Genomic DNA, 115,343 nt, shown 5'->3' on the forward strand with positions numbered 1-115,343 from the left:
AAGCCGCGATGAACCTAAAAATAGCCCTGAACATTTGTTCGGGGCTTTTTTATGCTTGCAACTATTTTACCGGTGAAGGCTTGATAGATTGAGGAAAAAATAAAGGCTTACCCGAAGGTAAGCCTTTATTCGAACTTGAACTGATTGAAAAAAATGACTATTTGTCTGAAAGCTTTGCTTCTAGTTCAGCCAGTTTTTGTTCCATTTCAGTGAGCTTCTGGCGAGTGCGAAGCAGTACTTGTGTTTGAACATCAAACTCTTCACGGCTCACAACGTCTAGCTTGTTGAGTTGGCCTTGGATAACTTGGCGAACTTTTTGGTCTACGTCTGAACCTAGCTCTTTTACTGGTTGAGGCATAGAATCGTGGATCTGCTTAGCAATTTGCTCTAGTTTTTTTGGATCAAACATATCAATTAAAACTCCTGAATATTTATCACTATTCTATTTAATCACATCAAAGATGTCGCCTATGGCGTACAAAAAAAGGCCACCGAAGTAGCCTTTTTATTGTTAATACGACAGGGAAATTACTTATTGTTAGCTAATTCTCTGTGCGCCGCTTTTGCTTCATCAACACGGGCCAGCTTCTCGAGATCTTTATCTTCGAGGAAAACTGGAATTGGTTTATGTTTTTCGGCTAAGTAGCTATAAATAACCGGCAGAACAAACAGCGTAAACAGCGTACCAATCGCCAGACCAGCAACGATAACAATACCGATACTAAAGCGCTGAGCTGCACCTGCACCCGTGGCGTACATCAATGGGATCAGGCCTGCAATCATCGCCGCTGTTGTCATTAGGATTGGACGTAGACGTACCCTTGCCGCCTCCATAACCGCCTCTTTGCGTGATAATTTATTATGCAGCTGCTCTTCTTTTGCTACCTCACAGATCAAGATACCGTGCTTGGTAATCAGACCAACCAAGGTAATCAGCCCCACTTGCGAGTAGATGTTCATCGTCGCTGCGCCCCAAGCGAGCGCAATCAATGCACCACATATTGCGAGTGGCACCGACACCATGATAACCAATGGATCTTTTAACGACTCAAATTGAATCGCCAGAACCAAGAAGATGATCGCCAGTGCTAAACCGAACGTCACATACAGTGCGCTGCCTTCTGTTACAAACTGACGCGACTCACCCATGTAGTCATGGTTATAGCCTGCAGGTAATTTGGTTTGGGCAATGTTTTCAAACCAGTTTACCGCATCACCCATCGCCGCGCCCGGCATAGGAACCGCACCGACCGTCGCTGAGTTCAACTGGTTGAAGTGAGGAAGAGAGCGAGGCTCTGCCACCACATCAATTGTTACCAAGCTACCGAGAGGAACAGCATCACCATTGCTGGCTCGAACGTAGTAATGATTCATTGACTCTGGGTTTAAGCGGAACTTACGCTCAACCTGAGGGATCACTTCATAAGAACGACCGTTGAGGTCAATACGGTTAACGTAACCATCCGACATCATGGTGCTTAGGGTGACACCGATATCTTGCATCGTTACCCCATAAGCGCCCGCCATATCTTTATCAATTTGAATCTTCATCGTTGCTGAATCGTAGTTCAAATCAAGGTCAGAGTAGACAAAGAGAGGGCTATCTTTCACATCCGTTAAAATATCGGTTGCGATAGCGAATAAGCTCTCAAAGCTGCTTGGTGTGGTAATCACAAACTGGAGTGGTAGACCAGAACCGGCACCCGGCAACTCTGGCATTTGGAACGCGGTTACTGCCATGCCTGGGATATCTTGTAGCAATCCACTGATACGGTTCGTTACCTCAGATTGGCTAGCCGTGCGCTCACTCCATGGCACCATTGAGGCAATACCAAATGCTTGGTTTGAGTTTGGTACACCAGTGAAGGATTGAGCGTATTGGATTTCAGGCTGGGTCACCAAGATACCGCTCACGTCATCCATCGTGTTACTTAGGTAGTCTAGGTTAGCCGTTGATTGACCAGTACCAATCATCATCACCACCCCTTTATCTTCTGCAGGGGCAAGTTCACTTGGGATGAATTTAAACAGCATCGGCAAGCTTAAAAATACAATGACCGCAAAGCCAATGATAACCGGACGATGATCCATGATCGCATGCAGCATCTTAGAGTAACGGCCTGTCATACGATCAAGTACGCTGTGTACCTTCAGTTCAAACTTACTCGGCTGTGCATTTTCTTTTAGCAGCTTTGAACACATCATTGGAGACAGTGTTAAAGCGATGATTCCAGAAACAAATACCGCGCCAGCGAGGGTTAATGCGAACTCTTTAAACAGCGAGCCTGTGATACCACCCATCATTGCGATAGGGGCATAAACCGCGCCCAATGTCAGTGTCATTGCAATAACCGGTACTGCAATTTCACGGGTACCAATGATGGCAGCCCTGAAAGGAGATTCCCCCAATTTGACGTGTCGATCGACGTTTTCCAGTACTACGATTGCATCATCAACCACTAGACCGATTGCTAATACCATCGCCAGTAGCGTCATTAAGTTCCATGAGAAACCCATGACTTGCATCACCATCGCAACACCAACCAGCGATAAAGGGATGGTTACGATAGGAATGATAACCGCACGCAATGAGCCTAAGAATAGCGTGATAACCACTAATACAATCAGCGCGGCTTCAACAATCGTGTGTATAACCTCTTGAATGGATTCATTAATCGCAATGGTTGAGTCATACATGATATTCATGCTGATATTGCTTGGTAGGTTTCGCTCCAACTCAGGATACAGCTGCATAACATCAGCAGCAATGTTGATCGGGTTAGCACTTGGCGCTGCATTGATGGCGGTTACAACCGTTTGTTTGCCATTAGCACTTGCGCGAACCACATCGTGGCTTTTTTCTAGTGAAACCTTAGCAATATCACCTAAGCGAACAATAGAACCGCCATCTTGACTGGTTTTGACCACCAACCTTTCTAATTCATCGGTATTGGTTACTTGGGTATTGGCACTGCCGTTGTACAGCATAAACTCACCAATTGCTTGGCCAGTTGCTGATTGGTAGTTGTTTGCATTAAGCACCGTCATCACGTCAGTGGCTGTCAGGTTTAATGCTGCCATTTTGGAAGGATCAAGCCATACACGTAATGCGTATTTGATCCCGCCGTACAAGTCGACCTTTGATACGCCATTAACGGTAAACAGTTGTGGGTTAACCACTCGCTCAAGGTAGTCGGTAATTTGGCTTGCAGAGAGTTCATCACTGGTAAAACCAATGTAGAGTACCGCCGTTGTTGAACCGGTAGACATAGTTACGGTTGGATCTTCGGCTTCTTTAGGAAGCTGAGAACGTACCGAGTTAGTCTTGGCCAGTATGTCAGACAGCGCGGCATTCGGGTCGGTATTGAGCTTCATATTGACCGTAATAGTCGAGCTACCGAGTACGGACTGCGACGTCATATAATCAATATTATCGGCTTGAGCGATCGCTTGTTCTAATGGCTGAGTTATAAAGCCTTGGATCAGATCGGCACTGGCACCGTAATAGCTCGTCGTGACCGTCACGATCGTATTTGTCATGTCTGGGTATTCACGAACCTGCATTTTGAAGATTGCTTGGAAGCCAAGCAATGCGATCAAAAAGCTGATTGAAATAGCCAGAACTGGACGTTTAATAAAAACATCAGTAAAGCGCATGATTCCTCCAATTACAGCATTGGTGTTTCAGCTGGCGGCGTCGTTGCATCACTTTCTACAACTCGAACTTTAGCATTGTTACTTAAACGAACTTGACCCGTTGTCACGACAACATCGCCAGGCTCTACGCCTTCCAGTATGTGAGCAATACTTTCTGTACGTTCACCTACTTTCACCACTTGTTGTTTCACACGCTGCACACCATCTTCTTCACGTAAAATATAAACATTGTCACCGTAAAGTGTGAAAGTGATGGCCGTCTGAGGCAGTGTCACTTGGTTTGCTAGTTTAGGTAGAATGATGTTAGCGCGCGCAAACATACCGCTACGTAACTTACCATCGTTGTTTGGGATATCGGCTTGTACTTGGATAAGACCACTTTGGATGCTAACCGCAGGCTCAATGGCACTAATAGAACCTTTAAACGGTTTTTCTGGGTATGCATCAACGAAGATGTCGATCGCCTGACCAACCTCAATACGAGAGATGTCATTTTGAGAAATAGTGAAGCGTAGGCGCATAACACTGGTGTCTTCTAGGCGAACGATGTCAGTGCCAGATTGTAGGTATTGGCCTAGATACACATTACGAATACCGACAGTGCCGTCAAACGGAGCGCGGATCTCGCGACGGGCAATCGATGCTTTTAGGCTTTCAATATCAGCAGATAGAGAGTAGTAGTTTGCTTCTGCTTCATCGTATGCTTCTTTTGAAATAGAACCTTTCTTATACAGGCCTTGGTAGCGTTTGTATTTTGCTTTTGCCGCAGGCAGGCGAGCTTCAGAACTCTTTAGATTTGCCTTTTCTACGCCAGAATCAAGACGAACAAGAAGCTGGTCATTTTTAACATCAGTACCAGAACCAAAAGAGATTTGGTCAATAACACCGCTGGTTTCGTTCGCTAGCGTGACACCTTGGTTAGGTTCTATGAAGCCGATAGCTTCAATTACTGGAACCCAGTCGATCGGCTGAACTTCAGTAACCGTTACTGGAAACTCTGGTTCAGGGCGGTTGGCCATATACTCAGCAATTTTTTGTTGTTTGAACATGTTGAACCCAATAACGCTGCCGAAAAGAAGTACAGCGATGAGTAACATGAAGAAAGTCCACTTTTTCATTATGGTCAAAACTCCGATCTAGTGTTTAATTATTGCATCCCAACTGGCTTCTATTGCAGATTCTAGTTCTGCCTCGTCGAGTTGGTAAAATCCTAAAGAATGCTTTCGCGCTAGAGATACACTAGCCGCTAAGCTCAAGCCGCTTAATACTTCATTATCAAGTGGTTTAAACAGTCCTTGCTCTTTACCCTCATTAAATAGCAGCTCAACTTGGGCAAACATTTTACGTTCTAGTTCCCTGAAGTTTAGGCTATTTGTGATGGGCAGTGAGTCATATTGAACCCGATTTTTTATCGCGGCTAAGTTCGTTCCCGCTAAGTTCCATATGTTCAACCACATAGTACGGTAGCGTTGCTTAATTGGATCCGAATCATCAACCCCTTCTTGAACAGCATCTGCTACTCGTTGAGTCACGAGCACTCGAACATCATCTATCAAGTGGTCTTTATCGTCGAAGTAGCGGTAGATAGTGCCTGCAGCAACTCCCGCCTCTTTGGCTAATTTTTGCATTGAAAGGCCTTGAAAGCCGACCTCCGCAATGAGCTTTTCAGCGGCAGAAAGTATTTGTTGGCGTTTATCCTGAGGTGCATGAGTTGTCATTATTCCATCACCAGTGAATGAACGTTCATTCATTATAGCCCAAGAACCATACACATGTGCAACAAAGTTTTACACAAGTAGCGTAAAAATCTTGTATAAGAGAACGTAGCATTCGTGGTGTTGCAGCATTATTATAGGCGCGCAATTGAATTCGCTCCTCTAGACCAAATTGAGAATCAAATGAGACTGAACCCAAGACAAGATGAAGCCGTGAAGTATGTTTCTGGTCCCTGCTTAGTATTAGCGGGCGCTGGATCGGGTAAAACACGTGTTATCACCAACAAGATTGCTTACTTGGTTCAAGAGTGTGGCTACAAGGCTCGTAATATTGCAGCGGTAACCTTTACCAATAAAGCGGCACGCGAGATGAAAGAGCGTGTTGGGCAAACTCTAGGTAAGGGCGAATCGAAAGGGCTGATTGTTTCGACTTTTCATACCATGGGCTTAACCATCATTCGCCGTGAATACAAAGCGCTGGGTTTGAAAGCGGGTTTCTCTCTGTTTGATGACCAAGACCAGTTAGCTTTGTTAAAAGAGTTAACAGAGAGACAGATCGATGGTGATAAGGATTTGCTACGCGCTTTAATGAGCACCATTTCGAATTGGAAAAATGACATGCTGACGCCAGATCAGGCGAAAGCACGTGCTCAAGGCGAACAAGAGCAGTTGTTTGCATTCTGTTTTGAGATGTACCAGAAACAGATGAAGGCATACAACGCACTCGATTTTGATGATCTGATCGCGATGCCTGTATTACTACTGAAAACCAATCAAGAGGTGCGTGAGCGCTGGCAGTCGCGTATCCGCTATTTACTGGTCGATGAATACCAAGATACCAACACCAGCCAATATGAGTTGGTTCGTTTACTGGTGGGAGAGCGTGGTCGCTTGACAGTAGTAGGTGACGATGACCAATCTATCTATTCATGGCGTGGTGCAAAACCGCAAAACTTGGTGTTGCTGGGTGAGGACTATCCGAATCTTCGTTTGATCAAACTCGAGCAAAACTATCGCTCAACCAGCCGAATATTACGTGCGGCGAACATCTTGATCGCCAACAACCCACACGTTTATGAAAAGTCACTGTTCTCAGAGATCCCAGACGGTGAAAAGCTCAAGGTACTGAATGCTAAGAATGAAGAGCATGAAGCAGAGCGTATTACCGGCGAGATCATCGCCCACAAGTTTTTGAACCGTACTGAGTACAAAGATTACGCGGTGCTTTACCGTGGTAACCACCAATCGCGCTTAATTGAAAAAGCGCTGATGCAGAACCGCGTGCCCTACAAGATCTCTGGCGGAACCTCTTTCTTCGCTAGAGCCGAAATTAAAGACATCATGGCTTACCTACGAGTGTTGGTGAACCCTGATGATGACAACGCCTTCCTGCGTATTGTAAACACGCCTCGCCGTGAGATAGGCCCGGTTACGCTAGAAAAGCTAGGTAGCTATGCCAATATGCGTGGTAAGAGCTTGTTTGAGGCCAGCTTCGAGATGGGCTTAGAGCAGACACTGACGGGGCGTGGTTTAGAAAATTTGCGCCGCTTCGGTGACTGGATTGTTCGTATCTCAGACAATGCCGAGCGTGGTAATACGGTTGAAGCCGTTCGTTCTTTGGTTCGTGACATCAACTACGAAGATTGGTTGTACGAAACCTCAGCGAGCCCGAAAGCCGCTGAAATGCGAATGAAGAACGTCTCTGATCTGTATAGCTGGATTGTGGCCGATCTTGAGGGTGACAACTACGATAAAGAAGAGAAAACCCTGCGCGAGGTGGTTCAACGTTTAACGCTGCGCGATATGATGGAGCGTGGTGAGGATGATGACGATGCAGATCAAGTCCAATTAATGACATTGCATGCATCGAAAGGTCTAGAGTTCCCATATGTATTCCTGATGGGTGCAGAAGAGGGCATCTTGCCGCACCAAACCAGTGTCGATGAAGGCAACGTAGAAGAAGAACGTCGTCTTATGTATGTGGGGATTACTCGAGCGCAGAAAGAGCTGACTTTTACTAAGTGTCGTGAACGTCGTCAATATGGTGAATTAATAAAGCCAACACAAAGCCGCTTCCTCGATGAGCTGCCGCACGATGATGTGGAGTGGGAAAGCGTTAAGAAGCCTCAATCCGCTGAAGAAAGAATGGAAAAAGGGCAGGCGCACATTGCGAATATTCGAGCGATGTTCAACAAGAAGTAATGCCCTACTTTAATCGCACTATATAGAAGCCAATAAAAAAGGTGACCATGAGGTCACCTTTTCTGAATCTGGCATTTTTAATTACAGACCGGCAATCATGTGCTCGATAGCATCTTTGATTTCGTCGTCTGAACAATCCATACATGAACCTTTCGCTGGCATCGCATTGAAGCCGTTGATTGCGTGGTCAGCTAGAATGTCGCGACCTTGAGCAATGCGAGGACCCCAGTCACCAGCATCACCTGTTTTAGGTGCGCCACTTACGCCAGATGCGTGACAAGCGATACAAAAGGTACCGTAAACTGCTGCGCCATCACGAGGGCCTGTTGGTTCTGCGGCTACTGGCTCGCTGCCGACTAGGTAAACTTGGCCAACTGGTTTGATGCGTTCAGCAATTGCATCGTGCTCCGCTTCGCTTAGGCCTGCAGCCATTGCGCCAGTTGAAAAGGTTAAAACTGCGATGACAACGCTTAAAATTCGACGAGACATATCCATTAAACTCACTTTACATTCCCAAGGTAAGTACATGCTTACCAATTTATAGTGTTGGAAGGGTGTTTTGGCTTTAACCAGCAAAGAGCAACTGTTAAACCAATGTAAATAATGGGTGATTATATCCCGATAAGTTGTTGCAATAAACAACAACTTATAAGCTGTGGCGGGTTGTAGTACTCAAATAAGGGGTTTATCACATATTAACTGTCGAAAAAGAGACCAAACAGAAAAAAAAGTTAAAAAAGTACTAGACGGCATTGGGTGATATACGTATTATTCCACTCCGCCGACAGGGCATGCGCCTGTAGCTCAGCTGGATAGAGCGTTGGCCTCCGGAGCCAAAGGCCGAAGGTTCGAATCCTTTCAGGCGCGCCATCCGGTCTCTTACTTCGGTAAGTGAGAAATTGGCAAAAAGAAATAATGGTGGCTATAGCTCAGTTGGTAGAGCCCTGGATTGTGATTCCGGTGGTCGCGAGTTCGAATCTCGTTAGCCACCCCATTCTTTCTTTACAAAATATCGGTAGCTTCGGCTTCCAGTGTTGATTCATTATTCCCAAGAGTCGATACAAAACTAGTCGGTGAATAGCGCAGCTTGGTAGCGCATCTGGTTTGGGACCAGAGGGTCGGGGGTTCGAATCCCTCTTCACCGACCACTATTTCAATAATCGCTTTTAAGCGGTTATATAAAAAATTAGTGGTGGCTATAGCTCAGTTGGTAGAGCCCTGGATTGTGATTCCGGTGGTCGCGAGTTCGAATCTCGTTAGCCACCCCATTAATTTTGGTAGCTTCTTTGAAGTTCCCAGTTTGAGAAATCAAACGAAACGTCTCGGTGAATAGCGCAGCTTGGTAGCGCATCTGGTTTGGGACCAGAGGGTCGGGGGTTCGAATCCCTCTTCACCGACCACCTTAAGAAGCCCTAGTCGAAAGACTAGGGCTTTTTTACATCTGAAATTTAGATAACTTGAACAGAGTGGGGGTTCACCTGATGTTCAAAGAATGCCTCTTCACCGATCACTTAAGAAGCCTCAGTCGAAAGATTGGGGCTTTTTTACATCTGTCGTTTTAGTTTTTATCGATTTTGAATGTTGAGATCTTACCTGCTTCGGCACCTTGTCTGGTGTCGCCTCTGTCTCCCCCCTTCTTATATAAGAAAGATTCCTAACGATCTGCTTGATAATGGTGCTGCTACAGAGTTGCTTTCTTTATCAAATGTACAGTTCTATATCTAATTTTATATAAATGGAGTGCTCAATAATTCGACATATTAATGGGTTTGGTCTAAAGACTTTTATGAAAAGTGAAACCTGACCCTAAATTTGCTCACTAAGGCCTGAATTTGACAGCTTTGTACGCATTTGGTCGTTCAAAAACTCCTCTGATTTATTAGGCCTTTCGTTTGTCTGTTTTGTATTTACCAAAATAATACAGATGGTTAAATGTATGGCTAATTAACGTTTATCTGGTTGTTTTATTTGTTCAAATTAACAAAATTAGCGTTTGTTTCTATAGTGTTAATTGTTTTTTGGAATAATTATTTGTTTTTAGTGACTGGTAGTGAGATCTGCTTTGAAGCACGGCTTTAACTCTACAAGTAAGTAGTGGTAAGGAGTTTGTGAGTATTTCTTGCCGATAATATAATGTTGATTTTTCTTACTATATGCTCTTTTGGTGAATAGTTATGTGGCACTTTTGCTTGCTAAGCGTTTAATGTCGACTTTTTATCCTATTTTTGTTGCTTTTCTGTGAATTATTTGCCAAATTGTCAACCGTATAAAATATCAGAACAATATTCTGGTAAGAATGGATTCAATTTTGCAGACAGGGCAGAAAGCTGCCAAAGCAGTAGAGGTCTGGTAATGTCACTTTTAGAAGTAAAAAATCTTCGTATCGAATACCCATCTCGTCATGGAGTTCACGCCGCAGTTAAATCACTTTCGTTCAACATTGAACGTGGTGAGATTGTTGGTGTTGTAGGCGAGTCTGGTGCAGGTAAATCAACAGTAGGTAATGCTGTAATCGATTTGCTGAGCCCTCCTGGCCGCATTGCTAGCGGCGAGGTATTTCTGGATGGCGAAAAAGTCTCTGGTTTATCTCCTGAACAGATGCGTTCTGTTCGCGGCTCAAAGATTGGTTTTATCTTCCAAGACCCAATGACTTCTCTTAACCCTCTATTCACAGTAGAACAGCAGTTAAAAGAGACGATTCATGCCAACATGAAGGTTTCGGATCAAGAAGCCTACCAGCGCTCATTAGACTTAATGAACCAAGTGGGTATCCCACAACCAGAAAACCGTTTAAAGCAGTACCCACACCAATTCTCAGGCGGTATGCGTCAGCGTGTGGTTATCGCGATCGCATTGGCAGGTGAACCTGATCTAATCATCGCAGATGAACCAACAACGGCACTTGATGTTTCTATCCAAGACCAGATCTTGGGTTTGATTCGCGACCTATGTATCAAGAAGAACGTAGGTTGTATGTTGGTCACGCACGACATGGGTGTGGTATCTAACGTTACTGATCGCGTAGCCGTGATGTATCGTGGTGATTTGGTTGAGTTTGGTCCGACGGCGAAAGTCCTTGGTACTCCTGAACACCCATACACACACAGTCTTATCTCTGCGGTTCCTCGTTCAGATCGTAAACTCGATCGCTTCCCTCTTGTTAGCTACATCGAAGAAGCACAAGAGATGGAACCTCTAGATGTGAAAAACCACTGGTTAGGTCAAAGCCAAGATCACCGTGATTACACTGGTCCATTGTTGAATGTTGAGAACGTAAACTTGCGCTTCACCACCAAAGATTCTTTCTTTGAGAGCCGTCGTGAGTACGTTCAAGCATCCAACAACGTGAGCTTTGAAGTACATGAAGGTGAGACGTTTGGTTTAGTAGGTGAATCAGGCTCAGGTAAATCAACGATTGCTCGTGTGATTGCTGGCTTGTACGCACCCAACTCAGGCAAGGTAACGTTTGAAGGCGTTGACCTGACTGGGCTTAAATCTGAAAAAGAACGTCGCCCTATGCGTCGCCAAATGCAGATGGTTTTCCAAAACCCTTACACATCAATGAACCCTCGAATGAAGATATTCGACATCATTGCTGAACCTATCCGATTCCATAAGCTTACTCGCAACGAAAATGAAACTCGTCAGATCGTGAACGACCTGCTAGAGCACGTGGGTTTAGGCAAAATGGCTGGGGTGAAGTACCCACACGAATTCTCAGGTGGTCAACGTCAGCGTATTTCTATCGCTCGCGCTTTGGCGACTCGCCCACGTCTTTTGATTTGTGATGAACCAACATCGGCACTGGACGTGTCGGTACAGGCTCAGATTCTTAACCTACTAAAAGACTTACAAGACGAGCTAAACCTAACCATGCTGTTCATCAGTCACGATTTACCGGTTATTCGCCAAATGTGTGATCGTGTTGGTGTGATGCAAATGGGAGAGCTATTGGAAGTTGCGCCAACCGAGCAGCTATTCCAATCGCCTCAGCATGAATACAGCAAACACCTAATTTCTTTAATGCCTGAATTTACAGGTTTAAGAGAAGAAAAAGCAGTGGCACAAGCCGCGGTATAAAAATCAGCAGGCTGGAGTTTAGCTTGCTAAAAACAATAAACAGACGCAAATACAACAACTAGGGATCTGGATTCCCGCATGAAGGAGTTATGCAATGAAAACCATGAAAAGCAAATTAGCAGTAGCTTTAATGGCAGCTGGCCTAAGCTTTAGTGCAGCAGCAGCAGATATTACCGTTGGCTACGCAGCTGACCCAGTATCACTTGACCCGCACGAGCAGCTGTCTGGTGGCACACTGCAAATGTCTCACATGGTGTTTGACCCTCTAGTACGTTTCACTCAAGAGATGGATTTTGAAGGCCGCCTAGCATCTAGCTGGGAGCGTGTTGATGAAACGACTTTCCGCTTCAACCTACGTAAAGGTGTGAAATTCCACTCTGGTAACGAATTGACTGCTGATGATGTTGTGTGGACTTTTGAACGTCTACAAGCTTCTCCAGACTTTAAGTCTATCTTCACGCCATACGAAAAAATGGTAAAAGTGGATGACTACACAGTTGAGCTAGTATCAAAAGCGGCTTACCCACTAGTACTACAAACAGCAACTTACATCTTCCCAATGGACAGCAAGTTCTACTCTGGCCAAACAGCGGAAGGTAAAGACAAGTCTGAGCTAGTTAAGCACGGTAACTCGTTTGCTTCGACTAACGTTTCAGGTACTGGTCCATTTATCGTAACGCAGCGTGAGCAAGGCGTTAAAGTAACGTTCGAGCGTTTCAACGATTACTGGGACACAGAAACTGAAGGCAACGTAGACAAGCTAACACTTGTGCCAATCAAAGAAGACGCGACACGTGTTGCAGCACTTCTTTCTGGCGACGTTGATATGATTCACCCAGTAGCACCAAACGATCACAAGCGTGTTAAAAACGCTAAGAACATCGATCTAGTGACGCTACCTGGTACTCGTATCATCACGTTCCAAATGAACCAAAACAGCAACGAAGCACTTAAAGATGTTCGCGTTCGTCAGGCGATTGTTCACGCAATCAACAACGAAGGTATCGTTAAGAAGATCATGAAAGGCTTCGCAACAGCAGCTGGTCAGCAAAGCCCAACAGGCTACGCGGGTCACAACGAAGACCTAGTTCCTCGTTACGATCTGAAAAAAGCGAAAGAGCTGATGAAAGAAGCTGGCTACGAAGATGGCTTTACACTAACTATGGCAGCGCCTAACAACCGTTACGTGAACGATGCGAAAGTAGCGCAAGCGTCTGCGGCAATGCTGTCTAAGATTGGTATCAAAGTTGATCTTAAGACGATGCCTAAAGCACAGTACTGGCCTGAGTTTGACCTATGTTCAGCAGACATGATGATGATCGGCTGGCACTCAGATACAGAAGATTCAGCTAACTTCAACGAGTTCCTAACGATGACTCGTAACGAAGAGACTGGCCGTGGTCAATACAACTGTTCTGGTTACTCAAACCCAGAAATGGATGCGATTGTAGAAGCTTCTAACACTGAAACTGACCCTGTTAAGCGTTCTAAGATGCTGAAAGGCGTTGAAGCAACACTTTACAACGATGCAGTATTCGTACCTCTACACTGGCAAAGTGAAGCGTGGGGCGCGAAATCTAACGTAGGTGCAGCAGACGTAGTAAACCCAATGGTTATGCCTTACTTCGGCGACCTAGTTGTAAAATAATCTAGCTTGCTAGAATCGAGAGCCTGAAGCTTTCAGGCTCTCAATATTATTAAGATATAGATTTAAGTTTCGGTATTTGGTCTTCCTTCAGTCTGGCTAAATACCTTTTTTAAGACTGAATTTTTTGTTGTCTAGTCGCGGATTTCGATTAGACAGTCATGGATAGATAAGGGGCAAGGAATGGTTACGTTTCTGGTCAAGCGCCTGTTTCAGGCACTGATAGTGATGTTTGTGATCAGTTTGGTGGCGTTTGCCATTCAGGATAACCTGGGCGACCCGTTACGTGAGTTAGTCGGTCAATCTGTTTCAGAGTCGGAGCGTCAAGCGCTACGTGATGAACTCGGCTTAAATGATCCCTTCGTTACAAAATACTCTCGCTTTATAGGCGCAGCCCTACAAGGTGATCTTGGTACTTCATATTTCTTTAAACGCCCTGCTGTGGACGTAATTCTAGATAAACTGGTCGCGACACTGGAGCTTGTGTTCGGTGCTTCTCTGATCATTGTTTGTCTGTCGATTCCATTAGGCGTTTATTCTGCAATACACCCAAAAAGTTTCTTCACTAAGCTTGTGATGGCCGGTAGTAGTATCGGTATCTCTGTGCCTGTTTTCTTAACTGCAATCATGCTGATGTATGTGTTCTCTATCGAGCTAGGTTGGCTGCCGTCGTTTGGACGTGGTGAGACCGCAAACTGGTTTGGTTGGGAGTCTGGCTTCTTAACACTAGATGGCCTTGCACACATAGTGCTGCCGAGTATTGCTCTAGCATCTATCATGCTGCCTCTGTTCATTCGTCTAGTACGCTCTGAAATGCTAGAGGTTCTTAGCTCTGAATATATCAAGTTTGGTAAAGCAAAAGGCCTAGCGCTGAACAAGATTTACTACCAACACGCTTTGAAGAACACAATGCTGCCAGTACTAACGGTAGGCGGTGTTCAAATCGGTACTATGGTGGCTTACACCATTCTTACTGAAACTGTATTCCAGTGGCCGGGTACCGGCTTCCTATTCCTTGAAGCGATTAACCGAGTGGATACACCACTGATTACCGCATACGTTATCTTCGTTGGCCTGATCTTCGTAGTAACTAACACCATTGTTGACCTGCTATACGGCATCATTAACCCAACAGTGAACATCACAGGGAAAGGAGCATAATCATGGAACAAACAACAACAGCTCCATCTCGTTGGGAGCGATTCAAGCAGTCAGACATTCTGTACTACTTCTTACGTGACAAAGTGGCAATGGTGAGCTTCGCTATCTTTGCAGCTTTCCTTGTTATGGCATTAGCGGCACCTATTCTAGCGCCAACAGACCCGTATGACGTGACGTCTATCGACATCATGGATTCTGAGTTGCCACCATCTTGGATGGAAGACGGCGAAGAACGCTTCCTACTGGGTACTGATGAGCAGGGTCGTGACATCTTATCTACGATGCTTTACGGCTCGCGTCTGTCATTGACGATCGGTTTCCTAGCGGTAGGTCTTCAGCTGACTCTCGGTATCATCATTGGCTTGTCTGCAGGTTACTTCGGTGGTCGTATTGATAGCTTCCTGATGCGTTTTGCCGATGTTCAGCTTTCGTTCTCAACCATGATGGTTGCGATCATTGTCTCGGCCATCTTCAAGGCGAGTTTCGGTAGTGACTTCTACGCGCAATATGCGGTTGTTATGCTGGTGGTGATCATCGGTATTGCTGAATGGCCGCAGTATGCTCGTACGATTCGTGCATCGGTATTGGCAGAGAAGAAGAAAGAGTACGTAGAAGCGGCACGTGTGATGGGCTTTAGAGCGCCTCGCATCATGTTCCGCCATATTCTGCCTAACTGTTTATCACCGATTTTGGTTATCTCTACGGTACAGGTGGCAAATGCCATCATGTCAGAAGCGGCACTTTCTTTCCTCGGTTTAGGTCTTCCGGTAGACCAACCGTCACTCGGTGCCCTGATCAGTACTGGTTTTAACTACATTTTCTCAGGAGCATGGTGGATCACAGCATTCCCAGGTGTGCTTTTGGTAACATTGGTTCTCGTTATTAACCTATTAGGCGACTGGTTACGTGACGTGTTTAACCCGAAAATTTATAAAGGGTGATAGCCCGGTTTGATTTTTAGTAAAAAAAGTCACTAAATTAAGAGCCGTAAGCAATTACGGCTCTTTTTTTGCTTAATGGATCTGGAACTTAGTATTATTGACAGTGTCAATAATAGTTAAAATGGAATTCATGTTTTATCGATATAGATTCGGTAATAATTAGCCCGCAAGGGTTTAAGTGGTGGTTATGAAATTGACAATGAATGCTGTATGTCGTGCTGTGACGAGAAATTATCGTATGGGACTTATCGCTGCATCTCTTTTGGTATCGAGCCAAGTGAATGCAGAGTCGGTTCTATGTGATGCAACTCAGGCAAGCACCAACCAATTACCACAGCTAGAGCAATCATGTCCGATCGGTAAGGGCGTGTGGGGCAGTAAAGCACCTAAACGTCATTCAGATAACGAACTGTTTTGGGTTCAATGTGGCCTGCTGAACAAGCCTCTGTCACTGAGCAGAGCAAAGCCTCTGTATGAGAAGATCTCGACCAACGTGTGGATGAAGCCAGAAGGCGGAGACTACCGTTGCTTAATCGGACCTTATTCTACCTTCTCTGATGCGAGAAAAGACCTAGCTCAGGTGCGTAAGGTTTCTGGTTACGGTGAAGCCTTTATTCGTATGGTCGATAAGTCGAAAACCTCATCACAGCCTATTGTGGCAAAACCAGCAGAGCCAAAAGCGGTGACGCACAAGGCTCCTGCAAAAGTAGAAGCTAAGCCTGCACCGAAACCTGTGGCTACTAAGCAAGTGGCGGCGGTAGCGAGCGCTGCAGCAATTCAGACGCTACCAAGCGGTAACGTGAGTTCAGACAATGATCTAGAGATCGAGATTCGCGTGAAAGCAGACGTTGCGGGTAGCCAATATGCGATTCCTTACCTTCTAGATCATCAACAACAGTTCTACATGGAGCAAGGTAAGCCTTGGAGCCGTCTAGATTACGATAGCGCTGAATTGGTGTGTAATCAGGTCAACATGAAGCTGATGAGTGAGAAGCAATGGCAAAGCATCTTGAGCTCAAAGGTTATGGAAAAACAGAACTGGCCAATGCATCTCCCTTATTGGGGCGCAGATAAGAAAGGTCTGTTTACCAACGGTAACGTCAACCAGTTGAAAGGTTCTTCATTGCTTAATGTGATGTGCGTTAAGTAACGACGATCGTTGTTATACTAAATAAGCCTCAGCCATTGCTGGGGCTTTGATGTTTATACACCCTTCTTTTTCAACATCGGTTCGACTTTTAGACACTCGTTCTTCAAGACGAATTTGATTAAAAATCGCTAAAAATTGTTCAAATAGTACGGTTGATGCGTAGAAAACCATAACTCAAGCAATAAGGTGATTGAGATTATGAGTTTAAAAAAACGATTAGAAGACGTGGCTCCACGCTTTGAAGCCGGTGGTAAGTACGAAAAGCTCTACCCAGTGTATGAAGCTTTCGCGACAATATTCTATACACCCGGAAACGTAAACCGCGGCATAACCCATGTTCGTGACAGCATTGACCTAAAGCGCATTATGATTTTGGTGTGGTTGGCGACCTTCCCGGCAATGTTCTGGGGAATGTATAACGTCGGACACCAAAGCGTTCTCGCACTCACATCCAGTTATCAATTAAATGAACTTGCCTCGGTTATCGAGAGTAGCTGGCGTCTGTCGTGGGCATTTGGTGATGCGCAGTCATTGATGGCAAGTGGCTGGGCAAGTCAGATGTTGCTTGGTGCACTCTATTTCCTACCCGTTTATGCCACGGTGTTTGTGGTAGGTGGCTTCTGGGAGGTTTTATTTGCCGTTGTACGAAAACATGAGGTGAATGAAGGTTTCTTTGTTAGCTCGGTACTATTCGCACTCATTCTTCCGCCAACCATCCCGCTTTGGCAAGCCGCTTTAGGTATCACCTTTGGTATCGTTGTCGCCAAAGAGCTGTTCGGTGGTACAGGACGAAACTTCTTGAACCCAGCCCTTGCAGGCCGCGCGTTTCTCTATTTCGCCTATCCAGCCAACATGTCGGGTGGGCTTGTGTGGGTTGCCGCTGACGGCTATTCAGGCGCGACACCGCTGAGTCAATGGTATGAAGGCGGCAGCACGTCACTCATCAATAACATGACTGGCGAGGCGATCACCTGGATGGATGCCTTTATCGGTAATATTCCAGGTTCGATGGGTGAGGTGTCGTCACTGCTGATCATGCTGACGGGGTTGATTTTGATTGTGATGAAGATAGCGTCTTGGCGCATTGTCGCCGGTGTGATTGTCGGCCTTGTCGTGACGTCGAGTTTACTGAACTGGATAGGGTCGGATACTAACTCGATGTTTTCGATGCCGTTCTACTGGCACTTTGTGTTGGGTGGTGTTGCCTTTGGTACCTTCTTCATGGCAACAGACCCTGTATCTGCCGCGTTTACCAATCAGAGTAAATGGGCCTATGGGATTTTGATCGGCGTGATGACGGTCGGTATTCGAGTGCTTAATCCAGCCTACCCAGAGGGCATTATGCTGGCTATCTTATTCGCCAACCTGTTCGCTCCGCTATTCGACTTTGTAGTGAAAGAGCAGAACATTAAACGAAGACTTAAACGGACATCGCGCTAATCTAGGTGATTAAAAGTGAAAGTGACTCCCATAAGAAAGGCTTGCATTGATGCAAGCCTTTCAATTTTTATCGCGATTGATTTGAGGTTGATTTAACTCCACTTCAAATCAATCTCGAAAGGCTGTGTGCTACCACAATGCTCACCGCACATCTCGTCGTAGGCGCTGTTATGAACCAGCATTGCTGATGCTACGCCTTGGTCACTAAAATGATCGCGTGCTTGGTTTACACTCAAAAACTTCATAGGATGCTGGTGGTCGTCTTTGATTAACTGCTTTTGCTCGCCAATAATTTGGTAAGCCAAGTAGATCCCGCCTTCAAATGATTCAATTAGTAGATTCATAATGAGCTCCGCCCTTTTAGTGTTGGTTTGTTTTCCCTACGCAGAATTTCAGCTGAAGGTTCAGATCGTACATATAAAAAAAGCAGGCTGAAAAGCCTGCTTTTAGAGAGAGCTTGCGAAATTTTAGCTCAGACTATTAGTCATTGTTAGATTTGCCATCCCACGTCATATTGAAGTTGATGTCAGAAATATATTCATTCCAATTGCTAGAAATCTTACCCATGATGCTATACGTCTCATCTTCAACTAGCTCTTGACCACCGTGATAACCAAATAAGAAAGAGATTACAGCACTTGGAACACCATCTTCATCTACCGTTTGGCACATATTCTCGTTTGCAAAAATGCCGCTTTTATTGGAAACCGAAGTGATATGAAAGCTTTCAAAAATGGCATCATTTTCAAACAAGCCTTCGCAGCTGATACCATTCATCCACACTTTAATAAAGTCATGGGAGTTGCCAGATTTATTTGCTGCGCCCATTTGTAGGGTCGTTGAAGCTAGCGCAAAAGTACCGTCATCATCGTTACTTGGCCAGTATATTGGTGTGTCACGTATATCAGACTGACTACTTGATTTAATTTGAACTCGCTTTTCTGCATCGTTCTTGTTACTGAACCAAGTGTAGCGATTTACAGCATCACCTTCTTTCTGAAGTAAGGTTACAGCACCTTGTGAGAGTTTATTGCTATCGTAGTCGTTTGTAAGATCATACGTTATTTGCATTGATTCATCAGAATACGCATCACCCTCAGAAAATGTGCCAATTAATGTGTCACCCTGAATTTCATAGTTTCCTACAAGTGTTGATGCCTCAGACGCACACATTGTTCTATTTTCGATGGTTCTGTGGTGAAAGTAGATGTTGCCATTTTCAAAGCGAACTGTGTCACACCACGCTCGGGTATAATCGTTATCACTATTGTTATCACCATCGAATTGACCTCTTTCCAAGAAGTACCATGTATTCTTCTCTAATGGATGTTTATCCGTCGGTGGAGGTGTAACTTCTCCTGGCTGAACGTTAGGCAATCTAAACGTTACCATTTCTGATTCAATATCGTTCTCCTCACCACCAGAGAAGTTGATCCCTTGTGCGATATACAGAACAACATTATTGGTCTCTGATGTTGGGCGTCCACTTAATGTTACTAAGCCCGAGCTATCAACATTTACTGAGACTCCCGGAATCGGGTTGCTTGGCGTTTCATTATCATGTGGAGCATAGTGAGCGTAGTATTCAATATCGCCCGAAACCTTTGAGCTAAAAAGATTTGCAACGCTGAAAGCTTCTTCAAAGTCTTTACCAACAGTCAGTGACCATTGCGTCGTAATTTGTGCTTGTATATCTGCTTCTAACTCTTCATTAATACTGATGCTGCCAGCTTGAATAGGAGGCGCGGTAAAGTTCGCTGGTGCAGACGCTAAGAAGGTGGAAGTGTGACCATCATCAGCATGAATGGTGAAGTTTACCTTGTTGCTATTAACCTTTGTTGGGTAACCCGTTATGTGAATTACGCCAGATACTGAATCGTACTCAGATTTAAGACCAGGAACCGCACTGTCGATATTTGTTGTGTATGTTAGGTGAGAATCTTCACGATCTTCAAACAACGTATCTACTGGGATCTCTCCGGTAAACTGGGCACCTTGGATTAGATTCCATGTAGATACAATTTCAGTCTGGATTCGTGTTTCTTCCGCATCCACAACGCTTGGAGGTGTGTTGAGTAGATCAACATTGAATGAAAAAGTAGTACGCAGTGTACTGGTTACTTTCGCATCTTCATCTTGTGTATCCTTGTCTTCAGCTTCAAACGTAATTGTGTAACTGCGTTGCGGATTCTCCAATGAGCCTGAACTTGATAGTGTTAACGTAGTACCAGTTTCGTCAAGCTCAGCAGTGATCTCTCCTTCTCCATCAATTTTAACGCTAGGCCTTACCGGAGTTAGAGCACCGTCTACTGAATACTTATCTTCAAAAAGATTGTTTGGTACTTCAATTGTTTCTAAAACAGTATCTGTTTCGGTAATTTTGAGTGTATGGATCTGTTTCTGGATCGCTGATGCTGCTGATGGATTAACTAACAACTTAAAGTTGCGAATAGCGGTCTCTGGCTCAGTTGGATCAATGATTGGCCTGTCGTTTACCAGGTTCTCATCGCCCATATTGTCTTCTGTAACGATTTCTTCTGATTTTTCAGTAGCCGTGTCCGTGATTATCTCAATTTGTTTTTCGTATTCTGAAGGGTTTTTCGCTTTTGACTCCGTAAGGATCTGCGCAGTTTTATGAAGTCGAGCACTCTGCAGGTTGCTCTTAGAGTCTTCGACAAAGTCAGAGAAAAGATCAATCGGTGCTTCTTCTGTGCCCCCAAGGTTGCTACTTACTGCTGATACGGCAGCTTCAAGTGTGCTGTTATTTTTGCGCATCTCGATAGCGACTAGATCGGTAATTGGAGATATAACGACACCTTCACTGCCATCAACCTTTGGTGTGCGCAGTACGACAGCGTTGGACATAGGTTGGTCCGGAAGGTCCATATCTCTTGTATATAGATCTAACAGTTTATCCAGTGATTTTGTATTGTCAGGAAGAGTACTCAGTTTCTGAGCCAGCTCTGGAGTTACATCGCCAGGACGGAGTGTTTGTAAACCTAGGCTGTGTTTGACCTCTGTATTTTTCGGTAGTGTTAATTCACCGTTTTCGTCTGTTAGACCGAACACAGTATCGATGTCTAGATTCAGTTTCCCGTTGTCGTCCACATCAGCAAACACTACGGCGTTATGGAAGTAGCCATCAAATCCCTTTACTACAATGCTACTCGATTTATCACCTGAATCGCCGCCAGGAGGAGTACCATCATTGCCAGGGGTATTACTCGTATGGGGGCTATCACTCCCACAACCTGTTAAGCCTAGTGCCACCGCAGCCGCTAATAACGTTACCTTTTTCATTTTTTATCCTTACTCTGAAGAGTAATTATTTTTAGGTTAATTAAGATCTGTGGCGTTTTTACCTTTGTAGAGTGGATTTCACAAGACACGAAATTTGAGTGAAATACCGTAAATTATTTTCAATAAACTGGGTTGTGCTGCGTGTTTATTTTCCTCGTTAACCAACAGCGAGAGAACTTTAAATCCTTTTCAATTAGGCTGTCGCTACAAGCTAGTAGCTGGCTAATTTCTTGAGTTTGAAGCCCCATAAGGTATTTCAGTTTGAATGCTTGTGATTGCCTTGGGTAATTTAAAGTAAAGTGGTCAACAGCCTTATCCATAATGATTAGCTGCTCGAAATGCCTTTCTTCTTGAGGAGGAACTTTTGTGGGGAGTTGGCGTTTCTGTGCTTGTTGACGTCGAGCGTTATCGATGAGTATTTGTCGCATGATTTTTGCTGCCATCAACAGGAAATCACGAGTGTCTTTTATTGATTGAGTATCAGCAAAAGAGAGTTTTAGGTAAGCATCGTGAACTAACGCCGTTGTGTTGTTGATGCTATTCCAAGACACCCAACAGTTTTGCTCATGCTTGGTCGTGTTCCTTTTTCTCTCTTTTTGAGCGAGATCGTAGAGGTGGGCGTAAGCGAAGCGATAGAGTTTCTGTTCTGCCCATTTATGCCCCGCTTTCCAATCTCTGATGATCGACTCTATATCAGTCAGTTGGTTACTCATATTTAGCAGTTTCCTTTTTTTGATTCTGAGCGAACAGCCTGCGGGGTGATTATTTGTAATAGCTTCGCCTTTGTTTTTGTTGGTATGTCTGGGTCTCCTAAAACAGCTTTGTGCGTATGCTTGAGTACCGCATTGATTGATGCTTTCGTTTTATGGCTTTCCTTTATTTGAGAAAGTGTCCGGACAAATTGTTTTGTGACTCTCTCTGATGCTCGTTTTTCTATTTGAAGCTGTTGGCTTTTTTTAATTAAAGGCGCGTAGAGCCCTACACCACATGAGATAAGTACTGCAGACAAAGCACATTGAATTGGATGGCGCTGGCATAGTTTCAGGGCGGAGTAGAATGGTTGATCTTGATGTGCTGTGATCGGACGGCAAGCGAGCAGCTGCTTGATGTCGTTGTATAATTCATTGGTGCTCGAATAGCGCAGTAAGGCGTGGCGTCGTGTTGCCTTTTGAATTATGCAGCGAAGGTCACCCTGACTTATCGGTAGTTTAGGAAACATGAAAGTTAAGATCTTTCCTAGAGCGTAAATGTCACACTGGACAGTGGGTGGGCTTCCGTTGATTTGCTCTGGGCTAGCGTAGTCATGGCTGTAGGCATTGATTGTGATTGGGAAAGCAGATAATTGGTCACTGATTCCTCTCATTAAATTAAAGTCGAGTATCTTCGGGTGACCTTCACAATCGATTAATATATTTTCTGGCTTTAAATCGGTATGCAGAACTTGGTGTTTGTGTGCGTGTGAGATAGCAGCGCATATCTTTAAAAATAGATTGAGCTTCTTTGTTTTGTTTAATGCATATGTAGCAAGGTATTCACTAAGGGTACAACCTTTTATGTGTTCCATTACAATATAAACAGAACCTTCATGCGTCCCTCCATCCATCACTTTGGTTATATATGGATGGTTCAACGTCGCAAGTGCTTGGGCTTCATGAAATAAGTATTCTTTATCTATGAGGTGAGACAGTGTTGGCTGAATGAGTTTTATGGCAAGATTTTGATGAAATGTCTTGTCCACTCGAGTCGCCGCATAGACAACACCAATACCTCCACGACCTATTTCGTAAGACAGGTGGTACTTATCAATGTATGTATCAGAATAAGTCGCTTTTTTGTTTGTAGCTTGGAGGGCGCCTACACCAAATATATGTGTAATAGGCTCTAGCTCTGAGGTGCAGATAAAGGGATAAATCTTGTCATATAGATCGACTTGGTGTGCTTTTAATTCTTTTAGATATTTTGTTTTTTCTGCCTCAGATAGATCCAATAATTGATAAAAAAGATCGGTGATGCGGGTGTTGGCTACTGACATTATCACTTGTTCAAGAATTACTATGAACGGGATTCTATAAGCACGAACTATAGATTTTGCTGAGATTTGACAATCTTTTATAATTTTTTACATATCAGTACGTTGTGCGTTCTTTTTTTGTTCAAGCTGGTTAATAAAAAGCAGGCCTAAGCCTGCTTCTTTCTTCAATCTTATGATTTGCGATTAACGCATCGTCACAAACTCTTCGCTGCCAGTTGGGTGAATCGCTACAACAGAGTCGAAATCTGCTTTGGTTGCGCCCATCTTCATTGCAACGCCGAAGCCTTGAATCATTTCATCAACCGTGAAGCCGATGCCGTGTAGGCCAACGACAGTCTCTTCTTCGCCAGCACATACTAGCTTCATCTTACAAGGTTGACGGTGCTTGGTTACTGCTGTGTACATCGCAGTGAAGCCAGACGTGTATACCTTGATGTTGTCTTTGCCGTATTGCTCTTCAGCTTCTTGAGTCGTTAGACCAATGGTGCCGATAGGTGGGTGGCTGAATACGACAGTAGGCACTAGCTTGTAGTCCATTTTCGCGTTGGTTTGACCGTTGAATAGACGCTCAGAAAGCTGGCGACCGGCTTTAACAGCAACAGGAGTTAGCTCTATACCGCCTTCCATGATGTCGCCAACACAGTAGATGCCAGGAACGTTGGTTGCTTGGAATTCGTCTACTTTGATGTAGCCACGGTCGTTAGTTGCAACGCCAGTTGATGCTAGGTTAATAGCGTCAGTTGCTGGGTGGCGACCGATCGCCCAGATTAGGTGGTCAACGTTTTGAGTGTTGCCGTTCTCTAGGTGTAGAGTCAGTGTGCCGTCTGCTTCTTTCACTACTTCTTTTGGAACAGAGTGTGTATGAAGTGTTGGGCCTTCCGCTTCCATTACTTCAACCAATGTCTCGATGATCATTGGGTCGAAGCTACGTAGTGGAGATTCTTTACGGCAGAACAGGTGTGTTTCTGTGCCAAGTGCGCTTAGTACGCCAGCAATTTCAACCGCGATGTAACCTGCACCGATAACAGCAACGCGTTTTGGTTGCTCCATCAGGTCGAAGAAGCCATTTGAATCGATGCCGTATTCTGCGCCAGGGATGTTTGGAATGGTTGGACGACCACCTACTGCGATCAGAATATGATCAGCGGTGTAGTGTTCACCGTTAACTTCAACAGTCTTCTCGTCAACGAACTTAGCAAAGCCTTTGATTACGTTTACTTTGTTGTTACCCAGTACGCGATCGTAAGATTGGTGGATACGACCAATGTACGCTTGGCGGTTTTCTACCAATTTGCTCCAGTTGAAGCCTTTTACGTCAACGTCGAAGCCGTAATCTTCAGAGTATAGATTGATCGCTTCAGCAACTTGAGCGCCGTGCCACATTACCTTTTTAGGAACACAACCAACGTTTACACAAGTACCACCAAGGTCTTGAGCTTCGATAAGTGCAACTTTTGCACCGTGCATTGCTGCGCGGTTTGCTGATGCGATGCCGCCTGAACCGCCGCCGATACAGATGTAATCAAAATGAGTCGCCATTACTTTCTCCATTTATTGAGGGTTGTAGTCACAGTGAGAGCACTGGATACCTACGTCCTATAGATTCTTAAATTGTATAATTATTATATTGAGGGCAGATCGGTTGAACTCAATCTCCCTGTTTAAAATTTATTCGTGTACGTCACAATCTGCTTAATATTTGTCAGAGCATGACGTTAAGTTCGAGATTACTCGGGTACGATCCACTCTACTTTGAAGTGACCGGTCGCCGGCGCAATTGCTTCCTTCAAGAATGGAAGAATCTCTTTCATTTGGCTTTCTAGCTTCCAAGGCGGGTTAATCACGATCATGCCTGATGCCGTCATGCCACGCTCGTTGGTGTCTGGTGATACGCCAAGTTCGATTTGTAGAATCTTGTTGATGCCTAAGCCTTCGAGACCTTCGATCATATCTTCGATATCACAGCGATTTACTACCGGGTACCAAATTGCGTAGATACCGGTTGCCCAGCGCTTGTGGCTTTGAGCGATTGCAGTCACGACATCACGGTACTCTTTTGCCAGCTCGTAAGGCGGATCGATTAGCACCAAACCACGACGCTCTTTTGGTGGCAGGCTGCCTTTTAAGCGTTGGAAGCCATCTTCTTTGTAGATAGATACCTGACGGTCGCGGTGGAACTCTTGCTCAAGCAGCGGGTGATCGGCTGGGTGAAGCTCAGTCAGTACCATGCGGTCTTGGTCACGCAGGTGTGCACGTGCAACACGTGGAGAACCCGGGTAGTAACGCAGTTTCTCGCCATTATTGAGAATGGAAATAGACTCAAGGTAGCTTTGAATGTCTTCAGGAAGGTCTGTTTGCTCCCACACACGAGCAATACCTTGCTTGTATTCACCGGTTTTTTCAGACCATTCATGCGTTAAGTCGTAACGACCTACACCAGAGTGAGTGTCATGATAAACAAAAGGCTTATCCTTTTGTTTCAAAGAATTAAGAATAAGGCTCTGTACGATATGCTTTACTACGTCGGCATGGTTACCTGCGTGGAAGCTGTGGCGATAACTTAACAAATTAAACTCTCGTAACACTCTCGAATTAGAGTGTGGTTAGTGTAGGTGGGGTTAATCAGACTATTATAACCCTCAATGGACCATAAATTCTCGAACAATTCAGGGACAGTCGTCAGCTATCTGCAGTTAGTTATTGGTTCTACTATTGAAATTTGCCTTTATGGGCACTATTTAATAACTATTCGCAGGTGATTTTTTAGGGCGAACTTTAGCCTGATGACTGTAAGACGACCTCATTACAAAAAAGACGAAAGTCTCTAAAGCCAAAGGAATGTTTATATGTCTAATCCGCTATTAACCTTCACGGACTTACCTCCGTTTTCACAGATCAAGCCAGAGCACGTAAAGCCTGCAGTTGAGCAAGTGATTGAAGCGTGTCGCAACAAGATAGAACAAGTACTTGAAGGTAATACTTCACCAAGCTGGGACAACCTAGTTGCTCCAATTGAAGAAGTGGATGATCGTTTAGGTCGCATTTGGTCACCTGTAAGCCATATGAACTCTGTCGTGAACAGTGACGAACTGCGTGAAGCGTATGAGAGCTGCTTACCTGTGCTATCTGAATACGGCACTTGGGTTGGCCAACACAAAGGCTTGTTCGAAGCGTATAAAGCGATCAAGGCGAGTGAAGCATTCTCTGCACTGAACCGAGCTCAACAAAAAACTATTACCGACGCACTGCGCGACTTTGAATTGTCGGGCATTGGCTTACCTGCAGATGAACAGCATCGTTACGGCGAGATCAGCAAGCGCCAGTCTGAGTTAGGCTCTCAATTCTCAAATAACGTGCTTGATGCAACCATGGGTTGGAGCAAGCAGATCACAGACGTAGCTGAGCTGGCAGGTATGCCTGAATCAGCACTGGCGGCAGCTCAAGCGGCGGCTGAGTCTAAAGAGCAAGAAGGCTACCTACTGACTTTAGATATCCCATCATACCTACCTGTGATGACCTACTGTGATAACCAAGAACTGCGTAAAGAGCTTTATGAAGCGTACGTAACGCGCGCTTCAGATCGCGGTCCAAACGCAGGTAAGTGGGACAACACTGAGATCATCACCGAGCAACTTAAGCTGCGCCACGAGATCGCGCGCATGCTTGGTTTCAGTACTTACAGCGAAAAATCACTGTCGACTAAGATGGCAGAAACGCCAGACCAAGTGCTTGGCTTCCTGAACGACCTAGCAGTAAAAGCAAAACCACAAGGTGAGCGTGAAGTTGAAGAGCTGCGTCAGTTTGCAGAGAAAGAATTTGGTGTTTCTGAGCTAAACCTATGGGACATCGCTTACTACAGCGAAAAGCAGAAGCAGAACCTGTTCGAGATCTCTGATGAAGAGCTTCGCCCATACTTCCCTGAATCGAATGTGGTTTCAGGCCTGTTTGAGGTGCTTAACCGTGTGTTTGGTATGTCGGTAACAGAGCGTGAAGGTGTCGACACATGGCATGACTCTGTGCGCTTCTTTGATATCTTTGATGCGACAGGTGCACTGCGCGGTAGCTTCTACCTAGATTTATACGCACGTGAGCACAAACGTGGCGGCGCTTGGATGGATGACTGTCGTGGTCGTCGTATTACTGAATCTGGCGAGCTACAAACGCCCGTCGCTTACCTAACGTGTAACTTCAACAAGCCAGTTGGTGATAAGCCAGCACTGTTTACTCATGATGAAGTCGTGACTCTGTTCCACGAGTTTGGCCACGGTATCCACCACATGCTAACGCAAGTAGAAGCGGGCGCAGTTGCGGGTATCAATGGTGTGCCTTGGGATGCGGTTGAGCTACCAAGTCAGTTCCTAGAAAACTGGTGTTGGGAAGAAGAAGCGCTGTCGTTCATCTCTGGTCACTTCGAAACGGGTGAAGCGCTACCAAAAGAGATGCTAGAGAAGATGCTAGCGGCGAAGAACTTCCAATCTGCGATGTTTATCCTGCGTCAGCTAGAGCTTGGTTTGTTCGATTTCACGCTACACACAGAATACGACCCTGAAGTGGGTGCTCGCGTACTAGAAACGCTAGCGGATGTTAAGTCTAAGGTGTCGGTACTGCCAAGCCTAGATTGGAACCGTTTCTCACACAGCTTTGGTCACATCTTTGCTGGTGGTTACAGCGCGGGCTACTACAGCTACCTGTGGGCAGAAGTGCTATCGGCAGATGCGTTCTCAGCATTTGAAGAAGAGGGTATCTTCAACACTGAAACGGGTAATCGCTTCCTGAACAACATCCTTGAAATGGGTGGCAGTGAAGAGCCAATGGAGCTGTTCAAACGCTTCCGTGGTCGTGAGCCACAAATCGACGCAATGCTGCGCCACGCGGGAATCAACGCATAATCACGGTAACTATCTAGTTTATTGCGAAAAGAGCCTCTAGTTAGAGGCTCTTTTTTTGTCTGTGCGTTATGCCAAGCAAGGCGAATCAATGTTATGGATTCACATTGCGGTTGATAGGGTTCTGCAATGAAATCAGTGTCTCTGTCGACTGAACTTCATCGATCGCTTGCAGCTTATCGATCAATACAAACTGCAGCTCTTCTATCGACTTACACATCAGCTTTACAAAGATATTGTAAGCACCAGTGGTGTAGTACGCCTCAACCACTTCGTCTAAGGCATTCAGCTTAGCGATCGCCGAGTGGTAATCTTTGGCAGCATTAAGGTTGATGCCAATAAAGCAACACACGTCGTAACCCAGTTTTTTGGTGTTTACCACAACTTCCGTTCGCTCGATAATGTCTGCCGATCTCATCTTTTCGATGCGAACGTGAATCGTCGCAGGGCTGACATCGAACTGCTTTGCCATTTCAGCGTAAGGAGTTCGTGCATCTTCCATCAAGGTTTTGAGAATGGCACGGTCTAGATCATCTAGACGAGCTGTGGTTGTGGACATGCATAATCCTTAGGTTGAATGAAAAACATACCGGCTTGAGTACACATCATAGCCAAGGGTGATAATATTAGCAGTAACTATAGGGTTAGGGTGAATTCAGTGCGATTTTCGTTATTTTTTATTGTGATGTGTTGGAGTGTTTTTGCTTCAGCTCAGGCAAAAGATGTGTTGGTTATTCACTCTTATCATCAAGGCTTTTTCTGGACAGATGATTTCCATAAAGGACTATCTGATGAGCTCGATCGCGATGGGTTATCTTACCGGGTTGTTTATCTCGATACCAAGCGAACTCAAAACGCTGAATACTTAGAGCGAATTTATCAGCTATACCGCACTAAGCTGTCGCATGAAGAGTTTGCCGCTGTAGTCGTCAGTGATAATAACGCCCTCAATCTGATGAAACGCTTAGCGCCCGAACTCAATGGCACGCCCGTTATTTTTGGTGGCATCAACAATTTTTCTCCGCAAATGATTGAAGGCTTGCACGCAACCGGTATCACTGAAGATATTGATATGGCGAGCAATATTGAGCTGATCAATCGACTTCAATCGACGGTTAAAAAAGTTTACGTGGTTACCGATCACTCGGTAACGGGTGAAGCTATTCGCGCTCAAGTGGATTTATTTCTACAAAAACGCCCTGAGTTTTCTGGGATGGTGGAGCAATATACGCCTGATTCTTATCAAGAACTGATGACGTTCGCGCAACGCGCTGATCTAACTAAAAGCTTGTTGTTCTGGGCCTACTACCGCGACATCAATGGTCGGGTCAGCAGCAAAGAAGACTGGCGTCAGCTCAACAAAAAAACTCAGATGCCATTGTATATTGTGCATGATTTAGGACTTGGGTTTGGTGCGATTGGTGGCGTGATCCACAGTGGAGAAACGCAAGGTCGAGACACGGGGCGCGTGCTGTTGAGCGTGCTGAACAATCCTAAGGCTCCATTGCCATTGGTGGTTGCTGGCGCGCCAGAAATCAAACTCGATTACCAACAGATCTCACGTTGGGATTTGGGTGCAGAGAATGAAGCCTCAGTAACCTTCCTCAATAAGCCGAAGTCATTCTTAATGCGCTATCGCGATGAAATTCGCACCATCGGTTTAATGTTCTTGAGCATGTCGTGTGTTATCGCGGTGTTGGTGTATTACCTTAACCGTCTGAAGAAGAGCGAACGTGCAAGTCGCCAAAGCCAACGACTGTTGGAGTCGATATTTGATCAGAGCCTGCAATTTATGGGCATCATTGATAAGGGTGGCGTGCTGCTGTCGAGTAACAGCAAGTTACATGAGCTGCTTTATAATCAAGGCTATAAACTGGGAACGCCGCTGCAACAACACCAACATTGGGAAAGTTCTGCGCGAGAAGTGCTAGCCGAATATTTCATCGCAAAAAGTGAGCACCCAGCCTTACGATTTGAAGCCGAGGTGTGGTGTCGAGATCGCGGTGCGATGGTGTTGGATATTTCATTGAAGCCGATGCCGGGCAGTGAAGACGAAGACATTCAGTTTCTCTTTGAGGCGCGCGACGTGACCTCACGTAAGCTTGCTGAGAATAAGCTGTTCCAACGTGAAGCAAACTTGAAGCTGTATTACGACAAACAGCCGGTGATGATGATTACGCTCGATGGCAATAATCGCATTCAACAAGTGAACCAGTTTGCCGAAGAGCTTTTGGGATACCCTCTCGATCAGTTGTTGGGCCATCGCCCTAGAGAATTCTATGTTGATGAGAACGCGATGATTCCTCGTCATATCTTGCTGCAACCTCAGCATAAGATTCGTGGTGTGTGGCGTCGTGATATCGAATATCGCCATGCCGACGGCAGCAAGAGCTGGATTCGTGAAAATATCCGCCCGTTGGTGGAGTCTGATCAGCTGTTGATTGTGGGTGAAGACATCACCGAAACGCACGAGCTTTCTGAAAAGCTAGAGTATCAGGCTCGCTATGACCTACTGACTGACACCTTTAACCGCAACCACTTTGAGCAAGAGCTGCAAAAGGCGCTGAAAGAGGTTGAGAGCCACATGCGAACTCACGCAATGTTGTTCCTAGATTTGGATCAGCTGAAAGTGCTGAACGATACCGCAGGACATGAAGCGGGTGATGCTGCGATCTTGTTTAGCGCCAAACTGCTAGAAGACGTACTGCCTTACAATGCGGTGTTAGCGCGAATGGGTGGTGATGAGTTTGCTGTGCTGATGAAAGACTGTACTGAACGAGATGCGGTGAATGTGTGTCGCAGTATTATCTCGATGATGAGTGAGAACCCATTCTTGTGGGATGATATTCGACTCAACCTGACGTGCTCTATCGGTATTCGATTGATCGACCATACAGCAGCTTCACCACAGATGGTGCACGCTCAGGCGGATGCAGCTTGTCATGCCGCTAAAGAAGAAGGTCGCAATCGCTATCATCTTTACCATCAAGATGATGAAGACCTGCGTCGTCGCCATCTTGAGATGGAGTGCGTTAACCTAGTGCATGAGGCCTTGGCTAACGATCGCTTAGAGTTGTTTGCGCAGCGAATTCTTGGCCTAGATGAATACAGCGATAAAATGCACTTTGAAATCTTGGTCCGCATCAAGAACATCCAAGGGGAATACATCTCCCCGGGGATCTTCATGCCAGCCTCAGAGCGTTATAACATCGCGCATTTGATTGACCGCCAAGTCGTCAGTCAAACCTTGGGTTGGTTGGAGCAACGCCCTGAGGTTATTGAGGAACTGGGGATGTGTTCAATCAATCTTTCCGGTCACTCGATGGGTAACCGTGAGTTTGTCGAATTTTTGATAGATAGCCTGAGCGATTCATCGATACCGTGTCATAAGATTTGTTTAGAGATCACCGAAACAGCGGCCATGAGTAACATGAAGCAGGCGATCAAGTTCTTCACTCGAATCAAAGAGCTTGGCTGCATGATTGCATTGGATGATTTTGGCTCAGGGCTATCGTCATTTGGCTATCTGAAAAAGCTGCCTGTCGATATTGTGAAGATCGATGGCTTGTTTGTACGTGATATTGATGTGAATGAGATGGACCATGTGATGGTTCGCTCGATCAATGATCTTGCCAAGCAGATGGGCAAGCACACCGTGGCTGAGTTCGTTGAAAATACCCAGATTATCGACAAGCTTATCGAACTGGGTGTGAACTACGCGCAGGGCTACATCATAGGGCGACCTAAGCCACTCGCAGAGCTTGTTGAAGAGTTAAGACAAGAGCGAGAGACAGAGCCATTGGTTTAGGTAAGCCGACTTTAGCTGGGAATACTTTTCACCGCTAATATGTATTGTTGAGGCAATCAGGTAAACTGGTTGCCTCTTTTGTTTTGAATACTACTGTCTGTTGGAGACGACCTTGCAACTACAACTGATTTGCGAAGATGCTACCCAAATCGATCATTTGAATGACTTAGCGACCCGCTGGAACTTATCTCATGATGAAAGCAGTGATTTTGCTTTGGTACTGACTAGTGAGCGACTTGAGCTACGTAAAGTCGATGAGCCTAAGCTTGGCGCTATCTTTGTTGATTTAGTGGGAGGCGCTGTTGGTCACCGACGTAAGTTTGGCGGTGGTAAAGGTCAGGCGATTGCCAAAGCAGCTGGTTTAAACAAAGGCGCAACGCCAACTATTCTTGATGGTACTGCAGGCTTAGGGCGCGATGCGTTTGTGTTGGCTTCTCTAGGTTGTAAGGTGCAAATGGTCGAGCGTCATCCAGTTGTGGCTGCACTGCTTGATGATGGCTTGCAGCGAGCGCAACAAGACCCAGACATCGGTGGTTGGGTAAGTGAGCGTATGAAGCTGATTCACGCATCCAGTCACGATGCGTTGGATAAGCTCAGCAACGATCCTGACTTCGAACAGCCAGACGTGGTGTACCTCGACCCAATGTACCCACACCCAGAGAACAAAAAGAAATCGGCTCTGGTTAAGAAAGAGATGCGCGTATTCCAATCTTTGGTGGGGGCCGATCTGGATGCTGATGGCCTATTTGAGCCAGCGATGAAGTTGGCATCGAAGCGAGTTGTGGTTAAAAGACCGGATTACGCAGCTTGGTTAGACGAGCAAAAACCGAGCATGGCGATCGAAACCAAAAAGAACCGTTTTGACGTCTATGTGAAAGCATCAATGACTTAATTGAAGCATCAATAACTTAGATACACGCTAAGAAAATTTCCCGTCATAAATACGATAAATTGCCATTTAACACTTGCGATAGTCGCGTTACAGATGTATATCTAACTAAGAATCATTATTATTCTTAGCTGGAGTTGAAGCATGGCTAAACGCTTTTGTAAGTTAAACCGTCGAGATATCACCGAACACTTGGGCGAGATCCACAGCTTGGTGACTGAACCTAAGTTCGTGTGTCGTTCTTGCGCGCGTTCTTCGGCGGATCAAGCGAATCTATGCAAACCCACCGCAATTCCACCTCTTGGTTGTCAAAACAAACCCGTTGAAGAGAAAGTCGCATGCGGCCTGCTAGCGGAAACATTACCTGCACCAGAACTGTCGCTTGCGGAAATCAACGAGGCAATTGAACCGAGCGTACAAATGTTCGATCCAGCCGCCGCTGATATGGCCCCTGAGCTTGCCAAAAAAGAAGCCGCACAGAAAAAAGCCAAGCTGAAAAAACTGATGGCGAAGGCGAGCGGTGATGAGAAAGCTGAACTCAAACAAGCGAAGAAAGCGGCTAAGAAACAAGAGAAGTACAATAAGAAACTGGCGAAGATGATTAAGAAGCAGCAAAAGCTGTTTAAGAAAAGTCAGAAGCTGGAAAGTGAATTGGAACGAATCAACCTACAACTTGATGATGTTGCCTTCACTGAAACCAAGACTCAGGTAGTGAGCCACAATCAAATTCACTGAAGTTGATTTGAATGGTTTATTGCTACAGCGATGATTTAAAAAGAGCGACCTTAGGTCGCTCTTTTGCTTTTTGGGGTTATCCGAGCTGACTCATGTAGCTCGTTCAAATCAGCTAAGCGTTGCTTGCGGATCTTGCTACGCGCTTCTTCACCCACGTCTCATTGACGAATAAAGAGAATAAGATAACGGCGCCACCAATAGACAAGCGAACCAAATCGACATCTCTGTTCCAAATCAGGATATTCACCACCAGACCAGCAGGAACCAAGGCATTGTTCATCACTGCCAGCGCGCCAGCATTCACCATGCACGCGCCTTTATTCCACATAAAGTAACCCAGCCCCGACGCAATCAAGCCAAGGTAGATCAGGATTCCCCATTGAAGTGTGGTGGTGGGCAGTTTCTCTGGGTTGCCTAGTAGCATGAAAGCCACTGACGCGACACATAGCGCCCCTAAGTAGAAGTAACCAAATACGGTTCGCTGAGGCAACTCGGTCGATTCCTTCTCCATCACCACCTTGTAGCCCACCTGACCAATAGCAAAGCACAGGTTCGCGCCTTGCACGACGAGGAAGCCGACTAAAAAGTTTTCGTTAATACCTGCGAACTTAATGAATACCGCGCCCAATACCGCAATTGCCGCTGTCACTAGGTACCACGGAGAGAATTGCCCTTTGAGAAAGTCATAAATGAGCGTGACGTAAATTGGGGTAAAGACAGTAAACAAAAGGACTTCAGGAACGGATAGCAGTAAGAAAGACTGATAGTAGAAGCAGTACATCAGGCCAAGCTGGATACCACCAATTGCCATCAATTTAGCGATCAGCTTACGCGATACGCCGCGAAACTTTAGGAAAGGAAGAAATACGACGCCAGCAAGGGCAACACGCATTAAAACAGAGAACCAAGAATCAACCTGACCCGCAAGGTAAACGCCGATCAGGCTAAAGGAGAAGGCCCATAGGAGGGTAACACCAGCTAAATAGCTCATAGTAAAACTTCGTTAATAAGATATGAGCTGTATGTTACCTAACCTTAAATCATTAGTCTTCTGAATCTCTTAGAGGCACGACCAGCATATCAACCGGAGAGGCGTTGATCAGTTGGCGTGTTGAAGAGAGCAGCTTGCTCCAAAAGTCTTGATGGTGACCGCAAACCACGAGATCAACATTGAACTCGTTGATGGTGTCACACAGCTCATGACTCAAATCACCACTGCCTACTAAGGTATGGGTGATCGGGTATTGGGCGTGCTCCGCAAAATTTTGCAGCTGAATACGAGACGCTTCCATCGCGTTGTGCTGGGTTTCGGCCATGTTGATATCAATCAGGCCGGTATACAGCTCTGCGTAGTTAATATCGATATGGATAAAAGAGACTTTGGCTTCCAATGGCTTAGCCAATGCTACCGCTTTATCCACAATTAATTTGCTGTCTTCTGATAAATCGACCGCGACCAAAATATGTTTGTAACTCATATCGCTACCTCCTTTATTCATTGTCTGATTTAAGATTAGCACTATGCGATGGTTTTTTTTGCTGAAGTGATCTCATATCCACTGTCTTGCGTAATGACAGCTCGAAATATTGGTTAACTAATGGCCTGCGAGATATTCATTAAATAGTGATATAGTAGAGAAAATTGAGGATGTAATTAGGAGTCTTAAATGCTGTCAAAAACTATGGTTGAGCAACTGAATGATCAAATTAACCTAGAATTTTTCTCATCCAATCTATACTTACAAATGAGTGCTTGGTGTGAAGACAAAGGATTTGAAGGTGCAGCAGAGTTTCTGCGTGTTCATGCAGTAGAAGAAATGGAACATATGCAGCGTCTTTTCACTTACGTAAGTGAAACAGGTGCAATGCCAATTCTAGGTGCGATTGAAGCGCCAAAACATGAATTTGATAGCCTTGGTGCTGTGTTCCGTGAAACTTATGAACATGAGCAAATGATTACTCAAAAGATCAACAAACTGGCTCACGTTGCTTTCAGCACACAAGATTACTCAACCTTTAACTTCCTGCAATGGTACGTTGCAGAGCAACACGAAGAAGAGAAGTTGTTTAAAGGTGTATTGGATAAGCTAGAGCTTGTTGGTGAAGACGGTAAAGCACTGTTCTTTATTGATAAAGACCTAGCGCAATTGGCAAAAGATGGTTCATCTTCAATTATGGAAGCTCCTGCCGTTTAGGTAGTACGGGAAAGACACTGATTATCTTTTTCTTTTGAGTTTTCTTATGAAGATGTAGGGAGGAAAGGATGATCAGCGGCGACACTATTCTATTTGCACTAATGGTTGTGACTTGCGTGAACTGGGCGCGATATTTTACTGCGCTAAGAACACTCATTTATATAATGCGAGAAGCACATCCTCTACTTTATCAACAAGTAGACGGAGGTGGATTCTTCACAACTCATGGCAATATGACCAAGCAGGTTCGCTTGTTTAGTTACATCAAAAGCAAAGAGTACCACCATCATCACGACGAAGTGTTTATGTCGAAGTGTGATCGCGTAAGACAGTTGTTTATACTTTCTTCCGCTCTGCTGGGTGTAACGTTGCTGTCTTCTTTCATCGTCTAAGTTATTTAGTACGTGTGAAGTAGAGTTTAGGTTTTGGTGTAAAGCTTCGGTTGTTGGTTCGCTAAGCCAAGTAGTGGTTTTGCTGCTGTCTGCAAATTGTACAATTGAACATCAATTGCAAAGTTTAAAATTGCCGCTAGAATAGCGAGCAATTAGTAAGGATGTGCTGTTTATGCACATCCTTTTTTATTGATGGCATTTCGAGAACAGGGCGTACTCGAGGTGCAAAAGTGAAGAAAGCAGAACCCCAATGAGTGAAAAGTTTGATGTAATCGTAATTGGTGCGGGCGCCGCGGGCTTAATGTGTGCTGCGGAAGCGGGTAAACGTGGCCGACGAGTGCTGGTGGTTGATCATGCAAAGAAACCAGGCAGAAAAATTTTAATCTCAGGTGGCGGCCGTTGTAACTTCACTAACTATGATGTTTCAGCCAACAACTTCCTATGTAACAACCCTCACTTCGTGAAGTCAGCCTTATCTCAATACACCAACTGGGATTTTATCTCGATGGTGAGCAAGTACGGTATTGAGTTCGAAGAGCGAGACCACGGCCAATTGTTCTGTGTGAATGACCACACTGCAAAAGACATCGTGAGCATGTTGCTTGAAGAGTGTAAGCAGGCGAAAGTTGAACAGCGCTACCGTTGTGATGTTCACTCCATCGAAAAAACAGACGCTGGCTTTAAGATGCACCTTAATACCGACGAAGTTGAGTGTGACTCACTTGTCGTGGCGACGGGCGGTTTATCGATGCCGAAACTAGGCGCGACGCCATTTGGCTATAAGATTGCCGAGCAGTTTGGCTTGTCTGTGATGCCGACTACAGCCGGTTTGGTGCCATTTACTCTGCATAAAGAAGACAAAGAAGCCTTTGCTGAGCTTTCAGGAATCGCGATTCCTGCCGAGATCACCGCGCAAGACGGCACCTTATTCAAAGAAGCGTTGCTGTTTACCCACCGCGGCTTATCTGGTCCTTCGGTATTGCAAATTTCTTCGTTCTGGAAAGCGGGTCAATCGGTTTCGATTAATCTAGTACCAGAAGTGGACGTTGCTGAACTACTTGAAAACTCTCGAGAGAAACACCCAAATCAGAGCCTGAAAAACACCTTAGCGAAAGCATTACCAAAGCGTTTTGTAGAAGTACTGATTGACCGCAAAGAGCTTGAAGACAAGCCGCTCAAGCAGTTCAACGAAAAGCAGCTTAATGGCATTGTTGAGCATCTAGAAAACTGGAAAGTCGCACCAAATGGTACAGAAGGCTATCGGACTGCAGAAGTGACTCTAGGCGGCGTAGATACCGATCACCTGTCATCCAAAACCATGGAATGTAAGAACATCAAAGGCTTATTCTTCGTTGGTGAGGTGATGGACGTAACGGGCTGGCTTGGTGGTTACAACTTCCAATGGTGTTGGAGTTCTGGCTTTGCAGCAGGTCAGTGGGTTTAAGCTGTGTAGAGACAATAAAGTTTGCCCGTAAGCGCTAAAGTTTGCCCGTAAGAGCGTTTTGAGACAATAAAGTTTGCCCGTAGTGGCCCTGTTTACTATGGTTAATATAGGCAAACTTTGTTGGATTTAGTATGGGACGTGGGCGAAAGCTAGAATCGTTTAAAGATTTTGAACGAGCATTAAAGAATAAATACGGGATTGGGCAAGGCTTTAACTACAAACCTTGGCTTAGGATTCAGGATGTAAAATCTAAAGGTACACGCTCACTGATCTATGGTAGAAAGTCTCAACGAGATCACCATATGATGTCTTCAATTGAAAGTGAGCACTTCTACCTTGCTGAGTTTTCAAATAGTGTCATTGATATTAGAGAGCAATTTCCACTTCTTCCTTTAAATTACACGCAAAAAATAGCTAGAACACTTGGTGTAGAACACCCTAAACACCCTCAATCTAAAGAGCCTATTATCATGACAACGGATCAGTTGCTCACGATAGACTCCCCTCAAGGTACTACATATCATGCAATTTCTGTAAAACCCGAAGATGACTCGGGTGATCTACGCGTACTTGAAAAACTAGATATCGAGCGAGTCTGTTGGGAATTACTTGGAGTTAAATTTAGTTACTTTACGGGAAATGAATTAACGAGAGTTCAAAGTAGTAACCTTCATTGGGCAACATCCCCTTTTCGTGAGAGCCCAAAAGTCTTTTCTAGTGATCAGGTTGATTGTGCTCTCTCTGTTCTGGATATTGGGCAACACTTTATTGAAGACCTAAGTAATCAGTTAATATCAATGAATATTACATCTGATGATGATGCTCTATTGTTAATTCGTTACCTCATAGCTGATAAATTTATTGATGTAGATCTATCGACTAACATCTCTGAATCTGGGCTTATTGATGTGAAATATGTAGCCGAACACCAAGGCGGTATTCTATATGGATCTTCCTAGAAATAGCGTTTGGAGAGTGAATGATTCGGGTCTGTTTGAAGATGGGCTCTATCGTTTGCTGGATATCATGCAAGATGTTGAGTCTGTCATTTTATTTTCGCTTGCTGATACTTCAACAACGGTAAGGCCTATAGCCGTTTCACTAGAAAGCTTTATTGAACTCGTTTCTAGCCGCAAAGCCCAAAAAGCACATTATGAGTTGCCAACCTATCTTCTGGTTGATGAAGGTAATATTTCAGATGAACATATTAGTCGCCGAGATAAAAATTATGGTTACATCAAAGGTATTGTATTCGATCGATCCTTTGTTTTTGATTATGCGACTAAGAAACGCGTATCTCAGCTTGCTGAATATGCTAAAGACGTGGGTGTCGACCGTAAATCTTTATCTAGATTACTGACTTTATATTGGCGAAATGGGCAAGACAAAATGGCTCTATTGCCCGCCTTTTCGAAAAGTGGAGGTTCTGGGCGAGAGCGAGCTCAAACAACGAAATCCTTGGGAGCACCAAAACAACCAAGAACGATAGCTGTCGATAGAGCGGCTAAGTATATTGTCAGTGATGATGACAAAAACAAATTCAAAAAAGCGTTAAAGAAATATTACCTCAAAGAATTAGGGCTGACGCTGGCAAAAACTTATGACAACTTGCTTAAAGATAGCTATTCAAAAGAGATAAAATTAGCTGAAACTTGTGGTAGGCCTCCTTTAGTCCCAACCAAAAAACAGTTTAGTTATTGGCGAACAAAGCTATTTAGTAAAGAACAAACAATCAAACAACGAACCTCAGAAAACGATTACCTCAGAAACAAAAGAGCTGCGTTAGGGAGTATAACTGATCGAAGTTACTTGCCTGGAGCTCACTTCGAAATTGATGCAACCGTTGCTGATGTGCATATCGTATCTGAGCTTGGGTCTCAGTATATCTTAGGGCGTCCGACGATTTATATCGTTGCAGACAGAGCGAGCCGAATGATAGTTGGCATGCATGTATCGCTTTATCATGCTTCATGGCGAGCAGCACGTCAGGCATTAACGAATAGTTTCTTACCTAAATCTACTTACTGTAAAAGCTTTGGCGTAGATATTGAAGATTCAGAATGGCCTTGTGCCCACATCCCTAATGAGCTGGTTTGTGACAATGGTGAAATGATTGGGGTGCAACCCAACAAAGCACTGACGCCAATGACGAAACTATCGTTTACTCCACCATATAGGCCAGACTGTAAGGGTGTGGTAGAGAAGCGCTTTGATATTATCAATAAAGAGGTACTTCATGAGTTACTGGGTACAACGAGAGGTGGACAGGTTATACGAGGTAGTCGAGATCCACGAAAAGACGCGATCTATACGCTTAAGGAAGTTACCGCTGAAATAATAAAAGCGGTACTAGAACATAATCGTTCGATTCTTGATGGTTTAGCTTTTTCTAGCCCTTTGCTTATCGAGAATGACCTATCTCCGACACCTATTAACTATTGGAAAATACATATCGCAAAGCATCGTCATGAACTTCAATCAGCTAATGGTGATGAAGTTATAGCTAGGTTGTTGCCTTCAGCAGAGGTCAGTATGACTCGAAGCGGAATATATTTTAATGGTATGTATTACTCGTGCTCAGAAGTTGAAGAACTTAATTTGGCATCGGTCGCTAGGTCATCTGGGCGCTGGAGACTAGAGGCGCGTATTGATGAAAATACAACGAATTACATCTATGTTCGCTTAGATAAAAACAAGGAGTTCATTAGGTGTAACTTGCTGCCTCGGAGTCGAATGTTGGGTGATAAGTCTATGTATGAATCTGACTTTATACAGGATTGGCTTGATACTAAGAAAGAGTTAACACCAATATCAACGACCTCAATTGACGACCATAAACATCGCCAGGAAATAACCCGTCAAGCAAAGAAAAGAAGCAAAGATGCAGAGAAGGTCTCTTTTAGGGATAAAACAGCTAACACTCGTCAACGTCGAAAAGAAGAGCTAGAAGCCACCACCAATATGATTGCACCACCACTTGAGACTTCGGATGCCAATGATGTGCCTGCCCCTTTATCTACAGGTAACAAAATTATTCCGTTGCCAAAAGGTAGAAAAAGAAGAACTACCCGAGGTGAGCTATGAGAATTGAACCTGCTACATATCAAGATGCAATTCTGCCAGAGCATCAAGGGAACCCTCTTATAGAAGCGCTTCCAGTTAAGAAAACGTGGGAAAGTGTCATGGAGGATTTTAGTAACTACCCTGACTATGCAGAAGACATAGCCGATCACCCAGATCCATTAGTGCGTGATGAATATCTAAATCGTATAGAAGAAATCAGACAACCTCTGATTGACTATGAAGCGTGCTTCAGAGCGGTAGAGAGAGCTATAAAAAAGGGCTATTCAGCAAAGAACCCACTTAGCCCAACAACAGCGCAATATCTACACTATTTAGTCGATGAAAGACCCGATATAGAACCACGTACAGGCTTCTTTCAGCCTAAAGGTGACGGACTTACTCTTATTGGTGAAAGTGGTGTTGGTAAAACTTCAATGGTGGAGCAAGTTTTAAGCTACTTCCCGAATGTTATTGAGCATGAGTTATATCAAGGGCAACCATTAGAGCTTAGGAAGCAAGTTGTGTGGATTAAAGTGGATTGTCCTAGTAACTCAAGCGTTAGGGACTTGTGTGAAGAGATATTATCGACATTAGATCTAACTCTTGATAGGGAAAAAACAAAGCCAGCAGGAACGATAGGTGCTTTAGTTCGGCAGTTAGAGCAGTGCATGAAATCAAGCTTTATTGGCATGCTCGTTATTGATGAAATGCAGAACCTAAAGTTCAAGCGAACAGGTGGAGAAAACAACTTATTAAAATTTTTACACCGATTGATGAATAAATTGGGTGTTCCGCTTTTCTTCGTAGCAAATCCTCCGTTTGATCAATCCTTAATAAAAGAACTTAAGGCGGCTCGTCGTGCTGAAAGTGGCTATCACCACACTATGTCTGTATTAGGTCGGGACAGTGTTTCATGGAACGCGTTTGTAGATCAGTTATGGCAATACCAATGGACAAACGTTTATACGGAGCTTTCGGAAGAGCTTAATGACGCACTTCATGCACTTTCGGTTGGTAATATTGATATGGCGAGCCGCACTTACCGAGAAGCACAACGGTTAGTTATTGGCGGTGATGATGAGCGTATTACGCCTGCAACGTTAGAATCAGGTAATACTGTTGCATGCGGGCTTTCAAGACAGACTGAAGAAGTGAATGATCTCAAAGTGGCTATTTCACTACCCAAGGGTAGGAAACGTAGTACTCGGAGTATAGAAACCCCAGTGGTAAAAACTGTCGATAAAACAGGTGATATCACCAAACCACAACATCCAGAGTTTGCTTCCAAGCTTATTGAACTAGTTGAAGCTGTTGATTTAAAAGCTCGAATTGATGACCCTGACCTGTTCCAGCAAGCTGCAGGATTAGAGGACCCTATGCGTTATCTAAGATCTCGAAACATCGTTCTTGACGGTCCACTCTCAGAACTCGCCTATAGTTAATTAATAGGTCTTATCTAAACAGGAGGTTCATCATGCAGCTGCCTAAAGCACTACCTGATGAGTCTCTCTTTAGCCGTATATGCCGTTATTTGGCTATTTGTGAATACACTCCTGCGCAAGCGCTAAAGCAGCTCTTGGGAGACGAGAAAGCTTCTATTCACCCTTACCTTACATCGAATCTGCACGTTATTGGTCAGTTCTCTAATGAATCGCCACAAAATATCCTATTAGATCAAACACTTCGTCCTCTATTTTCTTATTACGTGCCGCAATATCGTGTGATTGTTGACGACGTCTCGGCAAGCTCAAATGAGATCATAAGGGCTAGTCAGCTTTCTACCTTTCGTGAAAAAGAACACTTATCTGTGAAGCACTGTCCGATATGTGCTAAAGATAATTTATACGACTTTGGTGTCGCTTATTGGCATCTAATTCATCAAGTTCCCGGAATTGAAGCTTGTTCTAAGCATAAAGTATGGCTAATTCATAATGAGCTCCCAAGCCGAAATCACGTTAACGGTCAGCTACTTCCTTATGTGGGAAGTGAATCTATCTACTGTGATGATCTAGCTAGAGATTTCGCACAATTTGTATCTAATCAAGTCCAAAGCTTAAAGTCTAAGAAACCAAGCTATAAGGCTTTGTGTAACACATATCTTAAACAATTAGGTATTAATGGTGGTTTGACATTAAGTGGCAGAGTTAAACGAAAGATCATAACAAGGGAGTTGTTTGAATTATCAGAGGCATTGTTTCCCACACATTCAGATCTGTCGATTAGGTCATCAGAAGACTATCGATTTGTTTCCACTATACTTTCTGGCCAATATCCTCAACATCCATTTAAGCATTTACTGTTGGGGTTCTATCTATCTCGAATTAAGAGCTGTGACAAAACAGATACTGGGTCGAATACTCATACAGCGTTACCAAGCAAAGAGGAACAATGTTGCGATTTATTGAGATCTGGATTATCCATGGCAGCAGTAAGTCGGGAAATTGATAGAAGTCGATGTTATGTGAAAAGCATCGCTTTGAAGAACAACATTCCGGTCAATTTGAAACCAAGAATAATTACCCCAAGCCTTAAAGCTGCTGTAGTTCACTTAGCTAAAAAAGGTTTTCATCGCGATGTTTTAGCTAAACGTCATGGTATTTCGACTGGTAGTATAGAACTAATTATCTCTACGACTACAGGGCTAGTAGAGTGGCGAAAAAGGTGTAAAGCTGAGTCTTTTCGGCGTAAATATCGTTATCAAATAATGCGATTTATTACTTCAAATCCAGATGTTTATCGTCAAAAGGTTAAATATACCCTTGAAGCTGCCTTTTTTTGGTTGTACTCACATGATCGTGAATGGCTCGAAAGTGTACTTCCAGAACCGACTCAAACACAGCATGTAGACCGAGTGGATTGGAATCGAAGGGATGAGGAACTTGTTGAAGTTGTTCGTAAGTTGGTGAGTTATTCTAACGCTAAATTATCTCGAACCGAATTGGATAGGTTCCTCGGTGGGCATGGTTGGCTGATTTCTAAAATAGAAAAGTTACCAAAGACTGGAGCGTTCCTTCGGAAAGTGGGTTTGCTCTTCGACTCCCTATAATAGGTTGTTTATATTGGCCCCTGAATAACTTACATCGACAGTTAAATGACTGCTCCTGTCTCATTTCCTATGAACTAATAGAGTAATACCGTGAACTAATGGTGGTTTTTATTGCTCTATTTAATTGTTTTATTTCAGTTGTTTAGCTATTTATGCCATTTTGTATTCTCTAGAAAGATTCAGCGCCGACATGTTTAAACAAAGCAACGCTTCATGTAAAAAGTACTCAAGGTCAGTTTGTTAGAAGATTTTTGGGAGCTAGTGATGTTAGATCAGTTTGTAAGTAATTTGGAAAGAGTCGCTAAGATACAACCTCAGATAACGACTCTTATTTTAGTATTAGTCTTATTTGGAAGTGACTTGCTTGTGTTCATTAATGACTTTATGGCGGTAATGAGATGACTTTAATGCTGTGGTCTAAAATGCCCTCGAATTGGATATCTGAGGGAGCTTTAAGAGAGTCCTTTAGTGGTGGAAGGAGTGTTAGTGATGATATCGCTGCGTTGAAATTGTTTATTGTACTGTGTCTTCTTGCTAAGCAAGTTAACCGCTCTAGTGGTAATGCGGTACACGATATTTTGGAAGTAAAAGCTACATATGATCAGCTGACAGCTATGTGCTCACTTAGCCGTTCGTTAGTATCTAGAGGTTTAAAGAAGTTACATCTGGTGGGGTTATTGTCATCTTCTGGTGTTCGAACTAAAACTTATACTTTTAATCAAGGAGTCTACCGAGGGTGGTGCAAGCTTCCTAAAAGAGCGCTTGTTAGAAATGAAGAAGAGATTCCAGCAATGGAAGCTTTCCTCAATAGGTATTCTCACGAACGTGATGCCCTCAAATGTTTTTTGTATATCCTTGCTAGTCGAAGTAATAGTAAAACTTACGTTGTTCTTAGTCGGGGAGCAATAGCCAAAAAGACTGGTGTAAGTCTGGATTCTATTGATGGTGCTATCGGATTCCTACAAAGTACTAGTTTAATTTCCAAAGTAGAGGATAAAGGTTTTTTGGCTAATTCTATTAGGCGTGATTTGTCGGATCGGCTGCATAAGTACTGGGTGATAGGTAGCAATAGTTTAAATTACAAGACATATTCGGTTGAAAGTGAAGATTCAATTTATGTGAGAGAACCATCGTTGTATTTTATAACCAACAATAATAAGTAATATATGGTTTTTGAACTTACTTTTGGGGTAAGGCTTTGATTAGTAATAAATCTTATGTAAACCCTCAGTTTGGAGAATCACTGCACAGCTTTATCTTAAGGGGGGTGTTGAGGGGGGGAGGTAGCGATTTATCTGGAGTTTTATCTAAATCTGGTGGATGGGTGTACCGACCTGAAATCCCTCATGAGATGAAGGAGGACTTCTTAAGTTTTAATAAAGTAGACCTCCTTAGTTTGTATGAATCTTATGTTATGACTTTTAACTATTCTCGATTATTCGACAATCCTTTTGCACATTTATGCGGAGAAGAGGATCGGCCAAAGCGGTTAGTAATGTCGTATAAGAATGTGTTTTATCCTAGTTATAATAAGGGTTGCTCAAAAAGCTCCTTTCCAATTAGATTCTGTAGAGAGTGTATTCAATACCAAATATGGAAGTATGGGTTTGGTTACTTTAAATCTGAATGGTATGTCGGAAAGCTGTGTTCTGTGCATGCAGTGGATTTGTCTTCAGGGCTTGTACCTTTAAATGAAACTCCCCTTAACTATATACAAAAGATCTTACAGGGGCGTGAGATAGAGTCATCTCATTCTTTTGATCTTGAATCTAGAGTTAAACTTAGAGCGGTAGAAGATGCGAGATTTGCTCCATGTCTGCAAAAGGAAGTAGTTGGATTCTTGAGTTCAAAATTCAGCTTCTTCCCTAGTGGCTACGTTGAAATTTTAGACTACGGCTTTTTAAAAGTACATGAAAGGTTAGCTATATCAAAATTATCTTTTAGGAAGCAATTACATTTTTCACCGGAAGTGTTCTACGAAGCGCTAATTGAACAAGACTATGAAGGTGCTTTAGCTTTTTTAATTGAACGAGTAGATATTACGGAAATTCAACATGTTGATGAGATGATTTCGAGTAATAAACGAGCTTTATTGAAAAGTAAGACTTCAGACTGTTCGAAGTGTTCAATACCTAAGGGTATTAAGAGTGCTGATTTTTGTCCAGCTAGTAACCTTATCTTCGCGACTTCCCAGAAACAGAGTGTATACAGTTTGACTTTCAATGCTACAGATGATGCTCTCAATAATTTAAAGAGTAAGATTCAACAGTATCAGGATGCTTTAGGTGTACGTTGTGGTGAAAGCCGAGTGAGGCAAGAGATCTCGCAGAATGAAAGGTATACGGAGTTTGGTGGGAAACATGCTTATCAGGAGCATATGAATAAGAAGAAAATGGAGATCTTGAAACTAAAGTTGTGGTGATTATTATGTAAATTTCCGTTGGAAATAGCTAGCAAGGGTGGGGGTGTTTAGGTGTGTACATTCTTGTTTCGCATAGGTAACTTTTGGAAGAGCTAGGTAGAAAGGAGCTAAGGAGGAATGTGCTTGTCGGGTATGTTTCATGGGTTTCATTAAAGCAAGCCCCTAACAATGTTGATGCATATCAAGGTTAATGATTATTGCTGTTTAATTATTTTCTAAACAGTTTAGATTGATGTAAAAGGACTTATGATAAGAAGCTACCGTGGCTTATCATTACTTTATTTCTTGTTACTTAACCTTTTAAATAATGGAATAGTGCTAATTTGCGAAACTACACTCCTTTACTCTCTAGGGTTTTACTGATTTTTTCCCTTTTTGGTTCTAGTGCTGGAATTCCTGTTTCGGCTCAAGAGGCTGGCTCCCAGTCGTCGTATGGTGTTGTTGAACAATATAGCACCAGTGCTGAAAGGGAATTTCAGAAATTAAAAAGAGATAAACTTTATTTAGATGCACAGTCTTTTGCACGCTTAAATAAAGAGCAACAGGATGAAATAATTTCTTTAACGAGAGACTTGGATGCCCTTAAAGAACAGCTTCAGTCTAATAAGGAAGGTATGGGCTTTGAAGTGTGGTTGGGCTTAACTTTAGCTAGTGTGACATTGATCGTTACTGGACTTGGTGTAATTATCGCTATTTTGGCGTTTTTTGGTTATTCAAATATTAAAGAAGCTGCGACAGCTGCAGCTGTGAAAAAGTCAGAGCTATTAGTATTGAATGCCATCAAAGATGGGCAGTTTAATCGAGTTATTTATTCCGCCGTAGAAAGAGCTGTTTACAGGGATATCCTTTCTGAAAATGACTTCCCAGAAGAAGAGGAACAGAGAGTATGAAAAGGTGTAATGAATGGTATCAATTAACTCCTGAGCAACAAAATATAATTCTTGAGCACCAAGCTTGTTTTCCTATTAAGGTTGGTGCTATTGCTAAAGCTTTTGGAATTGTAGTTAAAAGATCAACGCTAAAGCCAGGCATATCAGGTGTAATAAAGGAGTCTAACGGTGTCGTAGAAGTCAAAATAAGTAGGCATGACTCCTCGGAACGACAACGATTCACACTAGCTCACGAAATTGCACATTTTTTGTTACACAGAGATAAAATTGGTAATGGTATAGAAGATACAATGCTGTTTCGCTCTTCATTATCAAACATATTAGAAGCTCAAGCTAATAGACTGGCTGCAGATATCGTTATGCCTTTTTCATTGATTGATAGTATTGAGTTTCCAGAAGAGACTCGGATAGAAATAAGAGTTGAGGAAGTAGCGAAAGTATCTGAATTATCTATACCAGCTATAGAAGTAAGATTGGGTAAGAAGGGGTTCTAGAATGTTTGACAGTAGTTTTTCTTATCAGTATTGCCCTATTCTTTCAATTAGCCCGTCTGAACTCCAAGGATTGAAAGAGCTTCCCGACAAAGATAAAAACTTAATTTTACCGGTATTTCCTCTTAAGTCTTGGGCTTCTTCAAAGGAATTAAAAAATTCCATTTCTAAAGTAGAAGAGTCTATTGGAAAAGATAGAAAATGGATTGCTGACATAGATTATGAAGATTTACTTGCACGAAAGAAAGAAGCCTATCGTCCAGTTCATCATGATTTACTAGAATTGATCAAACCTACGAATGGTTATCGTAATTGGTGTAACTTTATAAAAGAACACACTAAAGCAGTGCCTTGTCTTCAACTGAAAGAGCTAAGTGAGATTGAAACTCAAATTAAGGTACTTAGTACATTTGGAAGAGGCATTGTTGTAAAACTTAAGCAAGTGGATCTTGAGTCTCAAAGGTATCAATCAATACTCCCTAATTTAAAAGATGTTGATGACCTATTGATTATTTTAGATCTTGAGCAAATAACAAAAGAACAAGTTGAGTTGAGCCATCAAGTACTTTTGTACTTGAAAGCTATAAAAATGATGCTTCCTAAAGCGATGTTATCCCTTTCTTCTACATCTTTTCCTGATAGTTTCGGTGGTTACTATAAAGGGGTGAAGAGTATTTATGAAAGGGCTCTATTTGATAAGGTTAAATCTTCAATTTCTGATTTGGTATATTCTGATCGTGGTAGTGCAAGGGCGACTAAAATGTCTGGAGGAGCAGGTGTTCCGCCACCAAGAATAGACTATGCGTGTAGGAATGAGTGGAATTTTATTCGAATGGAGTTTAGTGAGGTTTCAGAGTCATTAACGAAAAGTGAAAAACAAGCTCTAGTAAGAAAAGAAAAAATGGAGTTGTATACGCTCATCTCCAAACAGATTATGAAAGAACCCTACTGGGAGGATGAGCTTGCATTATGGGCAAATTACATAATTGAGCTGACTAGCAAGGGGGATGAGTTTGGTATTAATAGCGCTCAAAAAGCTACAGCAGTCCGAATCAACAAGCACCTCTATACTCAGTTACACTATGACTCATTAGATGTAATGGGAGATACTGATGATGATTGGGAAGACTAATATTTGTTAATAGCTATTAGAAGGAGGCTTTAACTTGGGGAAGTTAAGGTCTCTGCAAACTTTTTAAAAGCAGCTGCATGTTGCTCTATATTATCCCAGAATTCTCTACTCTGTTTTTTCTCAAGTTCTTTTTTATCTCTATGCTCACCAAATCGACTTAGAATTTTTATATCTTCTCTCTCCACCTCTCTGTTGGTTGTAGCTGTCATAAATGTGTGTGTTACAGTTGAAAATTTTCGTCTCAGTGTAGCTTCTACGCCCTGACGTAGGATTTTGTTTGAAACGGAGCCTAGAGATTTCTCAACAGACCCCCTATCCTTTTCGGTTTTGAATTCTAGTTTCGAAGATAGCTTGTGTAGGTCGATGAGGTCCATCATGTCAATCAGTTTTGAACTATCAATCTTTCGTTGAAGCTGTCCTCTTTGTTTAACTTTGATTTTAGAGTTATTTACTTCCCATAACCCCACATTCTTAGGCAGGGAGTTAGTAAGCATGGAAGTGAATTTTTTATCTGAGACTACGACAACTTTGTCAAAATACTCCAAATATTTGTCGACTTGACCGCTTAACCTGTTTAAAGAGTCTGCTTCGCTTTTAATTTCGAACGCTAGAAGTTTACCCTGATTATAGATAGCTAAATCGACACGTCGGGAGAAGTCGCCTACAGTCAACTCACTCATAATAATAGAGTTTTCGTCAATGATGCTTCTATCTCGTAGATAGTTAAGGGTAAGAGCTTTTATGTCAGGCTCTAAAAATCTGAGTTTCTCTTTCATTGCTTAAGTTAGGAGTATCTTTGTATTGGTCAACGTCTCTATATTAGCATAATTTAGCGTTATAAAAGGTAGTTATGGCCTGTAGCTTGTTGTATTTGGCTCCTTCATGACAAAGTCCCTCTATGGCTATGATTATTAGGGGGAATGTGGATGAACTCTGTTGGAACAATGGATTGCGGACGAAAATTAGAGTCGTTGGAAGATTTTGAATGAGATTTATGCGTAGTAAAGGGAGCCTAGAGAGGAGAGTGTACAAAAGTCGGTTCACTACCAAAAAGCCGCTGTTTTTACTTGCTTAGTGTTGGAAGGTGATAAAGATTGAGTGTTTGGACTATATCACTTAGAACACATGTTCTACATCGATAGTGTGTCCTATTTTTTATGTTATTAAGATAAATGGACGGAACTACCGATACACCTGTAAAGCATGATGGGAAAGTTCTATTAGCTATCTAGCTCAGCAACGAGCACTAGAGGAAGCGACCTTACATTAATACAAGTATTTTCAGCACAAGGTTCAGTGGTAGTTCCTGTCATTCACTCTCTATTTTAGCACAATATGCAACAGAAACTTTTGAGTATATAATATTGCAACTGGTTGTTATTAGGAATTGTCGGGCTATATGTTAAGACTCAAGTTGAATGATAGATCGTTATTTGGTAACGATGCTGGCGAGGATGAATCTCAGGAAGTACTTAATTCATACTTTATTGAAAATGATGAATTTGATGACTTTTATGATGATGAACATCGTCTATGCGTTGTAAATGCTAGAAAAGGTATGGGTAAGTCAGCCTTATTGTCAAAACTTGACTATGACTTGGCGTTTAAAAAGGAATATAACAGCCCAATAGTTATTCGTGTTACGGGAAACTCATTACTTGGGTTAGGGGATTTTAATGGTAAAGATTCTGCGTACCTTGAAAATTATTGGAAGCAAATTATCTGTAAGGAAATCAACATCCATATAGGTAAGACCATTAACTTTGCTTTAACTAGTGATGAAATGTCGATGGTCGAGATCTCTGAGCTAGAAGGCATGAAGAGCAAAAACTTAATTGGTGGGCTCATATCTCGAATAAAAGGTAAAATTCCTGTATTTGGTGCTGAAACTCAAGGGTTTCAACCGAAAAAGTTAGAAAATCTTCTTAACAACTATTTAGAAGAAAATAGAGAAAAAAAAGTATGGTTACTGGTTGATGATATTGACGCAAAATATATAGACAGTGAAGACTTTCAGTATCGTATTAGCTCTTTCTTCAGTGCAATCCGTGGACTTTGTTTTGATGTCAAAAACTTGAATGTTAGAGCAACAGTGCGCTCTGATGTCTGGACAAACTTAAGACATGTAGAAGATCTTGATAAATGGGATCAATATATTGTAAATATTGTTTGGACAAAAAAACAAATGAGAGAGATGCTGGCGAAGAAAATACTTTCTTATGTTCAAAGAAAGCACCCTTCGTCTATCGAAGCAAAGTATAAGTACGACCGAGACTATAATAAATTATTCCAGCTAATATTTATTAGTCCTATAAAATGGGGGGGGAAAGAAGCTCCTGTTTTTGATGCTATTAACGCATTTTCAAACCACCGTCCTCGTTCTATGGGGCAATTATGTAGAATGGCTGCAATTCAGGCTCATAAAAGTCGTTGTAAAGTGTCCTTAAGGCAGTTTAATGAGGTTTTGACAAAATATGGTCAAAATAGACGCGATGATTTGATAAAAGAACATCAACACCAATTTCCTGAGCTGGAAAACTTGATCGATTCATTTAGAGCTGGTCAAAAAGAATATACTTTTTCAGAGTTGGAAATGGTATTGGATAGTAAATTTATAAAAGGGCGAGATGCGTCAGACATTCCAGTTATTGATGGTAAACCATACTGTGAACTTATCGATTTAGGTCACTTTGTATACAAGACAGGTTTGATCTCTAAGTTGCCTGATAATTCTCAGCAATTTACATTTTATACTGATGACCCAGATCTATTTTATTCTCAGCAAAACCGAAATAATGATCTTATCTGGACTGTGCACCCAAGCTATCGAAAGTACCTAAATATCAACTAATAAAAGATAGCTTACAAGAGCTTAAGATGTTTTTTAATCTGATAGCAAACGGTTTAGCTTAGTGACCGTAAATCGTTTTTTCCAAAGTGTGTCAGTCGAATTTAAACCGACTCGGATATTAACAGAAGTGTAGCTCTTCAAGGGGTTATGTAGAACCGTTATCTTGAGGGGTTTGTTTAATGTTAGCGGCTATATCTAGTTAGTCTAAAATGACTCTGATAAAAGGGTGCTTCGGGGTTAGAGAACATCTTTAATAGTGAAGCTTTAGTTGCGATGAATACTGATTGCGTATTGTTTCCTTGCCGCGTCGTCAATACGGTACGGAGAGAGTAAGTCACATCAATATTCAAAGGTGCAAGTGAATCGCAGTTCACAAACCATAATAACGACTTCTTGCTTCCATTTTCGATAGCTTCAAGAAAAGCAGAGTTTTCTTTTGCAGATAGTGCAGCTGCAGCAGTGTCGTATTCAGAAAAGTCTAAATAATGAACACTTATATCTTTTTGTCTAGCAAGTAAGGTAACAGTTTTAATGAAGTCTGGGTGAAGTGCTGCTGAATCAGCAGTCGAGATTCTAAAGTCCATATCCCATGCATTGAGCACAAAGATTTCAGGAGATATTTGATGCTCAGGAAAGATTTTTTTGTTTTTACTCAATCTACACCCTATTGGCTGTTTGGGTTACTTTAATAGAATAAATCATGAGTAATCAATGTACCATGCCATACTGAATTTTAGAAATTGTGGTACGTCTAGCCTTGCTTCATCAACCAACGCAGTTTGTTCTTGGCATTGAACTACAGCTAAAAATTTATGCGAGTTCTCGCCAATGGATTGAGGTTAGTTTGTGTGGAAGGTTAAATTTTGATTAAACGTTGTTCTCCCATAATTGTAGCGGGTGTCTGATGGTTCAGACAGTTCTTGCGGGCAAACTTTATTGTCTCATTTGAGTTTTACGGGCAAACTTTATTGTCGCTACACATAAGCTTTGAGCCTATCCATTAGATTTTAAATTACATAAAAATGGCGAGTCATAGGACTCGCCATTTTTGTATTCAAAGCTTGTTATCGTTGATAATTCGGGAAGTCGCGTAGTGCGATAATCCTAATCTTTCTGGGCATTAACTTTCAGGGCTGAGGTTGTTTTTCTTCTTTCCCCATTTGATCTGCTGGATAACAAGGCCGGCAATGATAAGTACCAAGCCAAACAGGGTCGCTGGGTGAATCTCTTCGCCGATAATAGTGGAAAGTAGCATCAACGAGATAAACGGTGACGCAAAAATTAGGTTGCTGATACGTGCCGTGTTGTTGGTCAGTTTTAATGCCGAGAGCCACAAGACAAAGGTAATGCCCATCTCGAACAGGCCAACATAAGTTACGGCCATCCAACCTTTCGCTGTGATTTGGCTAAAGCTCTCGCCTTCAAAAAGGGTTAAACCGATCGCGAAAGGTAATGCCACTAAGAAACCAAGCAGTACGCCAACCACTGGGTCAGCCTTGTTTTTGGTGTTGAGAATCCAATATCCTGCCCAAAGCAGAGTAGAAAGCAGCGCCAGTGCCACACCGAGTGGGCTATCGAACTGCATGCCTAACACATCGCCTTTGGTGGCAATAACTACCACACCCGCATAGCTGAAGGTACACGCAATCCAATCTTGCTTACGAATCTTTTGCCCCAGAAAAACCGCCGCCATTAAGGTTAGCGTGATAGCCCAGCTGTAGTTGATGGCTTGAGCTTGAGAAGCGGGCAGCAGGTCGTAGGCTTTGAATAGAATCAGGTAATAAGCCAATGGGTTAACCAAGCCGAGCAGCAGGTAATACCAAGGGTTTGAAAGGAACGTTGTACTCAGCTGAGAGAGCTTACCTTGAAAGGCGCAGACTGCGATCAGCGCAATCGACGACACAATACTGGCAATGGTCAGCATTTGAATCGGTGAAAACTCAGCAAGGGTCAGCTTAAAAGCAGTAGCGACCGTTGACCACAGCAGTACTGCGGAAAGGCCAAAGCCCAAGGCACGACGTTCGTTCATGGCAACTCATTCTAATTTGATGGGACAGAATACGGAGCGCCTAGTCTATCTGTCGAATTTTAATACGGCAAACTGGACATTTATCCAGTATCAAAATACCATTTAATGAGTTATTTCCAATTAGGCTAAATCATTATCATGCAATGGATTATCGAACATCAGGCAACGCTTATTGCTGCAATTTCTGGCGCGCTCGTCAGCGGCGGTGTCGTGGGTTGGTGGATTAAACAGAAGCTCTCTTTTCAGCAGCGATTGCTCGAGCAGCAGCTAGAGTCCGATCGTTTGTTGCATGAATCTCAGCAAGCTCAGCTCAAATCATCACTCGCAGAGGCGCAACAAGAGCTCGATGAGTTAGATGATGACCGAGACAAAGCGGCATTCGAGCTCAAGCAGGCGCACGGTAAGGTGATGGCTGCAATGGAAAAACTGCGCTACTTTGAGGCGGTAAAGCAAGAGCGCCAGCAGTACGCTGATGAGATCAATGTGCTTAAAGATCATAAGTCTGAATTAGAAGCCGAGCTGCGCGAGCAAGAAGCAAGGCATGACCAAGAAAACCTCGCCAATAGCGAAAAGCTGCAGTTGCTAGAGCAAGCTGAATCACGACTTAAGCAGCAGTTTGAATTGTTAGCGAACCAACTGTTTGAAACCAAAACCGCCAAGGTCGATCAGCAGAATAAGCAGAGCCTAGAAGGTTTGTTGTCTCCACTAAGAGAGCAGTTGGAAGGCTTTAAGAAACAAGTGAACGACAGCTTCAGCCAAGAAGCCAAAGAGCGTCATACTTTGGTGCATGAGCTTAAAAACCTGCAGCGTCTTAATGAGAGTATGACGCGTGAAGCGGTGAACCTGACTCAAGCGCTAAAGGGTGACAACAAACAACAAGGTAACTGGGGCGAGGTGGTGCTGGCTCGCGTGCTTGCTGAATCAGGACTGCGCGAAGGCCACGAATACCAAACGCAAGTGAACCTGCAAAACGATGCGGGCAAGCGTTATCAACCGGATGTGATTGTGCATCTGCCACAAGATAAGCAAGTGGTGGTCGATTCCAAAATGGCGTTGGTGGCATTTGAACGCTACTTCAATGCCGAAACCGACCAGCAGCGTGATGCTGCATTGCGTGATCACTTGGTGTCGTTAAGAGCGCACATCAAAGGTTTGAGCCAGAAAGATTATCATCAGCTCAAAGGCATCCAAAGCTTGGATTACGTGTTGATGTTTATCCCGGTTGAGCCAGCATTCCAAGTCGCTATTCAAGCCGACCCTAGCTTGGTGAAAGACGCGATGGAGCAAAATATCATCTTGGTCAGCCCAACGACCTTGCTGGTGGCACTGCGTACCATTGATAACCTGTGGCGTAATGAAAGACAGAACCAGAACGCTCAAGTCATCGCAGAGCGTGCAAGTAAGCTTTACGACAAACTGCGCTTGTTTGTGGATGATATGGAAGGCCTTGGTAGCTCGTTAGATAGAGCCAACCAAAGCTATCAAGGTGCGATGAATAAGCTAGTAACAGGCCGTGGCAACGTGATTCGTCAGGCCGAAAGCTTCAAGCAATTGGGTGTTGAAGTGAAGAAACCGATCTCGATTGGTTTGGCTGAAATGGCGCAAAATGAGGCTTTTTCAGAAAATGCCTCCTTAGTAGAAAGACAACCTGCTGAGGATAAAGTAAACTAATCGGCCGCAGCGCCTCTAAACACAAAGAGCGCTGTCGATGAGAACTTACCATGGTAGATAACAGCATTATGGACACAAGCGTGCAGACAAATTCAGCAGTAGAGTCAGAAACCACACACTTTGGTTTCGAAACAGTCGCAAAAGACGAAAAAGTCGCGAAAGTAGCAGAGGTATTTCACTCTGTAGCCGCTAAATACGACATCATGAATGACTTAATGTCGGGTGGTGTTCACCGCTTGTGGAAGCGATTCACGATTGATTGCAGTGGCGTTCGCCCTGGTCAGCGTATCCTAGATCTTGGTGGTGGTACTGGCGACCTTACTGCGAAATTCTCGCGTATCGTTGGTGAAAAAGGCCACGTGGTTCTTGCTGATATCAACAACTCAATGCTGAATGTTGGCCGTGATAAGCTGCGTGATAGCGGCATTGTTGGCAACGTACACTACGTACAAGCGAACGCTGAAGAGTTGCCATTCCCAGATAACTACTTCGATTGCATTACGATCAGCTTCTGTCTGCGTAACGTAACCGATAAAGACCAAGCGCTGCGTTCTATGTACCGCGTACTTAAGCCGGGTGGCCGTTTGTTGGTTCTTGAGTTTTCTAAGCCAGTGCTTGAGCCACTATCAAAGGTTTACGACGCATACTCTTTCCACCTGTTGCCAAAAATGGGTGAGCTGATTGCCAACGACGCAGACAGCTACCGTTACCTTGCAGAATCTATTCGTATGCACCCAAATCAAGAGACTTTGGAAGGCATGATGCAAGAAGCGGGTTTCGAGAATACTAAATACTTCAACCTAACGGGCGGCATTGTTGCGCTGCACCGCGGTTACAAGTTCTAGTCGAGCTTGGTAGCAGGCTCGCTGAGCGTGCTAAACAATAAGAATAAAGATAGAACGGATAGGTTAAGGCTTATCCGTTTTCAAAGGTAAGGACAGTCATGCCATTTGATCCATTGGTAACCGCGGTTATTGAAACCTCTTTAAATACTTTCGTGAACGATGATCCAGCACTGGTTCGTCGTTTGTCTCGTTTAAAGGGGCAGATCATTCAAGTTAATTTGAAAGAGTTGAATAAAACGCTCACTTTCGTTTTCAGCCAACAAATCGATGTGTTGTCGGAATACGAAGGGCAGCCTGATTGCTACCTATCTTTGAATTTATCGGTGTTACCGGAACTGCGTGAGCAATCGAACATCACCAAGCTGATCAAGCAAGATAAGCTGATCTTAGAGGGTGATATTCAACTGGCACAGAAATTTGCTCAGCTGATGACAGACTGCAAGCCTGATTTGGAAGAGTGGTTATCGCGCGTAACGGGTGATGTGGTTGCGCATACCTTGGTGCAAGGCGTTAAAAACGTCGGTGGCTTTGTGGCAAAACAGGCGACTAAGCATCAAAACCATGTTGCTCAAGTTCTGACTGAAGAGTGGAAGATCGCACCTGCACCGTTAGAAGTCGCGCATTTTTGCGACCAAGTTGATGACGTAAAAAGCTCTGCTGCTCGTCTTGAAGCTAAGTTGAACGCTCTGTTGGAGAAAGCATGACCCCAGCAGAACTGAAACGTCTTTATCATATTATCAAGGTACAGTTGGAATACGGCCTTGATGAGTTGATGCCGGAACACCAACTGACTAAAGCCCCTTTGTTGGCGCGAAAGTCACTGTTTTGGCTCAAGAACAAGCATCAAGATAAAGAGTTGGGTCATCGCTTGCGCCTTGCGCTGCAAGAACTTGGTCCAGTGTGGATCAAGTTTGGACAGATGATGTCGACACGTCGTGATCTGTTCCCTCCTCATATCGCCGATCAGTTGGCGTTGTTGCAAGACCAAGTTGCGCCGTTTGATGGTCAATTGGCGAAGCAAGATATGGAAAAGGCGTTGGGTGGCAGTTTAGACAACTGGTTTACCGACTTTGATATCGAGCCACTGGCTTCTGCTTCTATTGCTCAGGTGCATACCGCAAAGCTTAAAGAGAGCGGTCGCGAGATTGTTCTGAAGGTCATTCGACCTGATATTCGCCCGGTGATTGACGCAGATCTAAAACTGATGCACCGAATGGCGCGTATAGTCGCTAAGTCGCTTCCTGAAGCACGTCGTTTGAAACCGGTTGAAGTGGTTCACGAGTACGAGAAAACGTTACTTGATGAACTCGACCTGCGCCGTGAGGCGGCCAATGCCATTCAACTGCGACGTAATTTTGAAGGCAGTGAAGAGCTGTATGTTCCAGAGGTTATCCCTGATCTAAGCAGCGAAACCCTGATGGTGTCAGAGCGAATCTATGGTATTCAAGTCTCCGATATTGAGACGCTAGAAGCCAACGGCACCAACATGAAACTGCTCGCGGAACGCGGTGTGACGGTATTCTTCACCCAAGTATTCCGAGATAGCTTTTTCCATGCAGACATGCACCCGGGCAACGTATTTGTTAACCCAGAGAATCCAGATAACCCTCAGTGGATTGGTTTGGATTGTGGCATTGTTGGTACGCTCAATAGCGAAGATAAGCGCTATTTAGCAGAGAACTTGTTGGCTTTCTTCAATCGAGATTACCGTAAAGTTGCTGAGCTACACGTTGATTCGGGGTGGGTGCCACACGACACTAACGTCAATGATTTTGAGTTCGCGATCCGTATGGTGTGTGAGCCAATCTTTGCAAAACCACTTGGCGAGATCTCATTTGGCCATGTGTTGCTAAACTTATTTAATACAGCAAGACGTTTCAACATGGAGGTTCAACCTCAGTTGGTGCTTCTGCAAAAGACCTTGTTGTATGTCGAAGGCCTAGGCCGTCAGCTGTATCCGCAACTTGATTTGTGGGCAACGGCGAAGCCTTTCCTTGAAACCTGGATGATGAATCAGGTGGGGCCGCAAGCTGTGATCAACGCAGTAAAAGAGCGTGCGCCATTCTGGGCAGAAAAACTGCCAGAGCTGCCAGAGCTACTTTATGACAGCTTGCGCCAAGGTAAAGCGATGAACCACAGAATGGATCAGCTTTATCAAGGTTACCGAGATAGTAAGCGTCAGCAAGCAACTGGAAAGTTTTTGTTTGGCGTTGGAGCCACTTTAGTCGTATGCTCCGCAATATTAGTTTCAAGCCCTTATGAGCAGCTATCTATGGGCTGTGGCATCGCAGGTGTCACATTTTGGTTGCTTAGTTGGCGAGCTTACCGTCGTTAGACAGTAGACTCTCTTAATATTTTTATGTGTAGACAGACCCGAGGACAATGACAATGGGTGGTATCAGTATTTGGCAACTTCTAATCATTGCTGTAATTGTAATTTTGCTATTCGGAACAAAGAAACTGCGCGGTATGGGTGGTGACTTAGGTTCAGCGGTTAAAGGCTTCAAAAAAGCGATGAGCGATGAAGACAAGCCTGCAGATAAGAAAGATGCAGACTTCGAACCAAAGAATATTGAACAGCAGAAGACAGAAGCTCACGCTGAAACAACTGCTGAAACAAAGAAAGACAAAGAGCAGGCGTAAATCGTGTTTGATATCGGTTTTTGGGAACTGGTATTAATATCTGTCGTTGGGTTAGTGGTTTTAGGGCCTGAGCGTTTGCCCGTGGCGATTCGCAGTATTTCCAAGTTTGTTGGACAAGCGAAAAGCATGGCAAACAGTGTGAAAGATGAACTTTCTCATGAGCTTAAGGTGCAAGAGCTGCAAGAAAACCTACGCAAGGCGGAAAAAATGGGTATGGAAGATTTATCTCCAGACCTTAAAGCGTCAGTCGATGAACTCAAGCAGGCCGCTGCTGAGGTTCAACGTCCGTATGCTAAGCCTGAGTCTGATAAGCCAAGTGAGACTAAACCTAGTGTCATGGAAACTGTGGAATCTGAAACCATTCAGGTCAACAGCGAAGCTTCAGCACCGTCAGATAAGAAAGCCGAATAGTCTCGCAAGGAGGAGTCGCCGGATACTTGAGTCGCTAGATGTTTTAATAGATAGCTATTCAAGTAAATAACTATTCAAGTGGATACCAATCCAACTGGATAGATACACGCGCGACTCCTTTTCGATCTTCCTGTTTAAGAGGTTTGACATGTCTTCGACTGAGCAGACACAGCCTTTAATTAGCCACCTTCTAGAACTACGTAATCGCCTACTACGTGCGATTGTCGCGGTGCTAGTGATATTTGTCGGGCTAATTTATTTTGCTAATGATATTTATGAATTCGTATCAGCACCTTTGGTAGATCGTCTACCGGAAGGGGCGACGATGATCGCAACCGATGTTGCATCGCCATTTTTCACACCGCTGAAATTAACCTTGATCGCGTCTATATTCCTCGCGGTTCCGTTTATTTTGTATCAGGTGTGGGCTTTTGTTGCTCCGGGTTTATACAAGCATGAAAAACGCTTGATCATGCCGCTATTGGCTTCAAGTTCATTGCTGTTTTACTGTGGTGTGGCGTTCGCTTACTTCATTGTATTCCCGTTAGTATTTGGCTTTTTTACGGCCATATCATTAGGGGGAGTAGAGTTCGCAACCGACATCTCAAGCTATCTTGATTTTGTACTCGCGCTGTTCTTTGCTTTTGGTATTGCCTTTGAAGTGCCAGTTGCGATTATCTTGTTGTGTTGGACAGGTGCAACAACGCCTCAATCTCTATCTGAAAAGCGTCCTTACATTGTTGTGGGTGCTTTCATCATCGGTATGATGCTGACACCACCAGATATGATCTCGCAAACACTGTTGGCGATTCCAATGTGTATTCTGTTTGAGATTGGTCTGTTCTTCGCACGTTTTTATACGCGTAAGCCAGATGCGGATGAAGAGGAAGAAGCTGAATCTTGATTCGGAATGCTTCAGTAAAAATCACATAATAAAAAAGCGGCCTAGGGCCGCTTTTTTATTATGTCTGTTTATCGAATCTTTAACTGATAGCCACAGTTCTGACATATATAGAGCTCTTTGATGCCCAAAATTTTATGCCATAGGGTTCGATGTTGACGTTGTAAGTGTTGTGAATGGTCACACATAATCAACTACCTCCATATGCAGGCGGTTGATGATATATTGAATGAGATAGTAACTCAAACTAAACTGTAAATTCTAACTTTCCACTGAACAAACAAAAAAGCGACGCTAGCCGCTTTGATTTTGCGTATCTATCTTACTTTCAATTGGTATCCACATTGAGTGCAATTATACAGCTCTTTGATGCCAATTACTTTGTGCCATAGAGTTCGATGTTTACGCCTTAAGTGGGGGTGCTTACACATAAATTACCGTCGAGATATTCAGGCGGCTTATGTTGTACTAGTTTAATAGTTCATTCAACAAAATATACAAAACTTACATTTTTTGTTGAATTGTATAGGTTTTTACAAGTTGAATAAGCTGATTGCATTTTTTGTGGTGATTGCATTCACCTCTTCGATGCTTTTGCCGCGCAATTCAGCGATGCGTTTTGCTACTAATTCTGTGTAGGCTGGTTCATTGCGTTTACCGCGATTCGGTGTTGGTGCTAAGTATGGGCAATCTGTCTCTAGGATGACGTAATTCATATCAAGATGTGGAATCACCTTATCCATCCCCGAGTTCTTAAAGGTCGATACGCCGCCTAAACCTAAATGAAAGCCTAGCTCGTTGATCGCTTGAGCTTCCTCTAAGCTACTGCCAAAACAGTGGAATACCCCGCGTAAGCTGCCATCTTGTTCTTTACGAAGTAGGGCAAGTGTCTCTTCAATGGAATCACGAGTATGGATCACCACAGGTAGATCAAGCTCTTTTGCCCACTGCAGTTGAGTCACAAACGCCATCTCTTGTTCAGCCTTGAAGGTTTTATCCCAGTACAAGTCGATACCAATCTCACCCACGGCGATAAAGTCATGCTTATCAAACCAAGCTCGAATGGTTTTGAGGGTTTGCTCGATATTCGCATCCACATAACAAGGGTGTAAGCCCATCATTGAACGGCACACATCAGGAAACTGCGCTTCCGTTGCTAACATTGGTTCGATAGATTCTAAATCGATGTTCGGCAATAGAATGGTATCAATCCCTTGAGCCAGTGCGCGCTGCACAACTTGTTCGCGGTCTTCATCGAATTCACTAGCGTAAATATGAGCATGGGTGTCGATCATTGTTTTGTCCTGAAAGCGGTCTTTACTGAGTTGTCATGAGTATACGGCAGTGTGAGGAGAAGGTCATTTTTTGCCACTTATCCCTATTTTTGAGTGGGTTTCATATTTTACTGCTAGCGTCCTGAGCCATCAGTGATATGCTTTTGCCTGTATTTAGCACTTTTCATATCTAAGTATTTCGGTGCTTAGACTAGGCAAGGAGAATCTAGTGTCTGTTTCAATTCAAGGTCAATTCCCAGGTCGCCGTATGCGCCGTATGCGTAAGCACGACTTTAGCCGTCGCCTAATGGCAGAAAATCAATTGTCTGTGGATGATCTAATCTACCCAATGTTTATCCTGATGGGTAAAGACCGCCGCGAGCCTGTCGAGTCAATGCCAGGTGTTGAACGCTTGTCGATCGACTACATGCTTGAGGAAGCAGATTACCTGTCAAAGCTGGGTGTTCCTGCGATTGCTCTATTTCCAGTCGTGAACCAAGATGCTAAAAGTTTATGCGCAGCTGAAGCTCATAACTCAGAAGGTTTGGTGCAGCGCGCTGTACGTTTACTAAAAGAGCATGTGCCAAACATTGGCGTTATTACTGACGTAGCACTAGACCCGTTCACCACTCACGGCCAAGACGGCATCATCGATGAAGATGGTTACGTGATGAATGACGAGACGACTGAAGTCTTGATCAAGCAAGCATTATCACACGCTGAAGCGGGTGCTGACGTAGTTGCCCCATCGGATATGATGGATGGTCGCATTGGTAAGATCCGTGAAGCGTTAGAAGAAGCGGGCCATATTCATACTCAGATTATGGCGTACTCTGCAAAATATGCATCGTGCTACTACGGCCCATTCCGTGATGCAGTTGGCAGTGCTTCGAACCTGAAAGGTGGTAACAAGAAGAACTACCAGATGGATCCAGCCAACAGCGATGAAGCGATTCATGAAGTCGCGATGGATCTTAATGAAGGTGCGGACATGGTGATGGTGAAACCAGGCATGCCTTACCTTGATATTGTTCGTCGTGTTAAGCACGAACTGCAAGCGCCTACGTTTGCTTACCAAGTATCTGGTGAATACGCGATGCACAAAGCGGCGATTCAAAACGGCTGGCTGAAAGAGCGCGAAACCGTCATGGAATCACTGTTGTGCTTTAAGCGTGCTGGCGCTGATGGCATTCTTACTTACTTCGCTAAAGATGTCGCAGAGTGGCTTGCTGAAGATAACGCACAAGCTGCTGAGCATTTAAAAGAAAAGTAACCGTGTAGATCTCACTTAAGTGATCAGTAAAGGGTTGGCCATTGTGCCAGCCCTTTCGTTTATAAGGATGAATAAGATGTCAGTTGTCGTACGTGAAGGTTCTTTAGAAGAAGTGGTGTCTGTGGTCGAGCAGATCTCTGAGTTCGCTAAAAAAGAGAGTGTCGCTTCTCTGTCAGAGCGGCTGGCAGGGAAAAAGAGCCTTATCTTAGTGGCTGAAGAAGCTGGCGTGTTGCTTGGCTTTAAGATCGGCTATGAATTGGATCAAGATACTTTTTACAGCTGGTTTGGTGGCGTGTCACCGCTCGCGAGGAACAAAGGCGTTGCACAGGCGCAATTAGACGTTCAGGAACAGTGGGCGAAAGAGCAGGGCTACAGACAGTTAAAGGTTAAGTCTCGTAACCAGTTCCCTGCAATGTTGCGCCTGTTATTGAGAAACGGTTACCTAATCGAAAGATTTGAAGAAAAAGAAGACATTAATGACCATAGAATCCATTTTTTGAAGCAAATTTAAGCACTGCTGTTAACGGTTTATAAATCAAATGAGATTTATTATCATTTAATTGTTGACTATTAAATGAGAATCATTATTATTAACTTCGTCTTAGGGAATGAGGAAATGTTCACAAGGATGTTAAGTACTCAAGTATCTACTTGGTTACCCAACAGAATTCTCGCGAACTTGTACTAAGTTCTTTTTGACACGACATTGCTCACATTGCTTCCAGTGTAATTTATAGCTTTTAGGTAAAGCTGTGGTATTCAATTTGAATGGCTTTACCGGTTTTTGCTAGGCGACATCTTCGGGTGTCGCTTTTTTTTATACCTACCATTTCAACAAGATGCATATTTAGTGGCACGTATTTTTATGAATAAAACGCCATCAGCATTCTTTTCCACAACGCAAGATCGAGAAAAGATCGTTGATCATCTGTTCGATCTGTAAAATTATTCTTTATTTTCAGTTGTTTATTGGTGTTTTTTGAGTTGTTCACCGTAGTTCTCAACAGGGTGGATAAATAATATAAACAGAGTTATCCACAGAACGCTTGCGTCTAAGAACAAAAAATAACAACAAATCGATTATAACGAACACAACCGAGTGAACGGATACAGATCGACAACGTGGAATCCAACCAACAGACGTGGCATTCTTAACAGATAATTTCTGTACTTACTGGATACACAAACATTATGGCTCGTATTCCTGATAATCCATTGATTCTGATCGATGGCTCTTCTTACCTATATCGCGCGTTTCATGCTTACCCTGGCACCATGAGCAATGGTGATATCCCGACTAACGCGGTTTACGGTGTAGTTAACATGCTGCGCAGCATGATGCGTCAATTTGCTTCTGATCGTATTGCGGTTATTTTTGATGCAAAAGGAAAGACGTTCCGTGATGACATGTACCCAGAGTACAAGGCTAATCGTCCACCTATGCCGGATGATCTACGTTGTCAGATCGAACCTTTGCACAACGTGATTCGCGCAATGGGTCTACCACTTATCTCGATCCCAGGCGTTGAAGCGGATGATGTGATTGGTACGCTAGCTTCTCAAGCATCTAAAGCGGGCATGCCGGTTTTGATCAGTACTGGCGATAAAGATATGGCGCAGCTGGTTGATGACAACGTTACTTTGATCAACACCATGACCAACGTGGTTATGGATCGCGAAGGCGTGATAGAGAAGTTTGGCATCCCACCTGAGCTGATTATCGACTACCTTGCACTGATGGGCGATAAAGTGGATAACATTCCTGGCGTTCCAGGTGTTGGTGACAAAACAGCAACTGCTCTACTACAAGGCATTGGTAGCATCGAGAAGTTGTACCAAAACCTAGATGATATTGCCGCTCTTGGCTTCCGTGGTTCAAAAACCATGGCTAAGAAGCTGATTGATAATAAAGACAACGCTGAGATGTCTTACGAGCTTGCAACGATCAAACTGGACGTCGAGTTAGAAGAGACACCTGAGTCGCTTGTAAAAGCACAACCAAATACGGATGAGCTGATTAAGCTATACGGTCGACTGGTCTTCAAATCTTGGTTGAACGAGCTACTGGAAGGCGGCAGCGGTGTGGTTGAGGCGGATGAAAAGTCGGGTGCTGTGCGTAGCAGCACGGCATCAACCACTTCTACCGTAGAAATGAACACCTCTGCAGTGACGATTGATCGCAGCAACTACGAAACCATCTTAGATGAAGCCTCTTTTAATGCGTGGCTAGAGAAACTGAAAGCGTCAGAGGTGTTTGCCTTTGATACTGAAACAGACAGCTTGGACTACATGGTGGCTAACCTTGTTGGTCTATCATTCGCAACCGAAGAAGGCGTTGCCGCTTACGTACCGGTTGCTCATGACTACTTAGATGCACCTCAACAACTGGATCGTGATTGGGTACTTGAACAGCTTAAGCCGATTCTTGAAGATGACGCACAGGCTAAAGTCGGTCAAAACCTGAAGTACGATATGAGCGTTTTAGCGCGCTACGGTATCGAGATGAAAGGCATCAAGCACGACACCATGCTAGCGTCTTATGTTTTTAATAGCGTTGGCGGCAAGCATGATATGGATAGCCTAGCGCTGCGTTTCCTTCAGCACAGCTGCATCTCATTTGAGCAAATCGCAGGTAAAGGTAAGAAGCAGCTTACTTTCAACCAGATTGAGCTGGGAGAAGCGTCTCCATACGCAGCAGAAGATGCTGACGTGACACTACGTCTTCATAACCGTTTGATGGAAAACATTGAGCAAGATGAAAAGCTAAAAGCCATCTATGAAGAAATCGAAGTACCACTGATCCCTGTAATGTCTCGCATTGAACGTACCGGCGTATTCATCGATGACATGTTGCTGGGCGCTCAATCGCAAGAGATTGCGGTTCGATTGGATGAGCTAGAACAGAAAGCCTACGAGATTGCAGAGCAAGAGTTCAACATGAACTCGCCAAAACAGCTGCAAGCGATCCTGTTTGAGAAAATGGGTCTGCCTGTTATCAAGAAAACGCCATCAGGTGCACCTTCAACCAACGAAGAAGTGCTGCAAGAGTTGGCTCTTGATTACCCGCTACCTAAGCTGATCATTGAGTATCGTGGCCTTGCGAAACTAAAGTCGACCTACACAGATAAACTACCGAAGATGATCAACGCTGAAACGGGTCGTATTCATACGTCTTATCACCAAGCGGTGACAGCAACGGGTCGATTGTCTTCAACAGATCCAAACCTGCAGAACATCCCAATTCGTAATGAAGAAGGCCGTCGTATCCGCCAAGCATTCGTTGCACAACATGGTTGGAAGATTCTAGCGGTCGATTACTCTCAAATTGAATTGCGTATCATGGCGCACCTTTCGGGTGATAAAGCGCTTCTGGAAGCATTCCAACAAGGCAAAGATATCCACGCGGCAACGGCTGCTGAGATCATTGGTGTTGATATTGAGAGTGTGACCACTGAACAACGTCGTCGTGCTAAAGCCGTTAACTTCGGTCTTATCTACGGTATGAGTGCCTTTGGCTTGGCTAAGCAACTGGGTATTCCTCGTGGCGAAGCACAGCACTACATGGACACTTACTTCGAGCGTTACCCTGGCGTAATGCAGTATATGGAAGACACGCGCAGTGCTGCTTCAGAGCAAGGCTTCGTTGAAACCATTTACGGTCGTCGACTGCACCTTCCTGAGATTCAATCTCGTAATGGCATGCGTCGTAAAGCTGCTGAACGCGCGGCGATCAATGCGCCAATGCAAGGCACAGCAGCGGACATCATTAAGAAAGCGATGTTGTTGGTGGATGAGTGGATTCAAGCGGAAGGCGATGGTCGTGTAAAACTGCTTATGCAGGTACACGATGAATTGGTGTTTGAAGTGGAAGAGTCATCTTTAGCCGAAATTGAAAGTAAAGTACAAGAATTGATGGAATCCGCTGCAGAGCTAGAAGTGCCGCTTGTCGCGGAAGCTGGCCACGGTGACAACTGGGATCAAGCCCACTAATCAGTTTTTGACCTTAATAAGCAAATTAGTATGAGCCAGTGCACAAACACTGGCTTTTTTTTGTCTCAAATAAAGTTAAGTCGTAATAAGAATTTAGGTGTTTTAATAAAACATTCATGAAAAAAAACTACAAAAGTTGTTTTCATTTCTGAGCAATTGTTGTACATTAAATCTCGTAGGGTACAGAGGTAAGATGTTCTATCTTTCAGACCTTTTGTTTCACGTTATTGGATTAGGCTGATTCAGCCGCCCTAGTCAGTATTTGACTGGGGCGTTTTTTCTTGTGCGAAAGAAAAATATTTCCAACCTATCATTCCCCCGTAAAACCTCTCATTTTTAGTGCCTTTTATTACACTTTCTCAAGCACAGTGATAAACCCCTGATTTGCCTTAGATCTGAAATTCGATCAGCTTTTGGTAATTTAAATCCGTCTCTAAGTCGATTGTTTTATCACTTGAAATAACTTTTATTTTACAAGTTATCGATAAAGGATTGATGGATCACGCCTTATTTATCAGTGTATTGAGTCGGTGAATGCTCAATGTAATCCATGATTTTCTGTTGTTTCTCGGTGCTGTATTTCAGTGCTTCGGCGGTGATCTGGATGGATTGCGCCATCGAAGAGATATTGTTGGTCGCTTTTACCAAGGTTTGCTGCATGGGTTTCAGGATAAGCAGATAGATAGCGGTCAAAGCGATAATAATGACGGCGATAACGGCCGCCAGCGCAATGATGATCTTGGTCTGAATATCATCCAACAGCATTTGACTGGTTTGTTTAAAGGCGAGTCGAGATTGGTCTAAGGCTTGTGGCAGTTGATTGAGTGATGTCTTGGTGGAGCTCGCAAGCTTATTGATACTTTCAACCGTTTGATTGAGGGCTTGTTGCTGGTCGTCGCTTAGGTTGGGGTTGTTGACTATCGCTTGCAAAGATTGCGATATCACCTCAAGAGACTCACTCGCGTCTTGGGCGTACTTTTCCATGCCATCGAGGTCTAAGGTCATATCGACATTGATCAGTGGGGCTTGTTCTTGTTCTTGTTCTGCTTCAGAGGCAAACCCTGTCAGTGAGACCAACATAAGTGCAATGATGGCCAATGGTGTTTTCCACATGAGTATTCCTTTCTCATTGTTCTGATTATTTAGATGTGTCTTTTAGTATGGTTCACTTCTATTGGTTTTAGTGGCTAAATCCGATTTTTAACACTAAAAACTTATGCTTAACTCACTCATTTTTGGGCAAAAAAATACCCCACCTATATAAGGAGGGGCATTGATAAGGCTAAATCACGTGTTGTAAGTGCTCTAACCTATAGCGATAAGTAGAGGAACTACTCTGAGTCGTTGTGCTCTTCGTCTGCTAACTCATCAATGATTTGATCAGCAAGCGCAGGCGCAAACCACTCATCCATCTTGGCACGCAGTTGGTCAACGCCGATGCCCTTCATTGAAGAGAAGACATCAACCGCAACATCACCACCGAAAGATTTTGCATCGTTACGGATTTTCAGTAGCTGTGCTTTACGCGCACCACTTTTCAGTTTGTCTGCTTTTGTTAACAAAACCTGTACTGGGATGCGGCTATCGATAGCCCAGTAGATCATTTGTTGGTCAAGGTCTTTCATTGGGTGACGGATATCCATCAATACCACTAAACCTTTCAGGCTTTCACGTCGTTGTAGGTATTCACCTAGCGACTTCTGCCATTTTTTCTTCATCTCAAGTGGTACTTGAGCAAAGCCATATCCAGGTAAATCGACGATATGACAACCGTCCGTTACCTTAAATAGGTTGATTAGCTGAGTTCGACCGGGTGTTTTACTGGTTTTCGCCAAGCTTTTTTGGTTTGTAACGCGATTTAGCGCGCTAGATTTACCAGCATTGGAGCGTCCTGCAAACGCAATTTCGATCCCTTCGTCTTCTGGTAAATGACGAATATCAGGTGCACTGGTAATGAAATGCGTGTTTTGATAATGAATTTTTACGCTCACTGTTAACTCCATCTCGACTTTGTGTAGTCGATTGATTACTTTTTTGTGAATTTGTGTAAAATAACCGTGCTCGGCATAAGGTCGCCTATTGTACCATGAGTGGCAACATAGAGTGGTACTGGAAGCTTGATAATTATAATGGAATGTCATGAAGAAATTAGCGCTAATTTTGAGTCTTTTAGCCAGCTGCTCAGTATGGGCTCAAGGTAGTATTGAAGCTGGTAAAGCCAAATCACAAACATGTGTTGCCTGCCACGGTGCTGACGGCAACAGCCTGATCACTCAGTACCCTAAGCTGGCTGGTCAACATGAGAAGTATCTAGAGAAGCAGTTAAAAGAGCTTAAGCTAGGTATGACAAGTGGTGGTAAGCAAGGTCGTTACGAACCTGTAATGGGTGCAATGGCGATGCCTTTATCTGAAGAAGATATGGCTGACCTAGCGGCATACTACGCCTCTCTACCTATCTCTAGTAACTCTACTCCTGAAAATGTAGTAGATGAAGGTAAGGTTCTTTACACAGCGGGTAACGCAGAACGCGGCGTAACGGCGTGTATTGCTTGTCATGGCCCTCGTGGTAATGGTACCGAACTTTCTGGTTTCCCTAAGATTTCAGGTCAGCACGCAGATTACATCAAGGCTCAACTTGAAAAATTCCGCGATGGTGACCGTAATAACGACATGAATGCGATGATGCGTGATGTAGCTAAAAAGTTAACAGACGCTGATATTGATACCTTATCGAAGTACGTTGGTGGTTTACACTAATTTGTCGGTTTCTTGCTCTTAGCCAGAGTAAAGGAATGTACGTTCGAGCGAGATTGAAGAGACGCCCCGATCAGTAATGGTCGGGGCGTTTTCTTTTGTATTGGTTTTATTAATGCGTTTTGTGTTTATGTCTGATTTATCAATGTGTGATCGATTTGTGTACAAAAGTGTGAAGTCGCACTCTTGTAGTCTTTTTGTAACACGGTAAAGTAACCGCCATCAGCTAGGAGCTGACTTAGATATGGATGATCATCTAGTCTAACGGTATAGACAGAAATGGATCAGGCTAGGACAGCCCAGCAACAAGGTGTTAGAAAAGGATAGCCAAAACTCATCAGGACGATGAACAACAAACAAATTTGGCATGGAAAGCACCAATAACAAATGGAGATTTGTGTACCAAGTTGAGTATGCAAATTTTGGCCGATATAGGCAGATTTAGAGAGCGATAGGTTTTCCTATCGCTTTTTTTATTGATTTGATGAAAAAACACCCAATACCTCTCCACTATAAACTCAGTTTCTGGTATGTTTCGCATCCCTGTTTAAGGATGTGCTATGTATACTTGTCCCTTATGCCATCACCAAGGCGTGAATCACTATTTTGAAGACAAACGCAGAGCCTATCTGCAGTGTCAGCAATGTGAACTGGTATTTGTTAAACCTGAACAAAGGTTAGAAGCAAAAGAAGAAAAAGCACACTATGATCTCCATGAGAACGATCCTAGTGATGCAGGCTATCGCCGCTTTTTATCTCGCATCGCGGATCCACTAACAGACAAAATTTCATCTAACTCACACGGGTTGGATTTTGGTTGTGGCCCAGGCCCTACGCTATCTATTATGTTAGAAGAAGCCGGACACACCATGGAGTTGTACGATATCTATTACCACCCAGAACCCTCTGTGTTGGAAAAAACGTATGACTTTATGACTGCCACGGAGGTGATAGAGCATCTTTATCACCCAGACAAAGTGTGGCAGCAATGGTTGAATTTAGTTAAACCCAAGGGCTGGATTGGTCTTATGACTAAACTAGTAATAGACGTAGACGCGTTTGCTGGTTGGCACTACAAGAATGACCCGACACATGTCGTCTTCTTTAGTCGTCAAACATTCCAGTTTTTGGCAGAGCGGGATAAGCTCGAACTAGAATTTTTTGGAAATGATGTAATTTTACTGAGGAAAGTGCAGTAATGGGTCGTAGTAAGAAATCAAGAAAGCCGGGAGCACTTGGCGCTCCGGAGCCTATGGTTACTCGTAACCGTAGTGAATCTGATGTTGAAGGTCGTGAACGTAAGCGTGTTAAAAAGCGTAAAGGCCTTAAGTCTGGTAGCCGTCACTCAGATGGTAGCGAAGCAAAACAGCGCAAAGCTGCACAAGCTCGTGATCCACGTTTAGGCAGCAAGAAAAAAATTCCGCTGATCGTTGAACCAGCGAAGAAGCCGACTAAACAAGAGCGCAAGCTATCTAACGAACAAGAGTTAGAGATGCTTGAGAATGACGCTCAACTGAACACACTCCTAGATCGTATCGAAAATGGTGAAAACCTAGGTGCTGGTCTACAGAAGTTTGTTGATGAGAAACTTGATCGTATCGAACACCTAATGGGACGCTTAGGTCTACTAGAGCCAGAAGACGATGAAGAAGAGATCTTCGAAGAAGCACCGGTTGCCTCTAAGAAGAAAGCGAGCTCTGACGAAGACTTGCTATCTCAATTCGAAGATTTCGATTTAGACAGCTTTAAAGGTTAATAGCCAGTGAACGTAACCTTATTAGCAATTGCTGGTGGAATTATCATTCTCGGCTTGGGCTCTTACGCAGGTTACCTTCTACTTCAAGTGAAGAAGCAGACGGAGTTGCAAAAGCAGCATCAAGCACTAGCCATTGAAAAACGCAACGCGACGATTTACGAAAACGTAAATACTTTGTGCTTAGCGGGCATTCAAGGGCAATGTGACTTACCTGAGATCAGTATCCGAGTGTGTATCATTATGGATAATGTTCAGGGTGATGAGCGTGTCGATTTTGATTCTGAGTATCCTGCTCTTTCTGAGCTGTACCATATCGTAAAAGATATGGCTCGCGGAGAGGCAAGACAGGAACTGACGAAGAAAGAGCGCATGCAGCAGAATCTCACGCGCCATAAGGCAGAGACTCGCTTGAATGATGCGGTCATTGAAGATCTGAAAAGGTTGCAAGAGAAGGTTAAACCTCTCAACAACCAAATCAACATTCAGATGATCTAGTCGCTAAGACTATTTAAAATAGAGGCTTGTTTAATACAGGGTGTTCTTGAGACACCTTATCTTTATAGATAGTGTTAAATGAGCCTTCTTACCTTTTGCGTCTCGTTAATCCCGACGCTTTGTTAGTGATCAAGCTAGCAGTTCTGAGTTTTTGTCTAAAAAATTGATTTTGTCTTGGAACGACCTTACAGGTCGTGTGGCAAAATAACCCGTCTATATTTTAATGTATGTAAAATGATTTGAGAGACCTTAGGTTCTCGCGGATCTAAATTGGAAATACCGCTATGTCGAGCAAGCCAGTAACAACGAATCAGCAAATCGTTTGGGATCAAGAGATCTTAAACAAGTACAACTATTCGGGACCTCGTTACACCTCATATCCAACAGCGTTGGAGTTTCATGAAGCGTTTACCGTCGCTGATTACGACATGGCGTGTACTCAATATCCTGAGCGTCCACTCTCTCTTTACGTGCATATCCCGTTCTGCCACAAGCTTTGTTACTACTGTGGTTGTAATAAAGTCATTACTCGTCACTCGCATAAAGCGGATGAGTACCTTGATGTGATTGAACATGAAATCCGCCAACGCGCCTCTTTATTGAATGGCCGTGAAGTGACGCAATTGCACTTCGGTGGTGGTACGCCAACGTTCTTGACCAAAACACAAATCACTCGTTTGATGAGTATTTTGCGTGAAGAGTTTAACTTCACCGCTGACGCTGAAATCAGTATTGAAGTTGACCCGCGTGAGATTGAGCTAGACGTACTTGACCACCTGCGTAACGAAGGCTTCAACCGCCTGAGCATTGGCGTGCAAGACTTCAATAAAGAAGTGCAGAAACTGGTTAACCGTGAGCAAGATGAAGAGTTCATCATTGCGATGGTTAAACGAGCGAAAGAGCTAGGCTTCCGTTCAACTAATCTGGATTTGATCTACGGCCTACCAAAGCAGACTCAAGCTTTGTTCGCTGAAACATTGAAGCAAGTGTTAGAAATGAAGCCGGGCCGTTTATCGGTATTTAACTACGCACACATGCCTCAGCTGTTTGCGGCGCAGCGTAAGATTAAAGACGAAGATCTACCTGAAGCGAAAGAGAAAATGGCTATCTTGCAAGATACCATCGAGACGCTAACGGGAGCGGGTTACCAGTTCATTGGTATGGATCACTTCGCACTACCTGAAGATGAGCTAGCCGTAGCACAGCGTGAAGGTATTCTGCATCGTAACTTCCAAGGCTACACCACCCAAGGTGAAGCTGACTTAATTGGTTTCGGTGTTTCTGCGATTTCTATGGTTGGTGATGCTTACGCACAAAATCAGAAAGAGCTGAAGAAGTACTACGCTCAGGTGAATGACCTGCGTCATGCACTTTGGAAAGGTGTTGCTCTAGACAGTGACGACCTTCTACGTCGTGAAGTGATCAAGCAGCTGATTTGTAACTTCAAGCTTGATAAAACAATGATCGAATCTGAGTTCTCGGTTAACTTTAATCGCTACTTCAAAGAAGATTTAGAGCTTCTACAAACCTTCATCAACGATGATTTGGTTGAAGTCGATGACAAAGAAATCCGCGTTACTCTGCGTGGCCGCTTGCTGATCCGTAACATCTGTATGTGTTTTGATAAATACTTACGTGCAAAGGCTCGCCAGCAGCAATTCTCTCGCGTTATCTAATCGCTCGATAGAGAATAGAACAATAAAAAATGCCAGCATCATGCTGGCATTTTTGTATCTGACTCATTCGATTTCTGCCTGGTTTAGGTGAGACTCTCAGTGGTATTTTGTTTGACCTTGGCACTTTGCTTGGAGTTGATGAGGTCGGTAGGCCATTGGTCAAACGGAACTGGGCGACTGTATAAGAAGCCTTGAGCAAGCGGGCACTGCAGCTGCTTGAGAAGTTCAGCCTGTTGCTGTGTTTCAACGCCCTCTGCCACCAAGCTTACTTTGAAGCCCTTAGTGATGTTAACGATGGCCGCGACGATGGAGCTATCTAGGTTCTCTTTATCAAGTTTGCTGACAAAGCTGCGGTCGATCTTAAGGCAGTCGAATGGCAGTTTGTGTAAGTAAGCCAGTGACGAATAGCCGGTACCAAAGTCATCAATCGCAATTGATATCCCTAGTGCTTTTAGAGTCAGCATGTTATCGATGATGGTCGGGTCGTTGTCGACGATGCGTGATTCGGTGATCTCTAGTGTCAGGTTGCTTGCTGGCAGATTTGTGTCTCGCAACGTGCCTTTTACTTGTTCCACAAAGCCACTTTCACTCAGTTGATCGACCGACAGGTTAACGTGAATAGAGAAGTCCTTGCTCCACTTTCCTGATTCAATCGCGATGGCAGTATCTCGACACGACTTATGTAGAATTTGCTTGCCGATATCGTCAATGAGCCCGCTCTCTTCCGCGAGAGGAATGAACTCGAGTGGCGAGATCACCCCTTCATCCGTTATCCAGCGAGCTAAAGCTTCTGCTCCTATGGTCGAGCCAGATTCCAGATCAATAATAGGCTGATAAAACGGTTCGAACTGTTGAAGCTCAATCGCTCGGTTCATCCGCGCTAACATCTTGGTGCGATGTCTCGATGCTTTGCCCATTTCAAGGCTATAAATACAGACACTGGTTTTGTCTTGTTTCGCATTGCTCAATGCAATGCTGCTGCTGCGTAGCAGGAGTGTAATGTCGTGAAGATTCGAGACATTCACTATCCCCATCGATACCTTAATCACCACGCTTTCCGATTCCATTGAAAATGGGGAAGCGAAGGTTTGAAGTAAGCGGTTAGTCAGCAGCTGAACATCATCGCTTTGCGTTACGTTTGGCGCGTAGATGGCAAACTCATCACCACCAGTGCGAGCTAGTAGGTATTCGGATGGCAGTGTGCCTCTTAAACGAGCGGCCGCAATGATAAGTAGCTGGTCGCCATTGTAATGACCTAGGCTGTCATTGATGTCTCGGAAGCGATCAATACCAATCAAATACAGTGTGCCTTTTTCGTTGTCGGGGTGTTTCTTGGCAGCGTCAATAAAGCCTTCACGGCTGTATAGCTTGGTTAATGAGTCATAGGTAAGTTGAGACTGTAATGCATGAAACGAAGCCTTTAAGTTGTTGGTCATTTCATTGAATGACTCGACCAACATGCTGGTTTCATATATATGCCCTGTTTTTGGCATGCTCGCGTCCCAATCGCCCTTAGCAAGGCGTTTTGCCGCATCCGCTGTCGAGGTGATGGGTTGGGTTGCGCGATTAAAGGCAATTAATCCTGCAATGACCCCAATGCAGCTCAGTGCTAGCCCAAGCAACCAACTGTTTCTTTGATTTTCTGGCAATTCACCGAGCAGATTGCTTTCAGGGATCGACACCCCAATAAACCACGTGAGCCCGTGCTCATCTTCGTATGGGGTGATTTGGTTGAAGTAGCGTTCGTTGTCTAGGCTAAAACTAAAGCGCTGCTCACCCAAATTCTCGATTAGGTGGAATTGCTCTACGTAGCTAGCACTCTCACGTATGACTGGATTAGCACTCTCTGTTGCTAGTTTGCGTTGCCCTTTGTTGGTTTGTCCTGTGCCCCATGAAACGACACTGCCTCCGCCTGAGTGCGCGACCAAGCGTTGCTGCTTATCGATGATGTAAACAGAGGCATCCGTTCTATCTTTGAGCTTTCTGAGAAACGCATTGAAGGTATTGATTTTGATGTCGCTGACTACGACGGCTTTGAATTCATTATCATCATAGATAGGCGCTAGAGCAGATAAGGTGATTTCTTGACGTTCGTCAGCATTGGCATAAATTGGTGACCATAACGGTTTTTTCTGTGTCGCAATGGGTGTGTACCAAGGACGGATTCTAGGATCGTAACCTGAAATCACCGATCGAATGTCTTCACTAATTTTGCTGCCACGGTAAATGACCAGCTGATCATTGGTGCGTTCGTCTTGCACCATCAAGGTGTAGCCTTTGTTGGCTTCTTTGCGGAAACCGACGTAGTTACCATCTTCAGAACCAAAGCCGATCGCATCGAGTTGAGGTGCAGCAGTGTAATGGTCTGAAAACGTATAAAAAATATAGTCTTGGACCTTACTAAGATTGCCTGCTTGATAAAGATGGTGGTAGCCGATGTTATGGCTGAGCGAGAGGTTGGCGTGAAATGGCTTTTCTAAAAAATTAGACAGGCTTTGATGAACATTGTCAGTCAGTGATGTCAGCTGGCGTGCACTAACATCACTCACCATCTCTTTGTAGCTTAGCTTTTGAGTGAAAACCATTACGCTCATAGTGAACAGAAAAATCATCACGAATGGCAGAACCACAGCAGTTCTCAAGGTAATTTGTGTTTTCAAAGACATCTTTAGCTACAACTTTAGTGGATGGCATACCTTAATTGTACCGACACTATTCAAACCAAGCGACACTTTTTTGGTTAAAAAAGTAGCTGCATCGAGAGTCATATCAGGTCAGTACAGTTCTTTTAGTTTACGAGTTAGAGTGTTTCTTCCCCAACCTAAAACTTTGGCTGCATCCTGTTTATGACCATTGGTATGGTTGAGTGCAGCCTCTAGCAGTATACGTTCAAACTCTGGCAGCGCATAAGTTAGTAGCTCTTTTTCTCCTGAATCAAGCGCACACTTTGCCCAATTAGCGAGCAGTTGTTGCCAGTTATCTCCAGTTCCTGAGGTGGTCACCACTTTTTCTTCTAGCAGCTCTGGTGGCAGGTCTGAAGGAAGAATTTCGCTGCCGCTGGCCATCACGGTAAGCCAACGACAAATGTTTTCAAGCTGACGCACGTTACCCGGCCAATTGAGCTGGTTGAGCTTCAAAATGGTCTCAGGATGCAGTGTCTTCACTTCAACACCGAGCTCTTCGGCGGCGGATGCTAGGAAGTGATGAGTCAGCTTTTCAATGTCTTGTTTACGTTCGCGAAGTGCCGGGATATGGATTCGGATAACGTTGAGTCGGTGGAAAAGGTCTTCACGGAAGTCGCCTTCATGCACTAAGCGCTCAAGATCTTGGTGGGTTGCGGCAACGATACGAACGTCTACCTTAACTGCAGAGTGACCGCCGACACGATAGAACTGACCATCAGAAAGTACACGCAACAAGCGAGTTTGGATATCGAGTGGCATGTCACCGATCTCATCCAGAAATAGGGTGCCGCCGTTGGCTTGTTCAAAGCGTCCTTGGCGAACGCTGTTAGCACCGGTAAAGGCACCTTTTTCGTGGCCAAACAGTTCAGACTCGATCAGATCTTTGGGGATTGCTGCCATGTTCAAGGCAATGAAGGGCTTCTTAGCTCTTGGGCTGTGACGATGCAGAGCGTGAGCGACCAATTCTTTACCGGTACCCGATTCACCATTGATCAGCACGGATATGGATGAGCGAGACAAACGGCCAATCGCTCGGAAAACCTCCTGCATTGCCGGTGCTTCACCGATGATTTCTGGCGCGTTGGTGTCTTCAGCGACCTCACTGGCTTGTTCGCGTTTCTGCTCTTGGCTGTGCGCGATCGCTCGTTCGACTAGAGTCAGTGTTTCATCAATATCGAACGGCTTTGGAAGATATTCAAAGGCGCCTTTTTGATAAGCATTCACCGCCGCATCAAGGTCTGAGTGCGCGGTCATAATGATCACGGGCAGGTCGGGAGAGCGTTGATGAACCTGATGCAACAGCTCAATCCCGTCAATGCCGGGCATGCGAATGTCAGACACCAATACGTCCGGTGTCTCGCGCTCAAGCGCAAGCAACACGCTCTCAGCATCAGCAAATGTTTCACACTTAATATCCGCAGATGAAAGTGTTTTCTCTACTACCCAGCGGATAGAGCTGTCGTCATCGACGACCCAAACGTATCCCTTACTCATAATTCAATTCCTTTGCAGCCAAATCTATTGTGATAATCATTGTTGTTTTTATGATGTCTTAATCTTTGTGTTACCGAGCTAAGCCTTTCATCTCGCTGTCCAATAGCGAGGTTCTTATGACCTAAATCGGTAGATAAATCGTGAATGTGGTGTTGCCTGGCCAGCTTTCAACATCAATTTTCCCATTGTGTTGATCGATCAGGTTTTGAGAAATCGATAGCCCCAGCCCTGTTCCACCTTCTCGTCCGCTGACCATTGGGTAAAACAGCGTGTCTTTTAAATCATCGGGGATGCCCGGACCGTTATCGCTGATCTCAATACGAGCTGCGAGTTTGTGTCGCTGCCCGTGAATATTTGCTTGATGCACCGTTCTGGTGCGAATGGTGATTTTGCCAGAATCTTGAGTCTTTAGAATCTGCGCTGCATTGCTCACGATATTGAGCATCGCTTGTTCAACCTGTGCCGAATCCATCAAGATGTCCGGTAGGCTCGGGTCGTAATCCCTTTCGATGGCGAGCGTTGAACCCGATTCGAGCTCTACGAGCTGCCTGACTTTCTCAAGTATCTGGTGAAGGTTCTCTTCTGATTTAGTCCCCGGCTTCTGTGGGCCAAGCAGACGGTCGACTAATGCTCTTAAGCGGTCGGCTTGCTCAATAATGATCTGCGTATATTCATTAAGAGACTGATCAGGAAGCATTTTCCCAAGTAACTGCGCCGCACCTCTTAAGCCACCGAGTGGATTTTTGATCTCATGTGCTAACCCGCGTACCAGCAACTTAGCCGCTTGTTGTTGTGCATGTTGGTTGAGCTCTTGGCTAAGGCGTCTTTGCTGGTCTATCTTGCGCATCTCAACCAATAACAGCGTCTCTCGCTGCCAAGATATTGGGCTAACCGTGACTTCAAGCATCAGTGGGCGGTTATCAACAACGAAGGTAACGTCACTGTCGGTAATGCTCTGGCCACTTTGTAGCGGTTGCGTCAGAAGCGCCAAATCAAGTGAAGCGTGTTGGATAAGTTGGCTCAGTGGATGATCAACGATGCGTCGTGCGCTCTGTGAAAAGAGCTGCTCAGCCGCCGGATTTGCGTATCGGACATACAATTGCTCATCGAGCATTAATGTCGAAGTCACCATATTGTCGAGAATGGCGCTGGAAAGATGGTGTGTATCTATGCTGTCGCTTTTGGCTGATCGATTCACTATTTCGTCCTTGAACTGGTGTTTTTCTCACTGCACCAAATTGGTGCGTAGCTAAGTTCAAGTATGGCGCATATCAACCAGAAGCTAAAGATAATTCATTAGAGTCGCTGAAAGCTGCTTCGATTAGGTGAAAAGTAGAGGTTATTTGGCCTCTTTTAACACATTGGCCTACTTGAGCGTCGCTCGATGTAAATACACGGTGACTGGACTAGTAGATGCAATAAGCTTGCCGCTTCTATGTGCTTGAATTGCAATGGTGTGAGTACCTCGATCGATACCTTTTAATTCCCAAATAGGTTGGGTCTGTGGGGCGCCATATCGACGGCCATCGAGCATCAATTGTAATTGCTCACCTATACCAAGCTTTCGGTTGAGTTCTATCTGAATCGGGATTAAGCCGCGATTACTACGAATGGTTTGATCATGAACTGGAGTCAACATGGTGAGGGCTAATTGAGTAGGAACCTCGCGCTTTGTGGTTTCGGTTTCTGCCTGAGTTTTGGCTGGCGTTGCCGTTTTAGTTGTAGAGGAAGCAGCAGCGTCAACCGGAGTTGAGGCCTCAAATTTAGGGGCGGGTGCTGAAGCTTGCACATCTGGCAGGCGAAGAGCCTCGGCATCTTGAGCGCTAGGGTTATCACTAAAGTGGAGCACGCCATCTTCATCTATCCAGGTATACACCGTTTGAGCAGAGCACGAGAGCGCGACTGTTAACCCGATTAGGAACAGTATGTTTTTCATATCTTTAGCCTCTTTTCACCGCTAGGTGATTTCACGTTTGGCGTTGGTTTTATTGTATTTAGCGCGACAGCCTCTGAGGGCTTTTGTTTAAGGTATGGTACGAGGAAGCGGGGGGAGGGAGAATATAAAAAAGGCCCGCCTGCGAGGCGAGCCTAATATTTAGTCAGCGATTCTTACAAGGTTGCAGTAAGAAATGGCTTATCTCTACAGGAGATTAAACTGAGTAGTACAGTTCAAACTCAAGTGGGTGTGTAGCCATGTTCACGCGTTGTACGTCGTCAGATTTCAGAGTGATGTAAGAATCGATGAAATCGTCAGAGAATACGCCGCCAGCTGTTAGGAACTCACGGTCTTCGCTAAGCGCTGCTAGAGCTTCTTGTAGAGATTCTGCAACTGTTGGGATTTCAGCTGCTTCTTCTGCAGGAAGGTCGTATAGATCTTTATCCATAGCTTCGCCTGGGTGAATCTTGTTCTTGATGCCGTCAAGGCCAGCCATAAGCATTGCTGAGTAGCATAGGTATGGGTTAGCTGCTGGGTCACCAAAACGTAGCTCGATACGACGTGCTTTAGGGCTTGGTACTACTGGGATACGGATAGAAGCAGAACGGTTACGTGCTGAGTAAGCAAGCATTACAGGTGCTTCGAAACCAGGTACAAGACGCTTGTACGAGTTAGTTGATGGGTTAGCAAACGCGTTGATTGCACGAGCGTGCTTGATTACACCACCGATGTAGTAAAGAGCCATTTCAGATAGGCCGCCGTACTTATCACCAGCAAACAGGTTAACGCCGTCTTTTGCTAGAGATTGGTGAACGTGCATACCAGAACCGTTGTCACCAACTAGTGGCTTAGGCATGAATGTCGCTGTTTTACCAAATGCGTGAGCAACGTTGTGTACAACGTACTTGTAGATTTGAGTTTCATCAGCTTTCGCTGTTAGCGTGTTGAAGCGAGTAGCGATTTCGTTTTGACCCGCAGTTGCTACTTCATGGTGGTGAGCTTCAACAACTAGGCCCATCTCTTCCATTACTAGACACATTGCTGAACGGATGTCTTGAGATGAATCTACTGGAGCTACTGGGAAGTAACCGCCTTTAACGCCAGGACGGTGACCTTTGTTACCGCCTTCGAAGTCAGAACCTGTGTTCCAAGCTGCTTCTACGTCATCGATCTTGAAGAAAGAACCAGACATGTCGTTTGAGAACTTAACGTCGTCAAATAGGAAGAATTCTGGCTCTGGACCAACTAGAACTGTGTCTGCGATACCTGTAGAACGTAGGTACTCTTCAGAACGTTTAGCGATAGAGCGTGGGTCACGGTCGTAGCCTTGCATTGTTGCAGGCTCAAGGATGTCACAACGGATGTTTAGTGTTGCGTCTTCTGTGAATGGGTCCAGTACAGCAGATGCTGCGTCTGGCATCATTACCATGTCAGATTCGTTAATGCCTTTCCAACCAGCTACTGAAGAGCCGTCAAACATTTTGCCTTCTTCGAAGAAGTCTGCATCAACTTGGTGAGAAGGAATAGAGATATGCTGCTCTTTACCTTTTGTATCAGTAAAACGTAAGTCGATAAATTTAACTTCGTTCTCTTGGATCAGGGATAGTACATTTTCTACTGACATCTTGGATAACCTCCAGTGTTATTAATTCGGTATTAGCTCGATTCGGTTGAAACTAGCATTGATTAATGTCTATAAGTGCATTAATCGATGCTGATTTATCTATAGCCAAAAACGTGCCAAAAAAATTATTCCATTAATTTCAATGATTTACTTGTTTTTCGGTTTTGCTTAATTTGGTTTTTGCACCAAAATGATCTCTGGGCGCACCTTATTGGTGCAATTGTTTGTCTGTGCACCAATATGAGACATAAGCGAGCACCATTCAGCAATGAATTGCCTAAGTTGTCAATCCACTTTTGTTATTTTGCGGGAGATTTGGTTCGCCACTCGCAGGTGATACTTTTTTAGAGTCCTACGAATTGGGCTGTTCAACACTGTACTGAATCAAAGTTAAGCGGATATGAATCGCTAATAAAGAAAAAAGCCCCGGTTCAGATCACATATTTCTGGGTTTTTGTCTAGAATCTGGTATATTATTGACCGTTTTTTAAATCAAGCTAGCGGTTATTATCCAAACTTTTGAGATAAGTGACGGCTACTTTTATGAGTGAATCGAGAATCCATGTCTACTCCACAGATTGATAAGTTAAGAAATATCGCGATCATCGCGCACGTTGACCACGGTAAAACGACTTTGGTTGATAAACTGCTACAACAGTCAGGCACTCTTGAGTCTCGTGGTGAAGCTGAAGAGCGTGTCATGGATTCGAATGACATCGAAAAAGAGCGTGGCATTACCATTCTTGCTAAGAACACAGCAATCAACTGGAATGATTACCGCATCAACATCGTAGATACTCCGGGACACGCGGACTTCGGTGGTGAAGTTGAGCGTATCATGTCTATGGTTGACTCTGTTCTGCTTATCGTTGACGCAGTTGATGGCCCAATGCCTCAAACTCGTTTCGTAACGCAAAAAGCATTCGCACACGGTCTTAAGCCAATCGTTGTAATCAACAAGATTGACCGCCCAGGCGCTCGTCCTGATTGGGTTATGGATCAAGTATTCGACCTTTTCGACAACCTAGGTGCTACTGATGAGCAACTAGACTTCACAGTTGTTTACGCTTCAGCTCTAAACGGCTGGGCAACAATGACTGAAGGCGAAACTGGCGAGAACATGGAACCATTGTTCCAAGCTGTTGTTGATACAGTAGACGCGCCTGCAGTTGACCTTGACGGTCCACTACAAATGCAAATTTCGCAACTTGATTACAGCTCTTACGTAGGTGTTATCGGTGTTGCTCGTGTTACTCGTGGTTCTGTTAAACCAAACCAACAAGTAACTATCGTCAATGCAGAAGGCAAAAAACGTAACGGTAAAGTAGGTACAGTTCTTGGTTACCTAGGTCTTGACCGTCACGAAGTTGAGCAAGCTAACGCTGGCGACATCATTGCAATCACTGGTCTTGGTGAGCTGAAAATTTCAGACACTATCTGTGACGTAAACAATGTTGAAGCAATGACTCCGCTTTCTGTTGATGAACCAACAGTAACAATGACGTTCCAAGTAAACACTTCTCCGTTCGCGGGTAAAGAAGGTAAGTTCGTTACTTCACGTAACATCCTTGAGCGTCTAGAGAAAGAACTAGTACACAACGTTGCACTACGTGTTGAAGAAACTGATAACCCAGATCGTTTCCGTGTTTCAGGTCGTGGTGAACTTCACCTATCTATCCTGATCGAAAACATGCGTCGTGAAGGTTTCGAGCTAGCTGTATCTCGTCCAGAAGTTATCATCAAGAAAGACGAAGATGGCAACCTAACTGAACCGTTTGAAACTGTGACTATCGACGTGCTTGAAGAGCACCAAGGTGGCATCATGGAAAACATCGGTCTACGTAAAGGTGAGCTAACTGATATGTCTCCAGATGGCAAAGGCCGTGTTCGCATGGACTTCATGATGCCTTCTCGTGGTCTTATCGGTTTCCAAACTGAGTTCCTAACGCTAACGTCTGGTTCTGGTCTTCTTTACCACTCATTTGATCACTACGGTCCTCACAAAGGCGGCGTAATCGGTCAACGTAACAACGGTGTTCTAATCTCGAACGCGACTGGTAAAGCACTGACTTACGCACTATTCAACCTACAAGAACGTGGTCGTCTATTTGCTGAGCACGCAGATGAAGTATACGAAGGTCAAATCATCGGTATTCATAACCGTTCAAACGACCTAACAGTAAACTGTCTGAAAGGTAAGCAGCTAACGAACGTTCGTGCATCAGGTACTGATGAAGCACAGGTTCTTTCGCCACCTATCCGTCACACTCTAGAGCAAGCTCTTGAGTTCATCGACGAAGACGAACTAGTAGAAGTAACGCCTGTAAGCATTCGTATCCGTAAGAAACTTCTTACTGAAAACGAACGTAAGCGTGCAGCACGTCCAGCTAAGGCTTAATTGCCAGCTGACTAGCTTCTAGCTAACAAGCAATACGTTTTAGAATAAGTAAGAAAGCCCCGAGTAGCCTAGCTGCTCGGGGCTTTTGTTTTTTAGTTTGTTTAGATACGGTTAAACGAGATTTCGTCATCCTCAAGAGGGAGGAACGACCGAGTTGGGGATCTAGCTTTTGATACCTAAGTAACGCTCAACGAATTGAAGCCGTTCTTCGACTGGCATAAACGGCACTTCAACCACCTCATAACCAAGTTCTTGGTAGACTCTTTCTAACGCGTGGTGAATCTCTAACGCCTCCTCAAACGGATAAGGTCTCACATCATCTTGTACATAAATTGAAGCCTCAGGGCGACAGAACAACACTTGGGGGTGATAACCTTGGCTCGCTTCTCGGTAGGTTGTGTTTATCTCTAGTTTCGCCTGAGCCAAGTAGCCACAGATATCTGGAATGGCGCGATCGAGAAAGGCAACAGGATGCTGACTGGCTTGGTCTTTGTGTTCGCTCATGACGGTTAAACATAGGCGAGCAAAGCCTGGAAGGTCTAACCAAGGTAAGATACCGTTCTCAAGTTGACTCTGCTGTTCGATTAACTGGCGAGAGGACTCAGCGAATATCGGGTAACCCATGTCACCCAAGGCATTAATTAGTGTGGTTTTACCAGCCCCTGGGCCGCCAGTAACAATGATTGGGTTCATACGGGTTTATCTTAATTCGCTTCTAATGGCACTACTTCTGATTGAGTTGAGCTAGGAATTTATCCGACTCTGCTATTGCCGCATTCATCTGCTCTATTGCATAGGCGATGTCTTTTTCTAAGCTCATAAACTCACCTTGCAGCGAGCCGACAGCGCTCGCATTGAGGTTGTGCTTCAAGTAAAGCGTGTTGTCGCGAAGGGTATTGAGCACAGGGTCCATTTTCTTCTCGGCGCGCTTCATTGCTGACAGCATCGTTTGGTAAGACAATTTAGTTTCACGAAGCTTTTGCTCGCTCGAACGGCGCAGTGAATCACTGGTGTAGAGATCTAACTCACTCTGCCACTCTTCAAACAGCGCATCCGACACATCTTCAATCGCAGCAATGCGGTCACTGACATTTTGCGCGGCTTTCTCGCTGTCTTGGTATTTATCATTGATTTGGTTGTACATGTCTTCAAGGTCGCCGCCACTGAAGTTAGTCAGGCTGCTGAGTGCTTCAAGTGCGCTGGTAAACTCTTCCTGAGCATCCTGCTGTGACTCTTTAGCGTCTTCCACTCTATCAACCATAATGTCACGCTTGTGATAGCCCACTTGCTCCATTGCGGAGTAATAAGCTGATTGGCATCCAGTAAGAGTAAAAATAGAGAGGACTATAACTATTAAATAAGGCATCCTAGTTTCCTATAGTTAAGTAACGGAATATTAATTAGGACTATGAACGAGTTACAAGGGAGTTACAAGTTGAAGATAAAAAAGGTCGCCACACTCAGTATTCAGTTTTCTCGCTATCTTTTGGCGCGAATGACGCACGATAGAGTCAACGTGAATGCGGGCTACTTGGCGTACATTACTTTGCTCTCGATCGTACCTATGTTGACGGTTTTGCTCTCTATCTTATCGTCATTTTCAGTCTTTGCTGATGTTGGCCTAGTGATTCAAAACTTCGTTATTACCAACTTTGTTCCAGCATCTGGAGATGCGGTGCATGGTGCTCTACTCGAGTTTGTTGCCAACACGGGTAAGATGACGGCGGTCGGTAGTGTGTTCTTGTTCATTGCGGCACTGATGTTGATCTCGAATATCGATAAGAACCTAAACTACATCTGGCGTGTTAATGAGAAGCGACGTGCGGTATTGTCGTTCTCAATGTACTGGATGGTGCTAACACTTGGGCCGATCTTGATTGGGGCGAGCATTGCTGCAACGTCGTATGTGACATCATTGAACTTGTTACAAAACGAAGTCGTGTCGAGTGCCTTTAATACCGTGATTCGCAAGCTCCCTTTGATTACCTCATTCTTTGCGTTTTTCGGTCTGTATCTGCTGGTTCCCAACAAAAAGATACACTTTTCTCATGCGGCAGCGGGCTCTCTGGTTGCGGCTCTGTTGTTCGAACTCAGTAAGAAAGGCTTCGCGGCTTACATTACTCAATTCCCCTCTTACCAGTTGATTTATGGCGCATTAGCGGCGATTCCCATTCTTTTTGTCTGGGTGTATTTGTGCTGGTTGATTGTGTTGGTGGGTGCTGAGGTGACGGCCGCGTTGGGCGAGCAGGAACAGTGGAGTGACTCTCAAGAAATGGTACACTCGTCGGATAAAGACAAAATCACAGAGCAAGGAAACAACAGTGATAGCACTGATCCAGAGAGTAAGTGAAGCTGCCGTTCGAGTTGATGGCGAAGTAGTTGGTGAGATTGAACAAGGCTTATTGGTTCTATTAGGCGTAGAAAAAGGTGATGACGAAGCCAAAGCCAAACGTTTGATGGAACGAGTAACAACTTATCGTGTCTTTGAAGATGAAGACGGAAAAATGAACCTCAACGTAAAACAGGTTGAAGGTAAAGTGTTGGTGGTTTCTCAATTCACACTGCCAGCCGATACAAAAAAGGGAACTCGAGCGGGCTTTTCTCGTGGAGCAAACCCTGAAGATGCGGAGCGTCTTTACGATTATTTCTCTAACCAATGTGAATCAGTATTGCCAACGGAACGTGGCCGATTTGCAGCCGACATGAAAGTGTCATTGGTTAATGATGGCCCAGTAACATTCTGGCTGCAGGTTTAAACTTAAAAGGATAAGCATGTTTAAACTGATAACACCGACCACCGAAAATCAACTGAACAAGTATTACCATTTTCGTTGGCAGATGCTGCGTGAACCTTGGCGAATGCCGGTAGGTTCCGAGCGTGATGAATATGATGCCATGAGTCACCATCGCATGATTGTCGATGGTCGTGGCCGTCCGATGGCGATTGGCCGCCTTTACATCACTCCAGACCTCGAAGGTCAGATCCGTTATATGGCGGTAAAGAACTCTCGTCGAAGTAAAGGCATGGGCTCATTGATTTTAGTGGCGTTAGAGTCACTGGCTCGCCAAGAGGGTGCTAAGCGCTTGGTGTGTAATGCACGTGAAGATGCGATCTCATTCTATGAGAAAAACGAATTTGAGCGTCGTGGTGAAATTAATGACCAGCGTGGTCCAGTTCGTCATCAGCAGATGGTGAAGCACCTTGATCCGATGGCTGATGTACTGCGTAAGCCTGAATGGTGTAATGAGCTACAACAGCGCTGGGAAAATCAAATTCCGATCAGTGACAAGATGGGTATCAAAATTAACCAATACACGGGTTATCAGTTTGAATGTAGTGCTCAGTTGAACCCAAACCTTAATCCTCACAACACCATGTTTGCAGGCTCAGCTTTCACCTTAGCGACATTAACAGGCTGGGGAATGACTTGGTTGTTGATGAAAGAGCGTGGACTTACTGGTGATATCGTTCTGGCTGACAGTAATATTCGTTATCGTCACCCGGTTGAGCAAAACCCAGTTGCTGCTACTTCATTGGATGGAATCAGTGGTGATTTAGATCGTCTCGCTTCAGGTCGAAAGGCTCGTATCATTATCCACGTGACTATTCATAGTGGCGATGTTGAAGCGGTTGAATTCACGGGCACTTATATGCTGATCCCTGACTACAAAAAGCGATTATCAACAGACACTAACGTAAGCGTATAGCTGACACTGACTAACAGATACAAGGCGCCTACTCCTGTGGAGTGGCGCTTTTTTGTTGGCAGTTATTAATCTCCGAATATTTCGCTTGGTCGAGCTTTCCTGAGATTTGATGACATGGGTCCGATAGGGTAACCGAGAGGGTGTGTTGCTCGGCTTTAAGCAAGTCGAGTTCTCCAGAAGCCTCGCCATTGAGCGTTTGAACCCTTTGTTCGCCTTGCTCTGCTGCTGACGTACCAATAATGTGCATCGGTTCGAGAGTGAAGCGCCCACGGTCAAAATGCGCATTAAGCTCTGGAATTTCAAACACGTTATCAGTCGATGTTTCAGAAAGCTTGTCATTAAAGGTCATCACACCCTGGCGAACGCTGCCAGTGAGTTGCCCTGTGGTTGAGTAACCGAGCATCAGTGAGTCGCCATATAAACCTGCGGCTTGAAGTTCAAACTCGCCATAGCCGGTTGCATCGAGTGGTAATTCAAGTCGCTGCAGCATAGGCGCAATGGGTAACCCATCGGCAGAAATATCTAAGCTCCATGGCTTGCTGATTTGGTTAAAATCGAGCGTTGCATTGGCTTCAATGTAGCCATTCCTGAGTGGTGCAAACAGACGAGTCAGCGTCCATTTTCCTTGTTCGCTATTCATCTCAACCACAGGCTGTGCGCTGAGAATATTTTGGTAGCTGGCATCATTGGCGCTCGCCATCAGCTTCCCTTGCCACAAGCCCAGTTTTCTATCTTGCAGCAGTTGAACTTGATGCCCCTCGACATGTAATCCAGAGACCTGCCAGTAAGGCGTTTGTGCTAGTTGGATAAGTTGGCTGCGTTCTATATTAAGTCGGTTAATCTCGACGTTCTGGAGCTGTGTGAGCCAAGGCAATAGGCGAGCGGCCGGTAGAGGGCTATCTTGGTTTTCGGTAATCCACTTGATGCCTTGCAGGTCGAGCTGCGCCAATTGAATGCTGCTAGGGGCGACTTCGCCATTGAGCTGAACAGTGCCCTGCAGGAATTGAGTATAGAAATCCTCAATCAGAATCCGGTTTGCTTCTAGGTTGAGCTTGAGGCTTGGCTCGATGAACATGTCATCATCAATGGTCACTCCTTCTGCCTGTAGAGAAAAAATGGCTTTCTGTTGTTTCCAGATTTCAAAAGGCAGTTGGATATTTTCTAATGAGGCATCAAAGGCAGCGAGGTGGCCATCTTGCCACTCTACGTCGCTACGCAGAATATCTAAGCTATTGATGTGATTAATCTTAATGCCTGCAACATCCCACTCTTTGCTTAGTAGGTTTTGGGTCTGTTTCTGATTGAGTCGTAAGCCATCGACGGTCACATTCACCAACGACCAATCTTGTTGATATTGTTCAGCTTGCCCAGAAATCTTGGCGCCACGCCAGTCAAACGAAGCACCATAAAGGGTGCTGTCACTCGGCTTGAGGTCTAGATCAATCAACAGATTATCGAATGCCTCACCTTGCCAATACAGTTGTGAGGCAGAGAGTTGGGTTTTTCCATAAGGTAGCAGCGAGTTATCGTTGTTCCACGTTGGGGCGGAGATCTGTAGGTCGATGCCTCGCGCATTAAACTCTGGCGTCGAAAAGTCGAGATTGTTGATGGCCAGCTGGTGGAGCTTGATGTTTGGTTGGGTAAATAAAGAAGTCAGTGTTTTTAGATCGTCTGCCTCTAATTGTAGGCCGCTGATCAAAACAGATTCAAAGACCAGTTTGGCCTCTGTCATCGAGCTGGGGCTGAACCAAAGATCGATCTTGTCGATATACAGAGGTGTTTGCTTTTCTGGTTGGCTTTGGGTAATGCCCATTAAGGTGATGTGATAAGGCGCCTGATACTCAACATCTTCAATGAATACAGGTTGTTCAATCGTATGTTTGATAAAAAAGTTGGCAACATCCGCACGGTATTGGGTCTGCAGGCTTAATAGCAGCGCTGCGATAGTTGCAACGGCGATAGCCAACACAATGCCGAACACCATGAATACCTTTTTCATTCCCTGAAAGCCTTAAATTTCAATAGTCTTAAAACAGAGTGGAACAAAAAGGGTCAAGCATCAACAAAAAAGCCCCTCAAAAGAGGGGCTTGCTACAAAAATATCATTTTAAATTGGGCGTTTGCTTTTGGCTAAGCCCGAGCAGATGGTTGGATTAGTCCAGTTGAGGACCAGCTGCAACCAGTGACTTACCTTCAGCGTTGTCTGTGTACTTATCAAAGTTGTTGATGAAGCGCTCGGCTAGATCTTTCGCTTTGCTTTCCCATTGTAGAGGGTCAGTGTACGTATCGCGTGGGTCAAGGATCGCTGGGTCAACATCGTGCAGCGCTAGTGGCACTTCTAGGTTAAACATAGGGATAACCTTAGTTTCAGCGTTGTCGATTGAGCCATCTAGGATAGCGTCGATGATGCCTCGCGTATCTTGGATAGAGATACGTTTACCAGTACCGTTCCAACCTGTGTTCACTAGGTAAGCTTCAGCGCCAGCTGCTTCCATACGCTTCACAAGCACTTCAGCGTACTGAGTTGGGTGGAGAGTTAAGAATGCCGCACCAAATGCAGCAGAGAACGTTGGCGTTGGCTCAGTAATACCACGCTCAGTACCTGCTAGTTTCGCAGTGAAGCCAGATAGGAAGTGGTACTTCGTTTGCTCTGGAGTCAGTTTAGAAACGGGTGGCAGTACACCGAATGCATCAGCAGTCAGGAAGATAACCTTTTGAGCGTGACCGGCTTTTGATACTGGTTTAACGATGTTATCGATGTGGTGAATCGGGTAAGAAACACGAGTGTTCTCAGTTTTTGAACCGTCATCAAAATCGATAGAACCATCGCCACGAACCGTTACGTTCTCTAGTAGTGCATCACGACGGATTGCGTTGTAGATTTCAGGTTCAGCTTCTTTAGATAGACGAATTGTCTTCGCGTAACAACCACCTTCAAAGTTGAAGATACCATCGTCATCCCAACCGTGCTCATCATCACCGATTAGCTCACGCTTAGGATCGGTTGAAAGCGTAGTTTTACCTGTACCAGATAGACCGAAGAAGATGGCTACATCGCCTTTCTCGCCAACGTTTGCACTACAGTGCATTGAAGCAATACCTTGTAGAGGTAGTAGGTAGTTCATCATTGCGAACATACCTTTTTTCATCTCACCGCCGTACCAGGTACCGCCAATGATCTGAACACGTTCAGTCAGGTTGAAAGCGACAAAGTTCTCAGAGTTTAGACCTTGTTTCTCCCAGTTAGGGTTGGTTGTTTTAGCACCGTTCATTACCACGAAATCAGGTTCGAACGTTGCTAGTTCTTCGTCGGTTGGACGAATGAACATGTTCTTAACGAAGTGCGCTTGCCACGCTACTTCAGTGATAATACGCACACTTAAACGCGTATCTGGGTTAGCACCACAATAACCGTCGATGACAAACAGACGCTTGCCAGATAGCTGAGTTGTTACAAGCTCTTTCAGCTCGTCCCATACTTCAGTGGTAATCGGTTTGTTGTCATTTTTGCCTTGATCTGACCACCACATGGTATCGCGTGTTGTGTCATCTTTAACAATGTACTTATCTTTTGGTGAGCGGCCAGTAAAGATACCAGTATCAACCGCAACGGAGCCTAGTTCCGTTACTACGCCTTTTTCGTAGCCTTCTAGACCCGGCAGTGTTTCTTCAACGAATAACTGCTCGTAGCTAGGATTACGAAGAACTTCGGTAACGCCAGTCAGTCCGTGCTTAGTTAGATCAATTTGTGCAGCCTTAGTATGTTCCATAACGGTCATAGGTGCTCCTTGTAGGATATTTTGTAGGGATTTTGTAATAATTTTTTATTGTTATCTGCTCACCATGCTAGCAACGAGGCTCGGGGGAAACAGGGATACAGCTCAAAAAATATCCATATTAACCTTGGGGTTTTAAGCGCCTCGTCACATATTGGCCCAACTAGTCTATCCTGTACGCAAACCTTTGCGCTAGGGGCGAGAACATTATTAATTGATTAAAATTAAGCGGTGATTTTATTACGAGATGTTACGGAGTTTGCGCTATTTTGATCACAAAAAAGGCCAGCTGAGGGCTGACCTTTTTGGGGTAAATTACGTGTTTTTGGTACGCCGTAAATTAATGAACCGTATTGCTGCCTTTATCTGCTGCTTCTGCGTACAGTGCATCAACATCATTCTTGTCGAACGAGTAGTTTGTGCCACAGTAATCGCAGTGTAGACCAACGCTTCCTTCGGTGCTTAGGATGTCGTAGATCTCTTCTTGAGCAACAGTAATGATTGCTGCTGCACTTCGATCGCGTGAACAGCCACAGAAGAACTCAACCGGTTGTGGTGTGAATAGCTGTACTTTCTCTTGGTTGTACAAACGGTAAAGCAGTTCGTTCGCTTCTAGAGTGAATAGCTCTTCGTTTTTCACGGTGTCTGTTAGTTGCTCTAGGTGCTCGAAGTCGTCTGGAGTACCGGTGCCGTCAGGCATTACTTGTAGCAACATACCTGCAGCGTGTGCTTTGCCTTCATGCTCGCCAGTGCGCAGCCATAGACGAGTCTTAAGCTGTTCAGAGTTAGCGAAGTAGCCTTCAAGCACTTGTGCAAGCGTGTCACCTTCAAGACCAACGATACCTTGGTAACGCTCACCTTTCTTAGGATCGATAGTGATCACTAGATGACCTTTACCCATTAGGGCGTGTAGACCTGCGTCGTCTGCGATATCGCCTTCAAAGCGAGCAACACCACGGATCTTCTGATCGTGATCGCCATTGATAACTGCTAGAGATACTGGGCCGTCACCTTGCAATTGCATGGTAATAGAGCCTTCAAACTTTAGGGTCGCTGTTAATAGCGTCGTTGAAACCAATAGCTCACCCAGTAGCTTTTGAACTGGCGCTGGGTATTCCTTGCTAGAAATAATCTGTTGGTACGCTTCATCGATTTGTACCAATTCACCACGTACTGATAGGTCTTCAAATAGGTAGCGATTTAAAACATTACTTGTAGACATTGGGTCTGCCATTTGGCTATTCCTTCTAGCTTATTGAGTCTTGAACTTGATGATGTCACGACGTTGCTTTTTATCTGGGCGACGTTCTGGTGCTGGGCTATGAGCATTTAGCTTGCGCTGTTGTGCAAACTCTTCTCTTTTTGCCAAGCTTTCGGTGGTTTCTTCATAGAGGGTTTGAGCGATCGGGGCTCCACCACGATGGGCTGAGATTTTCTCGATCGTTACCGTCTTTTCTTCATTACCTTGGCGCAGTGTAATCACAGCCCCAAGTTCGACAATTTTACTTGGCTTGCTGCGCTGACCATTATAGTGGACTTTGCCACCATCGACCATGTTGCGAGCAATAGACCGGGTTTTGTAAAAACGAGCTGCCCACAACCATTTATCGAGTCTGACAGCTTCATTAGCAGTTTTCATATAGGGCTGTGCCTTATTAAGTGAGAAATGAATGCGGTTTAACTGTAACGAACAGTGCGCAACATGTTTTTGATGATGCTTATCACATTAAGTAGAAGCTTAAAGTGGAGGCGGTTGGCATTTTTTTCAAGTCATAATACAAAATAGCCATGTTATGCCGATTTATCGATTTGCTATGATATAGTTCAGGATCTTATTGCTTAAATAAGCTTGGTATCGAACGAATGAATAAAAAAGCTGAAAGTTTAATGATTTGCAGCGTTTGTCGTCATGAAAAGGGACTAGGAAAGTGAACTTTTTAGAGCTCAAAAATCGCGTAGGGAATTCTCCTATGTTGAGCCGCTTATTAGAGAATGGATTTGTACTTCAGCAGAAACTAAGCTTAGCGACCTGTTGTGTATTGATTGCAGCTTCCGCATGGATCTTAGGGCAGCTTGCATGGTTTATCGAACCTGCTGAGCAAACTATCGCGCCTTGGACAGCAACGGCTTCATCGTCTTCAGCACCTCAATCGACCCTTGATATCTCTTCTTTGCAGCAGAGCAACATGTTTGGTGCTTACAACCCAAGCACGCCCGCTGTGGTTGAACAGCAAGTTATCCAAGATGCGCCTAAGACGCGATTAAACCTCGTTTTAGTGGGTGCAGTCGCGAGCTCGAATCCAAAACTGAGCTTAGCGGTGATCGCCAATCGCGGCACGCAAGCGACCTACGGAATTAATGAAGAGATTGAAGGCACTCGAGCCAAGTTAAAAGCGGTATTAATCGACCGCGTTATCATTGATAACTCAGGACGAGACGAAACCTTGATGCTTGAAGGTATTGAGTACAAGCGTTTGGCTGTATCAGCGCCTGCGCCACCTCGTAGCTCTTCTTCGGTTCGTGGTAATAATCCGGCTTCAGCAGAAGAGAAGCTTGATGAAATTAAAGCGAAGATAATGAAAGATCCGCAACAAATCTTCCAATATGTTCGACTGTCTCAGGTGAAGCGTGACGATAAAGTGATCGGTTATCGTGTGAGCCCTGGCAAAGATTCAGAACTTTTTAACTCTGTTGGGCTCCAAAACGGAGATATTGCCACTCAGTTAAATGGACAAGACCTGACAGACCCTGCTGCTATGGGCAACATATTCCGTTCCATCTCAGAACTAACAGAGCTAAATCTGGTGGTCGAGAGAGATGGTCAACAACATGAAGTGTTTATTGAATTTTAAAACTTTGCGTCTAACGAAGGACGAAAGTGTAGGAGAAGTACGTGAAGCATTGGTTTAAGAAAAGTGCATGGTTATTGGCAGGAAGCTTAATCTGCACACCCGCAGCCATCGCGAGTGATTTTAGTGCCAGCTTTAAAGGCACTGATATTCAAGAGTTTATTAATATTGTTGGTCGTAACCTAGAGAAGACGATCATCGTTGACCCTTCGGTACGCGGAAAAATCGATGTACGCAGCTACGACGTACTCAATGAAGAGCAATATTACAGCTTCTTCCTAAACGTATTGGAAGTGTATGGCTACGCGGTTGTCGAAATGGACTCGGGTGTTCTTAAGATCATCAAGGCCAAGGATTCGAAAACATCGGCAATTCCAGTCGTTGGAGACAGTGATACGATCAAAGGCGACAACGTGGTGACACGTGTTGTGACGGTTCGTAATGTCTCGGTGCGTGAACTTTCTCCTCTGCTTCGTCAACTAAACGACAATGCTGGCGCGGGTAACGTTGTGCACTACGACCCAGCCAATATCATCTTGATTACCGGTCGTGCGGCGGTAGTGAACCGTTTAGCAGAAATCATCAAGCGTGTTGACCAAGCGGGTGATAAAGAGATTGAAGTCGTTGAGCTAAAGAATGCTTCTGCGGCAGAAATGGTACGTATCGTTGATGCGTTAAGCAAAACCACTGATGCGAAGAATACGCCTGCATTTCTACAGCCTAAATTGGTTGCCGATGAGCGTACCAATGCGATTCTTATCTCAGGTGACCCTAAGGTACGTAGCCGTTTAAGAAGGTTGATTGAACAGCTTGATGTGGAAATGGCAACCAAGGGCAACAACCAAGTAATTTACCTTAAATACGCCAAAGCAGAAGATTTAGTCGATGTGCTGAAAGGCGTGTCGGACAACTTGCAATCAGAAAAGCAATCTTCAACCAAAGGCAGCTCATCGCAACGTAACCAAGTGATGATCTCCGCTCACAGTGATACCAACTCGTTGGTGATTACCGCACAACCGGACATCATGAATGCGCTTCAAGATGTGATCGCACAGTTGGATATTCGTCGTGCTCAAGTATTGATTGAAGCCCTAATTGTCGAGATGGCAGAGGGTGATGGCATTAACCTTGGTGTGCAATGGGGTAACCTTGATACTGGTGCTGTGATTCAGTATGGCAACACAGGTGCGTCAATCGGTGGCGTAATGGTTGGTTTAGAAGAAGCGAAAGACACTGAAACGACCACCGCAGTCTATGATGATAATGGCGCCTTTTTGCGTAATGAAACGACCACAGAATCCGGTGACTACTCAACGTTAGCTTCTGCTCTTTCTGGCGTTAATGGCGCGGCAATGAGCGTAGTGATGGGTGACTGGACTGCCTTGATCAGTGCAGTAGCGACCGATTCAAATTCAAATATCCTATCTTCTCCAAGTATCACCGTGATGGATAACGGCGAAGCGTCGTTCATTGTGGGCGAAGAGGTGCCTGTTTTAACTGGCTCGACCGCAGGCTCAAGTAACGATAACCCATTCCAAACGGTTGAACGTAAAGAAGTGGGTATCAAGCTAAAAGTCGTGCCACAAATCAATGAAGGTGACTCAGTTCAGCTGCAAATAGAACAAGAAGTATCGAACGTATTAGGCGCAAACGGGGCAGTAGATGTTCGTTTTGCTAAGCGTCAGCTAAATACGTCAGTGATTGTTCAAGACGGTCAAATGCTGGTGCTGGGTGGCTTGATTGACGAGCGAGCGCTGGAAAGTGAATCTAAGGTGCCGTTCTTGGGCGATATCCCTGTTCTAGGACACCTGTTCAAATCAACCAGTACTCAGGTTGAGAAAAAGAACCTAATGGTATTCATCAAGCCGACCATTATTCGTGATGGTATGACGGCCGATGGTATTACTCAGCGTAAATACAACTTTATTCGTGCTGAGCAGTTGTATAAGTCAGAGCAGGGCCTGAAGCTGATGGATGACGATAATATTCCAGTACTGCCTAAATTTGGCGAAAGCATGAATTACCCGGCTGAACTTCAAGCCTTCATTGATCAGATGGAAACAGAATAATGGCTGAATTGGTAGGGGCGGCACGTACTTATCAGCGCTTGCCGTTTAGCTTTGCGAATCGCTATAAGATGGTGTTGGAGTATCAACATCCAGAGCGCGCACCGATACTTTATTATGTTGAGCCACTGAAATCGGCGGCGATCATTGAAGTGAGTCGTGTTGTGAAAAATGGTTTCACGCCACAAGCGATTACTCTCGATGAGTTTGATAAAAAACTGACCGATGCTTATCAGCGTGACTCGTCAGAAGCTCGTCAGCTCATGGAAGACATTGGTGCAGATAGTGATGACTTCTTCTCACTAGCGGAAGAACTGCCTCAAGACGAAGACTTACTTGAATCAGAGGATGATGCACCAATCATCAAGTTAATCAATGCGATGCTGGGTGAGGCGATCAAAGAGGGTGCTTCGGATATTCATATCGAAACCTTTGAGAAATCACTGTCGATCCGTTTCCGTATTGATGGTGTGCTGCGTGATGTGTTGGCGCCGAGCCGTAAACTGGCTCCGCTGCTCGTGTCACGTGTAAAGGTTATGGCTAAATTGGATATTGCGGAAAAACGCGTGCCACAAGATGGTCGTATTTCTTTGCGTATTGGTGGCCGAGCGGTTGATGTTCGTGTTTCAACCATGCCTTCTTCGCACGGTGAGCGTGTGGTAATGCGTCTGTTGGACAAAAACGCCACTCGTCTAGACTTGCACAGTTTAGGTATGACAGCAGAAAACCATGAAAACTTCCGTAAGCTGATTCAGCGCCCACACGGCATTATCTTGGTGACCGGCCCGACAGGTTCAGGTAAATCGACGACCCTGTACGCAGGCCTGCAAGAACTCAACAGCAATGAACGAAACATTTTAACCGTTGAAGACCCGATCGAATTCGATATCGATGGCATTGGTCAAACACAAGTGAACCCTAAGGTTGATATGACCTTTGCGCGTGGTTTACGTGCGATTCTTCGTCAAGATCCCGATGTGGTAATGATTGGTGAGATACGTGACTTAGAGACCGCAGAGATCGCTGTTCAAGCCTCTTTGACCGGTCACTTAGTGATGTCGACCCTTCACACCAATACGGCAATCGGTGCAATTACGCGTCTGCGTGATATGGGCATCGAACCCTTCTTGATCTCTTCTTCGCTGCTGGGTGTTTTGGCTCAGCGCCTGGTTCGTACTTTATGTAACGAATGTAAAGAACCTTATGAAGCCGATAAAGAGCAGAAGAAACTGTTTGGGTTGAAGAAGAAAGAAAGCCTGACGCTTTACCATGCCAAAGGTTGTGAAGAGTGTGGCCATAAGGGTTATCGAGGTCGTACTGGTATTCATGAGCTGCTGATGATTGATGACTCAGTACAAGAGCTGATTCACAGTGAGGCTGGCGAACAGGCGATTGAGAAAGCAATTCGTGGCACAACACCAAGTATTCGAGATGATGGCTTGAGCAAAGTTCTGAAAGGGGTAACGTCCTTAGAAGAAGTGATGCGTGTGACCAAGGAAGTCTAGTATGGCGGCATTTGAATACAAAGCGCTGGATGCCAAGGGTAAGAGCAAAAAGGGCTCGATTGAAGCGGATAACGCTCGTCAGGCTCGCCAGCGCTTAAAAGAACAAGGCTTGATGCCGGTTGAGATGACCGAAGCTAAAGCTAAAACGACGAAAGGTGCACAGCCTTCGACCAGCTTTAAGCGTGGTATCAGCACGCCAGACCTTGCTTTGATTACTCGCCAAATTTCCACCTTGGTGCAATCAGGCATGCCGCTAGAAGAGTGCTTGAAAGCCGTGGCGGAGCAATCTGAAAAGCCACGTATTCGAACCATGTTACTGGCGGTTCGTTCGAAGGTAACGGAAGGTTATTCGCTAGCCGATAGCTTGGCTGATTACCCACATATCTTTGATGAACTGTTTAGAGCCATGGTCGCGGCTGGTGAGAAATCGGGTCACTTAGATGCGGTATTGGAGCGACTGGCTGATTACGCAGAAAACCGTCAGAAGATGCGCTCTAAGTTGCTGCAAGCGATGATCTACCCTGTGGTGCTGGTGGTGTTTGCGGTGACGATTGTTTCGTTCCTGCTGGCAACCGTGGTACCTAAGATCGTTGAACCGATTATCCAAATGGGCCAAGAACTTCCTCAATCGACACAATTTTTATTGGCATCGAGTGAATTTATCCAGAATTGGGGCATCCAATTACTGTTGTTGATCATCGGTGTGATTGTGTTGATTAAGACCGCTCTGAAAAAGCCGGGTGTTCGCATGAGTTGGGATCGCAAGCTATTAAGCGTTCCACTGATCGGCAAGATCGCGAAAGGGATCAATACCTCTCGTTTTGCTCGAACACTCTCTATTTGTACCTCGAGTGCGATTCCTATTCTTGAAGGGATGAAGGTTGCGGTGGATGTGATGTCGAATCACCATGTGAAGCAACAAGTACTGCAGGCATCAGACAGTGTTAGAGAAGGGGCAAGCCTGCGTAAAGCGCTCGATCAAACCAAACTCTTCCCACCGATGATGCTGCATATGATTGCCAGTGGTGAGCAGAGTGGCCAGCTGGAACAGATGCTGACAAGAGCGGCGGATAACCAGGATCAAAGCTTTGAATCGACCGTGAATATCGCGTTAGGTATCTTTACGCCAGCACTTATCGCTTTGATGGCAGGCTTAGTGCTGTTCATTGTGATGGCGACTCTGATGCCGATGCTTGAAATGAATAATTTGATGAGTGGTTAATCAACTGCTCATAAGACGTTAGTTTTTGGATTAACGAGAAGAAGGACATTATTACCTTCAACTCGCTGTCTGTAATTTGGAGAAAATAATGAAAAACAGAATGAAGAAACAATCAGGCTTTACCCTATTAGAAGTGATGGTTGTTGTGGTTATCCTTGGCGTATTGGCGAGCTTTGTTGTACCTAACCTATTGGGTAACAAAGAGAAGGCTGACCAACAAAAAGCCATCACTGATATTGTGGCGCTAGAGAACGCGCTAGATATGTACAAACTGGATAACAGCGTTTACCCAACAACGGATCAAGGTCTTGATGCATTGGTTTCTAAGCCAAGCAGCCCAGAGCCTCGTAACTACCGCGACGGTGGCTACATCAAGCGTCTGCCAAACGACCCATGGGGTAACGAGTACCAATACCTAAGCCCTGGTGATAACGGCACTATTGATATTTTCACTCTTGGTGCTGATGGCCAAGAAGGTGGTGAAGGTATTGCGGCGGATATCGGCAACTGGAACATGCAGGATTTCCAATAAGCTTCAGCTTATTGTTTGATTCGTTATTGTCGTTTGAAACGTTATTGATGGTAGGACGTAAACAGATGGAGTCTACAAGGTGAAAACTCAGCAAACACAGCCAGGTTTCACCTTGATTGAAATTCTCTTGGTGTTGGTATTACTGTCAGTAACGGCGGTCGCGGTGATCGCGACCATTCCTACCAATAGCAAAGATGTTGCAAAAAAATACGCTCAAAGCTTTTATCAGCGAGTTCAATTACTCAATGAAGAGGCGATTTTGAGCGGCTTAGATTTTGGCGTTCGTATTGATGAAAAGAAATCGACCTATGTACTGATGGCGCTTAAGTCTGAAGGCTGGCAAGAAGTCGATTTTGAAAAAATCCCCTCTTTAACTGAACTACCGGAAGAACTCGCCTTGTCACTGACCTTAGGTGGTGGCGCATGGGAGGACGATGATCGGTTGTTCAATCCAGGAAGCTTGTTTGATGAAGATATGTTTGCTGATCTTGAAGAGGAAAAGAAGCCGAAACCACCACAGATCTACATCTTGTCGAGTGCTGAAATGACGCCATTTGTATTGTCGTTTTATCCAAATACCGGAGACACCATACAAGATGGTTGGCGTATTCGAGTATTGGACAATGGTGTGATTCGACTGCTAGAACCGGGAGAAGAAGATGAAGAGGAATAACCGTTCTCCTTATCGTTTTCGTGGTATGCCCCTTGGTTCTCGAGGAATGACGCTGCTTGAGGTATTAGTTGCGCTCGCTATCTTTGCGACCGCGGCGATCAGCGTGATTCGTGCTGTTACTCAGCACATCAATACCCTCAGTTATCTAGAAGAAAAAACCTTCGCGGCTATGGTCGTTGATAATCAAATGGCTTTGGTGATGTTGCATCCTGAGAAGCTAAAAAAAGCGCAGGGCACACAAGAGTTGGCCGAGAGAGAGTGGTTTTGGAAGGTCACGCCAATCGATACTAGCGATGATTTATTAAAGGCGTTTGATGTGAGTGTGGCAACCAGCAAACAAGCTTCTCCAGTGGTCACGGTGCGCAGCTATGTGGTCAAGTAAAAGCGTGTCGTTAGCTCAGAGCAAGTCGCTAAGTAAGAGCATGTCCGCCAATAAGCGTGTGTCTCGTACACAAGGTCTATCTTCGAAAGGGAGAGGCTTTACCTTAATTGAGGTTTTGGTCTCGATCGCTATCTTTGCCACGTTAAGCATGGCGGCTTATCAGGTAGTAAATCAGGTTCAGCGCAGCAACGAGCTTTCAATCGAGCGCAGTGCTCGTTTAAATCAACTGCAACGTAGCTTAGTCATTTTAGATAATGATTTTCGCCAGATGGCGGTACGACAATTTCGTACCAACGGTGAAGAAGCATCATCTAAGCTGATCTTAATTAAAGAGTATTTACTGGATTCCGACAGCGTTGGCATCATGTTTACTCGCCTTGGCTGGCATAACCCACAGCAGCAGTTTCCTCGCGGAGAAGTCACCAAAGTGGGTTACCGCATTAAAGAAGAAACGCTTGAGCGTGTGTGGTGGCGCTACCCCGATACTCCTGCAGGACAAGAAGGTGTGATTACGCCTTTGCTTGATGATGTTGAAAGCTTGGAATTCGAGTTTTATGACGGAAGCCGCTGGGGGAAAGAGTGGCAAGCCGACAAATCGCTACCGAAAGCGGTAAGGTTAAAGCTAACCTTGAAAGATTATGGTGAGATAGAGCGTATTTATCTCACCCCTGGTGGCACGCTAGATCAGGCCGATGATTCTTCAAACAGTGACTCTTCAAGTAGTAATGAGGGGAATAATGACTCATCGAACTAATAAGTTTGCACTGACAAGGTCTGCCATGGGGCGCAAGCAGCGAGGTGTTGCGCTGATCATTATCCTGATGCTACTGGCGATAATGGCAACCATCGCAGGCAGTATGTCGGAACGCCTGTTTACTCAATTTAAGCGCGTGGGCAATCAACTGAATTACCAACAGGCTTACTGGTACAGCATTGGTGTCGAAGCGCTGGTGCAAGACGGCATTAGGCAAAGCTACAAAGACAGTGATACCGTCAACTTGAGTCAACCATGGGCGTTAGAAGAACAGGTATACCCGTTGGATTATGGTCAAGTTAAAGGCCGTATTGTTGATGCTCAGGCATGTTTTAATCTCAATGCGTTGGCTGGTGTGGCGACGACTTCAAGTAACCAAACACCTTATTTAATTACGGTTTGGCAAACCTTGTTGGAAAACCAAGATGTTGAGCCTTATCAGGCCGAGGTTATTGCACATTCAAGCTGGGAATTTGTTGATAGTGATACCCGAACCACCTCTTCAGCTGGTGTAGAAGACAGTACTTATGAGGCGATGAAGCCATCTTATTTGGCAGCGAATGGCTTAATGGCCGATGAGTCCGAGCTACGCTCGGTTTATCAAGTCACTGGTGAGGTGATGAATAAGGTTCGCCCCTTTGTTTGTGCTCTGCCGAGCGACGATTTCCGTTTGAATGTGAATACTCTTACGGAAAAGCAGGCGCCGTTATTGGAAGCGATGTTTGCCCCCGGCTTAAGTGAATCGGATGCCAAACAGCTGATAGACAAACGCCCATTCGATGGTTGGGATACGGTGGATGCGTTTATGGCTGAGCCTGCTATTGTGGGTGTGAGTGCCGAAGTCAGCAAAAAAGCGAAAGCATATTTAACTGTAGATAGCGCCTATTTTGAGCTAGATGCAGAGGTATTAGTTGAGCAGTCACGTGTACGTATACGGACGCTTTTCTATAGTAGTAATCGAGAAACAGTGACGGTAGTACGCCGTCGTTTTGGAGGAATCAGTGAGCGAGTTTCTGACCGTTCGACTGAGTAGCGAACCACAAAGCCCTGTGCAGTGGTTAGTTTGGTCGACAAGCCAACAAGAAGTGATAGCAAGTGGCGAACTGTCTAGCTGGGAGCAGCTGGATGAGTTAACGCCTTACGCTGAAAAGCGTAGCTGTATCGCTTTATTGCCGGGAAATGAATGCTTAATTAAGCGTGTTGAGATCCCGAAAGGTGCTGCTCGCCAGTTCGATTCTATGCTGCCGTTTTTATTAGAAGACGAAGTCGCACAAGATATCGAAGACTTACACCTGACTATTTTAGAGAAAGACGCAACGCACGCGACAGTGTGTGGTGTGGAACGTGATTGGCTTAAGCAGGCGCTGGATACTTTCCGCGAAGCGAACATTATCTTTCGTAAAGTATTGCCTGATACCTTAGCGTTGCCTTTAGAAGATCAGGGCATCAGTGCGCTGCAGATCGACCAACATTGGTTATTGCGTCAAAGCAACTATCAAGCAGTGTCGATCAATGAGGCGTGGCTAGCGATGTTCTTACAAAGCGATTGGGTTGCCTTAGATGACGAAGAGCAATCACCAACGATTTTTAGCTACACCGCACTGCCAAGTGATGACGTTCAACTGCAAAGTGGCATTGAGTGGCAAGCTAAACCTGCGGAACTGGTGATGTCTTTACTGAGCCAACAAGCCATTACAAGTGGCGTAAACTTACTGGCTGGCACCTTTAAAACCAAATCTTCATTCAGTAAGTACTGGCGTGTATGGCAAAAAGTAGCGATCGCAGCTTGTTTGCTGGTGGCGGTGATCGTCACTCAGCAAGTCTTAAAGGTTCAGCAGTACGAAGCACAAGCCGAAGCGTACCGAACGGAGAGTGAACGTATTTTTAGAAGCGTACTTCCGGGCAAGCAACGTATTCCGACGGTCAGCTACCTTAAGCGCCAGATGAACGACGAAGCTAAGAAGTATGGTGGCTCGGGTGATGGTGATTCCTTACTTGGATGGCTAGCGTTACTGCCAGAAACTTTAGGACAAGTGAAAGCCATCGAAGTGAATAGTATTCGCTACGACGGCAACCGCTCAGAGGTGAGATTGGAAGCGAAAAGTACTGACTTCCAATATTTCGAGACTGCGCGAGTGAAACTTGAAGAGAAGTTTACCGTTGAGCAAGGGCCATTGAATCGTAATGGTGATGCCGTATTTGGCAGCTTTACTCTTAAACCCCATCAATAACCTGCGTAAGGAGATCAGTGATGAGAAATATGATTGAGCCACTCCAAGCGTGGTGGACTTCAATAAGTCAAAGAGAGCAACGACTAGTGATTGGTTGCTCAATTCTATTGGTGGTCGGTGTCGTTTATTGGGGGCTAATCCAGCCACTCAGTCAGCGAGCTGAACTTGCGCAGACCCGTATTCAAAGTGAGAAGCAACTGCTGACTTGGGTAACCAATAAAGCCAACGAAGTGGTGGAGCTGCGAGGAAGTGGTGGGATTGTTGCTAGCCAACCTTTAAACCAATCTGTGCCAGCTTCTATGCGTCGCTTTAATATCGAGCTAATACGCGTGCAACCACGTGGCGAAATGTTGCAAGTGTGGGTAAAACCTGTGCCTTTTAATAAGTTCGTTGACTGGCTAACATACCTGAAAGAAAAACAGGGTGTGGAGGTTGAGTTTATGGACATTGATCGCTCCGATAACCCAGGGGTTATTGAGGTCAACCGACTACAGTTTAAACGAGGTTAATGTGAAACGCGGTTTATCTTTGAAGTTAGGTTTACTTTTTGGCGGCATCTTTATTGTCTTTTTCTCGGTTAGTCTGTTGCTGCATCTACCGGCCTCTTTTGTACTCAAACATGCACCGGCTGTGCGTGGCTTGAATATTGAAGGTGTTGAAGGAACGGTTTGGCAGGGCAGCGCCAATAATATCGCCTGGCAGCGTGTTAATTACGGTTCAGTACAGTGGGACTTTCAGTTCTCTAAACTCTTCCAAGCCAAAGCTGAATTAGCGGTTCGTTTTGGTCGTAATAGCGACATGAACTTGTCAGGAAAAGGGCGTGTTGGGTACAGCATGAGTGGTGCGTATGCGGAAAACTTAGTCGCATCAATGCCCGCTGCTAACGTGATGAAATATGCTCCAGCCATTCCAGTCCCGGTTTCAATTGGTGGAAAGGTTGAGCTGACGATCAAGCATGCGGTTCATGCTCAACCTTGGTGTCAGTCTGGTGAAGGTACTGTGGCTTGGTCTGGTGCTGCAGTCGATTCACCTGTTGGTTCATTAGACCTTGGTCCTGTGATTGCGGACATAACCTGTGAAGACAGTACAATTGCAGCCAAAGGCGTTCAGAAGAGCACTCAAGTAGACAGTGAGTTCTCAGCGAGTCTAACATCTAACCAGCGCTACACATCTGCAGCGTGGTTTAAACCGGGTGTTGAATTCCCGCCAACGATGCAAAATCAGCTTAAATGGTTGGGTAATCCTGATAGCCAAGGTAAGTACCAGTTTACTTATCAAGGTCGTTTTTAGCTAAACGGCTAAGGGTCACTAAATTACGAGATATAAAAAACGGGCACCTCACTGAGGTGCCCGTTTTGTTTGTTCTGAGAATCTAGAGGATATCTGACAGTTAAAGGGAGCAAACTCGCCTAGTCTTTGCCTTGCAAAATTTCTACCCACGGTAAATCTGCATCACCGAGTACAATGAAGTTCGGGTTTTCTAGCGTTTCTCTTTCATTGTACGAAAGCGGTTCTAGTTGAGTACTTAAGATACGTCCGCCAGCTTCTTCAACAATGCACTGCGTTGCGGCGGTATCCCACTCTCCGGTTGGTCCAAGGCGCAGATAACAATCCACAGCGCCTTCTGCGACTAAACAGGCCTTAAGCGCTGCTGAGCCTAGAGGAACCAAATCATAATTCCATGCTGAGCTCATACGGCTAGTGATGCGATTGATGTCCTGGCGACGGCTGATCGCCATGGCGATTGACTGGTTTGGCAGCTCGTGACGATGCGTTTTGATTTTCACGCTGTCATTAAGGTCTGGGATCTTCCAAGCGCCTTTGCCACTGTAAGCGTAATAGCTCACACCTGAAACGGGTGCGTATACCACGCCCATCACTGGCTTGTTATGCTCGATTAGGGCGATAATTGTCGCGAAATCACCACTTCGTGCGATGAACTCCTGGGTGCCGTCCAGTGGGTCAACTAACCAGTAGCGATCCCATTGAGAGCGTTGCTCTAGGCTGATGTCGGCGTCTTCTTCGGATAATACGGGAATATCAGGCGTCAATTCACTGAGTTTTTTTAATATCAGCTTATGTGCTGCAAGATCGGCACTGGTTACTGGAGTGTCATCACTCTTAATGAACTCTTCGTAATCCTTTTTCTCGTAGATCTCTAAGATGAGTTGACCAGCAGAGCGAGCAATCTCAATGACAGAGGGTAGGAGGTGAGACAAATCTTTTGTTATTGGCATAAATGTTCTCTTACTCTTAGAGCGAGCCTGAATGTTCTAGTTATTGTTTAATACACGAAGGCTTAAAAGCAGGGCTGTAATACTCCGAGCCTCACAGAAATCGAGATGTGTTAACAGTTCTTCGGCTTGAGCAAGTGGCCAGCGCACAATATCGAGAGGCTCTGGCTCATCACCTTCTAGCTTTTCTGGGTAGAGGTCTTCTGCAATAAACAGCGTCATTTTGCTAGAGAAGTAAGAGGGTGCAAGGATCACTTCCTTCAGCGGAGTAAGCTTGTTGGCACCGAAGCCTATCTCTTCTTTGAGTTCGCGAACGGCGGCTTCGTTTGGCTGCTCACCTGGATCAATCAGCCCTTTTGGAAAGCCAAGTTCGTAGCGTTCAGTTCCCGCTGCATATTCACGTACTAATAGAATATCGCCTTGCTCAGTAATAGGTACCATCATCACTGCGTTGCGGCCGCTGGGCTTCATGCGTTCGTAAGTGCGCTCTTCGCCGTTTGAAAAGCGTAAGTCGAGAGACTCGATAGAGAATAGTCTTGATTGAGCGACAGTTTGTTTAGCCAAAATCTCTGGCTTGGTCCTTTTCGTCATTGCGCTCGCTCCTTAGCTCATTGGAATTCTTTCTTATAAAGTCATTCTAATATAGGGGAAATGACCTTGAGTTCCTAGATCCGAGTTTTCATATCCGAAAATTATTGAAGCAGGAATCGATTACGATCACTTGAATACCTTACTCAAGATGGTAACGAGGTGAAAATATGGTTGTATAGCAAAAGAGTATAGAGAGAACGCGATAGTCCTAACTTGCTTATCCACATAACAAAAAAGGTTGATGCTTGCGCATCAACCTTTCAAATAACAACTAACACTAAATCAGTGATTAGTAGTAAGAGTGCTCACCACGATCGTGCTCAGTTGCATCACGAACAGCAGTCAGTTCACCTTCAAACTGTTGAAGAAGTTCTTTCTCGATGCCTTCTTTTAGCGTTACATCAACCATAGAACAACCGTTACAACCACCACCGAATGCTACAATAGCTGCGCCGTCTTCAGTGATTTCTACCAAGCTAACGTGACCGCCGTGACCAGCAAGTTGTGGGTTAACTTGTGTTTGAATTGCGTATTCAACACGTTCTAGAAGTGGTGCATCGTCTGCGACTTTACGCATCTTAGCGTTTGGTGCTTTAAGCGTTAGCTGAGAGCCCATTTTGTCAGTAACGAAGTCAATTTCAGCTTCATCTAGGAACGGTAGGCTTAGCTCATCTACGTATGCAGAGAAAGCTTCGAATTTAAGCTCTGTGTCAGACGCTTCGATAGCATCTGTTGGGCAGTAAGAAACACCACACTCAGCGTTTTGTGTGCCTGGGTTTACCACGAACACACGAATGTTTGTACCTTCAGGCTGCTGTGACAGCAGATTGGCAAAGTGAGTTTGAGCTGTTTCTGTAATAGTAATATTTGACACGACGAATACCTGAGTAGATTTGTAGGTTATTAGCGCCATTCTACTCCTGTCAGATTTGTAATTCAGCCCTTTTTTGTTGGATTGCTGTACAAGTAGTGATTCACAGCTTTTATCCAGAGGGCTCAGGAGTGCGGCAGATGCAGTAAATATCAATCCTTTTAACGTCCACTTCAAGTAGTAATTGGCATAATTGATACACAGTACTGCCGGTGGTTACAACATCATCAATTATCGCGACGTGAGAGGGGATAGTTCCTTGAACGTCTTGTTTTCGCAGCGCAAAAGCGCTCTTTAGATTGTGTAATCGTACGGATTTAGTCAGCCCCTGCTGGGAAGCCGTTGAGCGAATTCGACGAAAGAGCACATCACTTTCAACGCCAAGCTCTTGAGCCGTGTAGTCGGCTAGCAGCTTACTTTGATTAAAGCCGCGATGAGTATATCGACGCCAATGCAGCGGCACGCTGGTGATCAGCGGAGCAGGATATTCGATACGTGATGCCAATAGCTTAGATAGATCACGTGCAAACCAAAACTTATCAGCGTACTTCATTTGCTGAATGTAACCTGCTGTAGGGAAGGTGTAATCGCCGACACAGTAGAGGCGATGCCAAGGTGGAGGTTGAGATAAGCACTGTCCGCACTGCTCTACTGTGAGCAGTGTTTTTAAACCACATCGTTGGCAGCGTGGTACTGGCTGAAAGAGTTTGAGACAAGAATTGCACCATCGAGGATGTGTATCACTGGGCAGTTTATCAAGTTTGCACAGGTGGCATTGAGGTGTGACCAGACGTGGTGTGTGTTTTTGTAGCCAATCGGATAACATAGCTCGTGATGCTTTTGGGTTATGGTGTTCCTTTTGCTCACCATACTGAAAAGCGCGGATTATCGCTGATGGAAAAAGTAGGGAATATTGAGAATGAGTGACGCGTTATATTGGCATGTTTCTGGGCAAGGGCCTGATTTAGTACTGGTTCACGGCTGGGGAATGAACGGTGCGGTATGGCAACAAACCGTTAATGCATTACAAGCTGATTTTCGAGTGCATGTTGTCGATTTACCAGGGTATGGACACAGCGCGCACTGCCACGCTCAAGATCTTGAAGAGATTGCTCAGCAGCTTTTGGCCGAAGCACCAAAGCAAGCGATTTGGGTGGGTTGGTCACTTGGAGGCTTGGTCGCAACGCACATGGCTCTCCATCACTCAGATTACGTGAGCAAGCTGGTGACTGTCGCCAGTTCTCCCAAATTCGCCGCTGCAAAAGAGCCCGTGTTATGGCGAGGCATTCAGCCCAACGTATTAAGCGCATTCACCGAGCAACTGGTTGAAGATTTCCAAACCACCATCGAACGCTTTATGGCATTGCAAGCCATGGGCAGCCCTTCAGCAAGGCAAGATGTAAAACAACTCAAGCAAGCGGTGCTGTCTCGCCCGTTGCCGAACCCTGACTCATTATTGGCAGGATTAAAGATGCTGTCGGATGTCGATCTGCGTGAACAACTGCCTGAGATTTCAGTACCAATGCTACGCTTGTATGGTCGATTAGATGGATTGGTGCCAATCAAGGTTGCGAAAGACTTAGGCACAGCCTTGCCTCATACCGAGCAATACATATTTACCCAGTCTTCGCATGCACCGTTTATGACCGAAGCGGATGCCTTTTGCAGTGAGCTTGTCAGCTTCGCACAAAAATAATTGCTAAATATATATCCGGCTTGGTCGATATATAAGCTAATACCAATCACAGTAAGTAAGTGTTCAAAAATAGCGTAGGTAAAAGGCTTGAGAACAAGGCAGCTTTTTTTTGACAAGTAGTTTCGATAAGTAGTTATTCTACAATCAAAAAATCTAACGCCGTTATCGAGCATTTTAACAAGCTAGGATGATCAGTTATTTACTACGATTGGTATAACACCAACGTGTTGCATGATACTCAGACCTAACTCTCTCCAGAGCTGATTGCGCTAAGTTGGGCTATGCCTGTTGTGCGTTCTCGGTACAACAGTGTTATGGCAATATTGATGGGCGATTCTTGAGGAGAGTTCGCGATGATTGTGTCACCTGCAACTGCAGTGAGTGTGCCACTAATCGCCCCGTCCGTTAATGTGCAAACAGAGCAAGTTGCGCGTGATAATAGAGTCCGAGAACCTATTGCTCCCGCAGTAGCATTGGCGAGAACCAATGCAGAGCGTAAGGTAAAATCAGACGATAAACGAAGGCAGCAGTCGGCTTGGGATCCTTCAGACCATCCAGGTTATGAAATGGAGAACGAGTCAGAGGCCAATTCGGTTAGCCAAGAAGAGCCACAAGACCCTTTTGATCGGCTGTTCAGCTTATTGGCACTGAAAACATACAGTGCTGATCAAGGCAAAGGTTATACCATGCGTTTCCGCCTGCCAAAGCATGTTTTAGATGCGGCGATTCAGGAAGGACAGATGGAGAAACGACGTAAGGTCATAAAGTATCATTATGGTCATGCTGTTGCGCCTCATGCTCCATCAGAGATGTTGGTGGTCTTATAAATCAAAAGTTTACGAGTCAACCAAGCTTCGATGTCTTTTTTGAACACATAATAAAAAAACCTGCATACCCTAAGGGATGCAGGTTTTCTGTTTTAAGCACATCAGCTTTTTAGATGAGCTAATGGATTACTTTTTCGCTTTAGCAAAAGCGGCAGCGAATGCTCCACCCATTGCAGCGTTTTGTTGCGGCTCTTCGCGACGGCGTTGTCCGCCTTGTGAATTTTGATTCGGGCGGTTTTGCGTGCGAGGTGCGCTTGAACGTTGAGCACGGTTGTCTTGTCCCGGCTCGTCCTTCATACGCATGCTTAGTGCAATACGTTTACGCTGAACATCCACTTCCATCACCTTCACTTTCACGATGTCGCCCGCTTTAACCACTTCACGTGGGTCAGAGACAAAGCGATCGGTGAGCGCTGAAATATGCACTAAGCCATCTTGGTGAACACCAATATCAACGAAGGCACCAAAGTTAGCTACGTTTGAAACCACACCTTCTAAGATCATGCCGGGTTCTAAGTCAGACATGCTATTTACGCCATCGGCGAAGGTTGCAGTCTTAAATTCAGGGCGAGGGTCACGGCCCGGTTTATCGAGCTCTTTGATGATGTCGCTGACCGTTGGTACACCGAAGTTCTCATTGGTGTAATCGATGGCGTGTAAGCCACGTAAGAAGTCTGTGTTACCCACCAGAGATTTGATGTCTTTGTGGTTTTTCTCAGCGATGCTTTTCACTACTGGGTAAGCTTCTGGGTGAACCGATGATGCATCCAGTGGGTTTTTGCCATCCATAATGCGTAGGAAGCCGGCACACTGTTCAAAGGCTTTTGGACCTAAACGAGCCACTTTCTTCAACGTAGTGCGCGCTTCAAAACGACCATTCTCGTCACGGAAATCCACGATGTTCTGAGCAATGGTGCTAGACAGACCAGCAACACGAGTCAGTAGCGCGGCAGATGCGGTATTCACATCAACACCAACTGCGTTTACACAGTCTTCGACAATCGCATCTAGGCGCTTAGCAAGCATGGTTTGGCTCACATCGTGTTGGTATTGGCCCACACCGATCGATTTAGGGTCAATCTTCACTAGCTCTGCCAGTGGATCTTGCAGACGACGAGCAATAGACACCGCACCACGAATTGATACATCCATGTTCGGGAACTCTTTTGCAGCTAGTTCAGACGCGGAATACACCGATGCGCCCGCTTCGCTAACAATGATCTTTTGCGCTTTTAGGTTGCCGCGTTTAATTACGTCAGCCACAAAGCTGTCGGTTTCGCGTGAAGCCGTACCGTTACCAATCGCAATCAAATCAACATTGAATTGACGAACCATCTGCTCAACCACGTGTGCCGATTTGTCGTATTGCTTTTGAGGTGGGTGAGGGTAAATAGTTTCTGTTGCCAAAACCTTACCGGTTGAATCCACGACAGCGATTTTCGAACCGGTACGTAAACCTGGGTCCAAGCCTAAGGTTGCTCGAGGACCAGCTGGCGCTGCCATGAGTAGGTCTTTTAGGTTGGTTGCGAATACTTCAATCGCTTCGATCTCTGCACGCTCTTTCATTGCGCCCATCAATTCAGTTTCCATGTGCATAGAAACCTTGATGCGCCATGCCCAGCTAATCACTTGCTTACGCCAAGCATCCGCAGGAGCACTGCTCAGAGTAATGCCGTAGTGATCAGAGATAATGTTCTCACAGTAAGAACCACGTACACCTTCTTCTTGCTCAGGATCGGCATTCATCGCCAGTGTTAGGAAGCCTTCATTGCGGCCACGCAGCATGGCAAGTGCACGGTGAGACGGCACTTTGCTGAGTGTTTCGTTGTGCTCGAAGTAGTCTTTGAACTTCTCGCCTTCTTGCTCTTTACCTGTCACTACACGAGCGACTAGCTCTGAGTTGCGTGTTAGGTGTTGGCGAATCTTTTCTAGTAGGTTTGCGTCTTCCGCAATGCGTTCCATGATGATCGCACGAGCACCATCGAGAGCAGCTTTGGTATCGGCAATGCCTTTATCGTTGCTGATGAAGTTCGCCGCTTCCGTTTCTGGATCGTGCTGTGGTTCATTCCACAGTGTGTCGGCAAGTGGTTCTAAGCCCGATTCAATCGCGATCTGGCCTTTAGTACGGCGCTTTGGTTTGTATGGCAGGTATAAATCTTCTAGGCGAGTCTTGCTGTCTGCTTGAGTGATATCACGCTCGAGTTCTGGCGTGAGTCTTCCTTGGTCTTGAATCGACTTAAGAATTGTTTGGCGACGATCGTCTAGCTCGCGAAGGTATGAAAGGCGGCTATCAAGGTTACGTAGTTGGGTATCGTCTAAGCCACCCGTAACTTCTTTACGGTAGCGGGCAATAAAGGGAACGGTGTTACCGTCGTCAATTAGGTTTACTGCGGCAGTGACTTGCTCAGAACGGACATTCAGTTCTTCAGCAATCAGTCGACAGATAGCTTGGCTCATCCGATGAATCTCTTATTTAATATCATGACAAATATATGGGGGTGAGCGTACGCTTTTTCTAGCTTTGGCTGTGTAATTATCCTGTCAGAAGTCGAATTTCCGTTTCTGATACCCGCTTTGTGCGAGATCTCTTACAAGTGATGTGAGACTAAGTCGCTTTAGACCGATGAAATCGTCTTGATGTTACACTAAGTAGCTGATTTTATTTGATTGTGTGTTTGTGGGCGTATTTCTCACCTGAAATGTTTTTTAAGACTATCTAGGAAACCCGGCCATTTGCCGTAATATTTAACTTGTCGACAGGGAGTTGGCAGGAACAGGAAAAAGCCTAATGGACTAGGTATCTTCAGGATGAAGATTTGATTACTTAGGATGAGTGGTCAGCAAGGAAGTGATAATCTCTGGATGAGATTCGCCAGTCAGGATGACAGGCTAGAATGGACACCGCTAGGATGGCGATGAACAAAAAGGAAATTGGTTAAAGGATTTAGCCACTATCAAGGAAAGATGCAGGGAGCACCTTATCTCGAAGAGATAAACAGTAGCCGGATTGCTGCGATAGAGACTTAACCCCGCTAGGCGAAAGCCTGGCGGGGTTTTCTTTTATCTGGAGTTTGGGTTTGCTGAACACTCAGTTTATCGCTAAGTGTTTATTAAGTTTGGTTATTCGTTGTCTGCGTAGCGAATCGAGTTAATGAACCACTCTTTGTCGCCTTCCGGTGTTTTTACCGTAAACTCGTCATCTACTTCTTTCTTGAGCAGAGCTCTAGCCATTGGTGAGTCGATAGAGATATAGCCTTTAGCATCGCCGTAGATCTCTTCTGGGCCGACAATTCGAAACTTCTTAATTTCCCCATCATCATTCTCAATTTCGACCCAAGCACCGAAAAATACCTTACCTTCTTGTTGTGGCGAGTAATCAACGATCGTGACATCAGGTAGGAACTTTCTTAAAAAACGCACTCGGCGATCGATCTGACGAAGTAGACGCTTATTGAAGGTGTAATCTGCGTTTTCTGAGCGATCTCCAAGGCTTGCCGCCCAAGTGACTATCTTAGTAATTTCAGGGCGTTTCTCGTGCCATAAGTGGTCATGTTCTGCTTTGAGCTTGTTATAACCTTCTCGAGTAATAAGTTTGGTTTTCATAAATCTGACTTAATGAAATGATGATCTAAGATAGAATATATAGAAAGGCAACATACGTTAACAATTATTTAGGCGACTTTTTCTCCAATAATGTTACATTTTTAATGTCTTATACCAATATACAATTTACCAAGAATGCTTAACCTTAGGTTTAAGCTTTAATAGGTGGAACCATTACATGCAAGAAAACTACAAAATTTTAGTGGTCGATGACGATGCTCGTTTACGTGCACTGTTAGAGCGCTATCTGTCAGAGCAGGGCTTTCAAGTGCGTAGCGTGGCAAACAGTGAGCAGATGGACCGCCTGTTAACCCGTGAAAATTTTCACTTGATGGTATTGGATTTAATGTTGCCGGGCGAAGATGGTCTATCGATCTGTCGTCGTCTACGAAACGCAAACAACTCGCTACCAATCCTGATGCTTACTGCAAAGGGTGATGAAGTGGATCGCATTGTGGGCTTGGAAGTGGGTGCTGATGATTACCTGCCAAAACCATTTAATCCACGTGAACTGCTTGCTCGTATTAAAGCTGTACTGCGTCGCCAAGTCATTGAAGCACCGGGTGCACCAAGCACAGAAGAGTCTGTGGTTGAGTTTGGTGAGTTCCGCTTGAACTTAGGTACTCGCGAAATGTTCCGCGGTGAAGAGCCAATGCCGCTTACTTCGGGTGAATTTGCGGTTCTTAAGTCCTTGGTAACGAATGCTCGTGAGCCAATGTCTCGCGATAAGCTGATGAACATGGCTCGTGGCCGTGAGTATTCAGCAATGGAACGCTCTATCGATGTTCAGATTTCACGTCTGCGTCGTCTAGTTGAAGAAGATCCAAGCAAACCTCGCTACATCCAAACGGTGTGGGGCTTGGGTTATGTATTCGTTCCAGATGGCAAAGCTGTGTAATTCAGCTTAATAAGCTCTACAGTAGCTTTATCGATTCTGTGAATCTTACGGGTCATCTCATTAATATGCGATGGCCCGTTTTCTATTCAGCACAATGGTTTAGAGTTATAGTCATATAACACTTTCTTTATCTTTCTACATCTCGGGTACCCCATGCGTATACGTAGCTCCTTTACTCAGTCGATAGTGCTTTTCTTAACGCTATTGGTCGCTAGCCAAATTTTTTCTTATTACGCGGTGTTTAACTATGCGTTGATGCCAAGTTTGCAGCAGTTTAATAAGATTTTGGCTCACGAGCTAAACCTGGTATTGGACCAAGGCAGTGATATCGAGATCGATGCGCCATTGCGTCAGCGTGTGCTTGAACAGCTCGGGGTAACCGTTCACGCCAAGGACAGCGAAGCGGCGGGTGAGTATTACCATGCGGTCGCAATCGACCTGATGAGTGAGGAGATGACCAAGGAGCTGGGTTCTGAAACTGAAGTGCGGCTGATCTTGGGTAAAGAGAGCTATGTGCTTTGGATGGACATTGCGCAGTTACCCAACTCTTTAATTCGTATTCCGTTATCAGAGCTGCAAGAAGAGGATTTTGCACCACTGTTTCGTAACAGTCTGATCATGGCGCTGTTGATTGTCGCAGGTGGTTGGCTGTTTATCCGATTGCAAAACCGTCCGTTGATAGCGCTAGAGAAAGCGGCGCAAGGTGTCGGGCGAGGTGATATTCCACCGCCATTGCCAGTTCAAGGCGCACAAGAGATTCGCTCGGTAACTCGAGCCTTTAACCAGATGTCGAAAGGCATCCAAGAGCTAGAAGAAGACCGCGCCTTGTTGATGGCGGGTATCAGCCATGATTTACGTACTCCGTTAACGCGTATTCGCTTAGCAACCGAGATGATGTCGCCAGAAGACAGCTATTTGGCGGAAGGCATCATCAGTGATACCGAAGAGTGTAACGAGATCATCAGTCAGTTCATGGATTACCTAAAGCCTGTTGACAGAGACTCATTCCAAGCGGTGTTTGTCGATGATATTGCGCGAGAAGTCTCTAGCTCTGAAGGTGGCTATGAGGTCCAGATTGAAACCGATATTCCAGAAACCATGAAACCTGCGTTGGGCAACCCGATCGCAATGAAGCGTGCTGTGAGCAACTTGGTGGTGAATGCGCTGCGTTACGGTAATGGTTGGGTCAAGGTATCAACTGGTATGACGGCGGATAACAAGCTTGCTTGGGTGACGGTAGAAGATAACGGGCCGGGTATTCCACAAGACCAGATCGGAAAGCTGTTTGAACCTTTCACGCGTGGTGACACGGCTCGTGGTAGCGAAGGAACGGGCTTGGGCTTAGCAATTGTGAAACGTATCGTTAGCCAGCATCAAGGTGCTGTTGTGGTCAATAACCGCAGTGAAGGTGGCTTAAAAGCGCAGATCAGTTTCCCGGTTAAGCCCTAGTTATCATCGGTCCGTTTGATGACGATAAGTTCGGTTCGGGGAACGGTTAAGAGAT

Annotated in this window: 95 protein-coding genes, 5 tRNA genes and 1 pseudogene; 64 read left to right on the forward strand and 37 right to left on the reverse strand. The window is 44.7% G+C overall.

Going from position 1 to position 115,343, the window contains the following annotated elements:
- Window positions 1–157: 157 nt before the first annotated feature.
- The 4 genes from ubiK to AB4558_RS03245 form a co-directional block, all read right to left on the reverse strand.
- Entirely contained in the window at window positions 158–409 is a 252-nt protein-coding gene (ubiK, locus tag AB4558_RS03230; RefSeq protein WP_017061964.1) for a ubiquinone biosynthesis accessory factor UbiK, read from the reverse strand.
- 119 nt (window positions 410–528) lie between these two features.
- A complete protein-coding gene (locus AB4558_RS03235; RefSeq protein ID WP_372074899.1) occupies window positions 529–3,657 on the reverse strand; it encodes a multidrug efflux RND transporter permease subunit in 3,129 nt (1,042 codons plus the stop codon).
- 11 nt (window positions 3,658–3,668) lie between these two features.
- Window positions 3,669–4,775 (reverse strand): efflux RND transporter periplasmic adaptor subunit, encoded by a 1,107-nt coding sequence (locus tag AB4558_RS03240; protein WP_102428492.1) that lies wholly within the window; start codon window positions 4,773–4,775, stop codon window positions 3,669–3,671.
- 18 nt (window positions 4,776–4,793) lie between these two features.
- Window positions 4,794–5,375, reverse strand: a complete 582-nt coding sequence (locus tag AB4558_RS03245) for a TetR/AcrR family transcriptional regulator (RefSeq protein WP_198137852.1) — start codon at window positions 5,373–5,375, stop codon at window positions 4,794–4,796.
- Between the two features lie 180 nt (window positions 5,376–5,555).
- Here AB4558_RS03245 and rep point away from each other — a divergent pair, with 180 nt between their 5' ends.
- Window positions 5,556–7,574: a DNA helicase Rep gene (gene rep / locus AB4558_RS03250; protein ID WP_372074900.1), complete on the forward strand. Its 2,019-nt coding sequence runs from the start codon at window positions 5,556–5,558 to the stop codon at window positions 7,572–7,574.
- Window positions 7,575–7,655: 81 nt separating this feature from the next.
- On the opposite strand, the gene AB4558_RS03255 is transcribed toward rep, so the two are convergent.
- A complete protein-coding gene (locus AB4558_RS03255) occupies window positions 7,656–8,069 on the reverse strand; it encodes a cytochrome c5 family protein (RefSeq protein WP_017063036.1) in 414 nt (137 codons plus the stop codon).
- A gap of 298 nt (window positions 8,070–8,367) precedes the next feature.
- Between AB4558_RS03255 and AB4558_RS03260 the strand changes: the two genes are divergently transcribed.
- The 11 genes from AB4558_RS03260 (at window position 8,368) to AB4558_RS03310 (ending at window position 17,991) form a co-directional block, all read left to right on the forward strand.
- A tRNA-Arg gene (locus AB4558_RS03260) sits at window positions 8,368–8,444 on the forward strand.
- Window positions 8,445–8,492: 48 nt separating this feature from the next.
- Window positions 8,493–8,568, forward strand: a tRNA-His gene (locus AB4558_RS03265).
- A gap of 77 nt (window positions 8,569–8,645) precedes the next feature.
- Window positions 8,646–8,722: transfer RNA gene (locus AB4558_RS03270), tRNA-Pro, on the forward strand.
- Between the two features lie 44 nt (window positions 8,723–8,766).
- Window positions 8,767–8,842, forward strand: a tRNA-His gene (locus AB4558_RS03275).
- Window positions 8,843–8,897: 55 nt separating this feature from the next.
- A tRNA-Pro gene (locus AB4558_RS03280) sits at window positions 8,898–8,974 on the forward strand.
- A gap of 952 nt (window positions 8,975–9,926) precedes the next feature.
- Entirely contained in the window at window positions 9,927–11,654 is a 1,728-nt protein-coding gene (locus AB4558_RS03285) for an ABC transporter ATP-binding protein (protein WP_086774448.1), read from the forward strand.
- A gap of 94 nt (window positions 11,655–11,748) precedes the next feature.
- A complete protein-coding gene (locus AB4558_RS03290; protein WP_372074897.1) occupies window positions 11,749–13,302 on the forward strand; it encodes an ABC transporter substrate-binding protein in 1,554 nt (517 codons plus the stop codon).
- A gap of 180 nt (window positions 13,303–13,482) precedes the next feature.
- Window positions 13,483–14,460, forward strand: coding sequence for an ABC transporter permease (locus tag AB4558_RS03295; RefSeq protein WP_372157969.1), 978 nt, complete (start codon window positions 13,483–13,485; stop codon window positions 14,458–14,460).
- A gap of 2 nt (window positions 14,461–14,462) precedes the next feature.
- Window positions 14,463–15,401 carry an ABC transporter permease gene (locus AB4558_RS03300; protein ID WP_017060135.1) on the forward strand — a complete coding sequence of 313 codons (939 nt, stop codon included), beginning with the start codon at window positions 14,463–14,465 and terminating at the stop codon, window positions 15,399–15,401.
- A gap of 187 nt (window positions 15,402–15,588) precedes the next feature.
- Complete coding sequence (locus AB4558_RS03305) at window positions 15,589–16,551, forward strand: SPOR domain-containing protein (RefSeq protein ID WP_372157972.1); 963 nt, start codon at window positions 15,589–15,591, stop codon at window positions 16,549–16,551.
- Window positions 16,552–16,749: 198 nt separating this feature from the next.
- A complete protein-coding gene (locus AB4558_RS03310) occupies window positions 16,750–17,991 on the forward strand; it encodes an NADH:ubiquinone reductase (Na(+)-transporting) subunit B (RefSeq protein ID WP_102332573.1) in 1,242 nt (413 codons plus the stop codon).
- A 92-nt stretch (window positions 17,992–18,083) separates the two neighbouring features.
- Here the strand turns inward: AB4558_RS03310 and AB4558_RS03315 are convergent.
- The 6 genes and pseudogenes from AB4558_RS03315 to AB4558_RS03340 form a co-directional block, all read right to left on the reverse strand.
- Window positions 18,084–18,344 (reverse strand): annotated as a pseudogene (locus tag AB4558_RS03315) (DUF6482 family protein); the annotation flags it as partial.
- 127 nt (window positions 18,345–18,471) lie between these two features.
- Complete coding sequence (locus tag AB4558_RS03320) at window positions 18,472–21,291, reverse strand: hypothetical protein (RefSeq protein ID WP_372157975.1); 2,820 nt, start codon at window positions 21,289–21,291, stop codon at window positions 18,472–18,474.
- A 119-nt stretch (window positions 21,292–21,410) separates the two neighbouring features.
- Window positions 21,411–22,004, reverse strand: a complete 594-nt coding sequence (locus AB4558_RS03325) for an ECF-type sigma factor (RefSeq protein WP_372157978.1) — start codon at window positions 22,002–22,004, stop codon at window positions 21,411–21,413.
- Between the two features lie 2 nt (window positions 22,005–22,006).
- A complete protein-coding gene (locus tag AB4558_RS03330) occupies window positions 22,007–23,323 on the reverse strand; it encodes a serine/threonine-protein kinase (RefSeq protein WP_017091428.1) in 1,317 nt (438 codons plus the stop codon).
- Between the two features lie 183 nt (window positions 23,324–23,506).
- Window positions 23,507–24,862 carry a glutathione-disulfide reductase gene (gene gorA, locus AB4558_RS03335; RefSeq protein WP_048612423.1) on the reverse strand — a complete coding sequence of 452 codons (1,356 nt, stop codon included), beginning with the start codon at window positions 24,860–24,862 and terminating at the stop codon, window positions 23,507–23,509.
- A 188-nt stretch (window positions 24,863–25,050) separates the two neighbouring features.
- Window positions 25,051–25,890 (reverse strand): 23S rRNA (adenine(2030)-N(6))-methyltransferase RlmJ, encoded by an 840-nt coding sequence (locus AB4558_RS03340; RefSeq protein WP_137002170.1) that lies wholly within the window; start codon window positions 25,888–25,890, stop codon window positions 25,051–25,053.
- A 279-nt stretch (window positions 25,891–26,169) separates the two neighbouring features.
- On the opposite strand from AB4558_RS03340, the gene prlC reads away from it, so the two are divergent.
- Window positions 26,170–28,212 carry an oligopeptidase A gene (gene prlC, locus AB4558_RS03345; protein WP_017063044.1) on the forward strand — a complete coding sequence of 681 codons (2,043 nt, stop codon included), beginning with the start codon at window positions 26,170–26,172 and terminating at the stop codon, window positions 28,210–28,212.
- Between the two features lie 91 nt (window positions 28,213–28,303).
- Here the strand turns inward: prlC and asnC are convergent, their stop codons facing one another.
- The gene (gene asnC / locus AB4558_RS03350) at window positions 28,304–28,768 is read right to left on the reverse strand and encodes a transcriptional regulator AsnC (RefSeq protein WP_008218581.1); all 465 of its coding nucleotides are present in this window, start codon (window positions 28,766–28,768) and stop codon (window positions 28,304–28,306) included.
- Window positions 28,769–28,894: 126 nt separating this feature from the next.
- Here asnC and AB4558_RS03355 point away from each other — a divergent pair, with 126 nt between their 5' ends.
- The 3 genes from AB4558_RS03355 to AB4558_RS03365 all read left to right on the forward strand — a co-directional run bounded on the left by AB4558_RS03355 (window position 28,895) and on the right by AB4558_RS03365 (window position 33,641).
- A complete protein-coding gene (locus AB4558_RS03355) occupies window positions 28,895–32,017 on the forward strand; it encodes an EAL domain-containing protein (protein WP_372158124.1) in 3,123 nt (1,040 codons plus the stop codon).
- Between the two features lie 112 nt (window positions 32,018–32,129).
- Window positions 32,130–32,909, forward strand: a complete 780-nt coding sequence (locus AB4558_RS03360) for a class I SAM-dependent methyltransferase (protein ID WP_017060146.1) — start codon at window positions 32,130–32,132, stop codon at window positions 32,907–32,909.
- Between the two features lie 141 nt (window positions 32,910–33,050).
- The gene (locus tag AB4558_RS03365; protein WP_017060147.1) at window positions 33,051–33,641 is read left to right on the forward strand and encodes a hypothetical protein; all 591 of its coding nucleotides are present in this window, start codon (window positions 33,051–33,053) and stop codon (window positions 33,639–33,641) included.
- Between the two features lie 112 nt (window positions 33,642–33,753).
- Here the strand turns inward: AB4558_RS03365 and AB4558_RS03370 are convergent, their stop codons facing one another.
- Window positions 33,754–34,632, reverse strand: coding sequence for a carboxylate/amino acid/amine transporter (locus AB4558_RS03370; protein WP_017060148.1), 879 nt, complete (start codon window positions 34,630–34,632; stop codon window positions 33,754–33,756).
- A 52-nt stretch (window positions 34,633–34,684) separates the two neighbouring features.
- On the reverse strand, window positions 34,685–35,119 hold the full coding sequence (gene uspA / locus AB4558_RS03375; protein ID WP_017060149.1) for a universal stress protein UspA: 435 nt from the start codon (window positions 35,117–35,119) through the stop codon (window positions 34,685–34,687).
- Window positions 35,120–35,308: 189 nt separating this feature from the next.
- On the opposite strand from uspA, the gene ftnA reads away from it, so the two are divergent.
- The 12 genes from ftnA to AB4558_RS03435 all read left to right on the forward strand — a co-directional run bounded on the left by ftnA (window position 35,309) and on the right by AB4558_RS03435 (window position 48,716).
- On the forward strand, window positions 35,309–35,836 hold the full coding sequence (gene ftnA / locus AB4558_RS03380; protein WP_004735556.1) for a non-heme ferritin: 528 nt from the start codon (window positions 35,309–35,311) through the stop codon (window positions 35,834–35,836).
- 68 nt (window positions 35,837–35,904) lie between these two features.
- A complete protein-coding gene (uspB, locus tag AB4558_RS03385) occupies window positions 35,905–36,228 on the forward strand; it encodes a universal stress protein UspB (RefSeq protein WP_004735557.1) in 324 nt (107 codons plus the stop codon).
- A gap of 250 nt (window positions 36,229–36,478) precedes the next feature.
- Complete coding sequence (locus tag AB4558_RS03390; RefSeq protein ID WP_372157983.1) at window positions 36,479–37,672, forward strand: NAD(P)/FAD-dependent oxidoreductase; 1,194 nt, start codon at window positions 36,479–36,481, stop codon at window positions 37,670–37,672.
- A 131-nt stretch (window positions 37,673–37,803) separates the two neighbouring features.
- Window positions 37,804–38,631 (forward strand): TnsA endonuclease N-terminal domain-containing protein, encoded by an 828-nt coding sequence (locus tag AB4558_RS03395; RefSeq protein ID WP_372157985.1) that lies wholly within the window; start codon window positions 37,804–37,806, stop codon window positions 38,629–38,631.
- The gene (locus tag AB4558_RS03400) at window positions 38,618–40,756 is read left to right on the forward strand and encodes a transposase (protein ID WP_372157987.1); all 2,139 of its coding nucleotides are present in this window, start codon (window positions 38,618–38,620) and stop codon (window positions 40,754–40,756) included. The genes AB4558_RS03395 and AB4558_RS03400 overlap by 14 nt, the downstream gene beginning before the upstream one ends.
- A complete protein-coding gene (locus AB4558_RS03405) occupies window positions 40,753–42,177 on the forward strand; it encodes an ATP-binding protein (RefSeq protein WP_372157990.1) in 1,425 nt (474 codons plus the stop codon). Before AB4558_RS03400 ends, AB4558_RS03405 begins: the two co-directional genes overlap by 4 nt.
- A 32-nt stretch (window positions 42,178–42,209) precedes the next feature.
- Window positions 42,210–43,781, forward strand: coding sequence for a TnsD family Tn7-like transposition protein (locus tag AB4558_RS03410; protein WP_372157992.1), 1,572 nt, complete (start codon window positions 42,210–42,212; stop codon window positions 43,779–43,781).
- Between the two features lie 398 nt (window positions 43,782–44,179).
- A complete protein-coding gene (locus tag AB4558_RS03415) occupies window positions 44,180–44,944 on the forward strand; it encodes a hypothetical protein (RefSeq protein ID WP_372157995.1) in 765 nt (254 codons plus the stop codon).
- Between the two features lie 35 nt (window positions 44,945–44,979).
- Entirely contained in the window at window positions 44,980–46,203 is a 1,224-nt protein-coding gene (locus AB4558_RS03420) for a hypothetical protein (RefSeq protein WP_372157998.1), read from the forward strand.
- A 323-nt stretch (window positions 46,204–46,526) separates the two neighbouring features.
- Window positions 46,527–47,093 (forward strand): hypothetical protein, encoded by a 567-nt coding sequence (locus tag AB4558_RS03425; RefSeq protein ID WP_372158000.1) that lies wholly within the window; start codon window positions 46,527–46,529, stop codon window positions 47,091–47,093.
- Window positions 47,090–47,587, forward strand: a complete 498-nt coding sequence (locus tag AB4558_RS03430; protein WP_372158003.1) for an ImmA/IrrE family metallo-endopeptidase — start codon at window positions 47,090–47,092, stop codon at window positions 47,585–47,587. Before AB4558_RS03425 ends, AB4558_RS03430 begins: the two co-directional genes overlap by 4 nt.
- 1 nt (window position 47,588) lies before the next feature.
- Complete coding sequence (locus tag AB4558_RS03435; RefSeq protein WP_372158006.1) at window positions 47,589–48,716, forward strand: beta family protein; 1,128 nt, start codon at window positions 47,589–47,591, stop codon at window positions 48,714–48,716.
- A gap of 29 nt (window positions 48,717–48,745) precedes the next feature.
- On the opposite strand, the gene AB4558_RS03440 is transcribed toward AB4558_RS03435, so the two are convergent.
- Complete coding sequence (locus AB4558_RS03440; protein ID WP_372158009.1) at window positions 48,746–49,492, reverse strand: sce7726 family protein; 747 nt, start codon at window positions 49,490–49,492, stop codon at window positions 48,746–48,748.
- 623 nt (window positions 49,493–50,115) lie between these two features.
- On the opposite strand from AB4558_RS03440, the gene AB4558_RS03445 reads away from it, so the two are divergent.
- The gene (locus AB4558_RS03445) at window positions 50,116–51,567 is read left to right on the forward strand and encodes a P-loop ATPase, Sll1717 family (RefSeq protein ID WP_372158012.1); all 1,452 of its coding nucleotides are present in this window, start codon (window positions 50,116–50,118) and stop codon (window positions 51,565–51,567) included.
- Between the two features lie 182 nt (window positions 51,568–51,749).
- On the opposite strand, the gene AB4558_RS03450 is transcribed toward AB4558_RS03445, so the two are convergent.
- Window positions 51,750–52,223: a hypothetical protein gene (locus AB4558_RS03450; protein ID WP_372158015.1), complete on the reverse strand. Its 474-nt coding sequence runs from the start codon at window positions 52,221–52,223 to the stop codon at window positions 51,750–51,752.
- A 464-nt stretch (window positions 52,224–52,687) separates the two neighbouring features.
- Window positions 52,688–53,596, reverse strand: a complete 909-nt coding sequence (locus AB4558_RS03455) for a DMT family transporter (protein ID WP_017063048.1) — start codon at window positions 53,594–53,596, stop codon at window positions 52,688–52,690.
- Between the two features lie 138 nt (window positions 53,597–53,734).
- On the opposite strand from AB4558_RS03455, the gene rmuC reads away from it, so the two are divergent.
- The 7 genes from rmuC to tatC all read left to right on the forward strand — a co-directional run bounded on the left by rmuC (window position 53,735) and on the right by tatC (window position 60,070).
- Entirely contained in the window at window positions 53,735–55,267 is a 1,533-nt protein-coding gene (gene rmuC, locus AB4558_RS03460) for a DNA recombination protein RmuC (protein WP_371721998.1), read from the forward strand.
- A gap of 65 nt (window positions 55,268–55,332) precedes the next feature.
- Entirely contained in the window at window positions 55,333–56,112 is a 780-nt protein-coding gene (ubiE, locus tag AB4558_RS03465) for a bifunctional demethylmenaquinone methyltransferase/2-methoxy-6-polyprenyl-1,4-benzoquinol methylase UbiE (protein WP_026012235.1), read from the forward strand.
- Window positions 56,113–56,210: 98 nt separating this feature from the next.
- Window positions 56,211–56,816 carry an SCP2 domain-containing protein gene (locus AB4558_RS03470; protein WP_017063051.1) on the forward strand — a complete coding sequence of 202 codons (606 nt, stop codon included), beginning with the start codon at window positions 56,211–56,213 and terminating at the stop codon, window positions 56,814–56,816.
- A complete protein-coding gene (gene ubiB, locus AB4558_RS03475) occupies window positions 56,813–58,447 on the forward strand; it encodes a ubiquinone biosynthesis regulatory protein kinase UbiB (RefSeq protein WP_017065813.1) in 1,635 nt (544 codons plus the stop codon). The genes AB4558_RS03470 and ubiB overlap by 4 nt, the downstream gene beginning before the upstream one ends.
- A 53-nt stretch (window positions 58,448–58,500) precedes the next feature.
- Window positions 58,501–58,755, forward strand: coding sequence for a Sec-independent protein translocase subunit TatA (gene tatA / locus AB4558_RS03480; RefSeq protein ID WP_017060154.1), 255 nt, complete (start codon window positions 58,501–58,503; stop codon window positions 58,753–58,755).
- Between the two features lie 3 nt (window positions 58,756–58,758).
- Entirely contained in the window at window positions 58,759–59,166 is a 408-nt protein-coding gene (gene tatB, locus AB4558_RS03485) for a Sec-independent protein translocase protein TatB (protein WP_017060155.1), read from the forward strand.
- Between the two features lie 148 nt (window positions 59,167–59,314).
- Entirely contained in the window at window positions 59,315–60,070 is a 756-nt protein-coding gene (gene tatC / locus AB4558_RS03490; RefSeq protein ID WP_017060156.1) for a twin-arginine translocase subunit TatC, read from the forward strand.
- A 530-nt stretch (window positions 60,071–60,600) separates the two neighbouring features.
- Here the strand turns inward: tatC and AB4558_RS03495 are convergent.
- A complete protein-coding gene (locus tag AB4558_RS03495) occupies window positions 60,601–61,362 on the reverse strand; it encodes a TatD family hydrolase (protein WP_104216339.1) in 762 nt (253 codons plus the stop codon).
- Window positions 61,363–61,570: 208 nt separating this feature from the next.
- Between AB4558_RS03495 and hemB the strand changes: the two genes are divergently transcribed.
- From hemB to polA, 3 genes are all read left to right on the forward strand, one after another.
- On the forward strand, window positions 61,571–62,614 hold the full coding sequence (hemB, locus tag AB4558_RS03500) for a porphobilinogen synthase (RefSeq protein WP_017060158.1): 1,044 nt from the start codon (window positions 61,571–61,573) through the stop codon (window positions 62,612–62,614).
- Window positions 62,615–62,690: 76 nt separating this feature from the next.
- The gene (locus AB4558_RS03505; protein ID WP_017063054.1) at window positions 62,691–63,125 is read left to right on the forward strand and encodes a GNAT family N-acetyltransferase; all 435 of its coding nucleotides are present in this window, start codon (window positions 62,691–62,693) and stop codon (window positions 63,123–63,125) included.
- 680 nt (window positions 63,126–63,805) lie between these two features.
- The gene (gene polA / locus AB4558_RS03510; RefSeq protein WP_372158018.1) at window positions 63,806–66,604 is read left to right on the forward strand and encodes a DNA polymerase I; all 2,799 of its coding nucleotides are present in this window, start codon (window positions 63,806–63,808) and stop codon (window positions 66,602–66,604) included.
- A gap of 507 nt (window positions 66,605–67,111) precedes the next feature.
- Here polA and AB4558_RS03515 read toward each other — a convergent pair.
- A complete protein-coding gene (locus tag AB4558_RS03515) occupies window positions 67,112–67,717 on the reverse strand; it encodes a GTP-binding protein (RefSeq protein WP_102428481.1) in 606 nt (201 codons plus the stop codon).
- A 218-nt stretch (window positions 67,718–67,935) separates the two neighbouring features.
- Window positions 67,936–68,595 carry a ribosome biogenesis GTP-binding protein YihA/YsxC gene (gene yihA, locus AB4558_RS03520; protein ID WP_017060162.1) on the reverse strand — a complete coding sequence of 220 codons (660 nt, stop codon included), beginning with the start codon at window positions 68,593–68,595 and terminating at the stop codon, window positions 67,936–67,938.
- A gap of 148 nt (window positions 68,596–68,743) precedes the next feature.
- Here yihA and AB4558_RS03525 point away from each other — a divergent pair, with 148 nt between their 5' ends.
- The 5 genes from AB4558_RS03525 (at window position 68,744) to hemN (ending at window position 73,285) form a co-directional block, all read left to right on the forward strand.
- Window positions 68,744–69,361 carry a cytochrome c gene (locus AB4558_RS03525; protein WP_012602993.1) on the forward strand — a complete coding sequence of 206 codons (618 nt, stop codon included), beginning with the start codon at window positions 68,744–68,746 and terminating at the stop codon, window positions 69,359–69,361.
- Window positions 69,362–69,918: 557 nt separating this feature from the next.
- A complete protein-coding gene (locus AB4558_RS03530; protein ID WP_010433503.1) occupies window positions 69,919–70,557 on the forward strand; it encodes a class I SAM-dependent methyltransferase in 639 nt (212 codons plus the stop codon).
- Entirely contained in the window at window positions 70,557–71,114 is a 558-nt protein-coding gene (gene yihI, locus AB4558_RS03535; RefSeq protein WP_017060163.1) for a Der GTPase-activating protein YihI, read from the forward strand. Before AB4558_RS03530 ends, yihI begins: the two co-directional genes overlap by 1 nt.
- Window positions 71,115–71,120: 6 nt before the next feature.
- The gene (locus AB4558_RS03540; protein WP_017060164.1) at window positions 71,121–71,609 is read left to right on the forward strand and encodes a DUF2489 domain-containing protein; all 489 of its coding nucleotides are present in this window, start codon (window positions 71,121–71,123) and stop codon (window positions 71,607–71,609) included.
- Between the two features lie 284 nt (window positions 71,610–71,893).
- Window positions 71,894–73,285 (forward strand): oxygen-independent coproporphyrinogen III oxidase, encoded by a 1,392-nt coding sequence (hemN, locus tag AB4558_RS03545; protein ID WP_017070103.1) that lies wholly within the window; start codon window positions 71,894–71,896, stop codon window positions 73,283–73,285.
- A gap of 83 nt (window positions 73,286–73,368) precedes the next feature.
- Here the strand turns inward: hemN and AB4558_RS03550 are convergent, their stop codons facing one another.
- The 5 genes from AB4558_RS03550 to glnA form a co-directional block, all read right to left on the reverse strand.
- Entirely contained in the window at window positions 73,369–75,951 is a 2,583-nt protein-coding gene (locus AB4558_RS03550) for an EAL domain-containing protein (protein WP_372158023.1), read from the reverse strand.
- Window positions 75,952–76,059: 108 nt separating this feature from the next.
- Window positions 76,060–77,463 (reverse strand): nitrogen regulation protein NR(I), encoded by a 1,404-nt coding sequence (gene glnG, locus AB4558_RS03555; RefSeq protein ID WP_048661285.1) that lies wholly within the window; start codon window positions 77,461–77,463, stop codon window positions 76,060–76,062.
- Between the two features lie 121 nt (window positions 77,464–77,584).
- Complete coding sequence (gene glnL, locus AB4558_RS03560; protein WP_019826501.1) at window positions 77,585–78,661, reverse strand: nitrogen regulation protein NR(II); 1,077 nt, start codon at window positions 78,659–78,661, stop codon at window positions 77,585–77,587.
- A gap of 168 nt (window positions 78,662–78,829) precedes the next feature.
- Entirely contained in the window at window positions 78,830–79,399 is a 570-nt protein-coding gene (locus AB4558_RS03565; RefSeq protein ID WP_017059222.1) for a DUF4124 domain-containing protein, read from the reverse strand.
- A gap of 214 nt (window positions 79,400–79,613) precedes the next feature.
- A complete protein-coding gene (gene glnA, locus AB4558_RS03570) occupies window positions 79,614–81,023 on the reverse strand; it encodes a glutamate--ammonia ligase (protein ID WP_017059221.1) in 1,410 nt (469 codons plus the stop codon).
- Window positions 81,024–81,585: 562 nt separating this feature from the next.
- Here glnA and typA point away from each other — a divergent pair.
- Window positions 81,586–83,421 (forward strand): translational GTPase TypA, encoded by a 1,836-nt coding sequence (typA, locus tag AB4558_RS03575; RefSeq protein WP_017059220.1) that lies wholly within the window; start codon window positions 81,586–81,588, stop codon window positions 83,419–83,421.
- Window positions 83,422–83,583: 162 nt separating this feature from the next.
- On the opposite strand, the gene AB4558_RS03580 is transcribed toward typA, so the two are convergent.
- Entirely contained in the window at window positions 83,584–84,114 is a 531-nt protein-coding gene (locus tag AB4558_RS03580; RefSeq protein WP_065585028.1) for an AAA family ATPase, read from the reverse strand.
- Between the two features lie 31 nt (window positions 84,115–84,145).
- Window positions 84,146–84,787, reverse strand: coding sequence for a DUF2959 domain-containing protein (locus AB4558_RS03585; protein ID WP_029235101.1), 642 nt, complete (start codon window positions 84,785–84,787; stop codon window positions 84,146–84,148).
- A 42-nt stretch (window positions 84,788–84,829) separates the two neighbouring features.
- On the opposite strand from AB4558_RS03585, the gene AB4558_RS03590 reads away from it, so the two are divergent.
- From AB4558_RS03590 to AB4558_RS03600, 3 genes are read left to right on the forward strand one after another with little or no spacing between them, the layout of a single operon-like run.
- Window positions 84,830–85,771: a virulence factor BrkB family protein gene (locus AB4558_RS03590; RefSeq protein ID WP_136981799.1), complete on the forward strand. Its 942-nt coding sequence runs from the start codon at window positions 84,830–84,832 to the stop codon at window positions 85,769–85,771.
- Window positions 85,743–86,177 (forward strand): D-aminoacyl-tRNA deacylase, encoded by a 435-nt coding sequence (gene dtd / locus AB4558_RS03595; protein WP_010433531.1) that lies wholly within the window; start codon window positions 85,743–85,745, stop codon window positions 86,175–86,177. The genes AB4558_RS03590 and dtd overlap by 29 nt, the downstream gene beginning before the upstream one ends.
- A gap of 16 nt (window positions 86,178–86,193) precedes the next feature.
- A complete protein-coding gene (locus tag AB4558_RS03600; RefSeq protein WP_010433534.1) occupies window positions 86,194–87,129 on the forward strand; it encodes a bifunctional GNAT family N-acetyltransferase/hotdog fold thioesterase in 936 nt (311 codons plus the stop codon).
- Between the two features lie 28 nt (window positions 87,130–87,157).
- Here AB4558_RS03600 and AB4558_RS03605 read toward each other — a convergent pair whose 3' ends face one another.
- The 4 genes from AB4558_RS03605 to hslR form a co-directional block, all read right to left on the reverse strand.
- Complete coding sequence (locus AB4558_RS03605) at window positions 87,158–89,128, reverse strand: AsmA family protein (protein WP_136979220.1); 1,971 nt, start codon at window positions 89,126–89,128, stop codon at window positions 87,158–87,160.
- A gap of 154 nt (window positions 89,129–89,282) precedes the next feature.
- Entirely contained in the window at window positions 89,283–90,908 is a 1,626-nt protein-coding gene (gene pckA, locus AB4558_RS03610) for a phosphoenolpyruvate carboxykinase (ATP) (protein ID WP_136977385.1), read from the reverse strand.
- A 337-nt stretch (window positions 90,909–91,245) separates the two neighbouring features.
- On the reverse strand, window positions 91,246–92,139 hold the full coding sequence (gene hslO, locus AB4558_RS03615) for an Hsp33 family molecular chaperone HslO (protein WP_372158030.1): 894 nt from the start codon (window positions 92,137–92,139) through the stop codon (window positions 91,246–91,248).
- 18 nt (window positions 92,140–92,157) lie between these two features.
- Window positions 92,158–92,544 carry a ribosome-associated heat shock protein Hsp15 gene (gene hslR, locus AB4558_RS03620; protein ID WP_017062490.1) on the reverse strand — a complete coding sequence of 129 codons (387 nt, stop codon included), beginning with the start codon at window positions 92,542–92,544 and terminating at the stop codon, window positions 92,158–92,160.
- Window positions 92,545–92,875: 331 nt separating this feature from the next.
- On the opposite strand from hslR, the gene gspC reads away from it, so the two are divergent.
- From gspC to AB4558_RS03680, 12 genes are all read left to right on the forward strand, one after another.
- Window positions 92,876–93,757 (forward strand): type II secretion system protein GspC, encoded by an 882-nt coding sequence (gene gspC, locus AB4558_RS03625; protein WP_017062489.1) that lies wholly within the window; start codon window positions 92,876–92,878, stop codon window positions 93,755–93,757.
- Window positions 93,758–93,798: 41 nt separating this feature from the next.
- Window positions 93,799–95,823: a type II secretion system secretin GspD gene (gene gspD / locus AB4558_RS03630; RefSeq protein ID WP_017063069.1), complete on the forward strand. Its 2,025-nt coding sequence runs from the start codon at window positions 93,799–93,801 to the stop codon at window positions 95,821–95,823.
- Window positions 95,823–97,325 (forward strand): type II secretion system ATPase GspE, encoded by a 1,503-nt coding sequence (gene gspE, locus AB4558_RS03635; RefSeq protein WP_102320992.1) that lies wholly within the window; start codon window positions 95,823–95,825, stop codon window positions 97,323–97,325. Before gspD ends, gspE begins: the two co-directional genes overlap by 1 nt.
- A 1-nt stretch (window position 97,326) precedes the next feature.
- Entirely contained in the window at window positions 97,327–98,547 is a 1,221-nt protein-coding gene (gene gspF / locus AB4558_RS03640) for a type II secretion system inner membrane protein GspF (RefSeq protein ID WP_017070783.1), read from the forward strand.
- Between the two features lie 88 nt (window positions 98,548–98,635).
- Window positions 98,636–99,079, forward strand: a complete 444-nt coding sequence (gene gspG, locus AB4558_RS03645) for a type II secretion system major pseudopilin GspG (protein ID WP_017062485.1) — start codon at window positions 98,636–98,638, stop codon at window positions 99,077–99,079.
- 79 nt (window positions 99,080–99,158) lie between these two features.
- Window positions 99,159–99,752 (forward strand): type II secretion system minor pseudopilin GspH, encoded by a 594-nt coding sequence (gspH, locus tag AB4558_RS03650; protein ID WP_372112718.1) that lies wholly within the window; start codon window positions 99,159–99,161, stop codon window positions 99,750–99,752.
- The gene (gspI, locus tag AB4558_RS03655) at window positions 99,739–100,134 is read left to right on the forward strand and encodes a type II secretion system minor pseudopilin GspI (protein WP_017062483.1); all 396 of its coding nucleotides are present in this window, start codon (window positions 99,739–99,741) and stop codon (window positions 100,132–100,134) included. Before gspH ends, gspI begins: the two co-directional genes overlap by 14 nt.
- On the forward strand, window positions 100,121–100,888 hold the full coding sequence (gene gspJ, locus AB4558_RS03660; protein ID WP_017062482.1) for a type II secretion system minor pseudopilin GspJ: 768 nt from the start codon (window positions 100,121–100,123) through the stop codon (window positions 100,886–100,888). The genes gspI and gspJ overlap by 14 nt, the downstream gene beginning before the upstream one ends.
- Window positions 100,872–101,921: a type II secretion system minor pseudopilin GspK gene (gspK, locus tag AB4558_RS03665; RefSeq protein ID WP_017062481.1), complete on the forward strand. Its 1,050-nt coding sequence runs from the start codon at window positions 100,872–100,874 to the stop codon at window positions 101,919–101,921. The genes gspJ and gspK overlap by 17 nt, the downstream gene beginning before the upstream one ends.
- Complete coding sequence (gspL, locus tag AB4558_RS03670) at window positions 101,890–103,119, forward strand: type II secretion system protein GspL (protein WP_372158036.1); 1,230 nt, start codon at window positions 101,890–101,892, stop codon at window positions 103,117–103,119. The genes gspK and gspL overlap by 32 nt, the downstream gene beginning before the upstream one ends.
- A gap of 20 nt (window positions 103,120–103,139) precedes the next feature.
- Complete coding sequence (locus tag AB4558_RS03675; RefSeq protein ID WP_136977377.1) at window positions 103,140–103,628, forward strand: type II secretion system protein M; 489 nt, start codon at window positions 103,140–103,142, stop codon at window positions 103,626–103,628.
- Window position 103,629: 1 nt separating this feature from the next.
- Window positions 103,630–104,409: a type II secretion system protein N gene (locus AB4558_RS03680; RefSeq protein ID WP_017070118.1), complete on the forward strand. Its 780-nt coding sequence runs from the start codon at window positions 103,630–103,632 to the stop codon at window positions 104,407–104,409.
- A 119-nt stretch (window positions 104,410–104,528) separates the two neighbouring features.
- Here AB4558_RS03680 and cysQ read toward each other — a convergent pair whose 3' ends face one another.
- The 4 genes from cysQ to AB4558_RS03700 all read right to left on the reverse strand — a co-directional run bounded on the left by cysQ (window position 104,529) and on the right by AB4558_RS03700 (window position 107,641).
- Entirely contained in the window at window positions 104,529–105,356 is an 828-nt protein-coding gene (cysQ, locus tag AB4558_RS03685) for a 3'(2'),5'-bisphosphate nucleotidase CysQ (protein WP_017062477.1), read from the reverse strand.
- Between the two features lie 36 nt (window positions 105,357–105,392).
- Window positions 105,393–105,944 carry an ADP compounds hydrolase NudE gene (gene nudE / locus AB4558_RS03690; RefSeq protein ID WP_017062476.1) on the reverse strand — a complete coding sequence of 184 codons (552 nt, stop codon included), beginning with the start codon at window positions 105,942–105,944 and terminating at the stop codon, window positions 105,393–105,395.
- Window positions 105,945–106,233: 289 nt separating this feature from the next.
- Window positions 106,234–106,818 carry a Fe-S biogenesis protein NfuA gene (gene nfuA, locus AB4558_RS03695; RefSeq protein WP_004741449.1) on the reverse strand — a complete coding sequence of 195 codons (585 nt, stop codon included), beginning with the start codon at window positions 106,816–106,818 and terminating at the stop codon, window positions 106,234–106,236.
- A 109-nt stretch (window positions 106,819–106,927) separates the two neighbouring features.
- Window positions 106,928–107,641 (reverse strand): ComF family protein, encoded by a 714-nt coding sequence (locus AB4558_RS03700; protein WP_170962350.1) that lies wholly within the window; start codon window positions 107,639–107,641, stop codon window positions 106,928–106,930.
- Between the two features lie 93 nt (window positions 107,642–107,734).
- Here AB4558_RS03700 and bioH point away from each other — a divergent pair, with 93 nt between their 5' ends.
- Window positions 107,735–108,511 (forward strand): pimeloyl-ACP methyl ester esterase BioH, encoded by a 777-nt coding sequence (gene bioH / locus AB4558_RS03705; RefSeq protein ID WP_017063077.1) that lies wholly within the window; start codon window positions 107,735–107,737, stop codon window positions 108,509–108,511.
- A 353-nt stretch (window positions 108,512–108,864) separates the two neighbouring features.
- Window positions 108,865–109,338, forward strand: coding sequence for a hypothetical protein (locus tag AB4558_RS03710; RefSeq protein ID WP_017066129.1), 474 nt, complete (start codon window positions 108,865–108,867; stop codon window positions 109,336–109,338).
- Window positions 109,339–109,464: 126 nt separating this feature from the next.
- On the opposite strand, the gene AB4558_RS03715 is transcribed toward AB4558_RS03710, so the two are convergent.
- Both AB4558_RS03715 and greB read right to left on the reverse strand, forming a co-directional pair.
- Window positions 109,465–111,795: a Tex family protein gene (locus AB4558_RS03715; RefSeq protein WP_372158040.1), complete on the reverse strand. Its 2,331-nt coding sequence runs from the start codon at window positions 111,793–111,795 to the stop codon at window positions 109,465–109,467.
- A 663-nt stretch (window positions 111,796–112,458) separates the two neighbouring features.
- Window positions 112,459–112,941, reverse strand: a complete 483-nt coding sequence (gene greB / locus AB4558_RS03720) for a transcription elongation factor GreB (RefSeq protein WP_017062470.1) — start codon at window positions 112,939–112,941, stop codon at window positions 112,459–112,461.
- 178 nt (window positions 112,942–113,119) lie between these two features.
- Here greB and ompR point away from each other — a divergent pair, with 178 nt between their 5' ends.
- Both ompR and envZ read left to right on the forward strand, forming a co-directional pair.
- Complete coding sequence (ompR, locus tag AB4558_RS03725) at window positions 113,120–113,839, forward strand: two-component system response regulator OmpR (protein WP_008218409.1); 720 nt, start codon at window positions 113,120–113,122, stop codon at window positions 113,837–113,839.
- A gap of 153 nt (window positions 113,840–113,992) precedes the next feature.
- On the forward strand, window positions 113,993–115,288 hold the full coding sequence (envZ, locus tag AB4558_RS03730) for a two-component system sensor histidine kinase EnvZ (RefSeq protein WP_017062469.1): 1,296 nt from the start codon (window positions 113,993–113,995) through the stop codon (window positions 115,286–115,288).
- The last annotated feature ends 55 nt before the right edge of the window (window positions 115,289–115,343 follow it).

Source organism: Vibrio sp. 10N.222.51.C5 (assembly GCF_041474575.1).
Lineage (GTDB): Bacteria > Pseudomonadota > Gammaproteobacteria > Enterobacterales > Vibrionaceae > Vibrio > Vibrio crassostreae_C.

What these genes read in the sequence shown, in the direction of transcription:
- ubiK (WP_017061964.1), bottom strand. Translation starts at nt 409, where the DNA reads ATGTTTGATCCAAAAAAACTAGAGCAAATTGCTAAGCAGATCCACGAT.
- AB4558_RS03235 (WP_372074899.1), bottom strand. Translation starts at nt 3,657, where the DNA reads ATGCGCTTTACTGATGTTTTTATTAAACGTCCAGTTCTGGCTATTTCA.
- AB4558_RS03240 (WP_102428492.1), bottom strand. Translation starts at nt 4,775, where the DNA reads ATGAAAAAGTGGACTTTCTTCATGTTACTCATCGCTGTACTTCTTTTC.
- AB4558_RS03245 (WP_198137852.1), bottom strand. Translation starts at nt 5,375, where the DNA reads ATGACAACTCATGCACCTCAGGATAAACGCCAACAAATACTTTCTGCC.
- rep (WP_372074900.1), top strand. Translation starts at nt 5,556, where the DNA reads ATGAGACTGAACCCAAGACAAGATGAAGCCGTGAAGTATGTTTCTGGT.
- AB4558_RS03255 (WP_017063036.1), bottom strand. Translation starts at nt 8,069, where the DNA reads ATGGATATGTCTCGTCGAATTTTAAGCGTTGTCATCGCAGTTTTAACC.
- AB4558_RS03285 (WP_086774448.1), top strand. Translation starts at nt 9,927, where the DNA reads ATGTCACTTTTAGAAGTAAAAAATCTTCGTATCGAATACCCATCTCGT.
- AB4558_RS03290 (WP_372074897.1), top strand. Translation starts at nt 11,749, where the DNA reads ATGAAAACCATGAAAAGCAAATTAGCAGTAGCTTTAATGGCAGCTGGC.
- AB4558_RS03295 (WP_372157969.1), top strand. Translation starts at nt 13,483, where the DNA reads ATGGTTACGTTTCTGGTCAAGCGCCTGTTTCAGGCACTGATAGTGATG.
- AB4558_RS03300 (WP_017060135.1), top strand. Translation starts at nt 14,463, where the DNA reads ATGGAACAAACAACAACAGCTCCATCTCGTTGGGAGCGATTCAAGCAG.
- AB4558_RS03305 (WP_372157972.1), top strand. Translation starts at nt 15,589, where the DNA reads ATGAAATTGACAATGAATGCTGTATGTCGTGCTGTGACGAGAAATTAT.
- AB4558_RS03310 (WP_102332573.1), top strand. Translation starts at nt 16,750, where the DNA reads ATGAGTTTAAAAAAACGATTAGAAGACGTGGCTCCACGCTTTGAAGCC.
- AB4558_RS03320 (WP_372157975.1), bottom strand. Translation starts at nt 21,291, where the DNA reads ATGAAAAAGGTAACGTTATTAGCGGCTGCGGTGGCACTAGGCTTAACA.
- AB4558_RS03325 (WP_372157978.1), bottom strand. Translation starts at nt 22,004, where the DNA reads ATGAGTAACCAACTGACTGATATAGAGTCGATCATCAGAGATTGGAAA.
- AB4558_RS03330 (WP_017091428.1), bottom strand. Translation starts at nt 23,323, where the DNA reads ATGTCAGTAGCCAACACCCGCATCACCGATCTTTTTTATCAATTATTG.
- gorA (WP_048612423.1), bottom strand. Translation starts at nt 24,862, where the DNA reads ATGGCGACTCATTTTGATTACATCTGTATCGGCGGCGGTTCAGGCGGC.
- prlC (WP_017063044.1), top strand. Translation starts at nt 26,170, where the DNA reads ATGTCTAATCCGCTATTAACCTTCACGGACTTACCTCCGTTTTCACAG.
- asnC (WP_008218581.1), bottom strand. Translation starts at nt 28,768, where the DNA reads ATGTCCACAACCACAGCTCGTCTAGATGATCTAGACCGTGCCATTCTC.
- AB4558_RS03355 (WP_372158124.1), top strand. Translation starts at nt 28,895, where the DNA reads ATGTGTTGGAGTGTTTTTGCTTCAGCTCAGGCAAAAGATGTGTTGGTT.
- AB4558_RS03365 (WP_017060147.1), top strand. Translation starts at nt 33,051, where the DNA reads ATGGCTAAACGCTTTTGTAAGTTAAACCGTCGAGATATCACCGAACAC.
- AB4558_RS03370 (WP_017060148.1), bottom strand. Translation starts at nt 34,632, where the DNA reads ATGAGCTATTTAGCTGGTGTTACCCTCCTATGGGCCTTCTCCTTTAGC.
- uspA (WP_017060149.1), bottom strand. Translation starts at nt 35,119, where the DNA reads ATGAGTTACAAACATATTTTGGTCGCGGTCGATTTATCAGAAGACAGC.
- ftnA (WP_004735556.1), top strand. Translation starts at nt 35,309, where the DNA reads ATGCTGTCAAAAACTATGGTTGAGCAACTGAATGATCAAATTAACCTA.
- uspB (WP_004735557.1), top strand. Translation starts at nt 35,905, where the DNA reads ATGATCAGCGGCGACACTATTCTATTTGCACTAATGGTTGTGACTTGC.
- AB4558_RS03390 (WP_372157983.1), top strand. Translation starts at nt 36,479, where the DNA reads ATGAGTGAAAAGTTTGATGTAATCGTAATTGGTGCGGGCGCCGCGGGC.
- AB4558_RS03395 (WP_372157985.1), top strand. Translation starts at nt 37,804, where the DNA reads ATGGGACGTGGGCGAAAGCTAGAATCGTTTAAAGATTTTGAACGAGCA.
- AB4558_RS03400 (WP_372157987.1), top strand. Translation starts at nt 38,618, where the DNA reads ATGGATCTTCCTAGAAATAGCGTTTGGAGAGTGAATGATTCGGGTCTG.
- AB4558_RS03405 (WP_372157990.1), top strand. Translation starts at nt 40,753, where the DNA reads ATGAGAATTGAACCTGCTACATATCAAGATGCAATTCTGCCAGAGCAT.
- AB4558_RS03410 (WP_372157992.1), top strand. Translation starts at nt 42,210, where the DNA reads ATGCAGCTGCCTAAAGCACTACCTGATGAGTCTCTCTTTAGCCGTATA.
- AB4558_RS03415 (WP_372157995.1), top strand. Translation starts at nt 44,180, where the DNA reads ATGACTTTAATGCTGTGGTCTAAAATGCCCTCGAATTGGATATCTGAG.
- AB4558_RS03430 (WP_372158003.1), top strand. Translation starts at nt 47,090, where the DNA reads ATGAAAAGGTGTAATGAATGGTATCAATTAACTCCTGAGCAACAAAAT.
- AB4558_RS03435 (WP_372158006.1), top strand. Translation starts at nt 47,589, where the DNA reads ATGTTTGACAGTAGTTTTTCTTATCAGTATTGCCCTATTCTTTCAATT.
- AB4558_RS03440 (WP_372158009.1), bottom strand. Translation starts at nt 49,492, where the DNA reads ATGAAAGAGAAACTCAGATTTTTAGAGCCTGACATAAAAGCTCTTACC.
- AB4558_RS03445 (WP_372158012.1), top strand. Translation starts at nt 50,116, where the DNA reads ATGTTAAGACTCAAGTTGAATGATAGATCGTTATTTGGTAACGATGCT.
- AB4558_RS03455 (WP_017063048.1), bottom strand. Translation starts at nt 53,596, where the DNA reads ATGAACGAACGTCGTGCCTTGGGCTTTGGCCTTTCCGCAGTACTGCTG.
- rmuC (WP_371721998.1), top strand. Translation starts at nt 53,735, where the DNA reads ATGCAATGGATTATCGAACATCAGGCAACGCTTATTGCTGCAATTTCT.
- AB4558_RS03470 (WP_017063051.1), top strand. Translation starts at nt 56,211, where the DNA reads ATGCCATTTGATCCATTGGTAACCGCGGTTATTGAAACCTCTTTAAAT.
- ubiB (WP_017065813.1), top strand. Translation starts at nt 56,813, where the DNA reads ATGACCCCAGCAGAACTGAAACGTCTTTATCATATTATCAAGGTACAG.
- tatA (WP_017060154.1), top strand. Translation starts at nt 58,501, where the DNA reads ATGGGTGGTATCAGTATTTGGCAACTTCTAATCATTGCTGTAATTGTA.
- tatC (WP_017060156.1), top strand. Translation starts at nt 59,315, where the DNA reads ATGTCTTCGACTGAGCAGACACAGCCTTTAATTAGCCACCTTCTAGAA.
- AB4558_RS03495 (WP_104216339.1), bottom strand. Translation starts at nt 61,362, where the DNA reads ATGATCGACACCCATGCTCATATTTACGCTAGTGAATTCGATGAAGAC.
- AB4558_RS03505 (WP_017063054.1), top strand. Translation starts at nt 62,691, where the DNA reads ATGTCAGTTGTCGTACGTGAAGGTTCTTTAGAAGAAGTGGTGTCTGTG.
- polA (WP_372158018.1), top strand. Translation starts at nt 63,806, where the DNA reads ATGGCTCGTATTCCTGATAATCCATTGATTCTGATCGATGGCTCTTCT.
- AB4558_RS03515 (WP_102428481.1), bottom strand. Translation starts at nt 67,717, where the DNA reads ATGTGGAAAACACCATTGGCCATCATTGCACTTATGTTGGTCTCACTG.
- AB4558_RS03525 (WP_012602993.1), top strand. Translation starts at nt 68,744, where the DNA reads ATGAAGAAATTAGCGCTAATTTTGAGTCTTTTAGCCAGCTGCTCAGTA.
- AB4558_RS03530 (WP_010433503.1), top strand. Translation starts at nt 69,919, where the DNA reads ATGTATACTTGTCCCTTATGCCATCACCAAGGCGTGAATCACTATTTT.
- yihI (WP_017060163.1), top strand. Translation starts at nt 70,557, where the DNA reads ATGGGTCGTAGTAAGAAATCAAGAAAGCCGGGAGCACTTGGCGCTCCG.
- hemN (WP_017070103.1), top strand. Translation starts at nt 71,894, where the DNA reads ATGTCGAGCAAGCCAGTAACAACGAATCAGCAAATCGTTTGGGATCAA.
- AB4558_RS03550 (WP_372158023.1), bottom strand. Translation starts at nt 75,951, where the DNA reads ATGTCTTTGAAAACACAAATTACCTTGAGAACTGCTGTGGTTCTGCCA.
- glnG (WP_048661285.1), bottom strand. Translation starts at nt 77,463, where the DNA reads ATGAGTAAGGGATACGTTTGGGTCGTCGATGACGACAGCTCTATCCGC.
- AB4558_RS03565 (WP_017059222.1), bottom strand. Translation starts at nt 79,399, where the DNA reads ATGAAAAACATACTGTTCCTAATCGGGTTAACAGTCGCGCTCTCGTGC.
- glnA (WP_017059221.1), bottom strand. Translation starts at nt 81,023, where the DNA reads ATGTCAGTAGAAAATGTACTATCCCTGATCCAAGAGAACGAAGTTAAA.
- typA (WP_017059220.1), top strand. Translation starts at nt 81,586, where the DNA reads ATGTCTACTCCACAGATTGATAAGTTAAGAAATATCGCGATCATCGCG.
- AB4558_RS03580 (WP_065585028.1), bottom strand. Translation starts at nt 84,114, where the DNA reads ATGAACCCAATCATTGTTACTGGCGGCCCAGGGGCTGGTAAAACCACA.
- AB4558_RS03585 (WP_029235101.1), bottom strand. Translation starts at nt 84,787, where the DNA reads ATGCCTTATTTAATAGTTATAGTCCTCTCTATTTTTACTCTTACTGGA.
- AB4558_RS03590 (WP_136981799.1), top strand. Translation starts at nt 84,830, where the DNA reads ATGAACGAGTTACAAGGGAGTTACAAGTTGAAGATAAAAAAGGTCGCC.
- AB4558_RS03600 (WP_010433534.1), top strand. Translation starts at nt 86,194, where the DNA reads ATGTTTAAACTGATAACACCGACCACCGAAAATCAACTGAACAAGTAT.
- AB4558_RS03605 (WP_136979220.1), bottom strand. Translation starts at nt 89,128, where the DNA reads ATGAAAAAGGTATTCATGGTGTTCGGCATTGTGTTGGCTATCGCCGTT.
- pckA (WP_136977385.1), bottom strand. Translation starts at nt 90,908, where the DNA reads ATGACCGTTATGGAACATACTAAGGCTGCACAAATTGATCTAACTAAG.
- hslO (WP_372158030.1), bottom strand. Translation starts at nt 92,139, where the DNA reads ATGGCAGACCCAATGTCTACAAGTAATGTTTTAAATCGCTACCTATTT.
- hslR (WP_017062490.1), bottom strand. Translation starts at nt 92,544, where the DNA reads ATGAAAACTGCTAATGAAGCTGTCAGACTCGATAAATGGTTGTGGGCA.
- gspC (WP_017062489.1), top strand. Translation starts at nt 92,876, where the DNA reads ATGTTGAGCCGCTTATTAGAGAATGGATTTGTACTTCAGCAGAAACTA.
- gspE (WP_102320992.1), top strand. Translation starts at nt 95,823, where the DNA reads ATGGCTGAATTGGTAGGGGCGGCACGTACTTATCAGCGCTTGCCGTTT.
- gspF (WP_017070783.1), top strand. Translation starts at nt 97,327, where the DNA reads ATGGCGGCATTTGAATACAAAGCGCTGGATGCCAAGGGTAAGAGCAAA.
- gspG (WP_017062485.1), top strand. Translation starts at nt 98,636, where the DNA reads ATGAAAAACAGAATGAAGAAACAATCAGGCTTTACCCTATTAGAAGTG.
- gspI (WP_017062483.1), top strand. Translation starts at nt 99,739, where the DNA reads ATGAAGAGGAATAACCGTTCTCCTTATCGTTTTCGTGGTATGCCCCTT.
- gspJ (WP_017062482.1), top strand. Translation starts at nt 100,121, where the DNA reads ATGTGGTCAAGTAAAAGCGTGTCGTTAGCTCAGAGCAAGTCGCTAAGT.
- gspK (WP_017062481.1), top strand. Translation starts at nt 100,872, where the DNA reads ATGACTCATCGAACTAATAAGTTTGCACTGACAAGGTCTGCCATGGGG.
- AB4558_RS03675 (WP_136977377.1), top strand. Translation starts at nt 103,140, where the DNA reads ATGAGAAATATGATTGAGCCACTCCAAGCGTGGTGGACTTCAATAAGT.
- cysQ (WP_017062477.1), bottom strand. Translation starts at nt 105,356, where the DNA reads ATGCCAATAACAAAAGATTTGTCTCACCTCCTACCCTCTGTCATTGAG.
- nudE (WP_017062476.1), bottom strand. Translation starts at nt 105,944, where the DNA reads ATGACGAAAAGGACCAAGCCAGAGATTTTGGCTAAACAAACTGTCGCT.
- AB4558_RS03700 (WP_170962350.1), bottom strand. Translation starts at nt 107,641, where the DNA reads ATGTTATCCGATTGGCTACAAAAACACACACCACGTCTGGTCACACCT.
- bioH (WP_017063077.1), top strand. Translation starts at nt 107,735, where the DNA reads ATGAGTGACGCGTTATATTGGCATGTTTCTGGGCAAGGGCCTGATTTA.
- AB4558_RS03710 (WP_017066129.1), top strand. Translation starts at nt 108,865, where the DNA reads ATGATTGTGTCACCTGCAACTGCAGTGAGTGTGCCACTAATCGCCCCG.
- AB4558_RS03715 (WP_372158040.1), bottom strand. Translation starts at nt 111,795, where the DNA reads ATGAGCCAAGCTATCTGTCGACTGATTGCTGAAGAACTGAATGTCCGT.
- greB (WP_017062470.1), bottom strand. Translation starts at nt 112,941, where the DNA reads ATGAAAACCAAACTTATTACTCGAGAAGGTTATAACAAGCTCAAAGCA.
- ompR (WP_008218409.1), top strand. Translation starts at nt 113,120, where the DNA reads ATGCAAGAAAACTACAAAATTTTAGTGGTCGATGACGATGCTCGTTTA.
- envZ (WP_017062469.1), top strand. Translation starts at nt 113,993, where the DNA reads ATGCGTATACGTAGCTCCTTTACTCAGTCGATAGTGCTTTTCTTAACG.